Below are 115,343 nucleotides of genomic sequence, written 5' to 3'. Positions count from 1 at the left end.
GTTTCGCATCAAAAAGATGCCTCGGCCACCAGGGTTCTCTAAGTTCTCTGGGGCGGTAGGGTCCGGTAAGTTCTCATAATCAAAGCCAGGGCCTTCATCAGCAACCTCAAATAGTAATTTGTTGTTTTCTACCTGCAGTGATAAGTATACATTCTTGTCCTTATCAAACTTGTTGCCGTGGCGAATGGCGTTGTTCACAGATTCCGTAACGGCAACCATAATGTTGCCATAAATGTCGTCTTCAAACTCAAATTCATCTTTAGAGTTGTCGATAAAGCTTTCTATTACTCTGATGTTTTCGATTAGAGAAGGAATCTGAATTTTAACCTGATTCATATTAATCGTTAAGTGTAAAATAGGTGCTGTTTAATTGCTTATGTTCTGAAAATACTCGTTTACCTTTTGCTTGTAGTAAGGTGATAAAGCAGGAGGTATAGTTTTAAGTAGTTCCGTTTGTTTCTCTTTTGCCTTTATATACTTCTCGAAAGAAGGAGGAACACGGCGAGCAATGTCTTGGGCTGACTTAGCCTCTCGCTTGTTGTCTAACTCCCGTTCCTTAGCCGATTTCTCGGCTTCGAGTAAGCGCGTAAGTATTTCACGCTGGCGCATTATCGTCTGCTCGGTCAAACGTTTATTAACGAGATCAGTTTCGGTTTGTTCCATCATCTTGCTAATATTTCCCAAGTCGCCGTTCTGCCCGCTTTTGCCGTTTTGCTTGCCCTGTTTCTCTAATTCTTTCAGTGCATTCCGAAGAGCCTCCTGCTCCGCAGCCAATTTAGCTAATTCTTCAGAAAGTGCCTTACCTGATACGCCTCCTTTTTTAAGATCTTCTATTTTTTTGTTCAATTGCTGCTGCAAATCACCCATATTTCCTGGGCGCGGCTTATTACTCTTCTGTTTTCCGGCCATGCTACCCTGCATTTGCTGCATGGCTTGCTGCATTTGTTTCAGAACATCGTTAAGCATAAGGGCCAGGTTGTTCATACTTGTCATGGCGAGTTGCTGCTGGCCGGTAGCCTTGCCTAGGTTCCGCTCCCGCAGGTCTTCCATGCTGTTGTCCATACTTTGGTTCATGGCGGCCACCTCGCGGGTTACAAAAGACTCAATCTGAAATACCTTTTTAGCTAAAGAGAAAAGGCTGTCCTCGATAACCTGGGCATTGTCGCGCAGGCTCAGCTGCTGTTGCGAGAGATCGATAAAGCGCGGGTCGCTTTGGTTAACGCTGCGGAACTGCTTCATCAGGTGCTCCTGGTCGAACGAGAGCGTGATAAGGTTCTCCAGGATGTCGCGCAGGTGGTCGAGGTTTTGCTGCATGCCAGCCATGCTCATGCTGCTTTTCATCTGCTCCATCTGCTTCGCCATTTGCTTCATCTGCTGGCCGGCCTTCTGCTGCGACTCACTGGCTTTCTTGTTCTGGTTCTTCTGAAGCTGCTGCTGGCTTTGCTGCATTTGCTGCTCTATACTTTTCTGGTCTTGCTGCTGCTGTTGTTTGTCTACTTGGTTAGGGTTATCCAGCTTGTCATTTAACTCATTCAGCTCCTTCAGTTGCTCCTTAACGTCCTCAAAATCCTGTTGTAATTCTTCTTGCTGGTCCTGAAGCTGCTGGTTATTTTCCTGTTTCTGCTCTGTTTTCTGGGCGAGTTGTTGCTCCTTCTCCCCCATCTCATCCAGTTGGTTGGCAATGTTATCAAGCTTTTGCTCAAACTGCAGCTGCTTAAAAAGTTCCAGGGCGCGCTCTAGCTCCCGCTCAAGGTTCTTCTCGCGGTTATCAAGTTTGCTCAGGAGCTTTTGCAGCTCTGTATCGTTTGGCTGGTTTTGCTGAAGAAGTTTCTCTAGTTCTTCGTAAAGCTTTTTGGTTTCGGGGTCCAGGAGGTCGTTCATGAGCTTTTGCAGTTCCTGGGCCTTCTCAGCCAGCTGCTTGTTTGGCTCACTCAGCATATTCTGTTTTTTGTTGAGCTCCTCAAACAGTTCCTTCATTGAGTTGATGTCCTGCTCCAATTGCTTCTTCTTAGCGGCCAGATCTTCAAGTTGTTTCTTGTCCTGCCAGGAGAGGTCACGCTTGGTCTTCATCTTTTCTTCAGACTTAGAAAGCTCCCGCTCCAAGCGGTCGGCCTTCTCAAGAGTTTTGCTAAGCTGGCTTGCAACGGATTGCGAGTTGCTGTCGAGCTCTTTCTGAAGGTCGCGCTTATCAGGCACTTTAAACTCGTAGGTGCGGGTGCGGGCGCTTTTAGGTCCATGGATGCCATCGTTGTCCCACACTTGCACAAAGTACTCCAGCTTGTCGCCGGGCTTGAGGTTGAGGGCGGCAATGTTCCATTGGTAATAGTATGTTTGGCTTAGATGCTGTTTGTTGAGTGGCAATGATTGGGATTTAAACTTTGCCTGAGGCCTGCTTGGGCTGCTGACGCGGTAAACCAGTGCCAAACGGCTAAGGCCATAGTCATCGGATACATCACCGCCTAGAACGGCATAGGCATACAACGCGGTGTCCTTGTACTGTTCCAGGCTGATCTGCGGGTTACGGTCCGGGATGGTTGTGATTTGATAGTTGATCTGCTCTTTATTAGTGCTATGCTCGTTTTGCAGTTTAATACTGTAGTTCTGGGTTTGGTTAAACTGCTTGCTTAACATAAAGCTGCCGCCATCGTTTTGGGCCGTCAGCATTTGGGCTGGTTCCTTGAAGGCAAAATTTACAGTATCCGTTTCAGAGGTTGCCAGGTTCCAGGTGATGCGGCTTCCCTCAGGCACAGTGGCGTTGCCTGTGTTCTGTATCTCCTCCGGTTTTCGGTTAAGGTATGCAGGGAACTGCACCAGCATCCGGAAGTCTTTCAGGTTGGGGCGCGAGAGAAGCTCCAAAGTATAGGCATCAGAAAAAAAGCCCGAACCTTCCAGCTGAAAATCGACGGGGCGCTGCAACTGCTTAAATGTATAAGTATACACTCCGGCTTTATTCTGCGTGAGTTTCTGCCGGCGGCCACTGTAGTTTAGGTATACTTCGCTAGGGACGGCATCACCTTCGAGGGCAACTTGTAGCTCAAAATCCTCGCCGCGGTAGGTCTGTAAGTTATTATTCTGCACCACAAAGGTAAAGGGTGCTTTAGGTGTGTAATGTGTTTTGTAATGGATGATGCGCTCAGTGCCCTGCACAAAAATAGCAGGATATACCAGCATAATCAGCAAAGCTATAACCAACGGAAGGGCCACATACTTTAATAGCGGCTTGTTCTCCTTATACGTTACGGCATCCTTAAACTTAAAGTGAAGCAACTGCTGGCTGCGTTGGTCTATACTTGCCAGTATTAAAGCATTGGTGCGGTCCTGGTGCTGCAGCTGAATAGCGTTGAGCAGCTTGTCATGTATCTCCGGGAAGTATAAGCCTACTTGTTTGGCAGCCTGCTCATCAGAGAGGGTACGGCGCAGGCGGGTAAGGGCGCTTAAAGGCAGGGCAATCCAGCGGATAAAAACATAGACAACCGCCGCTGCAAAAGAGAAAAGCAGAAAGCCGCGCACATACACTGGGAAGTAGAACATGTACTCGAGCAAACTGTACGCGATATAAACAGACAGCAGGAGCCCAACAGCAAAAATGCTCCCCCTCAAAAGTAAATTGAGATAGAACTTTTGCTTGAACTCCTGCAGCTGATGCAGCAACTGATCGAGTGCACCGGTATGTTTCATCTGTTTCTAATCCAAAGTTAAGGCATGGCGGCTATCTTGTAAGTTAACCAAAATCCGGGTTAGGTTATACTATCTATAACAGAACGTTGAAAGTATAAAGTATAGTTGCCGGCCCTTGCCCTACTCCAACTCCAAAAGCACAGGGCAATGGTCCGAGTGCCGAGCTTCGGTAAGTATGGCGGAGCGTGTCAGGCGGTCGCGCAGGTTAGCAGTGGCCATGTTATAATCAATACGCCAGCCCAGATTTTTGTTGCGTGCCCCTGCCCGATAACTCCACCAGGTATAATTATGAGGCTCCTGGTTAAAGTGGCGGAAGGTATCAATAAAGCCGCTCTCAACCAGTTTGCTCATCCATTCGCGCTCTTCAGGCAAAAAGCCGGAGCTTTTAGCGTTCGACTTCGGGTTATGAATATCAATTGGCTTGTGGCAAATGTTATAGTCTCCGCTAACTACTAGGGCCGGCAGCTGATTTTTTAAGTCGCCGATATAGCCATAGAAGTCATCCATCCACTGAAACTTGAAGTCCTGGCGCAGATCGCCGCTGGAGCCCGATGGCATGTATACGCTCATCACAGACACATCGCCATAATCTGCGCGCAGCACACGGCCTTCCACGTCGTAGCAATCCATACCACAGCCAACTTCAATATGATTTGGTTTTTCTTTAGAGAGAATCGCCACACCACTATACCCTTTCTTAACAGCCGGGTGCAGGTAAACGTGGTAGCCCATATCCTCAAACAAAGCTTTATCAAACTTCGATTCATCGGCCTTGATTTCCTGCAGGCAAAGCACATCAGGTTTAGCAGCCTTTAGCCACTCATCAAAGCCTTTAGTAAGCGCAGCACGAATGCCGTTAACATTATAGGTGATAATTCTCATGGGTGAATTTAGCGATGCACGTAGCACGTATCAGGTAGCATGACTCTTCTTTTTACTAAGCAGCAGTAGTGATGGATCAAGTATAAACCAAAGTAGCTTATATTATTAAACCATACTTTACTAAAATCGTGCTGCGTGATACTAGCTACGTGCTACGCATTAAGGTTTACGGATATCGTCGGCACGGTTAAAATACTCAATAACATGCCATTTAAGCATTTGCTCCTGCTCCTTCAGGTTGGCGAAGGGCAAAGCTTTAGCAGGCTTAAAGTGCGGCCAGCCATCGCTGTCGCGGCCCTTAAACTCATAGTAACCCGACAGGCTGAATACGCGGCAAGTGGCGATGTGCATCAGGTCCTGCTTCTCTTCCTTTGTAAACTCCCGAATGCCCATACCCAGTTCCTGAATCCCGATCAGGAACAGAATAGCGTTCAGGTCAGGCTTTTTGCCAAAGCGCTTCATCAGGTCGGCCCTGAGCTGCGTCCAGTTATGCTCTAAATTATCGCTGTCGTACATATAAGGTGATTGTATATTGTTAATTGTTGATTGATATAAAGTATAAACGACCAACAATTAACAATCAGCAATGATATATTATTTAGCGCTGCCTGTTTCTTTCAGCTCTTCCCAATACTCCACGGCGCGGCGGAAGTGAGGGATAACAATGGAGCCACCCACCAGATTAGCGATAGACGATACCTCCATAAACTGCTCATCGGTTACGCCTTCTTCATAGCATTTACCGACGTGGTATTTAATGCAATCGTCGCAGCGCAGCACCATGGATGCCACTAGGCCCAGCATTTCTTTGGTTTTAACATCCAGGGCACCCTCCATATAGGTATTGGTATCCAGGTTAAAGAAACGCTTTATTACTTTATTGTCGTAAGACATGATGCGCTCGTTCATGCGCGTGCGATAATCATTGAATTCTTCTACTAAGCTCATTGTTAGCTATTTTTAATTAGGAAGGATTGTAAATTAGTCCAAGTATAAAGTTACGCCAAAATCGTTAGAATACCTTAACCCAAAGCCTGCTGCCAATGTTTGAGGATGTCTTAAGCCTGCTGTTTCCAGAGAGCTGCTATGCCTGCAGTGGTGCACTGGCACGCGGCGAAAAGTTTATCTGCACCAACTGTAGTATAAAGCTGCCTTATACCGATTTTCACGTGCATGGCGCCACCGAGCATAATCCTTTGCAGCGCAGGTTCTGGGGCAAGGTGCCTGTACGTTTTGCATTTGCCTATCTGTACTTTGTGCCCAAGGGGCGTGTCCAGCGGCTGTTGCATCAGCTAAAGTATAAAGGCGCGCAGGAGCTTGGCGAGCATCTGGGCCAACGCTATGGCTCCCTCCTCTCCGACCATCAGTATAACCAGCATTTTGATGTGATCGTGCCAGTGCCGCTGCACAAGTATAAAATGCGCCGCCGTGGTTACAATCAGGCCGAAAGCTTTGGGTTGGGCTTAAGCCAAAGTATGAACTTGCCTAGCTATGGGCACGCGCTTGTCCGAAAGGCGAATACTGCTACACAGACGCGTAAGAACCGTTTCGACCGATGGAAGAATGTGGAGGATGTATTTCAGGTGCCCAGACCGGAGCAGGTCCGGGACAAGCATGTGCTGCTCGTGGATGACGTGATGACTACAGGCGCAACGTTGGAAGCCTGTGCCGTGGTGTTGCTGGCTGCCGGCGCCAAGGAAGTAAGCGTGGTAACCATTGCCGCAGCGTAAGCTAAAGTATAAGAGGCGGCCTGGTTTTATCAAAAAGAAGTTTTTCCCGTACTCAATCCTAACCGCTATGTTCTCGCCTGTGTAGCAGCAGGTTTAAAACTTAGGATCGATATGAACCAAATGAAAGACAATACAGAAAACTACCCCGATGTGGTGCTGATTGGTGCAGGTATTATGAGCGCCACCTTGGGCATGATGCTTAAAGAGCTACAACCATCCCTGAAAATAGAGGTTTATGAGCGCCTCGATATGGCCGCGGCCGAGAGCTCTGATGCCTGGAACAACGCCGGCACCGGCCACTCTGCCTTCTGCGAGCTAAACTACACTCCTGAACTACCCGATGGCACCATCGACACCTCAAAGGCGATTCGTATTGCAGAATCGTTTGAGGAATCGAAACAATTCTGGGCTTACCTGATCAAGAATAATATTATTGAGCTGCCTACATCCTTCATCAAGAACATACCGCACATGAGTTTTGTGTGGGGCGATGAGAACGTGAACTTTCTGCGCAAGCGGTACGAGGCAATGGTGCAGTGCCACTTGTTTGATGACATGATATACTCAGAGGATCAGGATCAAATCCGGGAGTGGGTTCCATTGATTATGGAAGGACGAAAAAATACGGATAAAGTGGCAGCTACCCGCATGGATTTAGGAACAGACGTGAACTTTGGCGCTCTTACGCAAAGCATGTTTAAGCATTTGCAGGAAGAGAGAGGCGTGAAAATGCATTTCAGCCACGAGGTGCGTAAGCTACGGCAGCGTGAGGATGGCCGCTGGCGCATCAGGGTAAAAGACCTGAAAAACGGGGACAAGCGAACCGTATTTGCCCGCTATGTATTTATTGGGGCAGGCGGAGGCGCCTTGCCACTGCTGGAAAAATCTGATATCCCGGAAGGCAAAGGCTATGGCGGTTTTCCGGTTAGCGGGCAGTGGCTTAAGTGTACCAACCGCGATGTTATTGAGCGGCACAGAGCCAAAGTATACGGCAAGGCAGCCGTTGGATCGCCGCCTATGTCGGTGCCGCACCTGGATACGCGCTATATCAACGGAAAGCGAGAATTGCTTTTCGGGCCATATGCTGGTTTCTCCACCAAATTCCTGAAGAAAGGCTCTTTCCTAGACTTGCCACGCTCCATTAAGCCAACCAACCTCCGCCCAATGCTATCGGCGGGGATACAGAATATGTCGCTGACACGCTACCTCATAGACCAGGTGCGGCAATCACCGGAGGATAAGTTGGAGGCCCTGAAAGCATACTTCCCGGAGGCAAAGCCCGAAGACTGGGAGCTTGAGGTTGCTGGTCAGCGTGTACAGATCATCAAGAGAGACCCGCAGAAAGGCGGTGTGCTGGAGTTTGGCACCGAAGTAGTAAGCGGCGCGAACTGCACGCTGGCGGCTTTGCTGGGTGCTTCGCCAGGTGCATCTACAGCAGTATCAATAATGCTGGGCCTGTTGCAAAGGTGTTTTATGGAGCGCTTGAACACGGAAGAGTGGCAGAAAAAGATGAAAGAGATGATCCCGTCGTATGGCCAATCTTTGGCTGATAACCCACAGTTGCTGGAACAAGTACGAAACTATACTAGCGAAGTGCTGGGTCTGGTGCCTGCCGTTGAAAAGAAGTAAAGGCTTCACGAGTATAAATAGTAAGTCCCGTAACTATAACAGCAACGGGCCTTACTATTTATACTTGTAGCTTCTCGCCTACTCTATTTTGAGGAAGTCTGCTCGCGGTGCACTTCCGAGAGGCAAGGTTCGGCATACTCAATCTCTTCCTGGGTTTCCAGCTCATCCAGCAGTTCTTTCACTACGGCATAGTTGACATTCATGGGGACCTCTAGTACAAAGAAATCTTCATTCACTTCTTCCGAAAGGCATCCGGTCTCGGCAAAGCGCTTGCGCAGTTCCAGCAAGGGTGTGTCTTCGTTCTGGCGTATCACCTGGATGGTAGAATTGCCGGAAGGCGTCACGGTTTCCTGGTACAGCAGTCCTTCTTCCATGGCGTCATAGGTGGCGCGCACAATATCCTCGGTGGCAATAAGCGGTACAAAAGTCGGGATGCTGTCGATCTGGTAAAGGTCCTGCGTAGGGTCAACTGCCAAAGCCCACAGTGTTTCCGTCATTTCTTTGGCAAATAGCTCGCTATGGAAACGGAAAATGATTTTATGTCCTTGCTTCTTCTCACTCATAAAGTATAAAATTAAAAAGCCCGGAATTGCTTCCGGGCTTTTGTATAATCAATTGGGGTTAATCTTACTTGTTAGAACCTGCGTTGATCATGGCGCAACGGAAACCGATAGTTGCGGTAGATGAATCCTGAGCCATGAAGCGGCGTGTGCCCGGAGACAACCAGTAGGCTACATCTTTCCAAGAGCCACCTTTGTATACACGAACCTCATCATTAACCAGAGAGTGGTAACCTTCGCTAGAGTCATAGTTTTCAGACTCATCCAGGTAGCCATCGCGGCGGAACGGGTTAAGGTCTTCTACGTCCTGATAAGAAAGCGGGCGATAAACATCTTGTACCCACTCGTTTACGTTACCGGCCATGTTGTACAAACCGAAGTCGTTTGGAGGGTAAGCATAGATGTAATCCGTGATCATGGCACCGTCGTTCAGGGAACCGGCAATACCGGCATAGTCACCACGGCCTCGCTTAAAGTTGGCCATAAACTTACCCATTTCGCGGCCATATGGGTTACGCACCTGGTGCCCGTCCCAAGGGTATAAACGGCGGTTATTCTGGTTTTCGTCTTCAGAGTACTGCGTGCCGATCATAGCCTGCGCAGCATACTCCCACTCTGCCTCTGTTGGGAGGCGATAGTTTGGCAATACATAGCCAGACTCGATAGATGGTTGTTCGCTTTCAGTTGTTTCATCGCTTCCGCCACGTCCAAATAAGCCTCTTCTGCCTCCGCCGCCTCCGGCTTCTTTGGCAAGAATGTTATTAACCTTAGCAGTACGCCACACGCAGAAATCATTGGCCTGTAACCAGCTCACTCCCACCACTGGGAAGAAACGGAAGCCTGGGTAGCGTAGGTAATACGTTACGTAAGGGTCATTAAAAGAAAGTTGGCGAGACCAAACCGTTGTATCCGGCAAAGCTGCCTGATATACTTCCGGCAAAGAGTCGCGTTTCAGGTCGTGCAGGTATTCCAGCCAGTGTATGTTAGCCACCTCTGTCTCATCCATGTAAAAAGATGCCACAGTTACTGTGCGCTCCACGTTGTCACGGGTCATGGCGATATCCTCTTCCATAGAGCCCAACACCGTACGGCCACCTTCAATAAAAATCAAGCCCGGCCCCTGCGGAAACTCAGCATAGTCAGCGACAGCAAAAGCCTCCTCGTCCTCACCATACTCAGCACCTGTAGCGGAGCTATAAGCGCCTGGATTTGTGCTTGTCGGTTGGCCACCCTTAGAGCAGGCAGTCAACAGGAAGCCTCCCACTACCGCAGCCGATAAATACTTAATTAACTTCATAAAATAGTACCCAATTAAGATAAGGTTCTTGTAACGTAGATTAATGTGCAATTATAATTAATATTAGAATGCCGGACAAACAATGTTTCTGTTAAATTTGTCTCTTAAGCGGCTTCTAAACAATTTGTTAATATCCGAACGTTCAAAAATCAGTGAAATTTCGTTTGTACCGCCGGCTTGCTTGCTCAGGCCTTTGAGGCCGACATCGTGGCTAAAACCTAGTTGAAACTGCTTTATCTGCAGCCCCGCTATTACGGACAAGGATTGGTCCTGGTTAGTTCCGCCGGTGACCGGTACACCTTTATATATTATTCCTAACGTAAGAGGCGTATAATTAGTGTATAAGCCCAAATCTAATCTTTTAGAACTTTGCTGATGCACATAAGTGGCGGTAGGCGTAAAGCTGAGCTCGAACAGGTTGCCGCGCTCCACATAAGACCTAGCGTAAAATTTATACCCTGCAACAGCCGTAAAACGCAATGGCAATTCCGTTTGCTCCCCCAGCCCGTAAGCAGGCTTGTTTAAGTGCGCTGCCGTCAGGCCCGCCCAAAACTGATCGGAGTATACCAGGCCGCCAACTGTAAAGTCAACATAAGTAGTTGGCTGGAAGTTGTTTACTTCCGCCGAGGAAAGGGCCACCATACCATTGTCAGACAGCTGGTCCCCGAAAACCAAGTTGCCGTAATTTATACTTAGTGAGGCTATACTTGCCTGCAAGCCTGCAGAGGCCGACCAACCCGTGCTAATGTTGGTATGGTAAGCATAGGCTAGGCCACCCTGTAGTTTTTGTAATCCACCAATACCGGCACGGTCCTGCTGCAGCAGTAAGCTAATTGCACTTTTCGAATCAGGAATACGGAAATCAGCGGCAAGCGAGTTTGTGATAAAAGAACCGTTAAGCGCTGGCCATTGTTTACGGTGCGACAATGTGGCGCTCCAGGTGCGGTCTAGGCCAGCAAAGGCCGGGTTTAAATATAATTGGTTGGCATACTGCTGAGTGTACTGCACATCTTGCGCAAGAGCGCTTTGAGCCCACATACAGCTTAGGAACAATAGGAAAATTTTTTTTAAATGAATATGCATGCCGTACAATCAACCCTAAGCACTACAGTTATAAGTATGTATAAATTAAAGTGCAACACTATTAGCACGATTTTAGCTATAAATTATTTAGCTTAGCTAATGTATAATAGTAAACACCTAAACTACTGCCATAAAACATGAAAAAAGTAGCCATAGGCTTTTTTATCTTTTTGGCCCTGCTGTTTGCCGCAGCAGCGCTGGTACCGCTCCTATTCAAAGATAAAATCAAACAAGCCCTAGACCAAGAGATTGCCAATAATATCAATGCCCGCATACTTTACGAGACAGACGATGTAAGCCTCTCGCTATTCCGCGACTTCCCAAACCTATCGCTGGGTGTGGAGAACCTCACGGTTATCGGCCAGGACTCTTTTGCCACCGACACGCTGGCAATAATCCCCTCCTTCCGTTTGGGCCTTAACCTGTTCAGTGTGTTCGGCGACGAGGTAAAGGTAAACTCCATTAAGCTGGAGCAGCCTGTCATTCGCCTGCTGGTCCTGAAAAGCGGCAAGGCCAATTGGGATATCTTCCTGGAAGACACTACTGCTACCACGCCCTCCGACACAACCGCCTCCGATTTTAACATGGCCATAAAGGGTTGGGAGGTTGATAACGGCACCATCTTCTACGACGACCTTAGTATTCCGTTCGGGTTTGCGGCCTATAATGTGCAGCACTCGGGTAGCGGCGATTTTGAGCAGGATGTATTTGATATGGTTTCTGAAACGACCTCAGACCGTGTTACCATGACTTACGACGGCGTAAATTACCTGGAGAATGCGACCCTTGATGCAAACGTAACGATGGCCATGGATCTGGCTAAGTCGCTTTATACTTTCAAGGATAACAATATACGCGTAAACGAGCTGCCTTTCACTTTTGATGGCTCCATACTTATGCCAGACGAGGCGATGGACTTTGACCTGACCTTTAGCGCTACCGAAGCCGAGTTTCGTAATGTGCTGTCGGTGGTGCCGGGCATGTATAGCGAGCAGTTCAAGGATATTAAGACAAGCGGAAAACTTAGCTTTGACGGATACTTTAAAGGCCGCATGATTGATACACAGATGCCCGGCTATGGCGTGAACCTGAAGGTAATGGAAGGGATGTTCAAATACCCGGACCTGCCTGAGGCTGCCCGCAACATCAACGTAGACATGAGTGTGGACAGCAAAGACGGAACGCCACAGAACACAAACATCGCGGTGCGCCAGTTCCACATGGATCTCGGTAAAAACCCGATAGATGCCAAAGTAACGGTGAAAGGCCTAGAAGTGATGCAGGTGGATGGAAACGTAAAAGCAAACGTAGACCTGGCCGAACTTACAAAAGTATATCCTGTAGAGGGCATGACGCTGCGCGGCCTCTTGAAAGTGGATGCCGACGCCAAAGGCACATACTCTGAGAAAAGCATGCCCGTGGTGGATGCAGACCTGAACCTGACCAACGCATACATCAAATCCAAAGATTTTCCGGCACCGATACAAGGGCTGAACATGGTGGCAAACATCCGGAACACCACAGGCAACACCGATGATACCCGCATCAACATAGAGCGCTTTAACATGACCCTCGATGGCGAGCCTCTGGAAGGGCGCATGCTGATTGCCGGCATAGACAAACCCGCCTTTGATGGCCGCATAAAAGGTATACTTGACCTGACAAAGCTCACCAAGATTTTCCCGCAGGAAGGCATGACAGTTTCAGGGCGCATTACGGCTGATGTTTCGGCCAAGGGCAAGCTAAGCGATGTGGAGGCTGAGAAGTATAACAACATTATGGCAAACGGTACCATGGCCATCAGCAACCTGAATTTTGTAAGCACCGACCTGCCGCAAGGTATGAAGATAGCCAGTGCCACGGCCAATTTTAATAACGAGCGCATTAACCTGCAGAACATGAGCGGCTACCTGGGCAAGAGCGACTTTAAAGCCAGCGGCTCTGTATCTAACTACCTGGGCTATGCTCTGGCCGATAACCAGTCGCTGCGCGGTACATTTAACCTGAGCTCTAACCGTTTTGATGTGAATGAGTGGATGGTGGACGAGGACACCGGGGAGCCTGTAGAAGATGCCGCCTCAGAAGGTGTAGTAGAAGTGCCGGGTAATTTGGATGTTGCCTTAAATATTGATGCCAAGCAAGTACTCTACGATAACCTGAAGCTTAGCAATGTAAACGGTCAGGTGCAGGTGAAAGACAAAGTAGCAAAGCTCAACAAAGTTACCTTTAACACATTGGGCGGCACATTTGCCACAAGTGGCAGCTACAACACCCAGGATTTGCAGCACCCGCTCTTCGATATGAAATTGGACATCCAAGATTTGGGCTTTAAAGAGGCGTTTAATGCGTTTAACACCGTACAAGTCTTCGCCCCTATTGCAAAGCTGCTAGAGGGTAAATTCTCTACTACCTTCTCCTTTGCCGGGGAGCTTGGCCAGGATATGATTCCGTTGTTTAACACGCTAGATGGTACAGGAGTAATTAATGTGCTGCGCGCTGCTGTGCGCGATGTGCCACTGGTAGAGAAGATCAGCAGCCTGACGCACTTTGATGAGCTACGCAGCTTCGTGATCGAGAATAAAAAGATTGATGCCGAGATAGTAGACGGTAAACTACTGGTAAAGCCATTTAACCTGAACATCGGCAACATAGACATGACCGTGGGCGGCAGCACTGCTTCCGATGGAGGCATTGATTACGTTACTGCGCTAAACGTGCCTACAGGCAAGGTTGGGCAGCAGCTAAACGCCAGCCTGGCAAACCTGCTGGGCGGCCAAAGCCTTACAAATACCGAGCGTGTTACCTTAAAGCTAAATGTAGGCGGCACGTATAATAACCCGCGCGTATCGCTGGCAGGTGGCTCGGTAAAAGAGCAGGCCACAGACCTGGTTAAATCAGTGGTAGAGGATAAGCTGAACGTGGTAAAGCAGCAGGCCGCGCAGCGCAAGCAACAGTTGCAGGATAGCGTGCAAACCGAGCTAAACCGTAAGAAGCTGGAGGCAGAGCAAAAAGCCCGCGAAGAGCTTGAGAAAAAACGCCTGGAGGCTGAGCAGCAAATTAAAAAGCAGGCCGCCGATAAAGTAGGCGGCTTCCTGAAAGGCCTGACCAAGCCAGTACCAGCCACCAAACCGGATACTACTAAACAGCAATAGCCAAGAATCAGGGTTGTTTAGAAACTCTCAAAGCAGGATCATAAAAGAAAGAGGCAGCACGTTAACGTGCTGCCTCTTTCTTTTATGATCCTGCCTTAAATCTTACATCTAGTTAGTACACCTGGCCCATCAGCTCGCGCACATATGTCACGTAATCTGTGTTTGGCGGCGTATGGTTATTGTTGCGTAGGTCGGTGGCAACCTGTGCGCGGTGGTACGTAGCATGGTTGAAGGCATGCGTCAGGATGTCGAGCACGCGGGTGCTGTATTTGTGGCCCTGGCTGTTGGTATAGTCGATAAGGCGGTTAAATTCAGCTTCGTCAGAAGAATCAACCAGCTCTTTTATCTTGTAAGAGGCATACTTGTGCAGTTCCTTCAGTTCATCCAAAGTATGCTCCTGCCATACTTTTACAGGGCTTTCGGTGCCGGTGATTCGGGCAATCCAAATGGCTTGTGCGTTAAGGGCGTGGCTCTGCAGGCGCAGCGAGTTGGCTGGCACCTCCGGCAGGCTGCTGAACACATCCAGCATGGTCTGGTTTGCCCAGATGTTATATTCTGATAAGTTTTTCAGTACGTCGTTTCCGGTCATCGTTATTTAGCTTTTTCTTTTATCTTCCCAAACTAATGTTTCATTCTGGCGTTGCTCGAAAAAATCAGGGCAGCGGCCATCGCCTTTGCCCGTAATGCCGCCATCGGGCTCGCAGATTACGTTGCCATTGGCATCGTAAAGCTTGCTTGGCACATCGCAGCAGCGGCCACTGAGTAAGTATACCTGTTGCCCACTATAAGTATAGCGGTAGATTTTGGCAGGTGGGTTAGCAGGCTCCTCTAGTTTTACCTTCCCGATCAGTTGCGTAAGCCAGGCAGGGTTTGAATCCTGCGCCGTTGAAGCTTCGGTTGATGCATTGCCAGGCTTACAGCTACTTATGCCGAAACAAGCAACCAAGGCTATGGCGCACGCTATACTTCTGAAAGAACTGTTCTGCTGTGGTTTTTTCATGCGGGTGCAAGTTAAATATTTTTTGGGGAAGGTATTGCCTGATGTGCCATTTTAGCCACAAGAAGCACACTTTGCCTAGCCAAAGTATATTTTAGCGAATGCCAGCAGGTACGGCAGAAAAATAATAGTTCCGATAAGGGCTGCGGTAGCTGCTGCTACCAGTACGGCTCCTGCCGCCAAGTCCTTTGCCTTGCCGGCCAGCGGACGGTATGTGGGCGATACGAGGTTCACCACCGTTTCGATGGCCGTGTTAAACACCTCAGCCGTTACCACCAACCCAATACAGCCAATTAAAAGGCACCACTCCGTCAGGCTCACACCAAAGGCAAAACCTGCGGCCACTACCCCCACTGCTGAAAGTACGTGCAGGCGCATGTGCGGCTCTGAGCGCAAAGCGGCATGCAGCCCTTTAAAGGCATATTTAAAACTGGTATAACGTTTTTTAAGATAGGTTCGCAAGCCGGGCAGGTCGTTTATAGTAAGCTGATGTAAGAAATATACTTTACACAGGCTAATGGGTTATTTTAACCACTGGAAAGTATAAGATTACATGGATTCATACTTTTAACTAAATTTTTAGTTGTATCTTGATTTCTTGAGAATCAAAGTATAACTTTCTGACATGCTCATGCTTATCGAACCTCTTAGAAAACAAACCACATGAAACAACTGACCTGGCTCCTTTCCATACTTCTGTTAAGTATAACGCTTTGCTCCTGCGGCCCGAATGCCTACAAAAGGCCGCTCACCATTGACCGGGTGGAGATAAGCAACAGCGCCGGGGCCAACTATGAGGCGCAGTTCCGGCGGGTAAACCGCTTTTACATGCACCGCTTCGACTCGCTGCAGCAAAACGGCCAGGTGCTTGTGTTTGATACCACAAAGGTACGAAAGAAGCCGCACCGGCTAAACTATACGCTGGTATCTTCCCTTGACTCCCTTAACCTGAACGGCCAGCCCGGTGTGTATTACCAGCTATATTTTAGGCCTAATAACGGCAAAGGTAAGATAAAGGGCGGTGTGATGGAGGATAAGTATAACGAGCTAAAACTATTCTCTCCTCAAAAATCTTTTGTGCAGCACACCGAACTGTTTTACCGCGATAGCCTGGTGCAAGGCGCTACAAGCAACATTATCCCGGTGCACGAGCTTTACTTGCCCGAAAACACACCAGACCCGCAACGCACCTCGTTTAGGATAGATAACATTGATTTTTACAAAGGCCTTAACAAAAAGCAGCGCGAGGGCATTATCCGCATCATTAATAACGCCATGGTATTGCGGCAGCGGAGCCAGGCAAAAGCAGGCAAGCCGTTCAATTTCTCAGCGCTCTGGCTACCCGGCTACAGCAAGGATGCACCCGCCACTTTTGCCATTACCGTGAAAGTGGCAGAAGATGTTGAGAAAAACCAGATCAGGCTAAGTATGGAATATAATTCTGACGTGAAGGCCCCGGAATGGCTAATCACCAAGGCTACCATCAATCGGCGCGATTACCTGGACGGCTATACTTATCAAGCAAACACCGATCTGAACAGCTGGATAAGAATGTATACTGCCCAACTGCAGTATGCCGCTCAAAAATAAACCAGGCCATACCAATTTGGTGGCATGGCCTGTTGCATTAGCTAGCTTGGGGCTTTAGTTTGTGGCCGAAAACCTGTTTTAGCTTTTCTACCTTCGGGCCAATCAGGAATCTGCAATAAGGTTGGTCCGGGTTGTTTTTAAAGTAATTCTGATGATAGGCTTCGGCTGGGTAAAACTTCTCGGCAGGCTCAATGGTCGTCACGATCGGGTTGTCGAATGCGCCGGAGGCATCCAGTTCCTGCTTATACTGCTCGGCCAGTTGCTGCTGCTCAGGGCTGTGGTAGAAGATAATGGAGCGGTACTGCGTGCCCACGTCGTTACCCTGGCGGTTAAGGGTGGTGGGGTCGTGGGTACGCCAAAAAACTTCCAACAGCTCCTTATAGTTTATCTTAGCTGGGTCAAAAGTGATTTGCAGTACCTCTGCGTGGCCAGTGTTGCCCGAGCAAACCTGCTTATAGGTTGGGTTGTCTACGTGGCCGCCCATATACCCCGATTCTACTTTCTCCACGCCTTCCAGGTCCTGGAAAACGGCTTCGGTGCACCAAAAGCAGCCGTTGCCAAATGTTGCTATCTCCATAGGTGATCTTTCTCTTTTATAGTTGAGGGTTTAACCAGGGCAAAACAAAGCATGGCTGAACCCAATTTATACTTGCCGCAGCTTTAAAGCCGCCGCATTAATGCAGTAGCGCACGTTGGTAGGCGTGCGGGTATCTTTAAAGAGGTGGCCCAGGTGTTGGCCGCAACGATGGCACAGCAGTTGCGTGCGCTGGCGGCCGTAGGTTGCCAGGGGCTTGTGTGCCACGTGCTCCCCTATCTGCGCCCAGAAGCTCGGGAAACCAGAGCCCACCTCAAACTTCTTGCTGGCCTCAAACAGCGCCTCGCCACAGCCCGAGCAAGTATAAACTCCCTGCTCCTGCCGCCGCGCTGCCGGGTCTATTTTCTGGTTCCGGACCATTGGTTATACCTGGCGCTACCGGCGGTTTTACTGTTTCTCCAGTTCCTCTACCGGCACAAACTTCATCGAGAGCGAGTTCACGCAGTGGCGTATGTTCTTCGGCGTTAAGTACTCTCCTTCAAATACGTGGCCCAGGTGCGCGCCGCAGTTGGCACATACAATCTCTGTGCGGCGGCCATCGGCATCGGGCACGCGCTTCACGGCTCCGGTTATCTCGTCATCAAAACTAGGCCAGCCGCAATGCGACTCAAACTTGTACTCCGAAGTATAAAGCGGGTTGTTGCAGCGCTTGCACAGATATACACCTTCGGCCTTGTTGTGCTCATACTCGCCGGTGCCAGGGTACTCGGTGCCTTTATCCACAATGATGCGTGCTTCTTCCGGTGTAAGTTTGTTATAATCTGAGGGGTCTTTCGCGATTTTCATAGGTTTATATGTTGGGTTTGATGCTTTTTATACGTGTGGCTGTAAGAACAGCGAACAAGGCTGTAAGGTTTTAGATTGGTAAAGTATGATTTTATACGTGCTTTTTCCAGCGTAGCTGCTGCCATGCTTGTTGTTGCTTCGGGCTCAGGAAAGTCCAGGCTACAATGCGGCTTACTTTGTTGCCGTGGGCCATTGGTATGGTCTTCACCTCGGTGGCGCCCACCTGTTCCAATGCCTGGTAAGCGCCCTTCAGGTTGGCTTGCTTAGAGATAAGCGTGGTAAACCAGAAACACGACGTGGCGAACTCGCGGCTCTGGGAAACCATGTGGTTTACGAAGCGGCTCTCCCCGCCCGGGCACCAAAGCTCGGCTTTCTGGCCGCCAAAGTTCAGCACCAACTTCGATTTCTTCTGCTGTTGCAGGTTGTTAAGCTTCCGCATAGTGCCTGCCTGCGCCTCGGCCAGCGATACATGGAAAGGCGGGTTGCATACGGTTAAATCAATAAACTCACCCTGCTGTATAATGCCCCGGAAGATGCTTTTGGAGTTTGGTTGCAGCCTCAGCGCCGCGCTGCCCTTCAGGCTTGGGTTAGCGTCTATGATCTTTTGGGAGGAGGCAATGGAAGCCGGGTCTATATCTGCCCCGATAAACGACCACCCATACTCATACTGGCCAATGATAGGGTAAACGCAACTGGCCCCCACGCCAACATCGAGGCAGGTTATACTTTTGCCCGTTGGTATTTTCCCTTGGTTAGATGCGGCTAGCAAGTCGGCTGCATGATGTATGTAATCTGCCCTGCCGGGTATGGGCGGGCAAAGGTAACCCGCTGGTATATCCCAATCGCTAATTTTATAAAAAGATGCCAGCAGGGCGCTGTTAAGCATCTTCACAGCCTGCGGGTTAAAAAAATCGACAGAAGCATCGCCATACTCGTTTTGCCTGACAAAGGGCTTTAAAGCAGGGCAACTTTTTACCAGCTCCGGAAAGTTGTAGCGCGCTCTGTGCCTGTTGCGGGCGTGCAGGCCAGTTTTCTGTGTGGGGTGCGCTTTTTTTCGGTGAGGCATTGGCGTTAATCGACTATTTGTTCTTCCGATGTCAGAAGATAATCTTTATATTTAATAAATTATTTTACAAGTATACTGTATTTCTGGCCATTTACCCGTTTGTTGCCTGGCTGCGGCTGTAAGAGTTCTCAATTGCTCTCGTGATTGTACTTCCGTAAGTATGCTATCCAGCTTAAGGTGGCAATGCTTCATTGTGTAACTCTTAAGGCTTAATCTGTTTAACCAAACCAGTATCATAAGTTGCCTTTTTGGCGTTTATGGTTTACCTGCAGAAGCAGCTGAGTTTCTTTAAGAACCGAATTGCCGGCAAGCTTGGCAGTAGCGATACTATTACTCCACAACCCCAAAAAACAGTACCCCTTTACTTGCAATGATTGACATCCAAGACGAGTTATATAAAGACTTTGAAGCTGTAAAGCAGATTACCAATGTGTCCACCATGCTGGACGTTATTTGCCAGACCACGGGAATGGGTTTTGCAGCCATTGCCCGCGTTACCGATAACAGGTGGCTGGCATGCAGCGTTCGCGATGAGGTAGATTTTGGTTTAAAAGAAGGTGATGAACTGAAAGTAGACACAACCTTATGCAGCGAAATCAGGGACCATCGCCAACCCATCGTTATCGACGATTTTGAAAAGGACACGACTTATAAATGCCACCATACCCCTAAAATCTATGGCCTACAAAGCTATATCTCTATTCCTATTGTCTTAAAGAACGGAGAGTTTTTCGGGACACTGTGCGCCATAAGCGCGAAACCAGCTAAGGTTAATAATCCCAAGATTATCGGCATGTTCAACATGTTTGCCGACCTGCTGTCTTTTTACCTGCAAAGCTTGGATGTGCTGGAGCGTAGTTATCAGGCCAACGTAGAGCTGCATCACGAAAACAGGATACTTGCAAACGTCAACTTCGATCTGGACAGCTTTGTATACACAGCCTCGCACGATTTAAAGTCTCCGATTGCTAACTTGGAGGGGCTGCTGGATGCCTTGACGGAGACCTTTAGCAAGGAGAACCTGGATCGGGACGAAGTTAATAGCATTATTAAGTTAATGCGGTCTTCTATCAAACGCTTTGCCGCCACCATCAAAGACCTCACAACCATCGTAGAAATCGACAAAAACAGCGGCAATGAGCAGGTCGAGGCGATAAATCTGGTAGATGTGGTAGAGCGGATAAAGCAAGAGCAGCAGCGGCAAATAGCTGAGTCTAACGCAAGTATAACCGTGGCTTGCGAAGACGACCCTACTCTATACTTCTCGGCCAAGAATTTCAAGAGCGTAATGCACAACCTGATAAGCAACGCCATTAAGTACCGCTCCCCTGACAGGGCCCCGGAAATTCTGGTGCGTATGAAAAAGGTCGGTGGCAAAACCCAGCTATCGGTTTCAGACAACGGCATTGGCATTCCTTACGACAAGCAGGACAAGATCTTCTCGATGTTTAAGCGCTTCCATGACCACGTGGAAGGTAGTGGCTTGGGTTTATACATTGTAAAAAGAATGATAGACAACGTGAAAGGCCAGATAATAGTAGAAAGCGAGCTAAACAAAGGCACAACTATTACCATCATTTTTTAAAGGCCACATTATACATCAGCCAATGTATAAAGCTATATGGTTTTTGGGCATGCTCTTGCTGTTCTTCTCGTGTAAAGAACTCAGAAAGAGAGATACATCCTATCAGTTCTATACTCTACATGCAACTCCAAATTCGGCGGTGGCATTGAGCTTGGGAGTAAATGTAGATAGTAGCTACGGTGATGGTGCTATCGCTAATCTGTTGTGATAATTGAGTTCGAGCTGGCACTAGCGGGGGATAATAGCCCTCACTAAGAATGCCGCTATTTTCTTTTTAACTCATCAAGAGTTATTCCACTTCTATCTTTCCAGCTTGTCCAACCATTGGTCGCCCTTCCCAATACGACACCACTAGCCGTACTTGGAGAATTGAAAATATAATCTTCCATAAATCTGTATTTGCCGTCAACATTCATAACGATCTGCTCTTCTATCAGCTTTTTTCTCAAGGTTACCAAATAATCATGACAAGAAGCAGTTGTATTATGCTTTAGCCCTGATCCTTTAAAAACAACAAAGCCATCATCAATTAAATCTCCTTCGGCATAGAGATTGTCACCTTTAAGCATTAGAAGTTCTTTTTTAGTGATAGATTCTTTAGTGATTTTATCAAATACAGGGAAGCCTAAAGTGGAAAGCAGAATCTTGATTGTATCGAAGCTATCTAATAGGTCAGCTTCCATAGATTCTGTTACAAATGGTTTACTTGGAACTACTGTATTTTCTGTGTCAAAGCGGTTTGCTTCTTTGGCTTCTGCCACAGCAATATGTTCTAAGTATTTAGCGTGAGATTTAGTGAAAGCATTGATTTTAGAAACCGTTACAACAGCATAATTCCAAAATTCCTTTAACCTGTTGTGCTGTTTAATGCGATCTAAGCAGTCTTCTGCTTCACCTATGTAAACCATAGGTTTTGCCTTATCAGCACTCTCTCCAAATAAAAAGTACACGCCCACGTTTTTCAACTCGTCTCTACTTGCTATGTACTCTAGCTTGTTCCTAGGGACTAAAACAGCTTTAACAACTCTGTTAGTTATTTCTGCAATTTTCACACTCCGTGGGGATCCATCTGGTAAAAATATTTGAATTGTTTGTGGCCTATTCATAGCTGTAGTCTAAAGAATAATTAGGAGTATAAATATAGCAAAAGCTATACAAAGTAATATACAATAAAAAGGCAGCTTCAAACGGAGCTGCCTTTTTGTTTATCTTAGACACAAGTATAAATTCTTGTGTCTAAGGTCTAAAATCTAATGTCTTATTTCTTCAAGCTGCCGATCATGTCTTCTGGTTTCACCCACTCGTCGAACTGCTCATTGGTGAGCAGGCCAAGTTCGATGGCGGCCTGGCGAAGCGTAGTACCTTCTTTGTGGGCCTTCTTCGCGATTTTGGCGGCGTTGTCGTAACCGATATGTGGGTTCAGGGCTGTAACCAGCATCAGTGAGTTCTCCAGGTTGTGCTTGATGCGCTCTCTGTTTGGCTCGATGCCTACGGCGCAGTGCTTGTCGAAAGAGTCACAGGCATCGCCGATCAGCTGGGCGCTCATCAGGAGGTTGTAGATCATTACGGGCTTAAACACGTTCAGCTCAAAATGGCCATTCATGCCTCCCACCGAGATAGCCACATCGTTACCGATCACCTGGGCGCAAACCATGGTCATGGCCTCAGCCTGCGTTGGGTTAACTTTGCCCGGCATGATGGAAGAACCCGGCTCGTTTTCCGGGATCAGGATCTCAGCGATACCAGAGCGTGGGCCAGAAGCAAGCAAACGGATATCGTTGGCGATCTTCATCAGGCTAACTGCCAGCTGCTTCAGGGCGCCGGAGGTTTCTACCATGGCATCGTGCGCGGCAAGCGCCTCGAACTTGTTAGGAGCCGTACGGAACTCATGGCCGGCATACGTAGAGATTTTCTCTGCAACCAGCTCAGCATAACCATTTGGTGTGTTCAGGCCAGTGCCTACGGCAGAGCCGCCCAAGGCAAGGTCTTTCAGGTGGTCCAGCGTGTTGTTCAGCGCCTTCATGCCATACTCCAGCTGCTTCACGTAGCCAGAAAGCTCCTGGCCAAGCGTAAGCGGGGTGGCGTCCATCAGGTGCGTGCGGCCTATCTTTACCACATCCATAAACTCCTCCGACTTTGCCTTCAGCGTATCATGCAGCTTTTTGACCATCGGCAGCGTGTGCTCTACCACTTTCTTGTAAGCGGCAATGTGCATGGCTGTTGGGAAGGTATCGTTAGAAGACTGCGACTTGTTTACGTCGTCGTTCGGGTGGATCTGCTTTTTCTCGTCGGTAAGCTGGCCGCCTAGCAGTACGTGCGCACGGTTGGCTACCACTTCGTTCACGTTCATGTTGGATTGCGTACCCGAGCCTGTTTGCCATACTACCAGCGGGAACTCGTCGTTCAGCTTGCCTTCCAGGATCTCGTCGCATACTTTAGAGATGATCTCCGCTTTCTCCGGCGCCAGCACGCCCAGCTCGGCGTTGGCTTGCGCCGCTGATTTTTTAAGGATAGCAAAAGCCTCCACTACCTCCTGCGGCATGCGCTGGCCACCAATCGTGAAGTTTTCCTTTGAACGCTGCGTCTGAGCGCCCCAATATTTGTCTGCAGGCACCTCAATTGGGCCCATCGTGTCTTTCTCTACGCGAACTTGCATATCAATTTATGTTTGGTTAAAAGGAATATCAGTTTAAGGCAAATCTACAAAAGTTTTTTGAGTCTAATATTCTGCGTGTTGCCACTTTGGTTATACTTGGCGCGCTGTGTCAGCCACTGCATACCATTGCCTCCGGTTATAAGTATAAATCCCGCCAGCAACCTAAGTATAAAGCTCATAACCCGGCACTCTAAACTCATCACTCAAAAAGCCTATTCTCCGAAGACGGGTACAAATTTCTGCTCGATCCTAAGCGGTTTGCGCACCTGCCTGTTTACATACTTCTTTTCCTGCTCAAAGGCTATCACTTTTAGGGTAATATCTAGGCCGGTTACGGAATTACTGTTTCGAAATACGGCATACAGGTTGCCTTCAGGGGTTTTAGGCGTTTCGGAGAGCTGCACTAATTTATAGTCGGCCACCACGCCGGTGCCCTGCGCAAAGGCATAATGCTTCCAGTCAGAGTCGGCGTCTGCCACAAATTTGTCTGCCGAGGCCTTGTTCATGAAGTAGTAATCTATACTTCCGGAGGAGCTTACCTGGGGCAGGCTGGGTATGAGGCCAAGCCCGAAAGCGGCCACCGGGCTAACGGTAGAGGCAAGCGCTGCCGCCCCTTTGGTAGCCATACTTGTAATGTTTCTGAGCTGCTCCACGGGCTCCTGCCCCACTCCTACCCAGTACACCCAGTGCACGGTATTGGCAGGCAGCTTAAACGGAATGGCCACACGACTGGGGTTCAGGTTGGCTTTAGAGGCAACTTTAAAGGTTTTGTCTATCAGCGTGACGGGTGCCAGCTCGCCTTTCACAGCAACTTTTTCGGTTACGGTCGTCCAGGTGGTGTCGTGCTGCGGCTTCCAAGTGATGTTGGGGTTAAAGTACTTCGCCTCGCTGCTTGCCGGGATGCGCTTAATATTTAGCTGAGCTGGTATGGCCGTGCCGTTAGCGGATGTAAGTATAAACTGATAAGCAATTTTGCGCGGAGCGGGTATGCGCACATTGCGCAGCTTCTTCTGGTTTCTAGCCGAATAAACAGCTGAGCTAGAGCCATACTCCCGAACCTCCAGGTTGAAAGGCTGGTTGCTCTGCGCAGGCTCTACGTTTATCACCACCTCGTCTCCCTGCTGAAAGCCATAGAAAAGGAGCGCTTTATCCAGCGGGTTGGTAGGTTGCGGCTGCGCTAGCGGTACAGGAATGGTAAGTTGCAGGTTAGCCACCTGCACGCTTTTTTGCGCCGATGCCGATAACTGCATAAGCAGCATGAGCATCACTAGTTTATACTTCATGGTATATCATAAGAAAATCGCGCAAAGTTAGCTGAGAATTAGATTTGTGGGAAAGGATTTTGGGCAGGAGAATAGAAAATAATCCGTAGCATTTACAGGTTATACTTTACCGGATCACACGCTGTCCGGATTGCTGCGCCAATAAAGCGATCATCTCCAGCGAAATGGGTTTGAGGTACGTGGTGTTCAGATTGGTTTGGTCTTGGAAGGTAATTAGGTACTCCTCTTCAGAACCCAGGTAGTGTATACTTTGGATCTCCTGCATCGGGTAAGATCGCTGCTCCAGAAACAGGTTGGTGATCTCTACTTTGTCCTCGGTGATGGTAACATGCCAGCGCACCGCAAACCAAGCAATCACACCGGAAATCACGAGCATCAGCATGAATAAAACAGTGTAAATGCGGTTAGATTTATGGCCTTCCGTTTGGCTCAGGAAATCCTTGTATAGCTCATAGTCGTGGCCTATTAGCGTGCGCTGCACCAAGCGGAGCGGCAAAACTGCCAAAGTTAAGCCCAGCAGCAAGCCAGGGGCAAACAGCGCTCGGAAGTTTGGCGTGAGCACGTACAGGTAATCTGAAGAGCTATGGATAATACTGGAAACTAAAGCCAGCATGCCAGCGCTGAAAACTGCCAGCACACAGGCAAAAATAAAGTAGATGATGGTTAGCTTGAGCTCTTGCTTCTGAATATACTTCACTTCCTCAGCGGATACAGTTACGCGCTGGCGTGCCGGCGAAAGGCGGCGCAGGGCATAACGCACCACAGGCAGCAACACGGCAATGGCAAAAAAGGCAATTAGCAGGCTTTTAATTATTTCCAGCATAGTATAGGTATTGGTGCCGCAAAGTTAATACGGTATCCCCAATTTCCGATAAATAAAACCCAGCAACCAAGCCGGCCCGATCAGCAGAAACTGCAGGTCTTTCAAAAACGATGGTTTTTTGCCCTCCACCTTGTGCCCGTAAAACTGCCCTGTCCAGGCCAGTACAAACACAACCAGGCATACGAGCCAGAGCGGCGCGGCAACATATGCCTGCACGGTGTGCACTGCCCAAAGCATCACGGCGCAAACAAAGGCCATGCCTATAAACATACTCACCGAGAGCCTTAGGTAAAACAGTAAGCCTAAAAGAATCAACACGGTGCCAAAATGCGCGTAAAGCTGTAGCTGTGGCGGGAACAACCCCTTCAGGGCACCGCTGGGTATGCTGGCCAAAAGGCCCACAATGCTGAAAAAGATTAGTGGTACGCAAACCCAATGGATGAGCTTGTTCGTATGGTTCTGATGGCTCTGGCCATACTCATTAAACCATTGTTGCACTGTTCTCATGGGAGGTCCGGAATTAGTTAAGATATATGTTTTAGCGCCATAGGAAAGTACGGGCTTGAATACTAATTTGCAAGTCTTGTTTGCGTACTTGCCGGTAAAATAAGGATGTCAGGTTTAAACCTTTTGTATTGGCTTAGGAGTTGAATTTTCATACATTTGAAGTAGTACAAAACTTTATGCCGGAGGTGCCTCAAACAGGCCATCAAAATTATATTATTCTGGTAACCCTACGGCATTAACTCCAAGCACATGAAATTTGCCAAACTGGCGTCCTTTGTAAGAGACTATTTTATTGCGATTTTCTCATTCCTGCTTATCTTTCTGCTAACACTCTTTATTTATTCCGAAACGAAGAAGAAGGCTGAGGAGCGCAGCGCCAAAATGTTTTCGCTGCGTGCAGGCCAGGTAACGGAGGCGATCGATAAGCGCATGCACGATTACATCCAGATCCTGATAGGTGGTAAGGCTCTGTTTGTCTCCTCGGATAGTATTTCTCGCAAAGACTGGTTGTCATACTACAAAACTCTGAACCTGGAAGAGAACTATCCGGGCATACAAGGTTTTGGGTACTCCGCCGTTGTAAAGGCAGAGGAGCTTCCTAAGTTCGAGCAGCAAATCCGGAACGAAGGTTTCAAAGACTTCAAAATTAGCCCTGAAGGCGAGCGGCCTCTTTACACATCCATTATCTACTTGGAACCCTTTAATGAGCGGAACCAACGCGCTTTTGGGTTTGATATGTTTAGTGAGCCAACAAGGCGCTCAGCCATGCGTATTGCCCGCGATACGCGCCAGCCAGCCATGTCGGGCAAGGTGCGGCTACTGCAGGAAACCGGCAAGGATGAGCAGGCAGGGTTCCTGATTTACCTTCCGGTTTACAAAGGCAATATCGAGCCAGAGTCTATTCAGGAGCGGCAAAGGCTTATCAAAGGCTACGTCTACAGCCCCTTCCGTGCCAACGACCTAATGACGGCCATTTTGGTTGATGATTTTCAGGATTTAAATGTGGAGGTATACGATGGCACCAAGCTAGCCAAAAAAGACCTGCTTTTCAGCACCGACTCTACGCTTTATTACCACGCCGCCCAAAACCATGAGTTTAGCGAGCTAAATACAATTACCATCGGAAACAGGACGTGGCGCCTCTATATCTCGGCCAAAGCAGGCTTCGGGCAATCAGCCGATTCCGAGCTGCCATACTTTATCCTGCTGGGCGGCAGTATCATCAGTTTCCTGATGTTCTTCATCATCTGGTCGCTCTCCAACATCCGGCGCTCCAACAGGCTTAAACAAACTATAACCGATAACGCCACGGCAGCCCTTTTCATCATCGACTCGAAGGGCTACTGCACCTTTATGAACCCGGCAGCTGAGGAAATGGTCGGCTATACTTTTGAGGAAATGCAGCAGAAAACCCTGCACGACATGATCCATTACAAGTACAGCGACGGTACCCCATTTCCTGTGACCCTGTGCCCTATCCGGAATGCTCTTGCTGTGCATAAGCCTATGCGCGCCTACGAGGATGTGTTTGTGCGCAAAGATGGCTCCACTTTTAACGTAATGTGCGCTGTGCAGCCTATACACGAAAGCGGCAGCGAAAGCTACGCCATCATTGAAGTGCGCGACATAACCGACGAAAAAGAAGCCCAACAGGCCATTATCGAAAGCGAGGCCCGCTTCAGAAACATGGCCGACAGCGCGCCGGTAATGATAAAGGTAATGGACGATTGCGCCAACTTCTTGTATGTAAACAAGCAATGGGGGGATTTTACAGGCATCAGCTTTGAAGACACAATCAACATGAGCTGGAAAGACGTGGTGCACCCTGACGATGTGAGTGAGAAAGAGCGCATAACGCAACAGGCCATTAAAGACCATAAAGTTTTCAGGGCTGAGTACAGAATGCGCCGCTTTGATGGGGAGTACCGCTGGGTAGTTGGCACCAACACGCCGCGTTTCGGGGCTAATGGCGATTTCCTGGGTTACATAGGTTCCATTATTGATATCACTGAGATAAAAGAGGCCGAACGAAAAGTAAAGCAAAACGCCGAGTTGCTGCAGAAGCTATTCCTGGAAGTGCCGGCTGTAGTAGGCCTAATCCGTTACCCGGACTACCAGTATGTGCTGGCTAACCCACAGTACCGCAGGCTGTATGGCAACCGCCCATTGGTAGGGAAAACCATTTACGAGGCGCACTCGGATCAGGAAGGCCAGGGCTTTTTTGAAAGAGTAGAAGAAGTGTTCAAATCTGGAGAGCCGTTTATTGGCAACGAGGTGCCCACAGCCGTAGAAGGCAATAATAGTGGCGACATAGTTTACGGATACTTTAACCTGGTGTACCAGCCCCTGATTGATGCCACCGGAAAAGTAGAGGCCGTGCTGGTGTTTGCCGTAGAGGTAACCGAACTGGTAAACGCCCGGAAAGAGCTGCTGCTGACAAATGATGAACTGAGCGGTAAAAACGATGAGTTGCTGCGCATTAACAATGACCTCGATAACTTTGTATACACCGCCTCGCACGACCTTAAATCTCCGATTGCCAACATGGAGGGGCTGGCAACACTGCTGCGCGATATATTGAAGGGAAAGCTGGAGGTAGAGGATTTGCAAGTGCTGGATATGGTCCAGATATCCATTAATAAACTAAAGGGCACTATTGCCGATCTGGCTGAAATAACCAAGGTGCAAAAGGAGCTCCATTCGGATGTAGAGCCGCTCTCCTTTGAGCTCATGCTGCAGGACATCATGGCAGATATTGATGGCATGATACGCGAATCAGGGGCTTCGATAAAAACGGATTTGCAGGTAGATAACATTCTTTACGCACGCAAAAACCTACGCAGTATCATCTATAACCTCGTAAGTAACGCCATTAAGTACAAAGCGCCGGAGCGCAGAGCTGAGGTGCATGTCCGAACCTATCAAACAAAGGAATACACAATATTAGAGGTACAGGATAACGGCTTAGGCATCAGAAAGGAGCAGCAGCATAAACTGTTCAGTATGTTTAAGCGCTTGCATACACACGTAGAGGGTACTGGCATTGGGCTATACATTGTAAAGCGCATCATCGAGAACAATGGCGGAAAGATTGAGGTGGAAAGCGATTTAGGCAAAGGCACTACATTCCGGGTTTACTTTAAGCAAGTGTCTATAGCACAGGAAGTATAGTTTCACCAGCGCCCAAGCGTAAGGCCAAAGCAGTTATACCTACATGCGGGAATTATCCCGAAAATTTGAGTGAAAAACTGACCCTTCCGGCTCCCAAATTTGTTCTGATTGGCTGGGTAAAATAGCCCAGCCACGAACCATCAAAATACGAACAGCAAGTATACATGGCAAAAATTAAAACATCCTACTTCTGCCAGAACTGTGGTGCGCAATCCGCTAAATGGATTGGCAAGTGCCCGGCCTGCGGCGAGTGGAACACCTACGTAGAAGAGGTAGTGCAGCGCGAGGAAGTTACCCCTACCACTGCCTGGAAAGTGGGCAGCAGCACGGCGCAGGTGGCCAACAAGCCCAAACCCATCGCCGACATCAGCTACCAGGAGCAGCAGCGCATCGTAACCCAGGACCAGGAGCTTAACCGCGTACTAGGTGGCGGCATTGTGCCGGGCTCTATGGTGCTGATCGGTGGCGAGCCGGGTATTGGTAAAAGTACGCTGATGCTTCAGATTGCGCTGAGCCTGAGCAGCCTTAAAGTGCTGTACGTTAGCGGCGAGGAAAGCGAGCAGCAGATAAAGATGCGTGCCGAGCGCCTCTCGGCCCAAACCTCCGACTGCTTTATACTTACAGAAACCGGCACGCAGAACATCTTTAAGCAAATAGAGCTGGTGCGGCCGCAGGTGCTCATCATCGACTCCATCCAAACGTTGCATTCTTCTTTTATTGAGGCAGGCGCGGGCAGCGTGAGCCAGGTGCGCGAGTGCACCGCGGAGCTACTTAAGTTTGCCAAAGAGAGCGGCACGCCGGTCTTCCTGATAGGCCACATCACCAAAGAGGGCAACCTGGCCGGGCCAAAGATTCTGGAGCACATGGTAGATACGGTGCTTACGTTTGAAGGCGACCGCCACATGACTTACCGCATTTTGCGCACCACCAAAAACCGCTTTGGCTCCACCTCCGAGTTAGGAATTTACGAAATGATGGGCTCTGGCTTGCGTGAAGTAAGCAACCCATCTGAGATTCTGATTACCCAGCGCGAGGATGCGTTTAGTGGTATTTCTATTGGGGCCACGTTGGAGGGCAACCGCCCGCTGCTGATAGAGGTGCAGAGCCTTGTGAGCCCCGCTACCTACGGCACGCCACAACGCTCCAGCACCGGCTTTGATGCCAAGCGCCTGAATATGCTGCTGGCCGTGCTCGAGAAGCGTGGTGGCTACCGCCTGGGTGCGCAAGACGTGTTCCTGAACATTGCCGGCGGCCTGAAGGTTGAGGACCCGGCGCTGGATTTGGCTGTTTGTGCTTCTATACTTTCCTCCTTCGAGGATATCTCTATTCCGAACACGGCATGCTTTGCTGCCGAGGTGGGCTTAGGTGGCGAGGTGCGTGCCGTAAACCGCGTAGAGAACCGCATTACGGAGGCCGAAAAGCTGGGCTTTACAGATATCTATATCTCAAAGTATAATAAAAAAGGAGTTGATCTGAGCAAGTTTTCTATTAATATACATGCGTATGGCCGCTTAGAGGAGGTTTTTAGCAGCTTGTTCGGGTAGTATGATTTTTGCTTTGCATAGGTGGTATTAGCATATTCTGGTAAAATAAGAAAAATAGCAGCGCCCTGGAATTATATTTCAGGGCGCTGCTGTTCAGGGCCTTAAGGTACTAACAAGGTATGGGTGTATGCCCCATTGCTTTAACCTTATCACCAGAAATCTTACTTATGAAAAAGCTTACCCCGCTGCTTGCCACTCTCCTGCTCCTGTTCACCCATCAACTTCTAGCTCAAGGCAAAGCCGTGATCAGTGGCAAAATCACTAACCCGCTCGATGACTATGTAGCGCTGGTAACGTATGCTAACCCGCTTATACCAGACGAAAAAGTTACGGAGGTAGAGCTGGACGGCGACAGTTTTCGAATAGAGGTGCCGGTGCAGGAGGCCACGGTGGCGGAACTGCTGCACGGCGATGAGGTGGTACAAGTATACCTTGAGCCCGGCTATGACCTGAAACTTACAGTTAATGGTGGCAAATTCTTTAAAACGATAAAGTATAACGGAAAAGGTGCCAATGAGAACAACTACCTGGCCTATGCCACGGCCCGTTTCGACGAAGAGCAGGATTACCAGGTACTGCCAGATAACATCAAATTAAAAGCCGGGGAGTTTACAGAGTTTCTGGATTACCGCCGCGCCGACCAGCTGAAAAGCCTTGATAAGTATGCTGCAAAGTATACACTATCTGAAAAGTTCAGGAGTTTTATACTTACCGAGATCGAGTTTGGCTACGCCAAGGATAAGCTGAACTACCATCCGCTGCGCGAGCAGGCGCTGCAACTGAAACTCACCAAGCCCGAGGCAAGCTTTTATACTTTCCTGGAGCAACTGGATCTGCAACGTCCGCAGGGCCATCTGAGCCCGGCATACGTAAGCTTTCTCCAGGACTATACGTTCTACTACGCCCAGCAAGCAGGCAGCAGCAAGGAGAGCGAGCAGTTCTATAAAGCGTGCTACGATGTGGCCGGCCAAAAGCTGCAGGGGGCGGCACTAATGATGGCGCAAGCGCAGGTGTTAAAGCAATCGATACAGTTTGGCCACCTGAAGTATACCCAGCAGCTACTCAAGGATTTTATCGCCCGCAACCCCGACCAGGCACTAAACACCTACCTCAAACAACTCAGCAACGCCAATAAAAGCCTAGCCCCCGGCAGCATGGCCCCCGATTTTACTGCCGTTGATACCGCTGGCAACACAGTGGCCCTTAGCAATTTTAAAGGCAAGCTGATATACCTTAACTTCTGGAAGAGCGACTGCGGCCTGTGCCTGATGGAGCTTCCGCATTTGCAGCAGCTAATTGGCAAGCTTAATGCCGAGAAAGTAGTGTTTGTGAATGTGGCTTTGGACGAAACGCCGGAGAAATGGCGCCAGCTTGTGGAGCAAAAGCAGTTGCAAGGAGAGCAACTTTATGCCGGAGACCAGGCCTCCGACCTTATGCAGCGCTACAACTTAAAAGATGTGCCCGCATATTTTCTGGTCGATGAAAACGGTCAGCTTGCTAATCTGAAAGCCAGCCACCCCAACCATCCGGAAACTATCCGTGACCTGTTGAACTACTTAGAGTTGCATCAGGCCTCGTTAAAATAATCATCGTTCACACATTAAGCCTCCCACCAAGCCCGGCGTCCTAAAGAAGCCGGGCTTTTTTGTATTGTACCCAGGGCCAGTGGACCAGGTAAGGGCTGGCAATAACCGTAGTTTGTTTAGATGCGTACTTAAACCCTACACCACTGCTGCTGGCAAAGGTGCTTTTTATCACAATTTTAAACAATTATAGGTACTCTTCCTTAACCACTAACCATATGGCATTAATCAATAAAAGCGACATTGAGAAGTTGCTGAATGTGCAGAACAACACACAGAATGCTTTGTGCATCTCTATCTACATCCCTACGCACCGTGCAGGGCACGAAACACTCAATGGCCAGGACCATATCCTTTTTAAAAACAAACTAAGAGAAACACGTAACCTGCTCCAACGACACGATGTGTCGGAAGCAGAGATCGAGAGCTACATGAAACCTGCTGAAGAGCTGCTGAACGATACAAACTTTTGGCGCCACCAAGCCGAAGGGCTGGCAGTGTTTATTACTAAAGGCTTCTCGGCACACTATACCTTACCAATTGCGGTACCAGACGTAGCCTATGTGCTTGATGATTTCTACGTAACTCCGCTATTGCCGATCTTAAGCCAGAATGGCCGCTTTTTCTTGCTTTGCCTGTACCGTGAGAAGATAGGTTTTTATGAGGCCACCATTGAGAAGATACGCCCAATTGATGTGAGCAGCTTTGTGCCAGAAACCTTCAACAAGGCGCTGAAGTATGATGTGAAGGGCAACGACCAGGATTTCACCAATTCCACTACAACTGTAAACGGGACAGGCATTGTGCACGGCCCTGGCTCTACCAAAGGCGATGAGGAGCATGAGCGCGTGCGCGAGTTCATGCTTGCCATTGATAACGGGCTGCAGCAAATTCTCCATAACGAGTCAGAGCCATTGGTGCTGGCCGGCGTAGACCATTACTGCGGTATTTACCGCAACATCAGCAAGTATAAAAACATAGTGCCTGAGAACATAAATATAAACGAAAACAGCGATGTGAATAACATGCAGGTGCTGCACGAGAAGGCTATGAAAGTAATTAAGCCGCTGTTGCAGCAAGGGCATAGCGATTCCCTGACACGCTACGAGAATGTGGCTGGCACAGGCGCTACCTCCGAAGACATTGCCACAGTGGCCGCAGAAGCTGTGCATGGCCGTGTTGATACTTTGTTTATTTCGCCGAGCCAGCCGGTTTGGGGAAGGTATGACGCAGCAAGCGCTACGGCTGAAGTGCACGAGGAGTACCAGCGAGGCGACCACGACCTGATAAACCTGGCAGCTACCAAAACGCTGTCGCAAGGAGGTAAGGTATTCGTAAACAGCTATGGCGGAATTAGCGAGAGCCCTAGTGCCAACGGAAACGTGAAAGCTCTTTTCAGATACTAATAACCGTTTTTTTGGCCGTTAGCGCCAGATAGATTAAATTAGGGGGTAACCTACCAGGGTTGCCCCTTTATTTTTGGCTTTGGCCTTCCTGCATTTTTCTATGGCACTTCAACTCACGGATGGGTTTAATTTTCTGTCGAAGCTAACGCCTTTGCGCATGCTTAACGCCATGCAGGTGGTAGGCAGCTACCTATACGCTAAACTCACCGGCAAGGCCACGCACTGGGGGTACCCGCTGAGCATCTCGCTGGAGCCCACTACCTCGTGTAACCTACGCTGCCCTGAGTGCCCAAGCGGCCTACGCTCCTTCTCCCGCCCAACGGGGATGCTGGAAAACGAGCTGTTCAAAAGCACGATAGACCAGCTGCACCACCGCCTGATGTACCTTATCTTTTATTTTCAGGGGGAGCCATACTTGCACAAGAGCCTCTTGGAGCTGGTAAAGTATGCCTCTGAGCGAGGGATTTACACGGCAACCTCTACCAACGCGCATTTCCTGGATGACGATACGGCGCGCCAAACCGTGGAATCCGGCCTCGACCGGTTGATCGTATCTATTGACGGCACCACGCAGGAAACCTATGCGGCTTACAGGGTTGGCGGCAAATTGGAGAAAGTGCTGGACGGCACACGAAACGTTGTGAAGTGGAAAAAAGCGCTAAACTCGAAAACACCGCACATCATGTTTCAGTTTTTGGTAGTGCGCCCTAACGAGCACCAGCTGCAGGACGTAAAAGAGCTGGCCAAAGAGCTGGGCGTAGATGAGGTCGTGTTTAAAACCGCTCAGATCTACGATTATGCCCAAGGCTCTCCGCTTATCCCGACGATTGATTATTACTCCAGATACCACAACAACGGCGACGGCAGCTACAGCCTTAAAAATAAGTTGCTAAACCACTGCTGGAAAATGTGGCATTCCTGCGTAATTACCTGGGATGGGCTGGTGGTACCCTGTTGCTTCGATAAGGACGCTGAGTACCGCCAAGGTGATTTGCAGCAGCAAAGCTTTGCCCAAGTATGGCGCGGGGAAAAGTATAAGAAATTCCGGCAAACGCTGCTGCGCTCGCGGAGTGAAGTGGAGATGTGCCGCAACTGCACAGAAGGGACCAAAGTATGGGCCTAATCAGAATATCAATTTTACGTGTAACAACTTTTACAGATTATATGAAAGACCTTAACGAAACGGTGGCATTACTATGGAGTAAGCTAGAAGCTTGGAGCGATGACATTATCCTGATGCTGCCCAACCTTTTTGTAGCACTAATTCTGCTCATTGTAACCTTTTATGTGGCTAAAGTGGTGCGCAACACCGTAGAGCGCGTTGTAACGCGTTTCTCGCACAGTGCGGCTCTAAGCAACTTGGTTACTACTTTGGTGTACATCTCAGTGCTCATTCTGGGCTTCTTCTTTGTGCTCAATGTGCTTAACCTTGATAAGGTCGTTATCTCCTTACTGGCTGGTGTCGGTATCATCGGTTTGGCCTTGGGTTTTGCGTTTCAGGATATCGCAGCCAACTTTATCTCCGGGGTGATTATTGCTATGCAGAAACCGTTTGGCGTTGGCGACATGATCGAGACGAACGATTACTTTGGGGTGATTGAGCGCATAACCCTGCGCACCGTGGACATCCGGAAAGTTACCGGCGAGTTGGTAAAGCTGCCGAACAAAATGGTTTTCGAGAATCCGCTTACAAACTATTCCATACATGGCGTGCGCCGCGTAGACTTGGAAGTGGGTATCTCCTACGCCGAAGACCTGGAACATGTACAGCAGGTGGTGATAGAGGCGCTGCAGGACGTTAAAAACCGCGTAAAGACACGAGATATAGAAGTAATGTATGATGCCTTCGGCGATAGCTCCATCAACTTTAAGGCGCGCTTTTGGGTAAGCTACAGCCGGCAGGTAGACTATGTAGGCGCTAAAAGCGATGCCATTATCCGCATCAAAAAGGCTTTCGATGCCAACGACATCCTGATCCCATTCCCTATTCGTACGCTGGATTTCGGAATAAAGGGCGGCGAAAAGCTGAGCGAGGAGCTGCAGACTATATCAGCATCCATAAAAAATGGCCAGCACCTGAACGGCAATGGCCAATAGAGCATAATTTTATACTTTATAAAACAGAAAGGGCCGTTCCAACGGCCCTTTCTGTTTTACTTGTCGTTCTTATCAAGGTTCTTGCCTAGGTCCTCTACCTGCTTTAAAAACGTATCCACGTTTTCATCGGCATAAGGGCCATATGAGTTCGAGATGGTGCCTTTCAGGCCAGATTTCGTTTCGATAGCGTAAAGTATAGACATATCGTCCGGGTTACTCTCGCCCTCAAAGCGGTAAAAGTCTACAATGCGCACTTCCTCCGCAGAGAACTGGTCTTTTTCTTCCATGGTGCACAGTTTGCCATCCTGCGATACTTTAAAATCATACTTATAGCCATCCTTTTGGAGGCGGTTCAGTACGTTAACCAAAGATCTTTCTTCAACTTTATCTTGCATGGTATCTAGTTTAAGTGGTTTCTAACTCAAGTATAGAACTATACGCAAAAACGAAGTTTAGATACAAATTGATGAGGGATTAATGTGCAAACGGGAGTATGTGAGCACTTGGGTAACGTGCGCTTACGCTCTAAGCTGCTGTTTTTCCAGGTCTTTCTGTATTTTTTTAAAATCAATGGTGGAACAGGCACCACAACCTTTGGCGCAGCCGCTTTTAGCTGCAAAACTGCGGTAGAGCATGCGGGCCATGTAAGCCACAGCCACCAGGAAAATCAGAAGTATGAGGATGTGCTGTATCATGTATGTGAAACCCTGCGGGAGTATAAAAAGTTTAGGCTCCGGTGTTTTTCCAGAACTCAGCGATCGTCTGCTGCATCTCTCGGTGTACGTTTCCGTTGCTGGCTACAATCTCCCTTCCAAAAATAAAGTCTTCGTCTTCGGTAAACTTGCTCACCTCACCGCCGGCCTCCTGCACAATAATGGAACCGCCAGCAACATCCCAGGGGTTTAGGTTATACTCAAAAAAACCTTCGAAGCGGCCACAGGCCACATACGCCAAATCGATGGCGGCAGAACCCATGCGGCGTATGCCATGCGATTTAGACATAAACGAACCGAGCACCTGCAGGTACTGCTGCGTTAGGCCAAAATCATAGTATGGAAAGCCAGTGGCTATAAGGCTATCTTTAAGCGCAGTCGAATCGGATACTTTTATAGGGTGGTCATTGCAATAGGCGCCTCCTCCTTTGTAAGCCCAGAAGCACTCATCGCGGTTTGGGTCATATACCGTACCTGCTACTACCTCGTTCCCATCCATCAGGCCAACGCTAACGCAGTACACAGGCAAGCTGTGCGTAAAGTTGGTGGTGCCGTCCAGCGGGTCTATTACCCAGTTATAGCGGTCGCCGCGCGTGGTGGCGGTGCCTTCTTCGGTGATAAAGCCTGCTTCTGGCAGAATGTGGCGCAGGCCCTCCACCAACTTCTTTTCTGCCTCCTTGTCTACATAAGACACCAGATCGTTAAAACCTTTCATCTCGATTTTAGAACGATCGAAGTGCTCGCCTTCCTGATGTATGAAGGCGCCGACTTTGCGGCAAAGTTTATTCAGGTTAGTTGCTATTGGCTCTAGGTTCATGTGTTTGCTCTATACTTGGAGTTGTTACAATGGCTCGCGCCTTTCTAGAGAACCATACGGCATACAGGGCTCTTAGTACCAGCAAAAGCATGATCGGTAAAAATGCCGCATGATACATTTGCGGCCAAAGAGGCCAGCCTACTAGTGCCACTGTGGCAAGCAGTGCCGTTACCAGCATGTATTTACGCATCCAGTTGGCAAGTACGTTGCGTCCCACAAAGAAAGCAGCAATGGCATGTGTTGGCAAAGCCCAAAGCAAATTAAAGTTGTAGGCTGCTGCCTGGTGATCTGTAGCCACCCAAAGCAGGAAAAGCAAGATGCCCAACAGGCCAACCACAAAAAACAACACCATGTCGAACACGCGGCTACGCTGCCGCTTTATAACATCTCTTGCTGTAATGGCGATTACAACCAGCAAGAATATCCAGAATACTACCTGTGGCGTAAGCCAGCCGGCATCAAATGGCATAGGCTCGCGCTCAAAAACCACCTGGCGCTGCAGCGTGAGCGGCTTGGTCTGACCATCTTTGGAGAGCGTGGCGTTGGCAATTCCCTTTTCCAGGTAATCCGGCAGGAACATGTATTGGTAAGGCGTTGCCTCCTCGTCGATGCGCGCGCCCAGTGCCAGGTCTATCCCAAAATCCGACCACGGCTGCGGCACTAGGTACAAATCGATCAGGTTCCGGAAGCTCATGTCTTCATCGAACTGGCTGATGTTAAAGGTCAGCTGGTTAGGGAAGGTAGCCTCCAGGCCATCGCGGATGCGGGTGGCGCAGTTATCGAAAAAGAAGTCGTACAGGTAAAAGCGGTTCTCGGGGAGGTAATTCGTCGTCAGGAAGGTCCAGTATTGCTGCGTTTCATCAGGTGTGAGGTTGAGTTGCTGCTCATACACCGAGCGATTATCGCGGGCATAGCTGTTCACGAAATCGCTGAAGTATGCCGCCGAAAGTTTATAGTTTAGCTTGCCCCGGATAAACTTCAGGTAAAAGTTAGGCTCATCAAAATCGAAAGTACCATAGTTAAACACAATGTCCAGGCCGGACGCAGGATCGTTTACGCGCACGGCGCTGTGCCCAAATATAGCATACAGGTCCTGGCCGCTTGAGCAGGTTATCAGGCTTATTTTTGCCTGCGGCGAGAGTTGCATGCCCTCAAACTGCGCCCAGCCCGGCAGCGTGAGCAGGCAAAGCAGCAGGGCAAGTATGGTTTTCTTGATTGCGTTCTTCATCTTATTCTTTATCAGCTTTACCGGCTTTCGGCGCTCCGGAAACTACCAGCACAAACTCCCCTTTAATGGCTTTGTTATTGAAGATCTCGATAAGCTCTTCCAGGGTGCCGTTAATGGTTTCCTCAAACATCTTCGTGATTTCACGTGAAACAGATGCCTCGCGGTCTGCTCCGAAATATTCTTTAAACTGCGTAAGCGTTTTAAGCAGGCGGTGCGGCGACTCATAAAAAATCATGGTGCGCTCCTCCTCGGCCAGGCTCAGCAGGCGTGTTTGGCGTCCTTTCTTTAGCGGCAGAAACCCCTCGAAGGTAAAGCGGTCGGTACTGAAGCCGGATTTAACCAGGGCTGGCACAAAGGCTGTGGCCCCTGGCAGGCATTCTACTTTTAAGTCGTTTTTCAGGCACTCGCGCACCAGGAAAAAGCCAGGGTCAGAGATGCCCGGCGTGCCTGCATCTGAAATAAGGGCCATCACCTCGCCGGCCTTCAGGCGGTCCACGAGGTGCGCAGTGGCCTTGTGCTCGTTGTGCAAGTGGTGGCTGTGCATGCGTTTTTCAATGCCTAGGTGCTGTAGCAGCTTTCCGCTGGTGCGTGTGTCCTCGGCAAGTATAACGTCTACCTCTTTTAGTATCCTGATGGCCCTGAGCGTGATGTCCTCCAGGTTGCCGATGGGCGTCGGCACCAAGTATAAATTCGTTTTTTCCTGTTCCTGCATGCCGTAAAGATAACTTATGTAAGTTAGAAAGTTAAAAAGTTTGGAGGTTAGAAAGTTGCAAGGGGAAGTATGGCTCGGGGCGCTGCAGGCAACAAGATAAACGAATGCAAAGGTATAAGAATGGCAACCGCCCGCTTAACTCTTTAACGAAGTATAGATCTCGTCGATGCGCTGTGCCAGTTGATGGTCCTTGTCGGTTACGGTATTGCCGGCATCGTGCGTGGTGAGTTCTATGTCTACTTTGTTATACACATTGCTCCACCACGGGTGATGATCCATTTCCTCGGCTACCTCGGCCACTTGGTTCATAAAGTCCATCGCTTGCTTAAAATCCTTGAACGTAAGGCTGCAAACCAGTTTATTGTCTTTTTCCTGCCACATATGCTTTTGCGTTTAGGGTTTATACTTTCAATAGCCTGGCAACATGCTTTTTATGCCGGGCGTATAGTTCTAACGTTCCGCTACGTGCGGAATCAGTACTTAAAACTAGAAAACTATGGAAAACAAACCTAAATCTTTTCCGGGGCAACAACTCGACCAGCCCGGCGACCAGCATAAAATGATTCCGGAGCCGGAAATTATTAAAGACACATACAAAGGCAGTAGCAAGCTAAAAGATAAGGTAGCCTTGATTACGGGAGGCGATAGCGGTATCGGCCGCTCCGTAGCGGTACATTATGCCCGCGAGGGTGCCGACATCGCTATTGTGTACCTGGAAGAAGACAAAGATGCCCAGGATACCAAAGCCATGGTAGAGAAAGAAGGCCGAAAATGCATACTTATTGCCGGCGACGTGGGCGAGGAAAATTTTTGCAAAGAAGCTGTGCAGCGCACGGTAAAAGAGCTGGGCAAGCTGGACATACTTGTAAATAACGCCGGTGAGCAGCACGAGCAGCACGACATCCGGGATATTTCGGCGGAGCAGCTGCAGCGCACTTTCACTACAAATATCTTTGCCATGTTCTATTTCGTGAAAGAGGCGCTCGACCACATGAAAGAAGGTAGCTCAATCATCAACACGGCATCGGTTACGGCATATCATGGCAACAAAGTGTTGCTGGATTATTCCTCTACCAAAGGCGCGATTGTGGCATTCACGCGCACGTTGGCACAGATGGTGGCAGATAAAGGCATCAGAGTAAATGGCGTGGCCCCAGGCCCAATCTGGACACCACTTATACCTGCATCGTTTGAGGAGGAAAAAGTAAAAACCTTTGGCCAGAAAACCCTGCTTAAGCGTGCTGGGCAGCCCTCTGAGGTAGCGCCAGCCTATGTGTACCTGGCATCAGAGGAGTCATCGTTTACCATTGCCGAGATGCTCCATATAAACGGCGGCGAAATGGTGACTACCTAAACCTAAGGCAACTAAAAAGAGTAAAACTACTTGCAAGCGCTGCTAAAGTACGCGGCGCCAAATCACTTAAAAGAATGCAATATGGCTGAAGATAAAGAAGAACATACACTGAAGAATCAGAAACCTGAAAAAAGAGGCTTCAGGGAGATTGAAGAAGATACCGGGAATCAGGAAATGCGCGCCGGGCATATTATACCAGGCGCAAACCCGCCCAAGAACGAACACCAGCGCGGCGGCTTTGGTAACCGCGACGGCAAAGAAGGCTACGGTAGCGATACAGCCTCCGAAGGGCCAAGCGCCACTGGCGTAAACGACTATGCCGACGATGGCATACAGCCACCAGATAACATGCGCACCGAAGACGAGGGCCGCGGTTCATAAAAACGAGTTAAAGTATGGCAATGGGCAAGTATAGTGTACACTTGCTCATCACCATCATGTTAAACTAAGTATAAATAGGAGGTAATTATGCCATCATATAAGCACACACAACCAAGCTCAGAAAATAAAGGCAAACCAACAGATCAGGGCCAGGATAAGGCAGCAGGCGGAAAGCCCGTAGACCCGAACCAGACCCGCGCCGAGCATGAGCAGCTGAAGAAAAAGCATACAAGCGGCCCGGATGCAGCAGCAGGCGAAAACACGCTGACCAACAACCCGAACCGCAACACCGACAAGCCGGAGATCGACAACAACAAGTATAACTGATCGCTCCTGACACGATTTTTAATGAGGGCTAGCACCTGCTACAATAGGTGCTAGCTTTTTTATGTCCTACCTTTGCATGCCACCCAAACGGCAGCGCAATCTACTTACACATGGCCCGCTACGCCCTTACCGATATCCACGGCTGTGCCCGTACATTTAAAGCGCTGGTGCAAGACCAGCTAAAGCTGCAGAAAACCGATGAGCTTTACTTGCTCGGCGACCTTGTGAACAAAGGCCCTGACTCCAGGGGCGTTATTGATTTTATACTTCACCTGCAACACCAGGAGTACCAGGTGCACTGCCTACGCGGCAACCACGACGAAATGCTGCTAAAATCCGTGAAGAAAGGCGAAAAAGCACTAAACCTTACTCCGCCGGAAAAGAAACTGGTGCTGCAAAGCTTTGAGGTAGAAAGCTTCGAAAAATTACCTAAAAAGTACGTGAAATTCTTGAAAAGCCTCCCTTATTACCTGCAACTGCCTGATTTTTGTTTGGTCCATGCCGGCTTCGACTTTAAACAACGAGATATCTTTGCGGACAAGGACGCTATGCTTAACATCCGGAATTACAAAGTTGATTGGGCTAAAATAGAGAATAAAGCGCTGCTGCACGGGCACACACCCACGGCACTCCACACAATTAAAAAGGCTGTGTCGCATAGAGATCCAAAGCTTAACCTGGATGCCGGCTGCGTCTATTATAGAAATGCTGCTTATGGCAACTTGGTAGCTCTAGACCTCGACTCCCGAGAACTTTTCGTGCAGCCAAACGTTGACAGGCCCTACCCTATTGCACGTAAAACCTAAACCTTTATTACAGGCTATAGCCTTTGCGTTTTAACATCGGTGCACACTATCAATAGAGATGCAAATTTATACTTTTAACATAGGTATTTTAAGTATAAATATTCCAATGATAGTGTTTTGGCCTAATCCATTAGGTAATTGTATATAACTTTTAATATATCAATAGATGGATAAACATTAACATATGCTTTAGCTAAGTGTTTATGTGGTGTTATGGTTTCTGGGGACTTAAAATAGAGGTCAAATCTAAAATGCCAGAATATACTTATACCTAGGTAGAGCAAGCGCATAAACCAAAGTGTTTAAGCGATTTGTGAGAATAAAAGATTAATTATCTTATTTTGTGACGATATTTGTAAATAATATACTACTAGTAAATTCCTGTTTTTATTCTAGGCACTTAGCTATGACACAAAATTACAGCCTTTATTTTATTCGACGGTTTCTGCTATCATTCTTTATACTTCTGTCTTTAGCCTTCGGGGTCAGCGCACAAACACCTACGCCTGCGATAGCTACCTTCGATGGGCCTTGGGCAAAAAATGCAGAGGCTGGCATTACAGCAACGAACCTAAGTGCTGATGGTGCAGAACTCAGCCCAAGCACTTTTGGCGGGTCAGCGCAGTTTAAAGCTACTGGCTCTACAGTTGAGTTGGCTTTTAAAAAGCTTACAGTAGAAGCTCGTTTAAGATTTACTCTGAAAGCTACCTCCGCCAGGTCTAGCTATTCTACTGCTATGGTTGTAGAATCATCTTCGTCAGCGAGTGACGATGACTTTATAACGCTGGGTACTATTACAGACCAAAGCAAAAACGAGGAAACCCGGCACACCTATACTTTGCCATCGGGTACGCAACGCGTACGTTTCGCGATGACGCAAAGGAATGATGCAAACCTCCTGCTGGATGCCGTTAAAATTGCCGTAGCTCCCGAAATCTATTCATTTTCTCCAGGAGAAGGTAGCTTCGATACATCGGTAACTATAAAAGGCAGTGGCTTTACTGGAGCAACAGATGTATATTTTGGCGGAGTGGTAGGTACTATCGTTTCTAACACGGGCACAGAGCTAGTAGCAAAGGTTCCGGCAGGCGCTCCAACAGGAAAAATAGCAATCGCCACGCCAGAGGGCACCGCTGAAAGCGCTAATGAATTTACGATGGCGCCACCAGTTGTTACCACTAAATTCACACCAAACCTTGGTGCCGCAGGAACACAGGTTACCATCAACGGCCAATATTTTGCAGGGGCTACCAACGTTAGCTTTAATGGTGTGTCTGCTACCATTGTCAGTGGCTCTGTTACGGATACACAATTAAAGGCTATAGTGCCTTTAGGTGCTACCACAGGTAAAATTTCTGTTACTACTCCCGCCGGAACAGGCACAAGCGTGGCAAACTTTACAGTTTCGGCCCCAAAATTGAACACCCCAGCTTTTAACCCAACAGCCGCACCGGTTAATGCAAGTATAACCCTGTCGGGTACTGGCTTGTCGAGCGTTACTAAAGTGACTTTTCTGGGTGCCGATGGCGATAATACGGATGATGTAGATGTTGCCGTGGCGGCCCCTGGCGCCAGCGATACGCAACTAAGCATAAGTGTGCCGGCAAGCGCCAAAACCGGCAAAATAAAGGTTACGAGCGCAAATGGCACCGCTACAAGCACCAATGCGTTCACAGTAATACCCGCACCGGAGTTTGTGGCCTTCTCGCCTGAGGCTGGCCTAGCCACATTGGGTGCAGCTACCGGTACAAACGTGAGCATTACCGGCCGCAACCTGGAAGGTATAACCACAGTTACCTTTGCCAATAATGTTACAGTGGATGTGACAGGAGTGGCTCTTACCGATAATGGCGACGGTACTAAAACCTTCGAAGTGACAGTGCCGGAAGGAGCTGTAACAGGCACCGTCAGTGTGACCACACCAGGCGGAACCGCTACAAGCGCAGAGGCCTTTGTAGTATACCAAACCCCGGTTATTGCCAGTTTTACCGAAACGGCGCGCCCCGGCGATATAATCACACTAACCGGAACTAGCTTTACAGGAGTAACCAATGTAACCTTCTTAGGCGCTTCCGGCGATGGCGGGGCCGATGACCTGACAGTAACTGCCGCATCAGTAACCGATACAGAGATTACAGTGGTTGTGCCTATCGGGGCGGTAACCGGTGAGCTTTCACTGACAAACGATGCCGGCACCGGCACAACCAGTGCCCTTACGCCAAGTGAGTTTGTGGTTGATGCCACACCAAAAATAATCAGTTTCGACCCTACATTTCAGAAAGAGACAGGCATCATAACTATAACAGGCCAAAATTTGGGCGGGCTGACAGACGTGACATTCTTTGATGGAGTAACGGCAGATGTTTCTGGTGTTACCCTAAATGCAAACCCTAATGGCACGCAAAGCTTCGAGATAGCCGTGCCAACCGGGGCAACCACTGGCGCTTTCAGCGTAACTACCCCTGCAGGCACAGTTACAAGCCCGGAAGACCTGACAGTAGTATACCAGCCTGATAACATTACTCTTGCAGTAACAGAAGGCCGTGTTGGCGATAGCTTTACAATAACAGGCATAAACTTCACGGGCGCTACCAGCGTGAAGGTAGGCGGAGTAGAGGTTGACTTTATCTTTGTTAGCGATACAGAGATAACAGCTTCGCTGGTTTCCGGTGCGCTAACGGGTGTTGTGTCAGTTGAGAATGCGGCAGGCATAGGCTCGAGCACAGAAGACTTTACCGTGCTTACCACACCGCTGATAACTGGCTTCACTCCTGCTTCCGGAACGATTGGCACCACGGTAACCATAACCGGAAAGTTACTTAGCCAGATCGATGCCGTAACCTTTGGAGCAAGCGCAGCAATTGCTCCGGTATCTGCTTCTGAGTCGGAGGTGGTGGTAAACGTGCCGGCAGATGCTACTACAGGAACCATCACGGTATCCGGTGCCAATGGTAGCGATACAAGCGCAGACGAGTTCACGGTTATACTTGCTCCCGAAATCACAGACTTTACCCCGCTCAGCGGCGCTGTGGGTACGGAGGTTACTATCAACGGCGCAAACTTCACCGTTATCACGGCAGTGCAGTTTAACGGTATCGATGCCACTTCTTTCACAGTGGCCCCAGACGGGAACAGCATTACGGCCATTGTGCCAGCAGATGCAGCTATTGGTAAAGTAACAGTTACAAACGCAGCCGGCACGGCCACCAGCACCGACGACTTTGAAGTGCCTGCGCCGATAATAACTGCCCTGGATAAAACGGAAGGCTATGTAGGCGATGCCGTAACGATCACTGGCCAATTCCTGACAGGTGCGAGCAGCGTTGCCTTTAACGGAAATGCAGCCACCAGCTTTATCGTAGACAGCGATACACAGATTACGGCTTACCCTCCGGCAAATGCCGGAGAAGGCGTGGTAGAGGTAACAACCGCAAGCGGCACGGCGAGCAGCAATCCATTTACCTTTAAAGTGCTGTCGCCGGAGATCGCGGATTTCTATGTGGGTAACCAAGTCGATAATATCAAAGAAGGTTATTATAATACAGAGGTTACTATAGTAGGCCAATACTTTAGCGGCGCAACCGAAGTGAGGTTTGGCACTATAACAGCTTCATTTACGCCAGTTCCGGGAGAGGAAGATACCAAAATCCTGGCCTATGTGCCTAAAGCCATACTTAACCAGAACATCAATACCATATCAGTAACCACACCAAGCGGCACCGGGCAAAGCATCGAAACCTTTAAAACGCTGGCTCCTGAGGTTACAGCTATAAGTATAAATGAAGGGCGTGTTGGGGATGCTGTTACTATCACAGGGCGTTATTTCCAGGATGTAGAGAAAATAGAGTTTATAGGAGCAGAAGCAATTGATGTTAGCACAATCACGCCAGCCGACGCCGGCACTGATGGTGACGGCATTCCGTTGAAGTCCTTTACGGTAAACGTGCCTACCGGTGCAGTAACCGGCAGCATTGTGGTAACCTCGCTGAGTGGCGCAGGTGAGAGCGAGGTATTTACCGTGCTTGCTCCGAAGCCACTTACACTGGACCCTACAGAGGGGCGTGTGAATATTACGACTGTAACTATTGGCGGAAAGTATTTTAACAGCGCTACCAGCCTTGTTTTCCTGGGTGATACAGGCAATAACTCGGATGATGTGATTGTAAGCGGTGGGGATTTTACTGTAGTAAATGATACCACAATAACGGTTGTGGTGCCTGCAGGAGCCAAAACCGGCCCAATTGCCGTAACAACCCCGAGCGGTACCGGAAACAGCCCAACATTTACAGTGCTTAAACCGGTCATAGCTTCGCTGACCCCGAACCAAGGGCAGGTAGGCATTACAGAAATTATAGTTGCCGGCCAGTATTTCCAGGATGCCTTTAAGCTGACAGTAAATGGCAAAGTACTTAACGATTCTGAATTTACGTTTGACAATGACGAGCAAATCAGATTTACAGTGCCTATAGGCGCATCCTCTGGAACTGGCAGTGTTACCGTTGAGACTCCAAGCGGTGTTAGTAATAGTGTAACGTTTACAGTGCTGCGCCCAGTTATCACATCCATTACGCCAACGGCAGGAAGCAAGGTAGGCGAGCAGGTTACAGTTACCGGCAGGTACTTCGATGACATTACAAACATCCGGTTTGCCGGTTCAGTGAACGTGCTATTAACAGGCATAACGCTTACAGATGCAGGGACTGACGTTAATGGCATTCCGTTGAAGTCGTTTACTGTAAATGTGCCAAATAATGCCCGAACAGGAGCTGTAACCGTAACTACGCCAAGCGGCACAAGCGCGGGTTATACTTACAAGGTTATACCGGAGATCACGAGCTTTACCGCTACAGAAGGGCCATTTGGAACTACTATTACTATTACCGGTGTGGCAATTACAGGTACACAATCTGTGCAGTTTAACGGTGTGCCGGCATCCTTTAGCAACGTTAATTACAACACGGTAACGGCGGTTGTGCCATCCGGCTCCAGAACGGGCAAAATAACCCTGACTACAGCTGGTGGCACCGCAACCAGCACCAATGACTTTGTAGTTACCAGCCCGATCATCGATAGCTTGAATCCGACAGAAGGTAAAATCGGTTCTACATTTGTTATCTCTGGCGTTAACCTAAGAGATGTAGGAAAGGTAGAGTTCGGAAACGGATTCTCGACATCGCAGTTTGAGGAATCTGAAGATGGCTTGGAACTGACTGTTGTAGTGCCAAAAGGTGCAGGTACAGGTAAAGTTAAGGTATACACGTTAGAGGGGCCGCCTGCCACTAGCAGCCAGACCTTCACAGTGATTGTTCCGGTTATTACAGTTAGCAGATCCTCGTTAGCGCAATTCGAGGCAACTGTAGGCGAAGAGTCTAGTGTGCAGACGTATACTGTGAGCGCAACCAACCTAGAAAGTGATATCACAATTGCAGCACCTGCAAGAGGTAATTTCATGATCTCGCTCAGCGAAAGCAGTGGCTATATTTCGTCAGGTAACCTTGTCATTCCGAACCCGAATGGAGACGGCACCTTGGCTCCTACCACAATTTATGTAAAGTATAAACCGCTGGATGAGGATTACCATACAGGTAGCATTGTGCACACAGCCACAAATGCCTCCGCAAGGGTAGTGTCTGTAACAGGTAACTCCACCAATACACCGCTTCCGGTTGAGCTGGCCTCATTTAAGGCAACGTTGCAGGGTGGGAACACCGTGTTAACATGGGTTACTGCCTCCGAAGAGAATAACTCTCATTTTGATATAGAAATGTCGATGGACGGCATAGCCGGTTTTAACAAAGTTGGAGAGGTAGCCAGCAAGCAAACCAACAGCAGCGTCCGCACAACCTATGAGTTTACGCACGCACTGGGCCAGGAGAGCGGTACGCGCTACTATCGTCTGAAGCAAGTTGACCTGGATGGCACATCGGCTTACAGCAAAGTGGTTTCTGTAACATATCAGGCACCAAAGTTAGTAACGCAGCTGCTTGTAGCTCCAAACCCAATCAATTACAACTCAAAAGTATATGTAACTTCCGAGGTAGCAGGCGAAGCGGCGCTGAACCTGCACAGCATCTCCGGTAGAAAAGTATACACCAAAGAGATAGCGCTGCTGCCAGGCAAAAACGAAGTGCAACTGCCGGTGTACGACAAGCTAACCAAAGGCATGTATGTGCTGACGGTAACTATAAACGGACAAGTATACCAGGTAAAGGTGCTTAAGCAGTAACCTTAGGGCACTCTATACTTTTAAGGCCCGGCGCTTCTGCGCCGGGCCTTAAAAGTATAGCCAAGAAGTGGTGCAAATATAGAAGCGGGTAAATCTGGCGGCGGCATGAGCCCCGTATATAAACTTCTGAAACATTGGTTTATTCCGGCGCATACTTTAATTTTGAACGCTTACTAAACCTAACCCCAACCGATGCAAAAAGATACAGCGATATTTGACCTGATTGCGAAAGAAAAAGCACGCCAGACACATGGTATTGAACTGATTGCCTCTGAGAACTTTGTTTCGGAGCAGGTAATGCAAGCTATGGGCAGCGTTATGACAAACAAGTATGCCGAAGGCCTGCCAGGCAAGCGCTACTATGGCGGCTGCGAAATAGTAGACCAATCAGAGCAGCTGGCCATTGACCGTGCAAAGGAGCTGTTTGGAGTAGAATGGGTAAACGTACAGCCGCACTCTGGTGCGCAGGCAAACTCTGCTGTAATGCTGGCCGTGCTAAACCCCGGCGATAAAATCCTGGGTTTCGATCTTTCGCATGGCGGGCACTTAACGCACGGTTCACCGGTTAACTTTTCGGGTAAACTTTACAGCCCTACGTTTTATGGCGTGGAGCAGGAAACCGGCCTGATCGATTTTGACAAAGTAGTAGAAGCGGCTCGGCGCGAAAAGCCAAAGCTTATCATTTGCGGTGCGTCTGCCTATAGCCGTGACTGGGATTATAAAAAGCTGCGCCAAGCTGCCGATGAGGTGGGTGCCCTGTTGCTAGCTGATATCTCTCACCCTTCTGGCCTTATTGCGCGTGGCCTGCTGAATAACCCTTTTGAGCATTGCCATATCGTAACGACCACAACGCACAAAACACTGCGCGGCCCACGAGGCGGTATGATTATGATGGGTAAAGACTTCGAGAACCCATTCGGCCTTAAAACTCCAAAAGGCGAAACTCGTATGATGTCTTCTGTGCTGGATGGTGCCGTATTCCCAGGAACGCAGGGCGGTCCATTGGAGCACGTAATCGCAGCAAAAGCTGTAGCATACTTCGAAGCACTTTCAGATGACTACCTTGGCTATGTGAAGCAGGTGCAGCAAAACGCACAGGCTATGGCGAAGTCCTTCTTAGAGCGTGGCTATAACATCATCTCCGGAGGTACAGACAACCACATGATGTTAATTGACCTGCGATCAAAAGGAATTACAGGAAAGCTGGCTGAGAATACACTGGTTAAAGCCGATATTACAATTAATAAAAACATGGTGCCGTTCGATGATAAGTCACCGTTCGTTACATCAGGGATGCGTGTGGGTACTGCTGCAATCACTACCCGTGGCCTCAAAGAGCAGGACATGGATCGCATTGTAGGGTACATAGATGACGTGCTGACAAACAATGACAACGATAGCAAAATCAGCGCAGTGCGCAACGACATTAACAACTGGATGCAGGAGTATCCACTTTTTGCTTACTAAGAATAACTAGATAATAGGAGGAACTGCTTTTGATGGACCAGCAATATATTGAGGAGGATCAGCACCAGGAAATGTCTTTTGTGGACCACCTGGAGGAGTTGAGATGGCATATTATCAGGGCGCTGGCCTCAATCTTTGTTTTTGCCACCATCGCGTTTCTGGCGAAAAACTTTGTTTTCCATGATATCATACTTGCCCCCTCCCGCACAGATTTTCTGAGCTACAGGGTAATGTGTGAGCTGGGGCAAAAACTCGGCACGGATGCGCTGTGCTTCTCGGAGATGGGCTTTACCATCCAGAGCCGCCAGATGAGCGGGCAGTTCGCCATGCACCTGTTGGTGTCGGCCATACTTGGTCTGGCTTGTGCTTTCCCATACGCGTTTTGGGAGATATGGCGTTTCGTGAAACCGGGTTTATACCCACAAGAGCGTAAAAACTCGCAGGGAGCCGTATTCTTCGTCGGGATTCTGTTTGTACTAGGGCTGCTGTTTGGTTATTATGTGGTATCGCCGATCTCGATTAACTTCCTGGCAGGCTACCAAGTAGACCCAACCATTATCAACGAGTTTGATTTGTCCTCTTACATCTCTACCCTAACTACACTTTGCCTCTCCTGCGCCTTTATGTTTGAGATGCCGGTAATCGTGTTCTTCCTGACAAAGGCAGGGCTGATAACGGCAGAAACCATGAAGCTGTACAGGCGCCATGCCCTGATTGTTATACTTGTGGTAGGTGCCATTATCACGCCTCCGGATGTGGTAAGTCAGATACTGATTTCCATGCCGCTAATGCTGCTTTACGAAGCAAGTATACGGATTTCAAACTCTATCCGTAAAAAGGACCTGAAGCGATTAAACGAAAATAACACACAGTAATAGCAACAATGGCACATAACATAGCAATTGGTGGAGACCATGCCGGTTTTACGTATAAAAGTATGCTAAAAGAGGTGTTGGCAGAACAAGGCTACCAGATTGAGGACTTCGGGCCGCAGTCTGATGCCTCTGTTGACTACCCAGACCATGTGCACCCGCTGGCAAAGGCTGTGGCAAAAAAGGAAGCCGAGTTCGGTATCCTGATTTGCGGAAGCGGCAACGGCGTGGCCATAACGGCCAACAAGTACCCACAAATCCGTGCAGCCCTGTGCTGGGAGGTAGAAGTGGCAAAGCTTGCCCGCGAGCATAATGATGCTAATATACTCTGCATCCCGGCGCGTTTCGTGTCTGAGGAAGTGGCCAAGGAGATGGTCAGGGTTTTCCTGAGCACTGAATTTGAGGGAGGCCGTCACCAAAACCGTGTAAACAAAATCAACGACTGCTAGGCATCACATCCTACCAATCTAAACAACAAGAGCCGCTCCCATACAGGGGCGGCTCTTATTGTCTAATGCACTTTTTTGAGTCCCAAAGTCTCACAACAGCTTTTATAAATTTCGTTTGGCGATACTATTCGCTGGCGCGAATCTCCAGATTCGTGCCTTAGTATAAATGTTGAGTCTCCGACTCAACTGGCCAGAAAGGCCAAAAATAACATGTTAAGCACTTAAAGGATGTTATAGTTGGCTATGCTAACAAAAAAAATAGCCTCCAAGTTCATCCTATTCAAGCACAAACACATCAGGGTTATTGGTTGGCTTATACTTTCCGAAAACATCGGGGAGCTTATACTTTAGCTCAGGCAATAGCCCGGCCTTATCGATCAGGTATTTCGGCATCTCCCGTTTAAAGTTCTCGTACACCTCAAACACCGCCTGGTATTCATGTAGCTTTCCGAAGTGGCGCTGGGCAAGCGGCCAGTTAATGTATGGCGTTACGGGTTTGTTTTGCATGTAATAACTGATGTCGTTGCCTAGCACGAGCACGGAGCTGTTCTGCATTGGTACCTGCGCCTGCTCCGGCAAGAGCAGCGGCGACTCATCCAGCAGCAGGAACCGGTTTATACCCAGCGCTAGCCTGTAGCGCAGCACCAGCACGCCGGCAAGCATCACCAGGAACACCACGTTCAGCAGCCAGGCTTTGCGGCCAGAGGTGAAGAAAAACTGCCCGAAGTAGGCAATGGGCGGCAGCACGATCACGAAGGTGGCCACGGAGATTTCATCGCGGGTGAAAATAACCAGTAGGCTGGCCACTAACCATACCCACATCAGTTGCTGAAACTTAACCTGGAACACCAGGCGCTGTGGCAGCGAGGCCGTGCTTAGCAGCGACAGCAAAAGTATGATAGCCGGGATTGCCATGAGTTTGGCCACATCGGCGGGAGGCCGTAGGAAGGCAACCTGCAGTTGCCACGGGCGCAGGAGGTGCAGCTCCAGAAACTCCTGGCTGGTGTTGGTGTAGAGATAGTATGTCAGCAGTACGGCATACGGAAAGGCAAAGCCGCACAGCATCAGCATAAAACTACGAAACGTGTTAGAGGCAAAGAATATCACTGCAAAAATGCCAACCAGCAGGAAAACGGCCAGCGGCAGGTAGCTCATGGCAGCCAAGCCGAGCATAAACCCGCCCACAAACAAACGGCTGTTGTCGTACCCCTCCCGCGAGAGCGTGATGATGTATGGCAGTGAAAGTATGAGAAACGTGTTGCCAATGAGCAGTGGCGTAAGCATGTTAAACTCAAACGAGAGGCTGCCTAGCAATAGGTATAGCAGCGCCGGCAGGTAATTGTTGCTGGCGTATACTTTGTGGCGATTCAGAATGTTATTCAGCACGAGCGCCTGCAGCAAAACCAAAGCCATGGATGTAAGCCGGTAAGCCAGGAACGACCGCCCGGCCAGTAAATCCAGTATCCAAAAAACGAGCGCGGAAATAGGAGCCGTGTTATCGTAAATGTCGCGGTACATTTGGTGCCCGTCGGCGAGCCGCTCCCCTACCAGCATGTGCAGCAGCTCAGGGGCCGTGCCCGGGATTCCGAGCAGCACGAGCGGCAATTGTATCCCCAAAAACAGCAGAATCAGCAAAATAAGGCGGGAAGGCAGTATGCTACGGAAGTAACTAATCAAGGAAAGACGGAGTTAGAAGTAACTACATAAAAACAAAAAAACGCCAACGAAAGGTATACAGCACCTATACGGAGCACCTCAAACCCAAATCAGGGCTGTCAGCCGTTACCGCAACAAGTGCCTTTGCCTCAGCAGCGTTCACCTAAAACGCCAAACTTGAAATGAGTGAGGCGCTTTTGGGGTAAAAATGCGAAATTAATATGATATTTGCATCTTCATATGGAAAGTAAAAGACAACAGAAATTTTCGCGCCTGATTCAGAAAGAGCTGGCGGATATCTTTCAGCGTGAGGTGCCTCACCTGTTTGGCAGCGCTTATATATCCGTAAGCGTGGTGCGCGTATCCCCAGACCTGGGCGTAGCCAAAGTATACCTGAGCGTAATGATGGCTCAGAACAACGAGAGCTTATTGCAGGAGGTCCGTGTTAATGCCAAAACCATCCGCCATCAGCTGGCGCAGCGCATTAAAAAGCAGGTGCGCATTATCCCGGAGCTTATTTTTTACCTGGATGATACTGCCGAGTACGCCTCAAAAATAGATAAATTGTTTGATAACCTGGAAATCCCGCCCGCCAGCGAGGACGACGAGGATGACGAAACATACCCTAACAAGTAGCCCTAGCCGCACATCACCCTTATGCAGTACGACCCTATAAAGCGGGTGCTTGGCAACGCTTTTAACAAAACGCCTTTCCTGCGCCGCGTGTTTTACAACATGCTGGACCTGCTCTTGCTGCGTGCCTGGCACGTGCACAAAGAGCTGAACGAGTGGGCTGCCAACCGCCGAGGCGAGCAACAGCATATCCTGGATGCAGGTTCTGGTTTTGGCCAGTATACTTACTTCCTCTCTGGTATGAGCAGCAAGTGGAACATACTTGCCGTAGATGTAAAAGAAGAGCAGGTATCAGACTGCAACTGCTTTATGCGTGCCATTGGCCGCCACAATGTGCTGTTTAAGATTGCAGACCTTGTAAAGTTTCGGGAGCCGGAAAATTATGACCTCATACTTTCGGTGGATGTGATGGAGCATATCCTGGAGGATGTGGAGGTGTTCAGGAATTTCCACGCGTCGTTACGCTCAGGAGGCATGTTGCTAATTTCTACCCCGTCTGACCAGGGCGGCTCGGATGTGCACGGCGATGATGAAACCTCATTTATTGAGGAGCACGTACGCGATGGCTATAATATCAAGGAGATTGAGGATAAGCTTAAGTTGGCCGGTTTCAGTAAAGTGCAGGCGCGCTACTCCTATGGCAAGCCGGGTCAGGTTTCCTGGCGCCTGTCTATGAAGTATCCGCTGTTGATGCTGAATGTATCTAAAATTTTCTTTGTGCTGCTGCCGTTCTATTACCTGCTTACCTTTCCGTTTAGCCTTTTCTTGAACAAGAAAGATGTAAACGGCAATCACGCATCAGGCACCGGCCTGATTGTAAAAGCCTGGAAATAGTAAATTGTTGGATTGTTAATTGTTAAAATGTTAGCTCAAGATGTGTAAAAGTGAACGTTTTTCTATCAAACAATCAACAACAAACAATTAGCAATTAAAGAATGAACGTACCTTTTCTGATAGCGAAGCGATATTTCTTCTCCAGAAAGAAGAGGAACATCATTAGTATCATCTCTAACATTGCCATGATCGGGGTGGCGGTGGGCTCGGCGGCGCTTATTATTGTGCTGTCGGTGTTTAACGGCCTCGAGGATCTGATCCGGGAAATATACTCCAGCTTTGACCCTGACCTGAAAATTACCGCTGCCGAAGGAAAATCCTTCGAGACAGACACCGAGTTTATGAACCGTATCAGGCGCACCCCAGGCGTGGCTGTGGTATCGGAGGTGATAGAAGATAACGCCCTGCTGCGCTACAACGACCGCCAGATGGGGGTGAAGATGAAAGGCGTGAGCGAGAACTTTTTTGCCCAAAACGAGGTTGGCTCGTCAGTGGTGGAAGGCAGCAGCGATCTTTACAATAATAACGCCTATAGGGCGCTAGTAGGCCGTGGGGTGCAATACCAACTCTCCATCCACCCGAGCAACCAGTTTGTACCGCTGCAGTTTCTATACCCGCGCAACGTCAAGTTCAACCCTCTAAACCCGGAAGGTTCCTTTAATAACATAAATATACTTCCTGGCGGCATCTTTGCCATAGAGCGCCAGTATGATGATGCCTACGTATTTGTGCCACTTAACTTTGCCGAAGAACTGCTGGAGTATGGCAGCAGGCGCACCTCCCTGGAGCTAAAGGTTGAAGATAGCTTTAAGGTTGAGCAGGTAAAACGGGAACTACAGCAACTGCTAGGAGATGATTTCAAAATATTAAACTCCGATGAGCAACATACCAGCCTTTTGCGCGCCGTAAAAGTAGAGAAGCTCTTTGTCTTCATCACGTTTGCATTTATACTTGGCATCGCCTCGCTCAATATCTTCTTCTCCCTGTCTATGCTCGTTATCGATAAGAAGAAGGACATTGCCATACTTGCCTCCATGGGTGCCACAGCTAAAACCATCCGTAATATTTTTTTGCTGGAAGGCGCGCTGGTAGCCTGTATTGGTGCTGCGTATGGCCTTACACTGGGCATGTTTATTTGCAACCTTCAACAAACGTTTGGGCTAGTAAGTATGGGTATGGCTACCTCGGTGGTAGAGGCATACCCGGTAAAAATGGAAATCCAGGACTTTGTATTGACGGGCCTTGCCATTGTCATCATCACCCTTCTGGTATCTATCAGGCCGGCAAACAAAGCGGCTGCCCTTTCGGTTACAGAGAACATATAAGTATACTCTTCCTCTCCTGAGACAGTACAATTGCATGGCTGCAAAAACAATCACTCTCCGTGCTTGTTGCTCAAAAGTATTTGGTAAGTCCTATTAATGTACCTGCTAAAAGGCTTGTTTTTTATAGGAATTCAGCCCGTTTAAGCCTAAATTTGAAGTCCTAAAAATGTCTCTGGCATGAACGTTTATACCACTCAGCCTTTTCAGGTAATCTATTCGCTTTTCGAGCACGAATACCTGGGTTACCTGTTTGAGTCATTTGTGGTACAGGTAAACTCCAAAGGCCAGCTTACACTGCAGCACCAGAATATCTCGGCCAAGAACGCCGACGAATTCTCCTCGCGCCTCAACGCCGAAGATTTCAAGCTCATACAGCTCATCGACCAGGTGCAGCAGGATGCCGTGCTTAAGAAGTTCTCCACTAAAAAAATGTCGCCGGTTGATTTTTTTCTGAAAGTATACGACCCCGAGAAAGGCGACAAAACCCTGCAGGAAAGCATTAGCCATTACATTCAGGCCCGCATGGCTAAAATACTGGAGCTGCTGCGCCACGATAAAATGACATTTATCATGGGCAAGGATGGCGAGCCAACCTGGAAACGCATCAATATTGCCCCGGAGCGCGCCACGGTGCTGTTCCATTTTATGCGCAACACCGATAACACCCATTACTTCCCGACCATAAAGTACGCCGGCCAAAAGCTGGATTTTCAGTACCGCAACGCTTCGCTGATCTGTTACGAGCCAGCCTGGCTGCTGCTGAACGATGTAGTGTACAGCTTCGAGAAGAACGTAGACGGTAAAAAGCTGCAGCCCTTCCTAAATAAGAAGTTTATCGTAGTGCCCCGTTCGGTGGAGGAAAACTATTACCGCAAATTTGTGGCACAGCTGGTAGAGCAGTTTGACGTGCATGCCAAGGGCTTCGCCATAAATGCCGAAAAGTATGCGCCCACGCCATACCTTACCTTCTCGGAGCTTGCCGCGGCAGAAGTAGGGGCGCTTAAGCAAGCCGGCGAAGGGCGCTCGGACCGGAACAGCGCGGGTGGTAAGATCCTTTTCGACCTTTCGTTTAAGTATGGCGATTACATGGTGCAGGCGCAGGAGGCTAAGCGCATCAGCGTAAGTATGGAGAAAACGCCGGACTCATACATCTTTCACAAACTTATCCGGGACGCAAACCACGAGAAGGAATTTGTGAAGGAGCTTAACAAACGCGCGTTGGAAGTGAAAAACGGACAGGCCGTGCTGGAGAAGAACGAGGCTTTTTCGTGGTTGAGCAACAACCTGCAGAGCCTGGAGCAGCAAGGTTTTACAGTAACACAATGCCAGAAAAGCGGCAAAAACTACTTTATCGGGGAAATTACCCTGGATGTGGGCATTACGGAGAAGAACGACTGGTTCGATATTTACGGAACTGTGCGCTTCGGCGATTTTCAGGTGCCATTCATCAAACTCAAAAACCACATCCTCACTAAAAACAACGAGTTCATACTTCCGAACGGGCAGGTAGCTATTATCCCGGAGGAGTGGTTTACGCAGTACATTGAACTGTTTGCCTTCTCGGAGGGCGAGGACCAGCTAACACTGAAGAAGCACCACATGGCGCTGGTAAACGACCTTCAGAATGGCAACCTGGCTACCGTAACCATGACGCGCAAGCTGGAGAAGCTGCGAGAGTTTGAGACCATAGAAGATCAGCCTTTGCCTGCAGGTTTTGTAGGCGAGCTGCGTCCGTACCAGAAGGCTGGCTACAACTGGCTGCACTTTGTGCAGAACTATAAGTTTGGCGGCTGTCTGGCCGATGACATGGGTCTAGGTAAAACCGTGCAAACGCTGGCCATGCTGCAGCACCGCAAGGAGAACGGTGCAGAGTCGGCCTCGCTGCTGGTAATGCCAACATCGCTGGTTTATAACTGGCTGAACGAGGCGCAGAAGTTTACGCCAAACCTGCGCATACTTAACTATACGGGCACCTACCGCGATAAAAACGTGGAGCTGTTTCAGGAGTATGACGTGGTACTGACATCCTACGGCATTGTGCGCCTGGATGCGGAGCTGCTCAAGAGCTATTATTTCGATTATATCATACTGGATGAGTCGCAGGCCATTAAAAACCCTGACTCTACTACCTCACGGGCCGTGCGCTCGCTTAAATCACGGCACCGGCTTATACTTACGGGCACGCCCGTTGAGAACAGCACCATGGATTTATGGGCGCAGATGTCGTTTATTAACCCGGGTCTTTTGGGCAACCAGCATTTCTTCCGGAATGAGTTTCTAAAGCCGATTGAGAAGGAGAAGGACGAACAGAAAACCCGTAGGCTACATGCGCTCATCAAGCCATTTATACTTCGCAGGCATAAATCGCAAGTGGCCAAAGAGCTGCCCGAGAAAATAGAGCATACCTCTTTCTGCAAAATGACCGAGGAGCAGGAGCATGCCTACGAAGAAACAAAGTCATTCTATCGCAACAAAATCCTGACGAGCCTGGAAGAAAACGGGCCGGGCAACACGCAGTTTATGCTCTTGCAAGGCCTGACTAAGCTGCGCCAGATCGCCAACCACCCCCTCATGACCGATGCAGGCTATGTGGGCGAATCGGGTAAGCTGAAGGAGGTGCTGCGCATGACCAAGAACGTGATGGGCAAAGGGCACAAAGTGCTCATATTTAGCCAGTTTGTAAAGCACCTGGAAATTATCCGGAAATCACTGGATGAGAAAGAGATAGCCTATACATACCTGGACGGAAACACTAAGAACCGCCAGGAGCAGGTAGAGCGCTTCCAGACCGATGAAAGTATACAAGTGTTCCTGATCTCGCTGAAAGCTGGTGGTGTAGGTCTAAACCTGACTGCTGCCGACTACGTGTTTATACTTGACCCGTGGTGGAACCCTGCCGTGGAGGCGCAAGCCGTAGACCGTGCCCACCGCATCGGCCAGCGGAACACAGTGTTCACCTATAAATTCATCACCAAAGATACTGTAGAGGAAAAGATACTCGCCCTGCAAAACCGCAAAATACAGCTGGTAACTGACCTCATCAGCACGGACGAAACCATCATCAAAAGCCTGACCAGAGAAGATATTGATAGTTTGTTAAGTTAGAAAGGTAGAGAGGTTGAGATACAGCGCCGAGCGGGATAAGCACGTTATACATTATGTATGTGTACTTCCGAACACTAGCAATCAACAATACAACAACCAGCAATCAACCTATGCATCTCCACCTCAGAACCAATGTAGCCCAAGATTACCTTACAGTTTTTAATGCGTTTGATGAGCGGTTGTTCCGGAGGCTATCACCGGCGTACCCAAAGCTAAAGCTGCTGCGCTTTGATGGCTCCGAGCCCGGCGATGTAGTAGATGTGGAACTGCAGACTGGCATTAAATCCTTTCGCTGGACGAGCCTGATCACAGCCCGGAAAGTGACGGACTCTGAGGCATACTTCATAGACGAGGGGCAGCAACTGCCTCCTCCCCTACGCCTGTGGCGCCACAAGCACCTGGTTACGAAAAACGGCACCGGAGCCACCATCCACGACATCATTACCTTTAGCACCGGTTTAAAATTACTGGATGTTATACTTCTCCCAATCATGAAATTACAGTTCGGGATGCGCGGGCCCATCTACGAGCGCGAGTTTGGCAAAGTATAAAACCTTTCCCCGGCGCTGCCAGTTTACTGCACAGCAAGTATAAAACCGTATATTAGGGTATGGCAAAAGCAGTGATCATAGGGGCCGGCATTGGAGGCATTGCCACAGCGGTGCGCCTGGCCTTAAAAGGCTATAAGGTAACCGTGCTGGAGGCCAACGACACCTTTGGAGGCAAAATGCAGGAGTTCTGGTTGGGCAAGTATAGATTTGATGCCGGGCCATCGCTGTTTACGCTGCCGCACCTAGTGGATGAACTGTTTGAAGCCGCCGGCCGCAACCCACAGGATCATTTCACCTACTCGCGCCTCAACCCAATAACGCACTACTTTTGGCCCGATGGCAGCCACGTAAAAGCGTACGCCGAGCCTGCCGCATTCGCCGCCGAGGTTAACCAGGAACTGGGTGTGCCCAAGAATGCGGTGCTACAGGCATTAGAAAAAAGTAAAAGGCTTTATACAGGCACGGCAGATACGTTTCTACAGAAATCATTGCACCGGCTGGATACGTACCTGAGCCCCGATGTGCTGAAAGCACTGGGCTGCCTCTCCGATCTCGGGCTTACCACCACCATGCACCAGGCCAATGCCAAACAGTTTTCCGACCCGCGCTTTGTGCAGCTCCTGGATAGGTTTGCCACTTACAACGGTTCCGACCCCTACCAGGCGCCCGGCACGCTCAACATTATTCCGCACCTAGAGCACAACCTGGGCGCGTTTTACCCGGAGGGCGGTATTTATGCCATTGCAGCCAGCCTAGTAAAGCTAGCTGAAGAATTAGGGGTGATATTTAAGTATAATGAATGCGTTACACAGATCCTGACCGAAGGAAAGCAAGTAACCGGCGTAGCAACCAGCGCTGGCAAGTATAAAGCAGATGTGGTGGTAAGCAACATGGATGTGGTGCCAACTTACCGCAAGCTACTGCCACAACACACTGCGCCCGAGAAAACCTTGCAGCAGCCTCGCTCCAGCTCCGCACTTATCTTTTATTGGGGTATAAGGCGCAGTTTCCCGCAGCTGCACGTACACAACATCTTTTTCAGCCAGGATTATAAAGCTGAGTTTGAGCACATCTTCAAGTATAAAACCGTAAGCCCAGACCCGACAGTATACATCAACATTACCTCAAAGGCAGATCTCGCTGATGCCCCAGCCAACGCCGAGAACTGGTTTGTGATGGTAAACGTGCCGCACAACCAAGGCCAGGATTGGCCAGAGCTGACCCGCGCTACCCGGCAGGCTGTGCTGCAAAAACTGAGCGCCATGTTGCAAACCGATGTAGAAGCCCTGATAGAGGAAGAACAGCTGCTCGACCCGCTGCTGATCGAAAGCAGGACATCTTCTTTTGGAGGGGCGCTTTATGGAAGCAGCTCTAATAACCGTATGGCAGCCTTTCTTAGGCACCCAAACTTCAGCTCAAAGCTAACAGGTTTATACTTTTGCGGTGGCAGCGTGCACCCGGGCGGCGGCATTCCATTATGCTTGCTATCAGCCAAAATTGTGGCCGGGCTGGTTCCTGCTATAGTTTCACGTTCCACACACAATGTTAAGCACCATGCCTGAAATTAAAACAGCGCCTGTTAATATTGGTCATAAGTATAGGAAGTATACATTTCATGCGGCTGTGGCTGTGCTAGTAATTTTTCATGCGGTTGGCTTTTGGGGCATGTTATTTAGCGGCAAGCCAGAGTATTTTCAGCGGCTCACACCCATGAACCTAATTTTGACCAATATTTTGCTTTTTGCGTTTCACCGGCGCTGGAATGTTGCATTTATACTTTTCGCGGCTTTAGTTTTTGCTGCAGGTTTTTTGTCAGAGGTATTGGGTGTGCATACCGGCCTTTTGTTCGGAGACTATGCCTACGGCGCATCCTTAGGCCCTAAAGTATGGGATGTGCCGCTGCTCATTGGCCTAAACTGGCTGATGCTGGTTTACACGACCGGCCACATTAGCAACCATACAAAGCTACCTTGGCCTGCAAAGGCCTTAATTGGGGCTAGCCTAATGGTGGTGCTTGATGTGTTTATAGAACCTGTGGCCATGCAGTTTGATTTCTGGAGCTGGCAGGGCAATCACATTCCTTTGTCTAACTTCGTAGGTTGGTTTTTAGTGGCACTGGGCTTGCAGGTATACTTTCAGATGGCACCATTTTACAAGAGTAACCGCTTGGCCCCTACCGTATACCTGATACAGCTTTTATTCTTTATTAGTATCTATTGTTTGCTGTGAAGCACGGCGGGGTGTTTTAAGCCGGATAAAAGTTTTATTATGGTAATTAGCTTTCAAATAGTACTTTTACTGCAATATTAGGCTGTACCTCTGCAGCAGGATTAACATTTGACACTTAAAATGGTAGTAGCAGAAACGATATTGAGCCAGCTTCTTCAGGTGTTTAAGAGCGAGGGTATAGAGTGCCATACTGAAGAAGGGCTAGTGCAGCGGTTGGGGATTCAGGAGAGCCAATATAAGGGGTTATTCAGCAGTAGGGAAGACATGGTGCGGCAAGTCATACTCTTTGATTTGCGGCAGCAGGAGCTGCGCGATGAAGAAATGCTGAAGCGAACAACCAACTCTGTAGAAGAGATTATGATGTTGTTGCAAAACGGGATAGAAGATCTCAAAAAGCTAAACCCAGCATATATCATTGACCTGCAACAGTATTTCCCTGAAGTATGGCAGCTTTGCCTAGAGCATCTAAGCTCCTACAACTACTATTTAAACCTGAACATAATTAACAAAGGCATTTTACAAGGGTATTTCCGGAAGGACATTAACCTGCAGCTGGTGGTGAAGATTATTATGGAGCAATTCCATATGATGATTAACCCTGTTATCTTCCCCCCCGATCGCTACGAACTGGGTGAGGTGTTCCGGAGCGTATACTTATACTATGTGCGCGGTATTTGTACAGAGCAAGGCGCAAAGCTTGCAGAAGAATACTTTTCAAAAAACAACATATAGCATTTCAGCGAAGGTTGCTTTGCTCTTAAAGGTATTGGCAGCCATACGTTTCAGGTATGAATAAGAAGAGCGCCGTGGCTGAAGTATAAACTTTACCGCGGCGCTCCTTTTACAAGCGTTAATAGAATGCCGTTTAGCTAATGGATACGCGTACTTTCTGGGTATACATGCGCAAGGCGCTCTTAAACTCAGTGCCGTTGTCTTCCATCTCATTCAGGATCCAGACAGCAGCCAGCACATGTGTTAGCTGTTCGCCTTCATCTTCTCCCTCTACCTCAATGGCAAGCGGCTGTTCATCTACAATGGCAGCTTCGGCCGCCATCAACTCCTGTAACTTATAATTCTCAACAAGTTTTTTTATCGCGGGTATTTTCATACTTAATTAAGCGTCAAGTTTATGGATTAGTTCGCGTATCGCCTCTTCTTTGCTGGCGGCTACTGAGTCTACTAACTGGCCATCTCTAAAAACAGCAAAAAACGGCAGGTTAGTTACATTGGCTACCTTGCGCGCCTCTGGGCTTGTTTCGGCATTTACATCCACGAAGGTCACTTCCGCAAACGCTTCGTCATCAGACATTCGCTTGAACTTTGGCGAAAACAGGCGGCAGTTGCCACACCAGTCTGCGAAGTATTTCACAACTACCTTCTTGTTTGAGTTTAGTACTTCGTTGAAATCATTGTCAGTTGCTACAATAACAGCCATATTTCTTATTTTTGTAATTTACGTAATCAGGTTCTGTCCCCTTTTTAACTAAAGTCAAAAGTAAATGTTTCAAACAATAATAGGGCAAGAGCTCCGATAGATATTATTTATCAACTTATAGATATAAGCTATAAGTTGCGTGCTTTAATATATGCTGAGTTTTCTTCGGAAACTATACCACCCACTTTAAAGTTATAGCATAGAATCAATTAGGGCTATAGAATATTAGCAGAACCGATGAAATTGGATGACAGAATCTATACGCCAATTTTGTATCTTTGCAGCCTAAAACCAGAGAAGCACCATGTTAGATAAGTTAGAAGCCATCAATCAGCGTTTTGAAGAGGTAAGCCAGTTGCTTATCCAGCCGGATGTGGCCAGCGACATGAAGAAATTCAAGGCGCTGAACAAAGAATATAAGGATCTCGACAAGATCGTAACCGAATACAAAAAGTATAAGAACATCCTTAGCAACATCGACAATGCCAAGCAGGTAATCGCGACAGAGAAGGATGAGGATTTCAGAGAAATGGCTAAGGGCGAGCTTGATGAGCTGTTGCCGCAGCGTGAGGAGATGGAGGATACGCTGAAAGAGCTGCTGATCCCGAAAGACCCGAACGACAGCAAGGACATCCTGATGGAGATCCGTGCAGGAGCTGGTGGCGATGAAGCCTCTATCTTTGCCGGTGACCTGTACCGCATGTACAGCCGCTTTGCTGAAAAGCAAGGCTGGAGAATGGAACTAGTGGATGCCACCGAAGGTACATCGGGTGGTTACAAGGAAATTATCATAGGCGTATCTGGCGAGGACGTTTACGGCAAGCTGAAGTTTGAGTCGGGTGTGCACCGCGTGCAGCGTGTACCAGCCACTGAAACGCAGGGCCGTATCCATACTTCCGTGGCATCGGTGGTGGTATTGCCAGAGGCAGAGGAATTTGATGTGGAGATCGACATGAACGATATTCGCAAAGACCTATTCTGCTCTTCAGGACCAGGCGGCCAGTCGGTAAACACGACGTATTCTGCCGTCCGCCTGACGCACATCCCAACCGGCCTTGTGGCCCAGTGCCAGGACCAGAAATCGCAGCTAAAGAACTTCGATAAAGCCCTTGCTGTACTTCGCTCGCGTATTTATGAGCAGGAGCTTGCCAAGAAAAACGAGGCTGAAGGCGCGCAGCGTAAGTCTATGGTGGGCGGCGGCGACCGTTCCGATAAGATCCGTACCTATAACTATCCGCAGGGCCGTGTAACCGATCACCGCATCGGGCTTACTGTTTACAACTTGCCAAGCGTAATGGATGGTGGCATCGACGACTTTGTAGAGCAGCTCCGCATTGCCGAAAACGCCGAAAGACTGAAAGAAGGCGCAACAGCAGAGTAAATTACCGTGTAGCCACAAGTATAAAAAAGGAATGTAGTAAAGCGATTGTCGCTGCGCTGCATTCCTTTTCTTCTTTATTGCTAAATTGCTTATTAATGAGCTGCTTAAATTAGGGGGCCTTTCATCGCGATTTATACTTAGTGATACTAAATGGTGCATGAAGCACTGGCAAGAATTAAACAAGATAGCCATCAACATCAAAAAACCAGCCTTGAAATACCTGCTAGCCATACTTCCGTTACTTTTACTGCTATCAGTGTTTGGTTGCGAGCCCAAGGAGGAGATCATCACCACAGACCCGAGTGCCATGCTGTCGTTTTCGGCGGATACTGTGCTGTTCGATACCGTGTTTGTGAGCCGGGGCAGTGTAACCAAGCGCCTGAAAGTATATAACCGCAACGAAAAGGCCGTACGGATAAGTGAGATTAACCTGGCCGGTGCCGGAGCTTCTCCTTATCAGCTTACCATAAACGGTGTGCAAAGTCCGCTGGCTAACAACGTGGAACTGCGCGGGGGCGACAGCCTGTATGTGCTGGTAAAGGTCAACATCAACCCATCCGATCAGAACCAGCCTTTTCTGGCGGCAGACTCCATACTTTTTAGCACGAATGGCCGGCAGCAAAACGTGAAGCTGGTGGCCTATGGGCAAAACGCATACTTCCACCGCAAAAGCAGCATCGGTACCGAAACCTGGCCCAGCGATAAACCGCACGTGCTCCTGGACTCGGTGCTGGTGCGCGAAGGAGCTATACTCACCATCGAGAAAGGCGCCCGGGTTTTTGGCTACAACAAGTCGGTGTTGTTGGTGGCAGGGCAGCTGCAAGTACAGGGCACGCCGCAGGAACGCGTCAGCTTTAGCGGGTATCGCCGCGAGGAAGATTACCGCACCGCACCGGGCCAATGGGAGGGCATTCGGTTGCTGGCAACCAGCAGTGGCAGCAGCATAAAGTATGCAGACATCAAGAACACGCTTTACGGCATGCGTGTTGGCAACCCCGGCAAAGCCGCTACCTTGGTAGAAGGCTGTGTGGTAGCGCATGCGTTTTGGGATGGCATCGTGGCCTTTACCTCGGATGTGAAGGTAACGAACAGCCTGATCTATAACTGTGGCCAATACGGCTTTGGAGGCCTGGGCGGCGGCAACTATGAACTGATGTACACAACCATTGCCAGTTACCAGAACCCGCTCCTGCGCGAAACACCTTTGCTCGTAATAACCGATTTTATACCTGAGTCGGATATCAAGGACCGGCCCACCACGCTGCGCCTCGTTAACTCCATTATTTACTCAGATGGCTTTAGTATAGCAGATGAAGTGCTGATAGAACCAATGAGCGCTGTAGTAGAAGCAAGCAACAACCTGCTGCGCACTGAAAGCTATAAAGCCCTTTTCCAAGGGAATGGGAACATCTTAAACACAGCGCCAAAGTTTAAGGCCCCGGCAAAGTATGATTTTCGGCTGGATACACTCTCCCCGGCCAGCGGTGCCGCCAAAATACTGCCAGCTATACTCAAAGACCTGAAAGGAGTTACACGCAGCAGCACCAAGCCAGACGCAGGTGCGTATGAGCGTAGCATAGATTAGAATTAATGTTGAATGAGTGGGTGAGTGAATGTGCGAATACAATCTATACTTCCGCATTTTAGAGCTTCCTATACAGCGCTCCTTACGCACTCAGTCACACATTCACTCACTCAAAAGTATAACGTATGTGGTTTCAGAAAGAGATTAGACTGCCGGCCGTAAAGCGCGGCTTCCATTTGATAACTGATCTGGTGGTGGCGCAACTGCCGGAGCTGGAAGAAATAAACGTCGGGCTCGCGCATATCTTCATCAAACACACCTCCGCCAGCCTAACTATAAACGAAGATGCAGACCCAACGGTGCGCCAGGATTTCGAAAGCCATTTCAACCACATGGTACCAGAGAACCAACCATACTATCGCCATACTTTAGAGGGATCCGATGATATGCCGGCCCACCTCAAAGCAGCCATACTTGGCAATGCTGTAAGCGTGCCCATTACAAATGGCGAGCTAAACTTGGGCACTTGGCAAGGCATTTACCTTTGCGAGCACCGCGACCATGCCTCAAAACGCACCCTTGTGATTACGCTTCAAGGAGAGTAGTTACAGTTTTACAGCTTCACTCTGTTTTGCTAGCGCAGAATATTGATTTTCCGGATCTCAGTGCCGTTTGTGCTGAGCAGGCGCAGGAAGTAAACACCGGGCTGTAAGTGGTGCACGTCTAGTTGCAGGGTGCGGTCGCGCACCTCGGCGGTAAGCACCGTTTTGCCTACGCTGTTCATTAGCTCAACCTTCCGGACAAGTATGCGCGCCGGCTGCTCAATGTTGATGTAAGATGAAGTAGGGTTAGGGTATACTGTTAAATCGTTTACCGTAACCTGTATGAAGTCCTCTTTCAGGGTCGTGTTGCTCAGTGCGCCATTGCTTACTGTTAGCTTTACATCATACTTGCCCGGCGCCGGATAGGTAACGGTTGGGTTTTGCTGCGTAGAAGTGGCCGGAATCCCGCCCTCAAACTCCCAAAGCCATGCAGTGGGGCGTACACCTGCAGAGGCATCAGCAAACTGCACGCTTGCACCTGCTACTACCAGTGTATCCCTTTCCTTTGCCAGTCCGAAATCAGCGCGTAATGAGGCGGAACATACCAGCGAGTTAAGCAGAGCTTTACGGGTAGTGCTCAATACGGCATTCATGTAGTCAGCTTGCCCTTTAGTAAACAGGTTCATGCAGGCATCATCGCTGTAATCCATATAGTTTTGGTACATATTGCCGTAAGGGCCGTTGTTGCAGGATAACTGTATGCCGCTTGGGCAGCCTACTGTATAATCATCCTGGTTGGGTGTGTCGCTGATGCCGTCGGAGTCTGAGCAGCTTGGCTCATCGCCTCCCCAAATGTGCTCTAGCCCAAGCCAGTGGCCTACCTCATGCGTGGCAGTGCGGCCCATGTTGTACGGCCAAATAAATGGGTTGGCAGGCGCTGCTCCGATAGTGGCGTAGTGTAGTACCACGCCATCCAGGCGTGCAGGTGCTGTGCCGGGCAAGGTAGCGTAGCCCAGAATGTCATCCTTAATAGCGCCCACCCAAATGTTCAGGTAGCGGTTACGGTCCCAGGCATCCACCCCTCCGTTGGAAGAAGACTTTATCTGATCGTTGGTATAATCAAACTCTGTGCGGCTGGTTTGGGTGCGCGTGATCCCACTGGTAGGGTTGCCATTGGGGTCAAGGGTGGCTAGGCAGAACTCTATCCTAGTATCGGTTGCCACAGGCTGGAAGTATGATGGCGTGTTGGCCGCATCGGCATTCATCCTTCTAAAGTCTGCGTTAAGCACTTCTAACTGCGACATAACCTGCGCATCAGATATATTCTCGGTGCTGTTGCTGTACACTACATGGAATACAACCGGAATAGAGATGGTTGTGGTTACACGCAGGTTTTGCCACTGGCGCTGCTGCTCTAGTTGCTGTAGAATAGCTTGTTGCGCCTGCTGCCGCTCCTGCTCTAAGTATGGGTTTTGCTCTTTAAGGGTTTCCAGGTAGTGGTTGGTGGCACAGTTACGGGTGCCCGTAAGCTGCTGAGAATATACAGAGGATACGGCAAGGCAAAACACCACCATTAAGACAAAAATACGCATAGTAAAGGGAGGTAGAAATAGCGCTATAGGAGCAGAAATATTAGAGTTAAGGTGAGGTGCTAAAACCACTAGAGGCTGCCCCTAGGGATTGGATGAATTTATACTTTACAGGTTGGCTTTTACACTGTAATGCAGTGAGTCGCCGAAAATCATTTTCTGAACGCCATCTACGCGGTAACTGGCAATACTGCCGGTTTTGGGGTTGGTAGTTAACGCAATTTTACGGTGCGAATAGTATATGATGTTCTGATCCTGTAAGGTAGCGGTAAGCTCTTTTAGCTTGCCATTTGGTGTTAGCACCAGGCGGAGGTAGTGTACCTGTGGCTCGGCATCCTCCAGCTTGCTATACTCAACCTGTACGCTGCCATCGCTTAGGGTTTGCTGCTGCTTGGTGTAATACTCTTGCAGCGAGGGTCTGTTCAGGTCAGCCTGTTCAAACACAGTTAGCTCGTCTTCCCAATCTACTTCTGAAGTTTCCACCAGTTCTGCGTCTTTCCCTTGCGTCTCCACCGATTTTAATACCATTGGCTTTTCTGCTTCCAAGGCTTCTTTTTGTTGCTGCAAGTAGGCTGTAAGGTTATAAGAGGCCTGCCCGGCGCTGTCAGTTACAGGCGGTGCAGGTCTCTCACAAGATGCAATGGCAAGCAATAAGCCCACCCAAAGTAGCGGATTATACTTAGCCACAGTAGTGAATTAATGGTTTATCAGGGATTCGCCGGTCATCTCTTCCGGTTTCTGCACACCCATTAGTTCTAGTATCGTCGGGGCGATATCGCCTAGCTTGCCCTCGTGCAGGGTGCCCTTAAAGTCGTTGCTTACCAGCACGCAAGGCACCAGGTTGGTAGTATGGGCCGTGTTTGGCGAGCCGTCCGGATTTATCATCATATCGGCGTTACCGTGGTCAGCGATCACGATAATGTCGTAGCCATTCTCCAAGGCGGTTGTTATCACCTTTTCGGAGCATGCGTCTACCACCTCGCAGGCTTTTACAGCAGCCTCAAACACACCTGTGTGGCCTACCATATCCGGGTTGGCAAAGTTAAGGCAGATAAAGTCAGCGCTTTTCTTTTGCAGTTCCGGCACAATGGCATCGCGGATGTCATAGGCGCTCATTTCCGGCTGCAGATCGTAAGTGGCCACTTTCGGCGATGGGCACAGCAGGCGGCTCTCGCCCTCAAACTGCTCCTCGCGTCCGCCAGAGAAGAAGAACGTAACGTGCGGATACTTCTCCGTTTCGGCAATGCGTATCTGCTTTTTGCTAGCCTTGCTCAGTACCTCGCCAAGCGTGTTGTTCAGGTTATCCTTCACAAAGATCGACTCCACGCCTGTAAACGTTTCGTCGTAGGTCGTCATGGTGATGTAGCGTAGGTTCAGTTTGTGCATGTCCTGCTCCGGGAAGTCGCGCTGCGTCAGGGCCTGGGTAATCTCGCGGCCACGGTCGGTGCGGAAGTTAAAGCAGATCACCACATCGCCATCCTTAATAGTGGCGATAGGTTCCTGGTTATCGTTCACCTTCACGATCGGCTTGATGAACTCATCGGTTACCCCGGCATTATAAGACGCCAGCACCGACTTGATCAGGTTTTGGGACTTCTCGCCCTCCCCTTTTGCGAGCAGGTCGTAAGCCAGTTTTACGCGCTCCCAGCGGTTGTCGCGGTCCATGGCATAGTAGCGGCCAACAATGGAGGCAATGGTTCCGGAAGTGTTTTCCAAGTGCTCCTCCAACTCGTTGATATACTTTACGCCTCCCTTCGGGTCGGTGTCGCGGCCATCGGTAAACGCATGGATGTATACATCATGCAGTTCCTGGTCGTAAGCGGCGGTGCAAAGCGCCTTTAAGTGGTTTATGTGCGAGTGCACGCCCCCATCAGACAGCAACCCGATCAGGTGTACCGGCTTTTTATGTTCTTTCGCGTAAGCAAATGCGTTAGCCAGGGCTGGCATAGTGGCAAGCTTGCGCTCTGCAATGGCTTTGTTAATGCGCACCAGATCCTGGTACACCACGCGGCCTGCGCCCAGGTTCATGTGTCCTACCTCAGAGTTGCCCATCTGGCCCTCCGGTAAACCTACATACTCACCAGATGCGTGCAAACTAGTGGTAGGGTAATTTTTGAGGATAGAGTCTATGAACGGTGTGTTGGCTTTCTGGATAGCAGAAACCTCCGGGTCGGTGCCCAGGCCCCAACCGTCCAAAATCACTAAAAGTACCTTCTTGTTCATAGTGCAAATATAACTATAATCTTTGAAGCCGCCGACCACAATTAGCCATCGCCGTATCCTTGGTTAAGGATTAAGTGTTTTACAGTGCGGGTATTAATGTACGGCTACAAGAGGGTACAGGTGTTTCTTTTTTTAGATAAAGGACTTACCTTTAGAGATGCGAGGCTCATAAATGTACTTGGCATAGTTTTGGCTCATACGTGGGCAAGATCACAAACGGTATTATGAAGAATTTTAAACACGTTACAGTAGTATTTTCGATGTTGTTGGTAGCCATGTTTTTTATGGCGGGGCGGGCAGTTGCCCAAGGCGATGCTGTGAATAGCGTAAAGCAGGCCATGAAGGCAGGTTCTGCCAAAGACCTCTCAAAGCATTTTGGCCGGATGGTGGTAATTAAGCTGGATGATGGCGAAGCAACAACTTATAGCGGTACCCAAGCTGAGTTTGTGATGAAAAACTTCTTCGCTAAGAACCCTCCGGTGAGCTTTGACCCGCATAACGGCACCTCTAGCGATGGCTTGGCTTATATCTTAGGAGAGTATGTTTCTAATGATGAAACCCTAATGGTCGTCATCCGGATGAAGCCTGTAGGCGATAAGTACTTCATTCATAAGATAGAGTTTGACAAAGATTAAGCAGATAAAATTGATATTTTCAAGAAGGCTCGGCATTTATCCCGAGCCTTTTTTTATTTTTGCACCGTGAAACCGACTTACCTAACCCCAGAAAGCATCAACGCGTTTATCGCGGCGGCACTTGCCGAAGACGTTGGCGACGGCGACCATTCCTCGCTGGCGGCCATACCTGCCAATGCGCAGAACCAGGCGCGGCTGCTTGTGAAAGGCGACGGTATACTGGCTGGCGTAGAGATGGCCGGTTACATTTTTAAAGCCGTTGACCCGCAGTTGGAGCTGGACGTGATGATGCAAGACGGTGCAACGATGAAGTATGGCGACGTGGCATTTACCGTAAAAGGAAAGGCGCAAAGTATTCTTACTGCCGAGCGGCTGGTGCTTAACTGCATGCAGCGCATGAGCGGCATAGCTACGCACACGCACTACTTGGCCTCACTTATAGCGGGCACCGGCGCCAAACTGCTGGATACCCGCAAAACTACACCTAACTTCCGCTTAATGGAGAAATGGGCTGTGGTAATCGGGGGCGGCGAAAACCACCGGTTCGGCCTGTACGACATGGTGATGCTGAAGGATAACCACATCGACTACGCCGGGGGCATTCGGGAGGCGATTACAGCCACCCATACGTACCTGCAGGCGAAGGGCAAGAACCTGAAAATAGAAGTGGAAACCCGTAACCTAGAGGAGGTGCAGCAGGTGCTGGGCACTGGCGGCATTAACCGCATCATGCTGGATAACATGAGCACCGACATGATGCGCGAGGCCGTGGCTATAATTGGCGGCAAGTATGAAACAGAGGCATCTGGTGGTATAACCGAGGAAACCATTCGGGCAGTGGCCGAGTGTGGCGTGGATTACATCTCGGTAGGCGCACTTACGCACTCCATTAAAAGTATAGACCTGAGCCTGAAGGCTTTTTAGATCTCGATACATATACGATAAACGCTCTGCGGGGCTGGAAAAGAAGAAGACAGAGAAGATTTTAGACTAATATTATGCAGCAACCAAACCAAAGAGGAGGACGCCGGGTGGCACAGGGAGCAAACCCTATGGCTATCCGCACAAAAAAGTATCAGCTCGATAAAAATGTATATACCCGCATGGCGCTTGTGCAAGTATGGCGCAAAGACTGGTGGTACGCCCTTATTCCGCTGGTGCTGCTATTATTGCCTGCGGCCTTCAGCTTTTCGTGGTGGTGGGTAGCTTTTGCCATTATCGTAACATTGCTGTTTGTGCTGCTGCGCTCGGCCCAGGTGCTTAGTGTAACACAGGTAGAACAAGGCAGCCCGCTTTTTGAGAAACTGACATACGAGGTTGATCAGCGCCAGCTAATCCTGAAGCGCAACGAGCGTGAGGGTATGACCCTAAGTTGGGACATGATCCAGAAGGCACAGAAAACAGAGGACTCCTATATGCTTTGGCTGCAGCCGCCAACCGATGCGCAGCTGCCAGGCGGTTGGAAAGGCTGGCTGGCCCGCACGTTTCAGGTTCCGGTATTTATTAACATGCCATTCCGTATTTTTAACAGCCCAACCGATATCAAGCGTTTCGAGAGCATTCTGCAACGCAAAAGCCTGTTAGCACCTGTAGCGGCTCAACAACCTAACCAAGGTTAAGGGGCGTAAATAATAGCATTGCGGCTTTGGCCTGCTTTATTCGGGCTAAGCCATCATCAAAAAAAGTAAAAAAATATAAAGATGAATAAGAACGTAATAGCAGTATTTGCCGCAGCTTGCGGTTTGTTTATGGCTTCTTGCGGTACTCCGTCAGACCTGAGACCTGATGAGAAAGTTTCTACTGAAACAGTGGCTCCAGGTACGCGCCATACTTTCAACGTGTCAGACGCAGGCAATGCCGAGGTAACCACGCATGGTACTGTGCAGGGCCACCCAGATAAAGAGCAAGTGATGCCAAACCACGATGAAGGCGGAAACACTATCCAGCCAGGCGACAGTGTACGAGAAGTTTCTGAGACAAACACAGAAGCTGGCGCAACACACCACTAAGAAGCTGTAAGTATTCCAAGAACCTGCCGTTGTTGACGTTAAGAGCAGCAACGGCAGGTTTTTTTTATAACTACCCGGCCAAACAGTAGAGCCCGTAAATGAGCCACACCGTATGGGTTCAGAATTTTAGCGTATATTTGCAACATAATTGCTTTTATAAAATTAATGGCAGCACAACAGGAGGCAGCAGAGTGGTTCAGTACCTGGTTCGACTCGCCGTACTATCACATACTTTACAAGGACCGCGACATGCGGGAGGCACAGCACTTCATGGATAACCTGATGGGCTATCTGCATCCCAAACCAGAAGAGAAAATATTGGACCTTGCTTGCGGTAAAGGGCGGCATTCGCTTTACCTGAATCAAAAAGGTTGTGATGTAACCGGCATTGACCTGTCTGAGCAAAGTATAGCTTACGCCCGGCAGTTCGAGAACGAGCGGCTGCACTTTGCCGTGCACGACATGCGCGAGGTGTTTAAGCCAGAAACGTTCGATTTTGTGGTGAATCTGTTTACAAGCTTCGGCTATTTTGATAACGACACCGAGAATGTTGTAGCCTTATGCGCCACGGCCCAAAGCCTGAAACACGGCGGAAAACTAGTTATCGATTTTATGAACACCGATAAGGTGATCGAGAACCTAGTGCTAGCCGAAGAAAAAGAGGTACAGGGTATAAACTTTAAAATAACGCGCGGCGTAGAGACAGGCTTCATCGTCAAAACCATCCGTTTTCAGGATAAGGGACAAGATTACCATTTCGAGGAGCGAGTTAGAGCCCTGAGACAGGAAGATTTTCTGGCGTTTTTCCAGATGACACAGCTGCGCATGGTGGATACCTTCGGCGACTACGAATTAAACCCCTACAGCCAGTCGGCCAGTGACCGGATGATATTTGTGCTTAAGAAATAACATGTCTGCATGATCGTAGCTATACTTGCCCTGTTTTTTACGGTAGTGCTTTCTGGCTTTTTGGTAAAGGTTTTTCCGCCGGATAAATCTATTTGGCTAAAAATGGCCCTGGCCTTTAGCGGCGCCTACTTATTTACTATCACCATTATCCATCTGCTGCCCGAAGTGCTGGCAGGTAGCACCACTAACCCATACCATATCGGCTATTGGGTGTTGGCAGGCTTTTTCCTGCAGTTGGTGCTGGAGCTGTTCTCGCATGGTGTGGAGCATGGCCACATTCATCACCATCATGGGCGCGTAGGCTCTATGCCTTTCCTGCTGCTGGGCTCCCTTTTTGTGCATTCGTTTTTAGAAGGAAGTATACTGGTTGAGCATGGGCATGCACACGGCAGCGGCAACCATGGCAGCAACAGTTTCTACCTGGTGTTATTGGGCGTGGGGCTGCACCATGTGCCAGCGGCCTTCGCGCTGATGTCGGTGCTGATGTCGCGGCTCGAGAATTTCAGAAAGGCTTTTCTTTGGTTGCTAATCTTTGCGGTAGGTTCTCCGTTGGGTATTTTAGTGAGTAACACCGTGTTGGCCCAGGAGGCGCCGGATGGGCTGGTTTATACTGCTTTAACAGGTCTGGTAGCAGGTAATTTTCTGCATATCTCTACCACGATCCTTTTCGAGACAAGTCCGGACCACCGGTTTAACCGTAACAAGTTAGTAGCTACCTTGCTAGGGCTTAGCCTAGCGTTGGCCGGAGACTTTATCTACTGATAAAGTGTAAGTTTCTTCTAGTAAGATCAGCTAAAAACTTCACGTTATAATGCCTAAGGCTGAAACAAAGCAAGAAGATTAAGTTGTTGTGCTGAAGGCCTTCGGCTGGAACTATAGGCCAATCTACCAATCATCTCCACTGGCCTCTAAAAGAGTTCTATCCATCCTGTTTTTCGGAGCATCAAAACACCTTCTTGCTCTGGACTTAAAACTTTTCTTTGATATACTTTTATGGGAGCGGGGCTTTAAGAGCCGGAGTAGATAACTGGCCTTGACTTCCTTGTGAGCAATTCATTATCAAGAGAGTCACACAAAGAGAAAACATAAGCTTCTTCAGGAAAAAGCGGCAGGTAATGGCAGGTTGAGGGGGACGAAAAAGAATTGCTAAAAACTACATTACTGTAGAAAGCAGCGTAGCCATTAACGCTTTCAGCGTAATCATCACAGCGCCAGACTTAGCCGAGCTGTCAGAGTCCTCCTCTTCAGAACCAAAGGCATCACGGAAATAAGCGAGCGGGCTTTCCAATACTTCAGTATCTAGTACCGACTTGTCGCGAGGTTTAGTGGAGGGCTTGGCCTTAGGCTTAGGTGTGTCTTGTCCTTTTTGCTCAGAAGCTTGCTGCAGAGTAGCATTGTTCTGCTGTGTAGTAGCGGTAACAGCTGTCGTGCCGTTTATAGAAGCCGGTAAAACTTCTGCATGTGCTTGGGCAACAGGTATAACCAGGAGGCATAGCAATACAATGGCTGCCATAAAAGTTAGTTCACGCACCTGACCCCAAGTTCTAATCATATCCAAATGTATAAATACAATTGATGAATATCAAGGACTGCGTAGTATATTTTAGAGAATAGTGCTTTTGCTATGGTAAATGTAGTGTTCTGACTGTGTGGCAGTTATTGGCAGTTATAACACCTGATGCTTATTTGCTTTTGGCAGGCTTTACCACTTTTACCTTCACTGGTACAACACCGGACTTCAGCATACCCACGCGTTTGGCAGCCGACTCCGACAGGTCTACAATTCGGCCACGCACAAAGGGGCCACGGTCTGTAATCTTCACCTTTACCGTTTCGTTGGTCTGCAGGTTCGTTACCTTCACTTTCGTGCCGAAAGGCAATGTTTTATGTGCCGCCGTTAATTTGCCTCTGCGGTATGGGTCGCCGTTGGCCATTTTGCGCCCCTGGAACTTTCTGGCGTAGTAGGAGGCTTTGCCCTCTTCTGTATAGCCTTTCTCGCCAAACGCCGGGGCAGAACTTGCACAGGAGCTTAAGCAAAGAGCCACAACACTGGCAATAGCTATACTTTTGGTGGCACGGGTAACAGTGACAGGCAAGGATGGTGTAAAGCGGTACGGCATATTATTCATTAGGTATTTTAAAGTCAACGGATGCGCGGCTGATGAATTGCCTTATTTGCTGGGACAGCCCCTCCACAGCGAGCGTTTCGAAGGGGTGGCGGGTAGCAGGCAAAACCTGCAGGCTGGCATGAGGTAGTAAACGATAGGCCCATAGGCTTTCTTCTACAGTTACCATATTATCCCGGTCGCCAACAGCGATTTGCACGGGTACCTGAAGCGTGGGCAAGCTTTCGGGAGTAAGTATGGGGTGCTGGCCAAGCGCTTGCATCATGGCGGCGGTATGCGTTACAACCTGAGTCCAATCTTGCGTTGCGTGGCGTAGTTTAAGGGTGGCGGCAAATTGAGGCACTTTTTCTTGCATCCGCTCTGGGTTCAGGAGCTTTGCCTCTTCCGCGGCAGCCTCCGCAGACCAGGCAAACTTAGTAGCTAACGTATAGATGCTCTGGAAGCGCTCAGGATACTGCAAAGCGCAGCTGAGGGCTGCGTAGCCGCCCATGCTGTAACCAAAAACATGCGCGCTGCCAAGCTGCTCCTTATCCATAAAATCGATAAGATCCCGGGTGAAGTGCTCCATCCGGAAAGGCTGCTGCGGCAACTCGCTCCCGCCGTGGCCTGTAAAATTCAAGGTATAAACTTCAAACGTATCCTGCAGGGCTTCTTTCAAGGGCTCCAGCATGGCAGCAGAGCCTAACGCACCGTGCAATAGCACCAAGTTTTGCATCTTCAAGAGTTAGTCTTCACTCAAAGTTACAGAATATCAGCCCAAGTATACACCTTAAAGTATAAATTGCAGGGCACAACGAAGCAAAGAAGGTATGCATATAGAAGACCTGCAGGCACTATGCCGCCAGTTTCCGGGGGTAACTGAAAGTATAAAGTGGGAGCACGACCTCTGTTTCTGCGTGGCCGATAAAATATTTCTGGTAGTGGGCCTGGACCAGGTGCCGGTTTCAGCATCTTTCAAAGTGAGCCCGGAGGATTTCGAAGCCTTAAGCAGCCGGCCGGGCTTTAAACCTGCCCCTTATCTAGCCCGGTATAAGTGGGTCGCGTTAGATGATGTAAACAGTTTAGCGCCACAGGAAATGGAGCAGTTCGCAAAAGCATCCTATAAATTGGTGGCTGGCAAGTTGCCCCGCAAAAAGCAGAATGAATTGGGGCTAGAAGTATAAAAAAAGCCGGAGTTTATGGCTCCGGCTTACAGATTATTGCTTTAGCTGATAGTTGTACACTTCTACAGCCTGCGTAAGCTTATCCTTCTTGAACAGGTTGATGACTAGCTGCGCGCCTAAAATGCCTGCCCCGGCATACATCATGGGGGAGATATTTACACTGGTGCTGCCGTTCACTTCCTGCGAGTCGTTAACGGATTTGATGGCACCCACCGCCAAAAGCCCCGCTCCTACAATCGACACACCGGTGTTAATTAGCTTGTCTTTTTTATAGCGGCTCAGCAGTGCCATACTTGATGCATTGTCAGCGAGAGCCATCTCCAGGTTGTCATAATCCATAATGTAAAGCGGCCCCTCATCTTTAGAAAAGAAGTAAATGCGCTTGCGGCTGGTACGTGGCCCGCCATAGCCGTAGGGGTTATAGCCATAGCCATAATCATAAGTAGTGCGCGAAGTATAAAACCTGTCTATGCGCGGCCCATCAGTAATGCGCTTTGCAAACGAATCGTAGCTATTGCCTGCCTCTACGCGTGCAAAAAAGCCGTCCTCGTTCTGAAACACGGAGACTACGCTGGGGTTATACTTCAGGGAGTCGTCGAGCAGGAAGTGGTTCGATTTAAAGATCGGGGACTTATACTGGACTTTGTTGGCGTATACGATCTGTCCGTTCTGGAGCTGCACGAAGTAGCGCCCCTGCCCATTGCCTGTTTGTGCCCGGGAAGTATAGCCCAACATCAGGCAAAACAGTAACAAGAATAAATATTTGCTCTTTATCATACTTCTTAATCTATTGCGTTTCTAATCAGAACAGGAAAAACAGCATAACCACCATGCCTAGCAAGGCAAAGTATACCCAGCGCATGAGCTGCCGGCGGTGCTTGCTAGGCACGTTGTTGCTAATCACCATAACCACTACCAGCAGGCAAAGCAGGTAAAGAAGTATAAACGTAACCGCCTTTACCCAGTTTGGCACTACGGTGTTTTCGGCCTGGTACTGGTTGCTTATGCCCATGCCAGACAATAGCCACCGGAGGCCGAAGAACACGACTGCCTCAAAAATAACAAAGTAAAACAGCCAGTAAAGCCAGGCGCGCTTTGTGCCACTCATGTATGTACGCTTTTTAAAAAGTGAAAGCCTTTAATCTGGAATCCTTCCCGCAGGTAAAAGCGATGGGCAGCAGTGTTTGTAACGTATGCATCCAGCATTACTGTATCGCAGCCCTCGTGTTTTGCCAGCTGCAGCAACCAATCAGTTAAAAGCTTGCCGATGCCTTTTGCCCGATATGCGGCATCTACCACAAAATTGTCTATCTCCAGGTATTTTCCACTGTAAAACTTAGCGGCTATCCAAAACCCTGATAAACCTACGCATTTTTCTGATGCATCGAAAGCGCCCACCATGCGGTAGTTATAGGGTAACATCAGGCGGAGTAGTTCATGGTAGCGCTCTTTGGGCATATCCGGGTTTAGCTGTTCAATAAGGTGGTGCTGCGCAAGCATTTCCGGGAAACCGCTTATCTCTCGTAAAGTATAATCATTCATGCGTGGTATAGTTACAGAGCCACAGATACACTCAAGCGCTTTGCCATACTAATTGCACTAACAGTGCTGCCTTTTAAAGACCAGTTTCTCTGGTCTAAGTTAGTAAATATATAATTTGAGGCATTAAGTGGCTGATAGTTAATTGTATGAATTTCTCAAGAAACTGCTTGTACCTTTCTTGTTTTTTGAAACATTGTTTGGGTGGTTTGCCGTTAAAATACCAGGAGATTGTAGGGATATGAAGCTTTTAAGAAATATAACGTTAGATAAATATAATTTTCACGCGGGTGGAGGAACTAGGAAAATCTTTAGTATAGCTTACGAAGATTTGACGACACTCATTTTCTATCAGGATATAAACAATAAGTTTAAGCTGGTGATCGCTAAGGAAAAAGACCCTCCCCTGATTATTGAGAAAAACATAACTAGGGCGCAGGCCTTCAGGTTAATGAACACCCGACCGTAACCCGGCCGGGTTTTTTTCTGCCGTTAAAATGTCAAAAGCCTAAAGTTTTACAGGGTTATCACGCACAGCCTTTTATGAGTTTACACAACACATACTATAAAGTAGCCCTTATTGGTCTTGGCCTGAGTATGATACTACAATTGCTGCTTTTCTTAATGGTAGGCGCTTATCTAGCTGCCGTTATCTCCCCGTTGTACCCTGTGTGGATCATTTTTTTTATTGTTGGCTGGCGTAAAGCGCATCCGCGGCGCTAACCTAAATACTTACGCCTCTGCGCTTGCTTTCATATATAGCAAATTTCTAGGCTATGGCACTTTTTGTGCGCATTTGCACTTATAAAGTATAGCCAAAGTATAACTCATGGATAACACGCAGAAAAGAATAATGGCCGACGAGAATCACGTGCAGCACATGTTTTTGCACGTGGAAAGCACGGATGTAGTATGTATTCTAAATATTGCCGGGCACCCTTATCGGCTACGGGAGTTAATTTTTATGATGATTGAAAATGGCTGCCAGATTGTGCAGACTACCGCCGAGCAATTCAATACATTTAGTTTCGATAAGGAAACTGTGGAGGTGCATGACTTTCTCACTTCAATTATAAAGGCTAAGTTTCTGTAAAAGTATGGCAATAGGCTCTTTGGTTAGTAAATTAGAGGTGCTGTTTGCCCCTAAAATAAAAAGGCCACCATTCGGTGGCCTTCATGTAATTATAGTTCCTTAATTTCGATTTCACGGGGCTTGCCTGTGCTTTCGTAGTATGGCAGGCGTACCTGCAACTCTCCGTTTTCGTGTACAGCCTCAATGCGGCCAAGGTCAACCTGTGGCGGAAGTATAAAGGTTCTATTAAACATAGGTGCTGCAATCTCTGCACTTAACTCGCTTTGTAGGACTGATAATAGAGTAAGCTGGTTATTATTAAGCACAACTTTAAACAAATCTGGCCGCACGCTAGCAGCAGATATACTAATTACAGCCCCTCGCTTATACTTCTTAATGTTAACGTATGTCTCGCTTACGCCCCCACCTAAAGTATTCATCAGGTCGATCTGATAAGCGATATTTCTTAAGAACTCTTTATCTTTTATCAGTTTCATGTCTTTCTCCTTCATTCTTTTACAGTAACGTTAAATACAAATGCAATGCCACCTGCAACTTTGTGTCATAATGTGAGAAATAGTGATTTAAAAGAGTCAATATGACTCTTTTACAGTTCTTGTCTTGCTAATAAAGTGCCATGTTGGCAGAACGAACTGTAATTATTATGCTATTTGTCTTGAAGTTTTAAGGAATATTCTTGATAAAAAAACCGAATCAAATTTCCCTTTTCGGGAATAAATGCGAAGTTGGAGAGAGTTGCTTCCCAATATTGGAAAGTCTCAAATAAGCTCATATAGTGAGTAATAAAAGGCTAAGCATAGAAGAATTCAACTATGCAAGTTGTCTAATATTTTGCAAATCAGGTGTTTATGGATGTTTCTTGTGCCGGTTATTTGTTCGGGCTCGTTGCGAAATAGAAAATAGTGACGCTAATGGCACCATTCTTTCATTATAGATAACGAACGAAACGAAATAACCATGAAACAAATTTACATACTTACCATAGCTCTTTTTCTAGTTCCACTGTTTAGTAATGCGCAGCAAGACCCTGCTCAAATCAGTACATTGCTATATCACAACAATTTTACAAACGGATTTGGTGGAATGTACTCCTCTGACGGTAGATCATTATCTAGAGCTACTAGCGGAGGAAATACGTCGAGTTATCTCGCCTCAGGAGGGGCTTATGGGTATACAGTTCCTAATAACACAAGTGTTGGAAGATATGTCGATAAGTTTATACTCTTGGACAACATCTCAACAGTGGGTTTTAAGAATGTTAAAATCATCTGGGCCAATAGGCAGAACTATAACGTTAGCAGCAGCTTTCCTAAAGCGCGTTTATTCTATAGTGTTGATGGCAGTGCGTTTGAGGAGGTGAGCGGCTGGCAGGCCAACAGCACCATGAATAACTCATGGAACTTGGTGAATAACGGCCAGTATGTCTCATTGCCAGCAGATGCAATGAATGCCGACAGACTAACTTTTGCCTGGTTTGTAAGAGTGCCGACGAGCGACAGTAATGACTACTATTATGCGTTAGATGATGTTACAATTGTCGGTACCCCTGAAGAAGATCCAACTACTGCTGAAAACGATCTTTCTGTCTTCGATTGGAGCAGCCTGCCTAATGGAACAAACCCATTCTCGACTGACGCTTCTTATGAGGTAGATGGAAATGTGCTAAAATGGTCTCGCGCTTCCAGCTCAGGAGTAACTGTTACCGAGGCTGCGGTAGGAACAACATTCCAGGCTCCCACAAAAACACTATCAGTATTGCAAAGAGGTGCCAGCAGCTCAACTGGCACGAGATTGCGCGTGGATTTTGCAGAGCCTGTGGCAGACCTTACTTTCTCACTGTTCGATGTAGACCAAAGCAGTGGCCAGTTTCAAGACAACATAAAAATCACCGGCGTAGGTTATAGTGGCCGAGTTGTGTTAGCTGAAACAAAAGTAATAACAACGTTTAATAATAGTTTTTCGACAGCTACTAATGCTATCACTGGTGTGTCCGGTTCTGATGTAAACAGCGCGACGCCAGGAGGCAACGTTAAAATTAGTTTTTCAGAGCCAGTAGGGCAGGTTAATATTGAGTACTACAATTTAGATGCTGCAAAGGGAAACCAAGGCATTGGGGTGCATAACCTGAGCTGGAGAAGAGACCGCTCGCTTGCCCCGCTCCCAGTGGAGCTGGTTAGCTTCAAGGGCGCCGCCGTAAACGGTGCGGCTAAGTTAACTTGGGCCACGGCGCAGGAGAAGAACAACGAGCGCTTCGTGGTGGAGCGCAGCCAGGACGGCAAGGCCTTCGCGGCGATCGGCGAGGTAAAGGGCAACGGCACGAGCGCCGCGCGCACCGACTACAGCTTCACCGACACCAACCCTGCCGCAGGCGCCAACTACTACCGCCTGCGCCAGATCGACTTCGACGGCACCGAGGATTTCTCTAAAGTTGTAGAGTTAAACATTAACAAAAACACGATAGCTGCCAACTCAGCGCTTGCTTCAGTTTACCCTACTGTAGCTTCTACAGAGGTTAAGGTAAACTTCGCGCTAACTAATGCAAACGTAACCGTGCTTGATGCCAGCGGCCGCCAGGTGGCCCAGTTTGCCAACGCCGGGCGCGAGCTGGTTATCCCGGTGAGCAACCTGCAGCGCGGCGTGTACTTCGTGACGGTGACGGACGGTGCGCAGCGCCAGACACAGCGTTTCGTGAAGCAGTAATCACAGAGAGTTTATTTCGTTCGTTCAATACAGGCCTGGCCTTCCGTGTGGAGGCCAGGCTTTCTTTTTGGGGCACTATGGTTTTATGTTGACTCTGCAAAGAGAGTTGGTAACATTTAATTAATGTTGTCCTTCAGATAGTAATATTACGTAGTTAATTAGGACATTATTTTAATAATATTTTATAACTAGTTCAATATGCAGCAGTTATATTTCCGTAACTCTTTTGTGGATATGTACTACGATTTAGACTTAAACTTGGGCAAAGCCGTTTGGAACGGGAAATTGGTTGGGGCTGAGTTTAGAGAGGTAACGCTTATGTGCCTTGAGATGCTGGATCGTTTTGAGCTAACCCGTTGGTTAGGGGATAACCGCAACATGAAGCCTATCAGTCCTGAAGACCTGCAGTGGAGCCTAGAAGTATTTGTTCCTAAACTTTTATGTGGGCCACTGCTTCGGATGGCTACTTTACCTTCTAAGTATGAGGAAAACAGGCAAGCCGTAAATATGCTCATGAGCAAATCGCATGACCTGGATAACAGCCTAGAGCTACGTGATTTTCAAAATGAAGAGGAAGCAATGGCTTGGTTGCTGCAAGAAGCTCCTTCTGTCAGCAAAATCACACCCTAAGTATAAAATGGCATTTAAGTTATGCACCGGTATTAGCTTACTGCGCCATACAGTCCGGAAGAGCACTCTTCCAGACACCGCGTAGCAGCATAGTGTAAGTATAACTCTGCAGCATGCCTCGCGTAGGTTCTATAACAAACCAAAAAAGAAACTATGAAGAAAAATGCAATACTAATGCTGCTCGGGGTAGGAATTTTGACCTCCTGTAACGATCCGAAAGGCTCAGTTGAGAATGATTCTCTTTCCGATGCTACTGCTGACACGGCAGTAGTTTATGAAGACGAGATGGGCCGCGTTGAAGCTGATGGCGCTGAAATAATTGACGTAGGAGAAGATTTCTGGGCCAATATAAACTGGGATGCTCCTGTAGTAGAGAATGAGAAGATGAAGGCAACAGATGTTGAAATGCGCTCCGATACGGAATATAACATCTATACCATGGATGATCGCCTGCTTTTTGATACCGATAAGGCCCAGATCCGAACTGCCGGCGAAGAGAAGCTGCAGGAAATAGTAAACGAGATCAAGAACTTGCCGCCTAATGGGCAGATACGTATTTTCGGCCACGCTGACGCGCGCGCCAGCAACGAGTATAATAAAGAGCTTTCTGCGGAGCGCGCCAATGCTGTAAAGGATTGGTTGCAGAATAAAGGCGGCATAGACGGGCAGCGCTTATCCATTGAGGCAATGGGCGAAACTGCCCCTCGCGCAACCAACGAGACGGCTAGAGGGCGGCAGCTAAACCGCCGGGTAGCTGTGGTAGTAGTTACACGCGAGCAGTAACTTATAAGTATAAATTAGTATTAAAACCACAAGAGCCGATGTTGGAAAGCATCGGCTCTTGTGGTTTTAATGGCCTCTGTTTTTAGTGTAGATCTGTTTCTTAGGTTCCAATACTATGATAACGATTGATCCTAATCAGTCATCTATTGTGTAGCACGTTTGTTCCAGTTCCGGATTGTTCTAAAGGGTGAAATACCCCATATTTTATGCTACCAGACTTGTGTATTTCCGCTGTGTTTAATCCGCAGCAGCACGGCCTGACTCATACTTTTAGTTAGTTTACCATAGTATGCTTTCAGATGGCGGTAACACCATGGCGATGCTTGGAAATGTCGATCATAAGGACAAGTTTACATATCAATCGATTTAGCGAGACAACGCGCAAAAACCTGGCTTCATCGCCGCTGACACCAATGGAATTATAGGCACAGACTCTGGCTTTGAGGGCACCACGCAGCTATACTCTATAACCCTATGGAAGTTGAGTTGGAGTGATAGTATGAGAAACGTTTCGGTGGGTAAAGCTGCTGCCTGCAAGTATACGTTTACGTGTAGTAAGCTATTTACCTGAGGCTACAAGTATGCTAAGCTATTAAGTATACGGCGGCAGTTATACTTGTCTAGTTTTGGTTGTTGGTGAGATAACTAGGGTGTTAGACGCTCGCGGGTCTTAAAGACACCGCGAGGTCTATAGGGTAAATATTATGCAACGAGCCCTGTGCTATTTATACACATATTACTGTTCATAATGTTAGGTGCAAATAGTTGATTTAGTAGGTGAAGCAACTGCTTTTCACACCATACATCTTTAGTAGAAAACTGATATATCTCTTTTCTATAGTGCTCTTGTAACTCTTTTGCAACTTCTTCTGGATTTAGAGAACAAACAACTAGTTCAGTTCTTGAACGGTCAAAATGTTTGCTTATAAGCTCTTTTATATGTGGCTCATATCTAAATGAGTTTCCTATGATAACCAACCTGTCATAACTTTTTAACCTTTCTGTAAGAGTTTTATAATATGCAGATAATACCTGATCATTTAAGATTTCTTGCTCCTTCAAGAAAGGGTTGTTAAATATCAAGACAGGTTCTTCATTGAAGATGTCACCGGTTATCTTGTAGGTGTTGTTTTTGTATTTAGTAAACTTATAAGAGCCATGTAAGTGAACCATACATCTTTTTACAATTTTAAGTCTTGACTCATTTAACTTCAGATGCCCCTCAATATTACTTAGTCCAAAACAATCTGGGTAAATGAAACTGGTTCCATTATTTTTTATTGGCCCTGTTAGGAGAGTGTCAAGTATGCCGTCGTAGTTAGTGGTGCAAATAAATGCTTCTTCTACTTCATTATTGTTTAACATATTTTCGAATCCAACGCCAAAGTGAGGAAAAAGCCTCCGTATTACTTTGTTTCCTGATATATTTTCGAAGCGTTTGAAGTCTGTTGCTACTTCTTTCAAACTATTTTTTCGAGCAATATTAACTTTTCCTGTCAGCTCTTCTATTTTATCTGTTGGTATCACTTCTTTAAAAAGTTCTTCATTGGCTAGGTCATTGAGAAGACATAATATTTGTTCATCACATAAATATGGGTGAGATTGTTTTATCTTAGGAAATGCATATTTAAATCTCTCCCAAAGCCCTGCAATATCATTGATGTTATTTGAAATTGTTTTTAAATCGGTACCTAAAGCTTTAGGTATTTTCTCTGTGGGATAATTATTGACCAAATTTGCTAACAGCTTATTAAAGCCATTGCCAAATAATATAATTGATTTCAATTTAGATATGTTTAATACTTTGTTCTAAAAATATAAGCAACAGTATTCCGCCCGCTAACAGGACGCTAGCGGTAACATGGAGTGTATAAGAGGTAGGAAAACGAAGAAGGAGGACAATTAGCCCTCCTTCTTTAGTTATTTACGATCCGCAAGCTTCGCAAGCGTCTGGGTTATCTAAACTGCAACTCATATCGCTGCGGTTCTGATCCTGGTTGCTGTAGACCGGCGATAAGGTTTCGGCGGCTTGTTTCTCCACCGTAAACTTAATGGCGTCTACCGCCGACTTGGTGCGCAGGTAGTACATACCTGTTTTTAGGCCACGCTTCCAAGCATGGAAGTGCATCGAAGTCAGTTTACCGAAGTTCACGTTCATAACGTGCAGGTTCAGCGACTGGCTCTGGCAGATGTAAGCGCCACGGTCAGCACTCATATCAATTACTGTACGCTGGCTAATCTCCCAAACTGTTTTATACAGGTCTTTGATGTTTTGCGGAATAGTCGGGATGTCCTGAATAGAGCCGTTGGCTGCAATAATGTCGTTCTTCATGCGATCGTTCCAGATGCCCAGAGCAATCAGGTCCTTCAGCAAGTGCTTGTTTACCACCATAAACTCACCTGAAAGCACGCGGCGCAGGTAAATGTTGGAAGTATAAGGCTCAAACGACTCGTTGTTGCCCAGGATCTGAGCTGTAGAAGCTGTTGGCATAGGCGCTACTAGCAGCGAGTTGCGTACGCCGTGCTCTACTACTTCTTTGCGCAGCTCTTCCCAATCCCAACGGCCACTTTCCGGTGTTACATCCCACATATCAAACTGGAACTTCCCTTCTGATAATGGAGAGCCTTTAAAGGTTGGGTAGGCACCTTGCTTCTTGGCCAGGTCCTTAGAGGCTGTCATGGAGGCAAAGTAAATCGTCTCGAAGATATCCTTGTTCAGGCCGCGTGCCTCCTCACTCTCGAAAGGCATGCGGAGGTGAATAAAGGTATCAGCCAAACCCTGCACGCCCAAGCCAATCGGGCGGTGGCGCATGTTAGAGTTGCGGGCTTCCTCTACAGGGTAATAGTTTATGTCGATAACCTTGTTCAGGTTAACAGTGGCATGGTACGTTACGTCGAACAGTTTCTGGTGGTCAAAAGTCTTGTTGCCGTTCTCGTCTTCGGTTACGAAGCGTGGCAGGGCAAGCGAGGCCAGGTTACAAACAGCCACTTCGTCTTGGCTGGTGTACTCCATAATCTCGGTGCACAGGTTCGAGCTCTTGATCGTGCCCAGGTTCTGCTGGTTGCTCTTGCTGTTGGCAGCATCTTTGTACAGCATGTACGGCGTGCCCGTCTCTACCTGAGACTCAAGTATAGCAAACCAAAGCTCCTGCGCCTTAATGGTTTTGCGGGCACGGCCCTCACGCTCATACTTCTCGTAGAGGCGCTCAAAGTCTTTGCCCCAGCAATCGGCCAGGCCAGGTGCCTCGTGCGGGCAGAACAGGCTCCAGTCGCCGTTCTCTTCCACGCGCTTCATAAACAGGTCTGGCGTCCAAAGGGCGTAGAACAGGTCACGGGCGCGGTTCTCTTCTTTACCGTGGTTCTTCTTCAGGTCCAGGAAGTCGAAAATATCTGAGTGCCATGGCTCCAGGTAAATAGCGAAGGCGCCTTTGCGCTTGCCACCGCCCTGGTCTACGTAGCGAGCCGTGTCGTTAAACACCTTCAGCATCGGGATGATGCCGTTGGATGTGCCGTTGGTGCCTTTGATGTATGAGCCCGTGGCGCGCACGTTATGGATGCTAAGGCCAATACCACCGGCGCTCTGCGAAATCTGGGCGCACTGCTTCAGGGTATCGTAAATGCCTGGTATGCTGTCGTCCTTCATGGTTAGCAGGAAGCACGAAGACAGCTGCGGCTTAGGCGTGCCGGCGTTAAATAATGTTGGTGTGGCATGAGTAAACCATTTTTCAGACATGAGATTATAAGTCTCGATGGCAGATTCGATGTCCTCCTTATGGATACCCACGGCCACACGCATCAACATATGCTGCGGGCGCTCCACAATCTTGCCATCAAGGCGAAGCAGGTAAGAGCGCTCCAGCGTTTTGTAACCAAAGTAGTCGTAGTTGTAGTCGCGGTCATAGATGATAGTAGAGTCCAGCAGGGCGGCATGCTTGCGGATAACCTCATACACATCCTTGGCGATAAGAGAAGCGTTCTCGCCAGTTTTAGGGTCCTCGTAAGTATAAAGGCGCTTCATGGTGTTCGAGAACGACTTGCTGGTAACCTTGTGCAGGTTAGAGATAGCCACGCGTGCCGCCAGCGTAGCGTAATCCGGGTGCTTGGTTGTAAGCGATGCCGCAGTTTCAGCCGCCAGGTTATCCAGTTCCACGGTGGTCACGCCATCGTAAATCCCGTCTATCACCTTCTTAGCCACCTCTATCGGCGACACATAATCCATATGCAAACCATAGCACAGCTTTTCAATGCGTGCGGTTATCTTATCGAATTTGACGGACTCGCGTCTGCCGTCTCGTTTTACAACTAACATAGTGTATACAATTAGCGAGGTAGAAGGCCTCGGGTGATTAATTAAAACTGATATATAAAATGCCGCTGCCGCTGCAGCAGGCGGTTATACTATAAAGAGAGATACAATCAGCCCATACGCAAACACGTATGTAAGCCGTTGCAGTACAAATGATTATGTGTTAAGCTAAAAGTTTTTACTATATAGCAGGAATGTAGTACCCTGCAGGTGGCAGTGCTGCCAGCTATGGTTGCGGCTACGGCTTGCAGTTGCTGCCTTTGCTTCTGCCGCTGCCGCTCGGCAAGATGGTAGTAAGTATACGTTTAGGCAGGTATGAGAAAGCGGTTGCTCCCTGGCCCGCCTAAACGTACTACGTAATCTATTTAGCTTAAAAATCTTCGTCCAGCGAGAATACGTTTTTGTCTTTGTCGCCCATTACACCTGCTTTCTGGTACTCGCCTACGCGCTTCTCGAAGAAGTTCGTTTTGCCTTGCAGCGAGATCATCTCCATAAAGTCGAACGGGTTGGTTGAGTTGTAGACCTTGCTGTAGCCCAGCGCCACCAGCAGGCGGTCCGCTACAAACTCAATGTACTGGCTCATCAGCTTGGCGTTCATACCGATCAGGTCAACAGGCAGGGCATCGGTTACAAACTCCTGCTCTATGCTTACCGCATCACGGATAATATGGTGCACGCGCTCCTCTGGCAGCTTGTTCTGCAGCATAGTATACAGCAGGCAGGCAAAGTCGCAGTGCAGTCCCTCGTCTCTGGAGATAAGCTCGTTAGAGAAGGTAAGCCCTGGCATCAGGCCACGCTTCTTCATCCAGAAGATAGAGCAGAAAGAGCCAGAGAAGAAGATACCCTCCACCGCGGCAAAAGCAATCAGCCGCTCGGTAAAGTTCTCGCTCTCGATCCACTTAAGCGCCCACTCGCCTTTGCGCTTCACGGCAGGCACTGTTTCAAGGGCGTTGAACAGGTGGTCTTTCTCGGCTTGTTTCTTAACGTAAGTATCGATCAGGAGTGAGTATGTTTCGGAGTGGATGTTCTCCATCATAATCTGGAAACCATAGAAGCAGCGCGCCTCTGGTATCTGCACTTCGTTCATGAAGTTTACAGCCAGGTTCTCGTTCACAATGCCGTCAGAGGCAGCAAAAAAGGCAAGTACGTGGCTGATGAAGTGGCGCTCGCCATCGTTCAGGTTCTCCCAGTCTTTCAGGTCCTGGCTAAGGTCTATCTCCTCAGCAGTCCAGAAGCTGGCCTCAGCCTGTTTATACATCTGCCATACTTCGTCATGCTGTATCGGGAACAGTACAAAGCGGTTCGGGTTCTCTTGCAGTATTGGCTCCATAATCGCGTGTGTTTTTATAGTTAAAGAGTTCTGGGGTGTGTTGTCGCACTCAAAACCTCTTGAAATCAGAAATTGTTTTGGCCTGCTCTGGATAGCTGCCGGTATACATCCTGACTTCAAATATAGTAGAAATGAACTTGATTTCAGGGGCGAAAGTTGTTCAATTTATGCACATCGCCCAGCGTGCGGTTTTAAGCCCATTTTAGCAGTAATGCACATGGTTATCCACATGTTGTGGATAATATATATATGCTGTTTAATATTGGCATGTGTAAATATTTGACACGCTTTACGCACTTCTGAGTACTAGCAATGCCGTGTAACCATCTTATATACAGTGGTAAAGATAATGGCGAATAATTCAGCCGCAAGTATACCTTCCTGTGTAGCAAGCCTGGCCTTTTTTGTGGATAAGCAGTATTCCTGGCTTGTAATGCATGTGTCTGATGTATAGATGATTGAGGTTGTTTTGAGAGGTTTCTTGGTGTGCAGTGCGAGATATGCACACTGTTTTCCACAGGCAGTGTAAGAAGTGGATAACCCTCTGAGAAGTTTTTCATTCACAAGGCGTTGCAAATATCAAAAGGAAGCCGTACTTTTGCGGACTAAACTTTTAAACATACATTGAAGCTGATGTACGCAATTGTAGAAATCGCAGGTCAACAGACCAAAGTAGAGAGCGGTAAGTTCATCTACGCTAACAAGCTTTCCGGCAATGAAGGTGACGCCGTTGAGTTCGCCAATGTTCTTCTTACAGACGATAACGGTAGCATTACCGTTGGCGCTCCTTTTGTAGATGGTATCAAAGTAACTGGTAAAATCTTAGGAAACGTTAGAGCTGACAAAGTTCATATCTTCAAGAAGAAGAGAAGAAAAGGGTATAGAAAGTCGAGAGGTCATCGTCAGGACTATACTAAAGTTCTTATCGAGAACATTGGTTAAGCAGTAAGAAGAAATTAATCGTTGAACCTTTTGGGCTTAGCTTGCTAACCCAACTAAATAGTTAAAGAAAATGGCACACAAAAAAGGCGTTGGTAGTTCCAATAACGGCCGCGAATCGCATTCTAAACGACTAGGTGTTAAGATTTACGGTGGCCAGGACATTATTGCAGGTAACATCATTGTAAGACAAAGAGGTACTGCGCACCACCCAAGCACAAACGTGGGTATGGGTAAAGACCACACACTGTTTGCTTTGACTGACGGTGTGGTACAGTTCAGAAAGGGTAAGAAGAACCGTTCTTACGTTTCTGTACTTCCTAAGGTACAAGCTGAAGCTTAGTCTTAGCTAACTTACAAAAAGAGGGATGCCGAAAGGTATCCCTCTTTTTTTTGCAGAAGGTAACATTTGCGTAACACACAGAAGTTAGTAGCGTATATATAAAGCAAGGGTCGGATTTGTTAATAAACGAAGAAGATCCTCAAGGAAAAGGACACGTCAAGTGTCCTTTTCTGTTTTTATACCTACTTTAAACCCCTCCTTATCTAAATCCCGGCATATTTCGCGGTAACTTATTTCCTTTTTCCGCGGATATAACGTTACTTTGTTTAAACTTATCAAGAAAGACTGAGGGATAGGGCCCTGCGACGTCTTAGCAACCATGTATAAAGCTTGGTGCTAACTCCCTCCTGGCGCAGCTGCAGCCAGGGAAGATAAGAGCGATCCTACCTTCTGCAGGTGTCCTTCTTGATAAGCTAGCGTACTAGACTCAAGAAAAGCATGACACCGAACCGAACTAAGAAACATCCGATTTATACTTTGTTGCAAGAGCGTGTGCTAGTGCTGGATGGTGCTATGGGCACCATGATTCAGCGTTACCAGCTCACAGAGGCTGATTTCCGTGGCGAGCGCTTTAAAGAGCATCCCGGAGACCTGAAAGGCAATAACGACTTGCTCTCCCTCACCCGCCCCGATGTTATCAAGGCTATTCATGCAGAATACCTGGAGGCAGGCGCAGACATTGTAGAAACCAATACCTTTAGCGGCACTAGCATTGCCATGGCCGATTATAAAATGGAGGACCTGGTGTATGAGCTAAACTATGAGTCGGCAAGGCTGGCGCGCGAAGCAGCAGACGAGGTAGAAGCAAAATTGCCGGGTAAGCCACGTTTTGTGGCAGGCGCCATCGGGCCCACTAACCGCACCGCATCGCTCTCCCCGGATGTAAATAACCCCGGCTACCGCGCCATTACTTTTGACCAACTAGTAGAAGCATACTATGAGCAGGTACGCGGCCTGGTAGATGGTGGCTCCGACCTGCTCTTGGTAGAAACCGTGTTTGATACGCTAAACTGCAAAGCGGCTCTTTTCGCCATTCAGCAGTTTGTAAACGACGGAGGCAAGGAACTGCCGATTATGGTATCCGGAACGATAACCGATGCCAGCGGCCGTACGCTTTCCGGGCAAACGGTGGAAGCCTTCTGGAACTCGATCTCGCATGCGCCAATACTAAGTATAGGCTTTAACTGTGCGTTGGGTGCCCGCCAACTGAAAACACACATACAGGAGCTTGCACGCATTTCTAACTGCTACGTTAGTGCTTACCCTAACGCGGGCTTGCCAAACGCCTTTGGGGGTTATGATGAAACAGCCGAGCAGATGGGGGCTATTGTGGAAGAATATCTAAAAGAGGGTTTGGTAAATATACTTGGCGGTTGTTGTGGTACCACGCCCGTTCATACTAAAGTTATCTCCGACCTTGCTCAAAAATATAAACCGCACGTGCCCGCACCGGTTGCCCCGCTCCCGCGCTACAGCGGCCTGGAGCCTTTAACGGTTACACCCGAAACGCTATTCGTAAATGTGGGCGAACGCACAAACGTAACGGGTTCTAAGAAATTTTCGCGCCTGATTGTGAACGGCGAGTTTGAGGAGGCCTTGTCGGTGGCGCAACAGCAGGTAGAGGGCGGTGCCCAGATCATAGACGTGAACATGGACGAAGGCATGCTGGATTCAGAGCAAGCCATGACCGCTTTCCTTAACCTAATCGCCTCAGAACCTGATATCGCTAAACTGCCCATCATGATCGACTCCTCTAAATGGAGCGTAATTGAGGCCGGCTTAAAATGTGTGCAGGGCAAAAGCATCGTTAACTCCATCAGCTTAAAGGAAGGCGAAGAGAGTTTTAAGCAGTTGGCCCGCAAGGTACGCCAGTACGGAGCCGCCGTGGTGGTAATGGCTTTTGATGAGCAAGGGCAGGCCGATACATTGCCGCGCCGCATCGAGATATGTGAGCGCTCTTACCGCATACTTACCGAAGAAGTGGGTTTCCCGCCACAGGATATCATCTTCGACCCAAACATACTTGCCATTGCCACAGGCATCGAGGAGCATAATAATTATGCTGTAGATTACATTGAGACGGTTAAATGGATCAAGGCCAACTTACCGCATGCGCTTATCAGTGGCGGGGTGAGCAACTTGTCGTTCTCGTTTAGGGGCAACGATGTGGTGCGCGAAGCCATGCACACGGTGTTTTTGTACCATGCGGTGCAGGCAGGTATGGATATGGGTATCGTGAATGCTGGTATGCTGGGTATTTATGAGGAAGTGCCGCAGGAACTCCGCAACCTGATTGAAGACGTGATCTTTAACCGCCATCCGGAATCTACTGAAAAACTGGTAGCCTACGCTGAAACAATCCGGGGAAAAGGCAAAACCGCCACAGCAGCAGACAACAGCTGGCGCGAAGCCCCCGTGGCAGAGCGGCTAAAACATGCATTGGTAAAGGGCATTGTAGAGTTTATTGATGAAGATACCGAAGAAGCCCGGCAGGCAAACACTAAAACCCTGGACGTGATTGAAGGCCCTTTGATGGCCGGTATGCAGGTGGTTGGGGATTTGTTTGGAGCCGGGAAAATGTTCCTGCCGCAGGTTGTAAAAAGCGCCCGCGTAATGAAAAAGGCCGTGGCCTACCTGATGCCATACATGGAAGCTGAGAAAGCAGGCTCCTCGTCTTCTTCAGCGGGTAAGATCCTGATGGCTACTGTAAAAGGCGATGTGCACGATATCGGTAAAAATATTGTAGGCGTGGTGCTGGCCTGCAATAATTACGAGATTATAGACCTTGGGGTGATGGTGCACCTAGATAAAATTCTGGCTGAAGCCGAAGCGCAGCAGGTAGATGTGATTGGCTTGAGCGGGTTAATTACCCCATCCCTGGATGAGATGGTATATGTGGCGCAGGAGATGGAGCGCAGAGGCATGAAGATTCCGTTGCTGATTGGCGGCGCCACCACTTCGCGGGTGCATACAGCCGTAAAAATTGCACCGCAGTATAGTGGCCCCGTAGTACACGTGCACGATGCCTCCCGTAGCGTAACCGTGGTTAGCAGCCTATTGGGTAGCAACAAGGGGACCTATATCGCCGGATTGAAGGTAGAGTATGAAAAGCTGCGCGAGGACCATCTGAGCCGTACCAAAGATCGTGCTTTTGCAAGTATAGCAGAGGCCCGCGCCAATAAGTATAACGTTGATTGGGCCGCCACAGCCCCAACCAGGCCGAGCTTCCTGGGCAACAAAGTATACACCAACTATCCTTTAGCCGAAATTGTGCCGTACATCGACTGGACGCCATTCTTCCATACGTGGGAGCTGAAGCGTCAGTATCCGAAAATCCTGAATGATCCCGAGTTAGGCATTGAGGCAACCAAACTCTTTGCTGATGCGCAGGCTATGCTGCAGCAAATTGTAGATGAGCAATTGTTGGAGGCGCGCGCTGTGGTAGGCTTCTATCCGGCCAACGTAGCCGCCAATGATACCATAGAAGTATACACTGATGACTCACGGGAGCAAGAACTAACCGAGTTTCATACGTTGAGGCAGCAGGGCAAGAAAGGTGCTACTGTTCCAAACCTGGCTTTCTCTGATTTTATCGCCCCAAAAGAAACCGAGTTACCGGATTATATCGGTGGCTTTGCCGTATCGGTAGGGTTTGGCATTGAGAAGCTGCTGGAAAAGTATGAAGCCGAGCACGACGATTATAAATCCATTATGGTGAAAGCACTCGCTGACCGTTTGGCCGAGGCGTTTGCTGAGCTTATGCACCTGAAAGTTCGCCGCGAGCTTTGGGGATACGCACCAGATGAACAGTTAGATAATGAAGGGCTGATAAAAGAGCAATACAAAGGCATCCGTCCTGCGCCGGGCTATCCGGGTTGCCCAGACCATACCGAGAAAATCACCTTGTTTAACCTGCTGAAAGCCGAAGAGACGACAGGTATCATGCTCACCGAAAACCTGGCCATGTATCCGGCATCCTCGGTAAGCGGGTTATACTTCTCGCATCCGGAGTCGCGGTATTTCGGGCTGGGCAAAATTGGAGAGGACCAGGTGGCCGACATCGCGCAGCGCAAAGGTATGGCCAAAGAAGAGCTGGAGCGCTGGCTCTCGCCTAACCTGAACTACGAGCCCAAGCCCGTGGCGCAGCAGGCGGTTTAAAGGAGACGCTAGATGTTAGATAATAGACTTTAGATTTATATTTTGAAGGCCAAGCTTTTACAAATCTAGAGTAAGTTACTATTCCAAGAAAATGGATTATCTAACATCAGGAGTCTATTATCTAACATCTAATATCTAACATCAACATACTTTGAAAGTAACAGACCACTTCAAGAATGCGGACGGCAAAACGCTGTTCACTTTTGAGATATTACCACCGCTGAAAGGCGAAAACCTGCATACCCTGTACACACACATCGACCCACTAATGGAGTTTAAGCCTCCGTTTATCGATGTTACGTACCACCGCGAGGAGTATATCTACAAGCAACGCGAAAATGGCTTGTTGGAGAAACGCTCTACCCGCAAGCGCCCGGGCACGGTGGGCATTTGTGCGGCCATCCAAAACCATTACAAAGTAGATACCGTGCCGCACCTAATCTGTGGCGGCTTTACCAAAGAGGAAACCGAAAACGCCCTCATCGACCTGCATTTTTTGGGCATTGATAATGTGCTGGTCCTGCGTGGCGATTGTGTGAAAAGTGAGCAGCGCTTCATACCTGAACCAGACGGGCATAACTATGCCTCCGAGCTGATTGAGCAGGTTGTAAACATGAACAACGGTTGCTACCTGGACGATGAGCAGGCCTACAACAACGGCACCGATTTCTGTGTTGGCGTGGCAGGCTACCCCGAGAAGCACTTTGAGGCTCCTAACTTAAAATCGGATCTGCGGTGGCTGAAGCAGAAGATTGCCATGGGGGCTGAGTATATCGTAACGCAGATGTTCTTCGATAACCAGAAGTATTTCGACTTTGTGAACCTGTGCCGCCAGGAAGGTATAACTGCACCAATTATTCCGGGTTTGAAACCGCTAACCACAAAAACGCAGCTATGTTTGCTACCAAGCCTTTTTCATATTGATGTACCCTGCGAGCTAGCCGATGCCGTGGAGGCTTGCGCTGACAATAAAGCCGCCGCCCAGGTAGGTGTGGAGTGGGCTATACAGCAATCCAAGGAATTGGTGGAGTTTGGCGTGCCATGCCTTCATTATTACTCCATGGGAAAATCGGGCTCTGTTAGAAAAGTAGCTGAGGCATTGTTTTAAGTCTGCGTTAAAGGCTAGTCTGAGTTTTTTAGCTAACGCTAGGCCAAGAATAACTCAAGTGTTATCTGGTCGGCAAGCAGTTTGCCAGCGTCTGTGAGGTAAAGTGTGTTATTGCGTATAATTGCCAGTTCCCGGTTTTGCAGGTCTTGCAGGTAACCGGCATGCTGTTGCTGCAGATTATAGCCATAGGTTTGCTGCAGCCTGTTTAAATCACAGCCCCAGGTGGTGCGCAGCGTGGTCAGTAGGTAATCGTTGGCTTGGTCTGCGGGGGTAAGGCTTTCCAACTCAAAAGGTACAGTGCCTTGCTGTAGTGCATCAATATACTTTTTATTATGCGCCACATTATACTGTCGCGAGTGCCCGTTAAACGAGTGCGCGCTTGGGCCAGCACCCAGGTAATGTATGCCGCGCCAGTAATTGCTGTTATGCCTCGACTCGTGGCCCGGCAGACAGAAATTAGAGATCTCATACTGCACATAACCCTGCTGTTTCATGCGGGTAAGTAAAATCTCGAACTGTTCAGCGGTAAACTCATCGTCGGCGGGCTTAAACATACCCTTCTTACTCCAACGGCCAAGGGCGGTGTCGGGCTCAATGGTAAGTGCGTAGCAGGAAACGTGCGGCACACCCAAGGCAAAAAGCATCTCCAAATCCTGCTGCCACACGCTGTGGTCCGGGGCGGGCACGCCATAAATAAGGTCTACGGTGATGTTCTGAAAACCCGCTGCCTGCGCATACTTTACGCAGTTTATACTTTCCTCGGCTGTATGCGCACGGTTCATGAGCTGCAGGTGCGGCTCATAAAACGATTGCAAACCTATACTCAGGCGGTTGATCCCTGCCGCTTTAAGCTCCTGTAATTTCTGCGGTTTCAGGTCGTCGGGGTTTGCCTCCAGCGTTATTTCAGCCTCCGGCGAAACTTTAAACAAGCGCCTTGTTGTTTCCAACAGCAGTTCCAGTTCCTGCTGGTTGAGCAAAGACGGGGTGCCGCCTCCAAAATAGATCGTGCCTACCTCCTGCCCCTGCAGGTAATCTTGCCGAAACTCCAGTTCCTGTACCATGGCTTGCACCAAATCGGTTTTAAGTGCCATGGATGTACTGAAATGGAAATCGCAGTAGTGGCAAGCTTTCTTGCAGAAGGGGATATGAAGGTATATTCCGGCCAAAGTATATATGCTTGAGAAATATTAGATTATTGTATGGTTAAATTGTTGATGGTCTGAAAGTATGGCCATGTCTCTTTTCTTAAAAGTATTTCAGAACCCACTACCTTTGCAAGTATAAAGCACGGCTTTACCCTCTTTACTAAACCAGCTAACCATTAAACAATTTAAACATTTAACAGTTCAACCGCACAAATGTACAAAATTGCTGCCTTTCTGCTTTGCCTGTTACTGTGGCTGCCCTTTGTGCAGGCGCAGGAGTTGCCGCCTGTAAAGGTGCAACAGACCAAATCCCAGCGAGTGCAACTGGCGGTAAAGGCTACCGATGCAGCCGGCAGGCAGGTGCTCAGCCAGTATAACTTCAGGCAGGCGCAGCCCGATTCGGCAGAGGCGCTTAAAGAAGTTCGGGCGCTTGTTTACAGGTTGCAGGAGGACGCTTTTCTACTGGCTTCCGCAGATAGTTTATACTTTTCCCAGGATACGCTCCACGTGAAACTTCATGTGGGCCAGCCTTTTGAGTGGGCGCAACTCCGCAACGGCAACCTGAGCGAAGGAGTGCTGGTTGAGTCTGGTTTCCGGGAGAAATTTTACCATAACACGCCTTTCAAGCCATCCGATTTCGTGCGGCTGCAGCAGCGCATACTTTACTACGCCGAGCGCAATGGCTACCCTTTTGCCACCGTGTGGCTCGACTCTGTAAGTATATCGGATAATAAAATAAATGCCACCCTGATGGTGGAAAAGGCTTTTGCTGTAACCTACGATACCCTGGAGATTGTGGGCAAAACCAAAACGCAGCCTAAGTTCCTGATGCGCTACCTGCAGTTGTTGCCCGGCCAACTTTATAACCAGGACCAGGTAAATGCCTCGCAACGCATGCTCACGGCGCTGCCTTACATTAAGGCCACGGGACCGCCGCAGGTGCGCTTCACTGGCAGCAAGGCCAAAGTATACTATTTCCTGGAAGACAGGCAGGCTAACCAGATCGATGGCGTGGCCGGCTTTTTGCCCGACCCGAACCGCGCGAACAAACTGCTTATAACGGGCGAGGCAAACCTAAACATTCGTAATATCAGGGGCAGTGGCAAACAGCTAGGCTTGCAATGGCGGCGCGTAAGTGCCGGGTCAGTGATACTAAACGGCGAGTACCTGCATCCCAATTTATTCGGAAGTCCGTTTGAGGGTGGTGTTAAGTTTAACCTGATGAAGCAGGACACGACCTTTATAACGGTACAACCGCGTGTGCAGCTCGGGTATTATATGTTAAAGTATGGGAAGTTCAGCGTGTTTACCGAATGGCGTAATTCGCGCATACTTTCAGAAGTGAGCCCGCAACGCCTGCAGCAACTGGATCTGGCCGATGCCCAAACCACAACCTATGGCCTGAACTATCTCTGGAACAACCTCGACGACTTTTATTTCCCGAAGCGCGGCAGGCTACTGGAACTGCAGTTTTCGGCGGGTACCAAAAAGCTGCTCCGCAATGCCGATGTAGAGAAAAGCTTTTACGACACCCTGGATCTGAAAACATCGCAGCTAAGCCTGGGGCTGCGGCTGGAGAATTTCCTGCGGCTGGGTAAGAGCAGCGCCCTGCTTACCCGGCTGCGCGGCGAGGCACTGCTAAGCGACCGTATTTTCCTGAATGACATGTATCGGTTAGGTGGGCTATCGTCGTTGCGCGGCTTTGATGATTATTTCTTCTATGCTTCTGCCTATGCTGTGGGCACGTTGGAGTACCGCCTATTTACAGCTACAGACTCCTACGTGCTGTTATTCTACGACCAAGGCTACTACAGAAGCGATTTAGAGGCCAGCCGCCAGCAGGATTATCCGTTTGGTGTAGGTGCCGGTATTAGCTTTAGCACAGGTGCAGGTATCTTTCAGCTAGTGTATTCCTTAGGGGAATCAGAGCGCCAGCCATTGTCTTTTAAATATTCCAAGATACATTTTGGCATAACAAGTAAGTTTTAATGAATTAAATCTTTTTATCGGTTTTTTGGTATACACACTTGCATGGTAAACATCTTTACTATACTTTTGCATCATAATAACAGTGCGGGGTGGAGCAGTTGGTAGCTCGTTGGGCTCATAACCCAAAGGTCGCAAGTTCGAGTCTTGTCCCCGCTACCTCAGAAAAAAAGCCGTTTCATGTCAAATGAAGCGGCTTTTTTGTTCGATGATTTATCTCGTTTGGTTAAATCACTAACTAACAGAATCACCTACCACTGATTTGTTAATAATCAACGCCTCCTGCTCCAGTCCCTTTTTATACTTATGCAACAGCTCAATCATGCTAAGTATTGCAGGTTCCTCGATCAGGTTTTGATCGAAGGTAATCTTCTGAATATCGTACAGGTTTTTACTACCCCACTTTACGAGCAATGATTCCACATCCTCTGGAACAAGCCAGGTAGCGCGGGATCCTAAATGCCGCTTGTACTCATGAAGATAAATTCTGATACCGGCAAAATCGAAATCTCCGAAATGAAGATAAGGGTTAGGTATAGTCTTAAGCCACCTGATCAGATCTTTGCTTTGATACTGTGGATAGCGACTCACGAAAAGCGGATGAATATTTTTAAAAAGATGTCGTTGCCTATCTACCTGACTGAAATTCTCTGGATTTTCAATTCCCACGATTGTAACATCCGGATGTGGCACAAAAGATTCATAATCATAAATAAATTGAAAAGTTCCGGCAGGTGGAGTAATTAGGTAGCTTGCTTCATGCAGAGAAGAATGTACAGGTTCGTAGCAATTCACCAAGAAACCTTTAAAAGTACGAACCTTCTTTATCTTAGAATCTGCAGCTATCTGCACCAATTGTGATCTACTAACTTCATCACTTAATACCTGAATATAATTCTCTAGGTTGGCTATGGCATACCTACTCAACAAAAAGGCTTTGAGCTCCTCTGGCCGTGGGAGGGACAAAACACTTTTAGATCTTCCTGCGCGGTTGTCAACAATAATATCCTCCTCCACTAATTCACTTACTAGCGGATAATTTAGTTTACTTGCCGGCAGCTTTTCACCTTGGCACAGCTGCAACAGTTTTTTTGCTAGCGCCTTAGACAGCTTCATTAACAGGAATGTTTTTTACAAGTTTTTTTACCGTAGTTACGTTTCTGCTGTCTTTAGCTAGCAAATAGGTATAACGGTAATCCATGGCGTTGTAGGATGTAGGAGAGCTATTGATTAATAAAATGTTTCGATCGTTGGCAAACTTCAGTATACCCTTTACATTATTAGGGTGCAGCTTACCGATTTCATCCATCATACAATGCAGACTGAAATTCTTAAACCGTTTGGATGCGCTGTCTTTAAACACATTTAACAGCATAATATTTATCATGGCTTTAACCAGAATGTCAGTTCCCTCGGAGCCCACATTAGCCAGCTTTTCTACCCAGCCACTATCATTTTCATTTTCAATAATGCGGAACTCCAATTCGAACGTATCCGACAGGTTTATCTCATGTTGTTTGGTGCCAGCTATCTCATTTGCAAAGCTCTTGAGCAGGCTAACAGCTTTTTTGTTGTTCGATGCGGAGTCATCAGTGCTGAATAAATTTGCCGCTCCCAGAGAATTAGCATAATCGTTGCTGAAGGCCCTTATTTCCTGCAACAGTATGACTATTTTATTGGTACTCTCCGTTAACCTTAGGTTAATGCTTTTGATTACACCAGCAAAATTACGGTCTTCAAAATCCCTATTTATTTTAGTTATTATACTCTGAATGTCTTTCCCTTTAGAAACGAGGTCGGTAGTGTCTTTGCCAATCTGTCTTACTAAGTTGGCAAAGTGTTCATTTGTGCGCCTTTCATATTCACTAATTTTGTCTTCCTCAATAAACTCCTTCAGGTTGTTTGCAAAACCAAGGTAATCTTTGTCATCAATAAGGTTAGTTTTAAACCCAAAGATATTGGTAAGAGAAAAGTCGCTTAAGAATTTATTTACATCCAAACGCAGGTTATTCATCCTGCTGATTAAGCTAAAGCTTTTATCATTTAGGTCCCGAATAAGCTCAAAAAGCCGCTTGTGCGGTTGCATGGCTTTTTTAATATCTAAGACATCTGGCCGAAGCTCCAGCCAAACATCAGTTTGTTGGAATCGGTCGAATTCATTCAGGTCTTCCTGCATCTGCTGGCACGATTCCTGTAAACCCGACAGCTTCAGATTTAGCAATTCAACATTTTCCTGCAGCTTAGCTTTTGTTTGGTCATGTTTCTGCTGCTCCGCTATTAAGCGGGTTTCATAATTCTTTTTATCTGCTTTAAAAGTATCTACAAAGTCGAAAAGCTCCCGCTTATCCTTATTAAAATCAGCAACCTGATCACGGTTATTCTCTATAAAAGTAAGTTCATCCTTTATATGTTGTAGGTCCGTTTCGATTTGGTCCAGTCGATTGGTATCGGCTCCTTCCTGGTCAAGTTCTTTTTTATTTTGTTCTTGAATAGCCGCTATACGGGTAGCAGCTTCTTTCTGCTTTTCCTTAGTATCAAGGTCTAATTGTTGTAGCCTTTGCTGGAGTTCGGCTTGCTCCAGATTTATTTTATTTTGTTTTTCTTTCTTTTTAGCCTCCACCTGAGTACTTAAGCTTTTCTCTGCTTTAGCAAGGTGGTCCACAGCTAATTGTTTTTCATCCTCAGCTTTCTTTATAGCTTCTTTCACGGCATCCAGTTCTAAGCTTTGGGTTTGCTTAGCCTTTGTATGCCATTCTGCAAGAGTAATGGTGGCAAGATCCTTTTCAGATCCTGCTTTACGTGCTTCATATTCTCGTAGAGATATTTTATCTTTCAATGCGAGAATTTCAGGTTGATATTTCTTTTTAAGCTTTTCCTGCTCCTGTGCTTTTTTGTTATCTATACTGGAAATTTTAACTTTCATACGCTCGATTTTCAGTGCTAACTGCTCTTTCTCCGATTCGTAATCTGCCACGCTCTTTACCTTCCTGGAAATCTCCGATAGGTCGATCTCCACACCATAAAAAGAATTTTTACTAAAGTCAGACAATGTTGGTGAAAGACCGGTATGGAACAGTATGCTTTCTTCATCTATTACCTTTCCGATATTCTTCTCCCAGCCTGGGCGGTGTAATTGTAACCAGGTATAGAGCGAATCTTTCTTATCAGTTAACAAGGCTGCTATAGCACTAATTTTTTGATTCAAAGAATTAATTTCAACAAGCAGGTTAGTTTTCTCAGCATTGCATTCGGTTTCATGCTTTGTTTTATCTAAATCCCATTGCTGCTGCACCAACTCAATTTGTTTCTTCCAACCTGCTACTTCAATAGAGGCCGCATGCATCACCTGCTCAGCTTCTCTTATTACTTTTTTTGTATCAGTAATCTCCTTATCGAAATATGGTCTCAGCTCTGTCTCCCGTTTTCGGATATTAAGCGTATTAATTTGGTTAGCTTTATCAGATATGGCTTCTCGAGCACCTATAAGAATTCCTTCACTTTCCCTTTCAATGCCGGAAACTATAACTTCGTATTGCTTGTCAATTTGCTCCTTGAAAGAATAAAAGTTGCCCTGCTGTAAATTCTTTTCGTTACTTTTTGTATTCACAAACCGTTCCAGCTGTATTTGCACCTGCTTAACAAGGGCATCATACTTATTCGTAATTTCACTGAATCGAGCTGATAATAGTCCCTTTTCTTCCAGCAAAGCGGTTTTCTTCTGTTCCCACTCCTGCTTTCTGCTTACTCGAGAAATGAGGCTGGTGATATTTATTCTTTCATACTGCTCCCACTTACTTTTAGCTTCCTTCAGCTTCGAATTCAGCATTGTAATTTGGGTAACAATGTTAGATTTCTTCTGCTGGAATTTCTCATCTGCCTCAGAAACTCTTTTCTGTGCCGCCGCAAATTTTATACTCTCCTCCTCCAAATGCTTTAATTCATTGGGGAGCGCTATCTCCACATGTTTTTGGACAGCAATAAGTAATTCTGCAATTTCAACCTTCTCTTTTTTAAGATAACAGATGTCAGTGTAGTTCCTAGTAATCCTATCGGCTAACAGCCGCACTACAATTTCACCAACCCTGTTTTTGGTGCTCCATTTGCTAATATCGGCCAACTGCTCCTCAAAGTCCCGAAGATGAAAAGCATACTGGTCCAAGTCAACTTTCGCATCCTCTTCATTTAGAGACATGATGATAGTTTGCTTTATGAATTCGGCTTCCAGCTTAGAATTCATGAATACATTCTGAATAGTGCGGGGCAGGTTCTGGTACTGGCGGCTTTCCAGCATAGCAAATTTCCGGAACTCAGCCGTTAGGCCCTTATTATTGCCATACAGGATATCGCGATATTCTTCATAGCGTTCGATTTTCCTGGAGAAATATTTATACCCTGGAAATGTATTTCTTACTTGCTCCCATGGCATTGCTTTATTGTCTTCTCCGATAAAATTGCTTTTGTCAAAAGCGCCCTCGATAAAACGGAAAGCTACACGGCCCTGTGATTTAAAAGCCAGCACACAGAAAGGACCGGTTTCCCTTACTACTTCGTAAACGATATAGGAATTACCGAAAGGGAAATAATACTCATCAAAGCTACGCTTACCTTTTTCGATACCCAGTTTCTGCTTGTCTGCATTATAAAAAAACAGGATAGCCCTTAAGGCTGTGCTTTTTCCTACCCCCTGTGTTCCAATAAAATGAACATTACCGTCAAGGTTTATTTCGGCATAGTAGACATTGGCACTATTTACAAAAACTATTTTATTCAGGTATCTCATTCTGGACGTCTTCAGGGATAGTAATGCTTAAAATCAATTGTTCCAGGTATGCGAAGGAGGCTAGCGTTTTATATTCGTGAAGGATGTCATTTTCAAGTTCAATAAAATTATCCTTCTCTAGTTGGTCCAGCACTTTATCAAAGATTTCGGACTGTTTTACTTTACCACCAGCATATTTTTTAAGACCCTCCAGCTTATTTTTCAAATCAGCATCTACTGATAACCTAACCAATATATTGGATGGAGAGAAGCGGAATCCTGAACCAAAGCCGGGGTCATAGGTTTTAAAGAAATCTACAATATCTATCCATTTCATTGCTATTTCTAACTTGCGATCCAGCTCTGCCTTACTGTCTATTCGGGAAAAATGATAATATTCATTACCCTCCCTGAGAATCAGGTTTATGCCCTGAAAATAGGTGTAATAAGCTTCGAAGTCTTGGTTAATGGCATTATATAATCTTCGTATGGCAGCATTACAGCTATTTGAACAAATAAACTGCCCTTTACTCATAATTTCAAAAGCTTCTGCCGATTGTTTTGGGATCTCTATCATATACTTTTAGGATAAATCAACAGGTACTCCGTCTCTTCGCTTATCTGGTACTTTTCTGTTAGTTCAAATAACAAGTCATATTGTGAAGTAAGTTGGCAATACACCGTCAGGCGTTCTTCAAAAGATAGTACTCTCCCAAAATCATAGGTTTGAAGAAAATCAAAGAGGTTATTGCTGCCTGCTAAAAAGCTGTTCTTTACTTCTTCTAGGTTTACCTGCACTATCACTTGTGTATCAGCTTCTAGGTAGCCTTCCAAGCTGTGATCTGCTAATGGCTGTTTTACCTTTGCATCACTACGGCTGCGGTTTAAAACTTTGCGAATTATCTCCAGTATCTCACCATCATTTTGTAATTGCTCCATAGATAGCTTTAGCGGGTAAGCCGGTTTTGGCTCGTATACTAGAGCATGGTCTGTCTGCAATACCTCTACTATATTGGTTTTACTTTTGAGTTCGAACTGGTCCTTGAGATATTTTATTTGACGTATTTTTTCTACCAGTCCACTTTGGTATTTAAGGCGATTGATAAACTCAATAATTTGCTTTTCAATTTCTATTAGATTGTGTCTACATTCTTTTAGCTGAAGTTTTAGTTTAACAATCACCCGCTGAAGTTCTTCATCAGCAGCTGACTTAAAGAAGGTCTGTTCTTCCTCTCCAGATACAAGATTATCTGTTAAATTTATCAGTATATAAATGTCATTCCGCTTTATATCAAGGTGCTCCAGTTTGGCTTTTTTTACCTTATAATTAGGTTCGTTTTTAAAGGTAATGTCGATATTTCTTTTCAAGTCTACCACGCTTCTGATAGCTGTGACTCCGGTCTTCCGTAAAGCGTTTTTGATTAAGCGTAGGTAACTGTATTTTCGGTTTTCGTTATCCTCTTTCAGATAATAGAGAATATTTTGTTTAATACCCTGGAGATTTTCGTTTATGGAGGATACATTGATTTCTTCATTCACTTCCAGTACTTGCTCAAAAAACTGCAGATACTGGTCATCTAGCTCAAGATAGGATCCGTTTGCCCGCAAGACAGAGTATTCTAACAGCCGTTGTATTTTATCTGTATCAAAATCTACAACCTCTAAGGCATGGTCATAAGTGTATGACAGCGTTTTACGTTTTTCAAATATCTCAGAGAGCAATCTTTGCTCACGACTGAGAATAGCCAATAATTCTTTTATAGATGAGAATGTCCTCACAATACCTGGCTTCTAAGTTTTCCTTTGAGAAATAGTCTTTTGATTAATTTATTTCCGAAAGGGATCATTGAATTGCAATAATAGCAAGATCTAGTTCTTCAAATATAGGGATTTTAAGTTTGTGTATTAACTGGTGAGTCACATATTCCCTATAACTGATTTATGTCAAAAAGAACTTGAAAGCATTGAGTTACAGAAAACGAATACTGCTGCCAAATTAATATTAGAGAAGAAATAGTCCTCCATCCTCATCATGTGCGATAGCAACTGAGTATAATAATTATATAGCTTGATTTTTTATATAGTTAACTCGAAATGCGGCAATTTTAAGTTTTAAAACAACCCGAATTTTGGTAGATGGAGTACAGATTTTACTAATAAATATCGCTATCTTTTATCTATATTGGCAGCAATGAAGAAATCTGCTATGGCTATCAAATCATTAAAGATATTATTCGATATTTGAGTGCTTTGGTCTACCTCAGAAAAGCCTGATTCAGAAATGAGTCAGGCTTTGGTTTTTTACGGCTGATTTATACTTCAGCTGCTAGTCCTTCACAGCAATCCCGAAGTATGGACGCGCTGCGCCTGCTCTTTACTTATCCCAAAGTATGTACTTAAACACACGCACCATAGAGGCTAGGTAATTGTGCCTGTTATACGCTTTCTCTTTAAATGTTTTGAGCATAGGCTGTCTTATCAGTCTGCCGTTAACCATGACCCAGTGCGGGTTTTGCAGGGTGGCGAGGTTCTCCAGCGGGTTGCCCGGGGAAAGCATAAAATTGGCATACTTGCCGTTTTCTATAGTGCTGAATGCGTCATAAACCTTTGCCGGGTTTACGGTGGCTGTTCTTAGCGCCTCGTAGTTCGACATGCCGGCCTGCGTGTAAAACCCAAGCTCCTGGTGCACCGAGAAACCGGGCGCTGTGCCTACAATCCCGGCATCAGTACCGCAAACTATGTTTCCCCTGCCTCATGCAGCCTCCGGATAACCTCTATATGGAAATTGTGCTGCGCGTTTATTCTTGACGTAGCGGTGCTGTCCTTTTCCCTGATGGCCATGTGACGGCTGTAGTCGTCGGAGGCGCTTTGTACGAAGGGGTTAATGTATGCCGCCTGCTCCGAGGCAAGTACCTGCTCGCCTTTGTTGTAAATCTCGGTGAGGTTATAGAAAACCGTCAGAGTGGGGCAGTGTGTTTGGCCCGAGGCCGCATAGCCCTTAACTACGGCTTCCAGTTTTTCACGGTCAAAAGTATAGTTTAGCGGTTGCTGATAGATGTCTTCGGTGTGCTCAACAGTAGTGATGATGGGGTTGAAATGATAGCTGTAATCCACTTTAAAGCTGGGGTGCGCCACAACCGGTATCCCTGATGCCTCAGCTTGTGCCAGCACTGGATCGAAAGTGGCTTTTGGCAGCAGGTTGTAGGTTTTGATGTAATCATAGCCCTGCTCTTTATAGGCAATCACCAGTTTACGTGCTTCTTCGGGGCTATCAACGGGCTTTTTAAGTATATCGCCATCTTCGGGGCCTGTAAACTGTGGGGAAGCTGTGAAGAAAAATGGCCCAAGCAGCTCGCCGCGCTGTATGTCGTTTTTTACGGCCAGGTGGTAAGGCATGCCCAGCAAACTGCGGACAGTGGTTACGCCGTTGGCCAGGTAAAGGCCTAGCTCATACTTATCCCAAAGGTGCATGTGCATGTCTGTGAGCCCCGGCGAGAGGTAGCTGCCCTTGGCATCGATAACGGTTTCTCCCGCGCTGGCAAGGTTCTCGCCAATTTCCTTGATCATGCCGTCCACTACCCGCACATCCATACTTGCCAAAACCGTGTCTGAGGTCATGGGTATGATATGCGCATTCCGGATCAGGTAAGAGTTATTCTGGAACTCGGGCTGCTCGTTAATGCTGAGATAGGCCGTTTGCCGGTTCTCGAGGGCGGTTACGGTAAGCGCCAGCACCGCCAAAAGCGCCACGGCAGCGGCAAGAACATACAAGGCTCGTTTTACATACTTCATATCACGTATCGCTGCTATGTTTTCCCTGGATGGAGACAACCACGTTTCCGGTTTTTTGCCCGGTCAGCACGTAAGCGTATGCCTCGGCGATGGCCGCTAAGGGGTATTCCCGGTCAATGACCGGTTTAAAGGTGCCCTCCTGTAAGTGCTTTTTAATGAACGGCAGGCTTTCCCGGATGCTGTAGGGTACTGGAAAGATAACCTTCTTGCCTTTGCCGAGCGCTGTAAAGGCTGCCAGAATCGGGTTTTGGGCGAATTTTCCTAGCTCCGAGGAAGTATAAACGCCTTTGCTTTTTAGTAGCGGCCGGCACTTCCCGAAACTGCTTTTGCCTACTGTATCAAAGATGAAGTCGTAGCAGTCGTTGTGCCTGGTGAAATCCTGCCGGGTATAATCGTATACTTTATCAGCCGCCAACGATTTAATTAAAGCGATGTTCTTTGTGCTGCAGGTTGCTGTAATGTGGGCACCGTACTGCCTTGCGAACTGCAAGAGCGCTGAGCCAATTGCGCCGCTGGCGCCGTTTATAAGTATACTTTGCCCAGGTTTTATACTTGCCCTCCGGATAAAAGCATAGGCGTAGTGCGCGCCCTCCAGGCTGGCAGCCGCATGCTGGTAATCGATGTTGTCGGGGATGGTGGCCAGGTTGCCTGTGGGTGAAAGGGCAACATACTCGGCCTGGGAGGCCAGGCCCGTATCTGTAAACCCGAACACTCTGTCGGAAACGGAGAAAGAGCTGATGTTGCTGCCGGTGGCTACCACTTCGCCTGCAAGGTCGGTGCCTAAAACCTGTAGCCGTGGCTTAAGGAGCCCTAACACAAAGCGCATGATAAATGGCTGGCCGTCAGGTTGGCGCAGTCTGTGCGGTTAACCGTGGTGGCGTGCACCCGGATCAGTACCTCGTTGCTCTGCGGTACAGGTCTGGCAACCTCTTCTACTTTAATTGCTTTTGGTGGGCCGTATGTTCTGCGTAGTACAGCTATCATGGTCGGTTTAGCTATAAAGTCCTGTCAGGTTTTCCCGGTTATACTTTGCTTTGCCCAGTATTTTAGGCAAGCAATCTATGGCTATTTTCTACTAATATAACAGCTTGTGAACGATGTTGCAAGTAATTGATAATCAATAATTAATGCGTTTGTGACTGTGCGTTGATATAAGGGGGGGTAGAGAATGGCTAAGGAAAGTATACATTAAATTGTACCCGGTTGCCCGGGTATAAAAGTTGCGCAGCCGTCTCAGTAACAATAATATAATAGGTTAATTTTTTCAAGGACAGCCTAGAAAGGCTAGTTTTGCAGCTTAATCAACCAACCCGTTTTTTCATGAAAAGATTTTTACACCTAGCATTTGCACTGCTATTGGGGGTGCAGTATGTCAATGCTCAATCCGCGCCTCCTTCTAACTTATCCGGCGAAGCGCTTAAAACCTGGCTGCGTGAGAACTGGTACGATGGCAAGCGTAATGTATTAGACTATGGTACGGCACGTGGCAAAATGTACAATTACATCGATAACTATAATAACACGGTTACTTGCGTTTATTCAGGTTATCAGGAGAGCAAAGCCTACAGCGAAACATCAACATCTACCGCCATTGGCAATATAAACTGCGAGCACACCGTGCCGCAATCCTGGTTCGACGAGGAGGTGCGTATGCGCTCCGATATTCATCACCTGTTTCCGACGTATATTCAATGGAACAGCGACCGCGGCAGCGATCCGTTCGCTGAGATTCCGGATAACCAAACAACCAAATGGGTGCGAGGGAGCAACTCTCAGTCAGGTATTCCAACTACAAACATAGATGAGTATAGCGAAGATGGCCCTGGCAAATATGAGCCACGCGAGGACCATAAGGGTAACCTGGCCAGAGCTGTATTCTACTTCTACACAATGCATGCTGGCCAAAGATTTGACTCAGGGAAAGGCACTATCTCTGCCGTGGCAGATATAAATACGCTTTACCAGTGGCACCAGCAAGACCCGGTTGATGCCCGTGAGCGCGAGCGCAATAACCGCGTAGAAGTATCGCAGGGTAACAGAAACCCATACATCGACTACCCAGACCTTGTTGCAAAAGCCTGGAACCTGACTCCTGCTGTTTGCGAGGCAACCACGCAAATCACCAACCTAAATTTAATCACTGCTTCCCCTGTTTCTTTAAAGGCAACCTGGACAAACGGTAATGGCAACAGCCGACTGGTGGTAGTAAGAGAAGGCGCTGCTGTAGATTTTATACCATCTGGGAGCTACACAGGTATAGATGCAGACTTTAGCCTGGCCGCAGACCAGGGCAATGGCCATAAAATAGTGTTTGGAGCCAATGGTTCGGATGTAGTTATAACTGGCCTAAAGGCTAACACAACTTACCACGTGCAAGCATTTGAGTATTGTGCATCGTCGGCGACGTACGTAACGGCCAACGCGCCGGCTCAATCCATTACCAGCCCGGATTATACCTGCAGCGGCACACCGGCAGCGCCAACAGCTGTGGCGGCAACTGGCGTCACGAAAAATAGCTTTAGCCTGAGCTGGACGAATGGCGGCGGCGATAGCCGTTTGGTAGTTCTAAGAAAAGGCGAGCCAGTAAACTTTGTGCCTGCCAATGGCACCACATATACAGGTGCAAATGCAGATTTTTCGTTAGCAAATGCTCTGGCTGATGGCAGTAAGCTAATTTATGTAGGTGCCGAAAGCAGCATAGCAATTACTGGTCTGGAGTCAGGCACTATATATTATGCCCAAATCTTCGAGAGCTGTTCTAATGGCTATGTTTATGCTACTGAAGGAGCCCCATCTTATGGCGTAACAACGGAAGCAGCAACTACTAACCCGCCTGTGGGCAACGGCAACGCCATCGCCATCCAGGATTTTAACGGCGCGGCTACGGATGGCTGGGCGGTAACTTCCGGCTTTAGCAAGTCAAGCGACAACACGGGTAACCCTAGCGGGCAGCGTGTGCGAAGCGGATCAAGCCACCAGGTAAGCGCAACTACCAGCACCTTGGAGTTTGCCTCCGTAGATGTAACTGGTAAAACGGGTGTTTATGTAGAGCTTTACAATTCCTCTGTATCAGTTTCGTCAGGAAACGGCATCGAAGCTTCAGACTACTTAGAAGTATACGTAGCTCTGAACGGCGGAGCATTTCCTGCTGCTCCAGAGATCAAAATAACAGGCGACCAATCTGATAACAATGTGCGCTACGGCATGAATGGAACCGCAGTGATTGCTACCACAGCGGGTACGCCGGTGACTAGAACATTTATTAAAGCAGATGGCGAAGCCGGAGACATAGCTGCAGAAATAGCTCCCTCAAAATTGCAGGTAAGTATACCCGATGGAGCTTCTTCTGTAAAGCTGAAGCTTGTGGTTAAAACAGGTTCTTCTTCTAATGAAGTATGGTGCATCGACGATGTCGGCCTTTATGCGGCCGCTGCTACAACCGATTGTGATGAGAATGCCCTGGAGAACATTGCTGGTGAAGATAAGGCGGTGTGCACTAACCAGGCAGTAACTATTGGCGCCGCTGCGGCACAGGGTTATACGTATACCTGGTCTCCGGCTGCTGGCCTCAACGATGCTAGTGCTGCAAACCCTACGGTTTCCACTACAGTTGGCGGTACTTATACATACACCGTTACCGCTACAGACGGAACCTGCTCTTATCAGGACGAGGTTACGATTACTGTCACCACAGCTCCCGAAAAACCAACCATCACACGCAACAACCAAGAGCTGACTGCCTCTGTGGATGGCGAAACATATGAGTGGCTGAAAGATGGTAAAGTAGTTGCCGGGGCAATCTCTAAAATTATCTCTGTGAGCGAGTCAGGTACTTACACAGTGCGCGTACGCAACAACGAAAACTGCTATTCAGAGTACTCTGAAGGTTTAGAAGTGGTGCTGCAGCCTAACGCCCTGCCAGATGCCACCAAAGCGGGCATTAGCATCTTCCCGAACCCAACACAGGGCAAATTGCTTTTAACAACCAAACAACCACTTCATAGTGTGCAAGTAAATGTGCTCAACGCCCTTGGGCAGGTGGTGCTAAGCAAGCAGCTCCCTGTATGGCAAGTGCAGCAAGAGCTTAACCTACAGCACTTGCCTCAAGGCATGTATTTTATACATATTACTTCTGCCCATGTGCAGGCTATGCAACGTATTGTGCTGGCAAAATAGATTATAGTTTAACTTATTGATAGAAAGCCTGTAACATTTGTTGCAGGCTTTTTTATTTATAGCGCAAGACGGTGCAATTTTTAAAATTGTGGGTTCGTTAATATATTAACTATGATAAAAAACAAAGTTGAATTGTAACCTTTTTAAGTAGATCTCTTTAAAGGGAAAGGTAAAATGCCCTCCAGGCAGTTGTCTTTAAGATAGTATAACCCAGGAGGGCGTAAGCTTATTGACTCGTGGTTTCTATCTTATGCGGATGGGAGGTAAAATACTCTGTATCTTAAATATATAGATTTCGTAATACTAATGATCTAAGCCTATAGTTCACCCTTAACCCCGACTTAATGCATCTCTTTTTACATAAGCGCCTTTATTTTGTATTTGCGCTCCTGTACCTACTACTGGCGTCGCCTGAACGGTTGTGGGCCCAGGCATGTACTGCACCTACCATCACCACCGACAAAACCTCCATCTGTAGCGGGGAGAGCACTACCTTGCTGCTAAGCCCGGAGCCAACCTATCCTGTTACATCTTATCAGTGGTTTGTAGACGAGGACGGCGATGGCGTGTTTACGGCCGTGCCAGGGGCAACCAGCAAATCACAGGCTGTTGGTACGGCAGGCGTTTACCAACTCCAAATTACCAGTAGCGACTGTGGTCCACAAGTCTCAAATAATATCAGGGTAAACGTAACCGATCGGCCTTCAACGCCGGTTATCTCGGTTAACCCAGCCTCAGGAGCTATTTGCGGCGGCGATCAGGTTACGTTCACGGTGCAGTCACCGGAGGCCGGGGTAGATTATATCTGGCGTGTAGATGGCAGTAATCCGAAATCAGGAACCCAAGTAATGTATACTTTTGAGTCGTTTGGGGTGGGCTCAGACTTCTTTACCGTATCGGTAGAGGCCATCAGGCAGCCAGGCAGTTGCCGCACCCTCGAAGATATTACCGTAGAAGTTCGCCAGACACCTGTCATTGATTTTAGCGAGGAAAATGATTTCACGGTCTGCCTCGAAGACTCTATTAACCCTGCCGACACCACGGTGGTTGCTAAACTTGTTAACAACATCCAAGAGCCATACTTGTCAAACATTGCCGCATACTTTATAGACTGGGGGGATGGAAACGGGGAGCAAAGATACCCCGGCGACCCATCGCTGTTTCCGGAAGAAGGCCCGGAGTATACGGATTTTGGCTCATACCCGATAAAGGTAAGGGTGGAGAGCAACAACGGCTGCGAGGCCACTTTTGAGCGCGAGTTCTTTTACGGCAAAAACCCAAAGGCAAACTTCACCACCAACAAAGAGGCCGTAGGCACGCCGCAAAGCTGCACGCCCGTGATTTGGTCGTTTGGCGATAGCACTACCGTGGGTGACGGCCTTTCCGATGACCTGACGTACAAGTGGGAGATCATGGACCAGATGAACATTGGAGGCTGGGAAGTGCAACTAGGGGAAACTCTCACAGAAGATACGCTGCGGGTTCAGTTTAACAACTCAGGTGTGTTTGAAGTGCAACTGATCGTGAGCAACAGCTGTAGCTCAGACACTACTTCGCAAAGTATAATTGTAGGCTACCCGCAGGCACAGCTAGGCGGAAGTATAACAGCCTGCGGCGACACCACCATCAGGTATGATCAGACAACAGTCTTCTTCGACCCTAACTTCGGGAACACGGTTTCTTACGAGTGGTTTGTGAACGGGCAGCAAGTATCGAGGCAGCAGTATCCTACTTTAAGGTTCGATGACCCTGGCACGTATAATGTGGAAGTCCGGATAACCAATGAGTGCGGCACCAGCGACGACCTGGGGCAGCAGCAACCGCCGCAGGTGATAACCATTCTTCCGGTTCCAGGCCCACCGGTTATCAGCAATGTAACAACCTGCTCTGGCGATAGCGCCTTGCTGGCGCCAACCGGGCCAGGTACGTCTTATAATTTTTATGATAACAGAGGTAACCTGGTATTCACGGGAGCATCCTACAAAACTCCGCCGCTTACCGGAGCCACTACCTTCCGGGTAGAAACTATTGATAGCAACAACTGCCCCAGCGATATGGTGACGGTTTTTGTTGGTGTAGTACCTGCCATTGGTAATAATACCATTATAGGGGCGCAGAGCATCTGCGTGGGCGATGCCCCTGCCGAGCTTACAGGCAGCCAGCCAAGCGGAGGGGCCGGCGGCAGTTATGTTTATACTTGGCAGATAAGCACAACTGGCCCTGCCAGCGGATTTACAAAAGCCACAGGCACCAGCAACAGCCAAAATTATAAGCCGGAATCCATTGGGCAAACATCGTGGTTCCGCCGTGTAGTTAACTCAGGGAGCTGCACTGCCGATACCAGCGCAGCGGTACAGGTAACCGTGGTGCCGCGCATCGAGAACAATACAATCAGTGAGGATCAGGAGATTTGTGCAGATGATATGCCTGCCACGCTAGTCGGCGAGCGGCCAACCGGAGGCGATGGCACAAACTATAATATTATTTGGGAAGTAAGCACTGCCGGGCCTGATAACGGATTTGTGCCTGCGTCAGGCAGCAACGCCGGAGAAAATTATGACCCGGATATGCTTACCCAAACCAGCTGGTTTAGGCGCGTGGTCGAGTCCGGAGGGTGCCGTGTTACTTCAGAGCCGGTAGTCATTACCGTGTATGATGCACTTGCCAACAACACCATCAGCATCGAAGAAGACGAAACTTGCACAGGCACTGCGCCAGGCGTAATTACTGGTTCTGAGCCAACGGGCGGTAGCGGAAGTTATACCTATACTTGGCAGAGCAGCACGGCTGGTCCTAATGCCGGGTTTACTGCAGCAACCGGTACCAACAACGGGCAAAGCTACTCGCCGGGCAGGCTTGGGCGCACCACCTGGTTTAGGCGTATAGTTGGCTCAGAAGCCTGCAGTGCAGATACCAGCGCTGTGCTTGTAATTACTGTTAGCCCTGCTGTGCGCAACAACACCATTGTGGCCAGCCAAGCTACAGTTTGTACAGGCCAGGCCCCTAACCCGATTACAGGAAGTATGCCAACCGATGGCGCTGGTGGTTATACTTATCTGTGGCAAAGCAGTACCATTAGCGCAACTGCAGGATTTGTGCAGGCCTCAGGTACCAACGACGGGCAAAACTACACACCGCAAGCGTTAAACCGCAATACTTGGTTCCGGAGGGTAGTGTTCTCGGGTGGTTGTTCCGATACTTCTAATGTAGTCAGTATAACGGTATTGCCTATTCCTGCAACGCCTACGGTGGCTGTGAGCAATGCTACAGCCTGTCTAAACGGATCCGTAACACTATCGGTGGCTAACCCGAACGGGTCAGAATACAGATGGTATACTTCCTCCACAGGCGGCTCTCCGGTATTTATCGGGGCAGAGTATACCATTGACAATGTAACGCAATCTGCCACTTATTATGTAGAAGCCGTAAATGCGCAGGAATGTGCCAGCGCAAGCCGGGCGCCGGCAACTGTAACCGTGGTAACGGTAGAGGCCAGCGCAGGCCCAGACAAAACGGTTATTCAGGGGCAGACGGTGGAACTGCGTGGCACAGGTGGGGCAACTTACCAATGGGAGCCGGCAACCTACCTTAACAACCCGAACATCGCTAACCCGATCGCAAGGCCGGAAGAAAC

General features: G+C 48.1%; 100 protein-coding genes, 1 tRNA gene, 1 pseudogene and 1 riboswitch (2 of these 103 cut by a window edge). Of the genes and pseudogenes, 50 read left to right on the top strand and 52 right to left on the bottom strand.

Features of this window, described 5'->3' with window-relative positions; translation table 11 throughout:
- The 5 genes from D1627_RS11025 to D1627_RS11005 form a co-directional block, all read right to left on the bottom strand.
- Positions 1 to 336, bottom strand: partial view of an ATP-binding protein gene (locus D1627_RS11025; RefSeq protein ID WP_119432289.1) — the 5' portion only. Its footprint begins 90 nt before the window's first position; 336 of the gene's 426 nt are visible here — the first part of the coding sequence; its start codon is at positions 334 to 336; its stop codon lies off the left edge, out of view.
- Positions 337 to 366: 30 nt separating this feature from the next.
- Positions 367 to 3,678 carry a DUF4175 family protein gene (locus D1627_RS11020; RefSeq protein WP_119432288.1) on the bottom strand — a complete coding sequence of 1,104 codons (3,312 nt, stop codon included), beginning with the start codon at positions 3,676 to 3,678 and terminating at the stop codon, positions 367 to 369.
- Positions 3,679 to 3,798: 120 nt separating this feature from the next.
- Positions 3,799 to 4,560: an exodeoxyribonuclease III gene (locus D1627_RS11015; protein WP_119432287.1), complete on the bottom strand. Its 762-nt coding sequence runs from the start codon at positions 4,558 to 4,560 to the stop codon at positions 3,799 to 3,801.
- Positions 4,561 to 4,719: 159 nt separating this feature from the next.
- On the bottom strand, positions 4,720 to 5,076 hold the full coding sequence (locus D1627_RS11010) for a hypothetical protein (RefSeq protein WP_119432286.1): 357 nt from the start codon (positions 5,074 to 5,076) through the stop codon (positions 4,720 to 4,722).
- Between the two features lie 78 nt (positions 5,077 to 5,154).
- Positions 5,155 to 5,508, bottom strand: a complete 354-nt coding sequence (locus D1627_RS11005) for a carboxymuconolactone decarboxylase family protein (protein WP_119432285.1) — start codon at positions 5,506 to 5,508, stop codon at positions 5,155 to 5,157.
- 95 nt (positions 5,509 to 5,603) lie between these two features.
- Here D1627_RS11005 and D1627_RS11000 point away from each other — a divergent pair, with 95 nt between their 5' ends.
- The gene (locus D1627_RS11000; protein ID WP_233555599.1) at positions 5,604 to 6,290 is read left to right on the top strand and encodes a ComF family protein; all 687 of its coding nucleotides are present in this window, start codon (positions 5,604 to 5,606) and stop codon (positions 6,288 to 6,290) included.
- An 84-nt stretch (positions 6,291 to 6,374) separates the two neighbouring features.
- A pseudogene (locus D1627_RS10995) lies at positions 6,375 to 7,919 on the top strand (malate:quinone oxidoreductase); the annotation flags it as partial.
- A gap of 83 nt (positions 7,920 to 8,002) precedes the next feature.
- On the opposite strand, the gene D1627_RS10990 reads toward D1627_RS10995, so the two are convergent.
- The 3 genes from D1627_RS10990 to D1627_RS10980 form a co-directional block, all read right to left on the bottom strand.
- Positions 8,003 to 8,482, bottom strand: a complete 480-nt coding sequence (locus tag D1627_RS10990) for a DUF4265 domain-containing protein (RefSeq protein WP_119432283.1) — start codon at positions 8,480 to 8,482, stop codon at positions 8,003 to 8,005.
- 64 nt (positions 8,483 to 8,546) lie between these two features.
- A complete protein-coding gene (gldJ, locus tag D1627_RS10985; RefSeq protein WP_119432282.1) occupies positions 8,547 to 9,776 on the bottom strand; it encodes a gliding motility lipoprotein GldJ in 1,230 nt (409 codons plus the stop codon).
- 63 nt (positions 9,777 to 9,839) lie between these two features.
- Positions 9,840 to 10,859 (bottom strand): PorP/SprF family type IX secretion system membrane protein, encoded by a 1,020-nt coding sequence (locus tag D1627_RS10980; RefSeq protein ID WP_119432542.1) that lies wholly within the window; start codon positions 10,857 to 10,859, stop codon positions 9,840 to 9,842.
- 137 nt (positions 10,860 to 10,996) lie between these two features.
- Here D1627_RS10980 and D1627_RS10975 point away from each other — a divergent pair, with 137 nt between their 5' ends.
- Complete coding sequence (locus D1627_RS10975; protein WP_119432281.1) at positions 10,997 to 14,011, top strand: AsmA family protein; 3,015 nt, start codon at positions 10,997 to 10,999, stop codon at positions 14,009 to 14,011.
- A 112-nt stretch (positions 14,012 to 14,123) separates the two neighbouring features.
- Here D1627_RS10975 and D1627_RS10970 read toward each other — a convergent pair whose 3' ends face one another.
- From D1627_RS10970 to D1627_RS10960, 3 genes are all read right to left on the bottom strand, one after another.
- Positions 14,124 to 14,600: a DinB family protein gene (locus D1627_RS10970; protein ID WP_119432280.1), complete on the bottom strand. Its 477-nt coding sequence runs from the start codon at positions 14,598 to 14,600 to the stop codon at positions 14,124 to 14,126.
- Positions 14,601 to 14,606: 6 nt separating this feature from the next.
- Positions 14,607 to 15,011: a DUF6970 domain-containing protein gene (locus tag D1627_RS10965; RefSeq protein WP_119432279.1), complete on the bottom strand. Its 405-nt coding sequence runs from the start codon at positions 15,009 to 15,011 to the stop codon at positions 14,607 to 14,609.
- 75 nt (positions 15,012 to 15,086) lie between these two features.
- Complete coding sequence (locus D1627_RS10960) at positions 15,087 to 15,470, bottom strand: diacylglycerol kinase (RefSeq protein ID WP_119432278.1); 384 nt, start codon at positions 15,468 to 15,470, stop codon at positions 15,087 to 15,089.
- A 201-nt stretch (positions 15,471 to 15,671) separates the two neighbouring features.
- On the opposite strand from D1627_RS10960, the gene D1627_RS10955 reads away from it, so the two are divergent.
- Positions 15,672 to 16,598 (top strand): hypothetical protein, encoded by a 927-nt coding sequence (locus D1627_RS10955; RefSeq protein ID WP_119432277.1) that lies wholly within the window; start codon positions 15,672 to 15,674, stop codon positions 16,596 to 16,598.
- 37 nt (positions 16,599 to 16,635) lie between these two features.
- Here the strand turns inward: D1627_RS10955 and msrA are convergent, their stop codons facing one another.
- From msrA to rlmF, 4 genes are all read right to left on the bottom strand, one after another.
- Entirely contained in the window at positions 16,636 to 17,175 is a 540-nt protein-coding gene (gene msrA / locus D1627_RS10950; RefSeq protein ID WP_119432276.1) for a peptide-methionine (S)-S-oxide reductase MsrA, read from the bottom strand.
- A gap of 66 nt (positions 17,176 to 17,241) precedes the next feature.
- Positions 17,242 to 17,553, bottom strand: coding sequence for a peptide-methionine (R)-S-oxide reductase (locus D1627_RS10945; protein WP_119432275.1), 312 nt, complete (start codon positions 17,551 to 17,553; stop codon positions 17,242 to 17,244).
- A gap of 27 nt (positions 17,554 to 17,580) precedes the next feature.
- The gene (locus tag D1627_RS10940) at positions 17,581 to 17,979 is read right to left on the bottom strand and encodes a methionine-R-sulfoxide reductase (protein WP_119432274.1); all 399 of its coding nucleotides are present in this window, start codon (positions 17,977 to 17,979) and stop codon (positions 17,581 to 17,583) included.
- Between the two features lie 91 nt (positions 17,980 to 18,070).
- Positions 18,071 to 19,045 (bottom strand): 23S rRNA (adenine(1618)-N(6))-methyltransferase RlmF, encoded by a 975-nt coding sequence (gene rlmF, locus D1627_RS10935; RefSeq protein ID WP_119432273.1) that lies wholly within the window; start codon positions 19,043 to 19,045, stop codon positions 18,071 to 18,073.
- A 370-nt stretch (positions 19,046 to 19,415) separates the two neighbouring features.
- Here rlmF and D1627_RS10930 point away from each other — a divergent pair, with 370 nt between their 5' ends.
- Positions 19,416 to 20,630, top strand: coding sequence for a sensor histidine kinase (locus D1627_RS10930; protein ID WP_119432272.1), 1,215 nt, complete (start codon positions 19,416 to 19,418; stop codon positions 20,628 to 20,630).
- Between the two features lie 263 nt (positions 20,631 to 20,893).
- Here the strand turns inward: D1627_RS10930 and D1627_RS10920 are convergent, their stop codons facing one another.
- The 6 genes from D1627_RS10920 to D1627_RS10900 all read right to left on the bottom strand — a co-directional run bounded on the left by D1627_RS10920 (position 20,894) and on the right by D1627_RS10900 (position 25,899).
- Positions 20,894 to 21,682 (bottom strand): GIY-YIG nuclease family protein, encoded by a 789-nt coding sequence (locus D1627_RS10920; RefSeq protein ID WP_199688420.1) that lies wholly within the window; start codon positions 21,680 to 21,682, stop codon positions 20,894 to 20,896.
- A 206-nt stretch (positions 21,683 to 21,888) separates the two neighbouring features.
- Positions 21,889 to 23,286 (bottom strand): class II fumarate hydratase, encoded by a 1,398-nt coding sequence (fumC, locus tag D1627_RS10915; RefSeq protein ID WP_119432269.1) that lies wholly within the window; start codon positions 23,284 to 23,286, stop codon positions 21,889 to 21,891.
- A gap of 44 nt (positions 23,287 to 23,330) precedes the next feature.
- Positions 23,331 to 23,465, bottom strand: a complete 135-nt coding sequence (locus D1627_RS18605) for a hypothetical protein (protein WP_262697029.1) — start codon at positions 23,463 to 23,465, stop codon at positions 23,331 to 23,333.
- Between the two features lie 33 nt (positions 23,466 to 23,498).
- A complete protein-coding gene (locus tag D1627_RS10910) occupies positions 23,499 to 24,569 on the bottom strand; it encodes a hypothetical protein (RefSeq protein WP_119432268.1) in 1,071 nt (356 codons plus the stop codon).
- 106 nt (positions 24,570 to 24,675) lie between these two features.
- Positions 24,676 to 25,392, bottom strand: a complete 717-nt coding sequence (locus D1627_RS10905; protein WP_119432267.1) for a hypothetical protein — start codon at positions 25,390 to 25,392, stop codon at positions 24,676 to 24,678.
- A gap of 24 nt (positions 25,393 to 25,416) precedes the next feature.
- Positions 25,417 to 25,899 carry an Mpo1 family 2-hydroxy fatty acid dioxygenase gene (locus D1627_RS10900; RefSeq protein WP_119432266.1) on the bottom strand — a complete coding sequence of 161 codons (483 nt, stop codon included), beginning with the start codon at positions 25,897 to 25,899 and terminating at the stop codon, positions 25,417 to 25,419.
- 249 nt (positions 25,900 to 26,148) lie between these two features.
- On the opposite strand from D1627_RS10900, the gene D1627_RS10895 reads away from it, so the two are divergent.
- From D1627_RS10895 to D1627_RS10870, 6 genes are all read left to right on the top strand, one after another.
- Positions 26,149 to 29,070, top strand: coding sequence for a CHASE domain-containing protein (locus tag D1627_RS10895; RefSeq protein WP_119432265.1), 2,922 nt, complete (start codon positions 26,149 to 26,151; stop codon positions 29,068 to 29,070).
- Positions 29,071 to 29,234: 164 nt separating this feature from the next.
- Positions 29,235 to 30,614 (top strand): DNA repair protein RadA, encoded by a 1,380-nt coding sequence (gene radA / locus D1627_RS10890; RefSeq protein WP_119432264.1) that lies wholly within the window; start codon positions 29,235 to 29,237, stop codon positions 30,612 to 30,614.
- Between the two features lie 167 nt (positions 30,615 to 30,781).
- Positions 30,782 to 32,200: a TlpA disulfide reductase family protein gene (locus D1627_RS10885; protein WP_158607176.1), complete on the top strand. Its 1,419-nt coding sequence runs from the start codon at positions 30,782 to 30,784 to the stop codon at positions 32,198 to 32,200.
- Positions 32,201 to 32,415: 215 nt separating this feature from the next.
- Positions 32,416 to 33,603 (top strand): baeRF7 domain-containing protein, encoded by a 1,188-nt coding sequence (locus D1627_RS10880; protein ID WP_119432262.1) that lies wholly within the window; start codon positions 32,416 to 32,418, stop codon positions 33,601 to 33,603.
- Positions 33,604 to 33,703: 100 nt separating this feature from the next.
- A complete protein-coding gene (locus tag D1627_RS10875) occupies positions 33,704 to 34,726 on the top strand; it encodes an SPASM domain-containing protein (protein ID WP_119432541.1) in 1,023 nt (340 codons plus the stop codon).
- 41 nt (positions 34,727 to 34,767) lie between these two features.
- Positions 34,768 to 35,700, top strand: a complete 933-nt coding sequence (locus D1627_RS10870) for a mechanosensitive ion channel family protein (protein WP_119432261.1) — start codon at positions 34,768 to 34,770, stop codon at positions 35,698 to 35,700.
- Positions 35,701 to 35,756: 56 nt separating this feature from the next.
- Here the strand turns inward: D1627_RS10870 and D1627_RS10865 are convergent, their stop codons facing one another.
- From D1627_RS10865 to D1627_RS10840, 6 genes are all read right to left on the bottom strand, one after another.
- Positions 35,757 to 36,095: a hypothetical protein gene (locus D1627_RS10865; RefSeq protein ID WP_119432260.1), complete on the bottom strand. Its 339-nt coding sequence runs from the start codon at positions 36,093 to 36,095 to the stop codon at positions 35,757 to 35,759.
- A gap of 123 nt (positions 36,096 to 36,218) precedes the next feature.
- Positions 36,219 to 36,395, bottom strand: a complete 177-nt coding sequence (locus tag D1627_RS10860; RefSeq protein ID WP_119432259.1) for a FeoB-associated Cys-rich membrane protein — start codon at positions 36,393 to 36,395, stop codon at positions 36,219 to 36,221.
- Between the two features lie 31 nt (positions 36,396 to 36,426).
- The gene (locus D1627_RS10855) at positions 36,427 to 37,230 is read right to left on the bottom strand and encodes an inositol monophosphatase family protein (RefSeq protein ID WP_119432258.1); all 804 of its coding nucleotides are present in this window, start codon (positions 37,228 to 37,230) and stop codon (positions 36,427 to 36,429) included.
- Positions 37,205 to 38,458: an Lnb N-terminal periplasmic domain-containing protein gene (locus D1627_RS10850; RefSeq protein ID WP_119432257.1), complete on the bottom strand. Its 1,254-nt coding sequence runs from the start codon at positions 38,456 to 38,458 to the stop codon at positions 37,205 to 37,207. The genes D1627_RS10855 and D1627_RS10850 overlap by 26 nt, the downstream gene beginning before the upstream one ends.
- A gap of 1 nt (position 38,459) precedes the next feature.
- Positions 38,460 to 39,170 carry a 16S rRNA (cytidine(1402)-2'-O)-methyltransferase gene (rsmI, locus tag D1627_RS10845; protein WP_119432256.1) on the bottom strand — a complete coding sequence of 237 codons (711 nt, stop codon included), beginning with the start codon at positions 39,168 to 39,170 and terminating at the stop codon, positions 38,460 to 38,462.
- A 135-nt stretch (positions 39,171 to 39,305) separates the two neighbouring features.
- On the bottom strand, positions 39,306 to 39,551 hold the full coding sequence (locus D1627_RS10840) for a 4a-hydroxytetrahydrobiopterin dehydratase (RefSeq protein ID WP_119432255.1): 246 nt from the start codon (positions 39,549 to 39,551) through the stop codon (positions 39,306 to 39,308).
- Positions 39,552 to 39,666: 115 nt separating this feature from the next.
- On the opposite strand from D1627_RS10840, the gene D1627_RS10835 reads away from it, so the two are divergent.
- From D1627_RS10835 to rpiB, 8 genes are all read left to right on the top strand, one after another.
- Positions 39,667 to 40,524 carry an SDR family oxidoreductase gene (locus D1627_RS10835; protein WP_119432254.1) on the top strand — a complete coding sequence of 286 codons (858 nt, stop codon included), beginning with the start codon at positions 39,667 to 39,669 and terminating at the stop codon, positions 40,522 to 40,524.
- Between the two features lie 81 nt (positions 40,525 to 40,605).
- Positions 40,606 to 40,905: a hypothetical protein gene (locus tag D1627_RS10830; RefSeq protein ID WP_119432253.1), complete on the top strand. Its 300-nt coding sequence runs from the start codon at positions 40,606 to 40,608 to the stop codon at positions 40,903 to 40,905.
- An 87-nt stretch (positions 40,906 to 40,992) separates the two neighbouring features.
- Positions 40,993 to 41,232, top strand: a complete 240-nt coding sequence (locus D1627_RS10825) for a hypothetical protein (protein ID WP_119432252.1) — start codon at positions 40,993 to 40,995, stop codon at positions 41,230 to 41,232.
- Positions 41,233 to 41,342: 110 nt separating this feature from the next.
- The gene (locus D1627_RS10820) at positions 41,343 to 42,038 is read left to right on the top strand and encodes a metallophosphoesterase (RefSeq protein WP_119432251.1); all 696 of its coding nucleotides are present in this window, start codon (positions 41,343 to 41,345) and stop codon (positions 42,036 to 42,038) included.
- A gap of 406 nt (positions 42,039 to 42,444) precedes the next feature.
- A complete protein-coding gene (locus tag D1627_RS10815) occupies positions 42,445 to 48,264 on the top strand; it encodes an IPT/TIG domain-containing protein (protein WP_119432250.1) in 5,820 nt (1,939 codons plus the stop codon).
- 192 nt (positions 48,265 to 48,456) lie between these two features.
- Complete coding sequence (gene glyA / locus D1627_RS10810) at positions 48,457 to 49,731, top strand: serine hydroxymethyltransferase (protein ID WP_119432249.1); 1,275 nt, start codon at positions 48,457 to 48,459, stop codon at positions 49,729 to 49,731.
- 32 nt (positions 49,732 to 49,763) lie between these two features.
- Positions 49,764 to 50,606 carry a twin-arginine translocase subunit TatC gene (tatC, locus tag D1627_RS10805; protein ID WP_119432248.1) on the top strand — a complete coding sequence of 281 codons (843 nt, stop codon included), beginning with the start codon at positions 49,764 to 49,766 and terminating at the stop codon, positions 50,604 to 50,606.
- Between the two features lie 8 nt (positions 50,607 to 50,614).
- Positions 50,615 to 51,052: a ribose 5-phosphate isomerase B gene (gene rpiB, locus D1627_RS10800; RefSeq protein ID WP_119432247.1), complete on the top strand. Its 438-nt coding sequence runs from the start codon at positions 50,615 to 50,617 to the stop codon at positions 51,050 to 51,052.
- A 276-nt stretch (positions 51,053 to 51,328) separates the two neighbouring features.
- Here rpiB and D1627_RS10795 read toward each other — a convergent pair whose 3' ends face one another.
- Positions 51,329 to 52,729, bottom strand: a complete 1,401-nt coding sequence (locus D1627_RS10795) for a hypothetical protein (RefSeq protein ID WP_119432246.1) — start codon at positions 52,727 to 52,729, stop codon at positions 51,329 to 51,331.
- Positions 52,730 to 52,948: 219 nt separating this feature from the next.
- Between D1627_RS10795 and rbfA the strand changes: the two genes are divergently transcribed.
- The 8 genes from rbfA (at position 52,949) to D1627_RS10755 (ending at position 62,117) form a co-directional block, all read left to right on the top strand.
- Positions 52,949 to 53,344 carry a 30S ribosome-binding factor RbfA gene (gene rbfA / locus D1627_RS10790; RefSeq protein ID WP_119432245.1) on the top strand — a complete coding sequence of 132 codons (396 nt, stop codon included), beginning with the start codon at positions 52,949 to 52,951 and terminating at the stop codon, positions 53,342 to 53,344.
- A 21-nt stretch (positions 53,345 to 53,365) separates the two neighbouring features.
- Positions 53,366 to 54,175, top strand: coding sequence for a class I SAM-dependent methyltransferase (locus tag D1627_RS10785; RefSeq protein ID WP_119432244.1), 810 nt, complete (start codon positions 53,366 to 53,368; stop codon positions 54,173 to 54,175).
- Positions 54,176 to 54,276: 101 nt separating this feature from the next.
- Positions 54,277 to 55,500 carry an ABC transporter permease gene (locus tag D1627_RS10780; RefSeq protein WP_119432243.1) on the top strand — a complete coding sequence of 408 codons (1,224 nt, stop codon included), beginning with the start codon at positions 54,277 to 54,279 and terminating at the stop codon, positions 55,498 to 55,500.
- 177 nt (positions 55,501 to 55,677) lie between these two features.
- A complete protein-coding gene (locus tag D1627_RS10775) occupies positions 55,678 to 58,605 on the top strand; it encodes a DEAD/DEAH box helicase (protein WP_119432242.1) in 2,928 nt (975 codons plus the stop codon).
- Between the two features lie 110 nt (positions 58,606 to 58,715).
- Complete coding sequence (locus D1627_RS10770) at positions 58,716 to 59,156, top strand: SRPBCC family protein (RefSeq protein ID WP_119432540.1); 441 nt, start codon at positions 58,716 to 58,718, stop codon at positions 59,154 to 59,156.
- Positions 59,157 to 59,215: 59 nt separating this feature from the next.
- Positions 59,216 to 60,718, top strand: coding sequence for a 1-hydroxycarotenoid 3,4-desaturase CrtD (gene crtD, locus D1627_RS10765; protein ID WP_119432241.1), 1,503 nt, complete (start codon positions 59,216 to 59,218; stop codon positions 60,716 to 60,718).
- A complete protein-coding gene (locus D1627_RS10760) occupies positions 60,711 to 61,385 on the top strand; it encodes a carotenoid biosynthesis protein (RefSeq protein WP_119432240.1) in 675 nt (224 codons plus the stop codon). Before crtD ends, D1627_RS10760 begins: the two co-directional genes overlap by 8 nt.
- A gap of 120 nt (positions 61,386 to 61,505) precedes the next feature.
- Entirely contained in the window at positions 61,506 to 62,117 is a 612-nt protein-coding gene (locus D1627_RS10755; protein WP_119432239.1) for a TetR/AcrR family transcriptional regulator, read from the top strand.
- Between the two features lie 133 nt (positions 62,118 to 62,250).
- On the opposite strand, the gene D1627_RS10750 is transcribed toward D1627_RS10755, so the two are convergent.
- Together D1627_RS10750 and D1627_RS10745 are read right to left on the bottom strand one after the other, a co-directional pair.
- Positions 62,251 to 62,493, bottom strand: a complete 243-nt coding sequence (locus D1627_RS10750) for a DUF6952 family protein (RefSeq protein ID WP_119432238.1) — start codon at positions 62,491 to 62,493, stop codon at positions 62,251 to 62,253.
- Positions 62,494 to 62,499: 6 nt separating this feature from the next.
- On the bottom strand, positions 62,500 to 62,820 hold the full coding sequence (locus D1627_RS10745) for a thioredoxin family protein (protein ID WP_119432237.1): 321 nt from the start codon (positions 62,818 to 62,820) through the stop codon (positions 62,500 to 62,502).
- A gap of 304 nt (positions 62,821 to 63,124) precedes the next feature.
- Between D1627_RS10745 and prfA the strand changes: the two genes are divergently transcribed.
- The 3 genes from prfA to D1627_RS10730 all read left to right on the top strand — a co-directional run bounded on the left by prfA (position 63,125) and on the right by D1627_RS10730 (position 66,331).
- On the top strand, positions 63,125 to 64,201 hold the full coding sequence (prfA, locus tag D1627_RS10740) for a peptide chain release factor 1 (protein ID WP_119432236.1): 1,077 nt from the start codon (positions 63,125 to 63,127) through the stop codon (positions 64,199 to 64,201).
- Positions 64,202 to 64,358: 157 nt separating this feature from the next.
- On the top strand, positions 64,359 to 65,786 hold the full coding sequence (locus tag D1627_RS10735) for a hypothetical protein (RefSeq protein ID WP_233555596.1): 1,428 nt from the start codon (positions 64,359 to 64,361) through the stop codon (positions 65,784 to 65,786).
- 125 nt (positions 65,787 to 65,911) lie between these two features.
- Positions 65,912 to 66,331, top strand: a complete 420-nt coding sequence (locus D1627_RS10730) for a secondary thiamine-phosphate synthase enzyme YjbQ (protein ID WP_119432235.1) — start codon at positions 65,912 to 65,914, stop codon at positions 66,329 to 66,331.
- A gap of 29 nt (positions 66,332 to 66,360) precedes the next feature.
- On the opposite strand, the gene D1627_RS10725 is transcribed toward D1627_RS10730, so the two are convergent.
- From D1627_RS10725 to gpmI, 3 genes are all read right to left on the bottom strand, one after another.
- Positions 66,361 to 67,860, bottom strand: coding sequence for a M43 family zinc metalloprotease (locus D1627_RS10725; RefSeq protein ID WP_119432234.1), 1,500 nt, complete (start codon positions 67,858 to 67,860; stop codon positions 66,361 to 66,363).
- A gap of 105 nt (positions 67,861 to 67,965) precedes the next feature.
- On the bottom strand, positions 67,966 to 68,544 hold the full coding sequence (locus tag D1627_RS10720; protein ID WP_147383280.1) for a hypothetical protein: 579 nt from the start codon (positions 68,542 to 68,544) through the stop codon (positions 67,966 to 67,968).
- Between the two features lie 9 nt (positions 68,545 to 68,553).
- Complete coding sequence (gene gpmI, locus D1627_RS10715) at positions 68,554 to 70,080, bottom strand: 2,3-bisphosphoglycerate-independent phosphoglycerate mutase (RefSeq protein ID WP_119432232.1); 1,527 nt, start codon at positions 70,078 to 70,080, stop codon at positions 68,554 to 68,556.
- A gap of 224 nt (positions 70,081 to 70,304) precedes the next feature.
- On the opposite strand from gpmI, the gene D1627_RS10710 reads away from it, so the two are divergent.
- The 6 genes from D1627_RS10710 to D1627_RS10685 all read left to right on the top strand — a co-directional run bounded on the left by D1627_RS10710 (position 70,305) and on the right by D1627_RS10685 (position 74,395).
- Entirely contained in the window at positions 70,305 to 70,715 is a 411-nt protein-coding gene (locus D1627_RS10710) for a DUF4783 domain-containing protein (RefSeq protein WP_119432231.1), read from the top strand.
- 66 nt (positions 70,716 to 70,781) lie between these two features.
- Complete coding sequence (gene nadC / locus D1627_RS10705; protein WP_119432230.1) at positions 70,782 to 71,639, top strand: carboxylating nicotinate-nucleotide diphosphorylase; 858 nt, start codon at positions 70,782 to 70,784, stop codon at positions 71,637 to 71,639.
- 128 nt (positions 71,640 to 71,767) lie between these two features.
- On the top strand, positions 71,768 to 72,334 hold the full coding sequence (locus tag D1627_RS10700) for a hypothetical protein (protein WP_233555595.1): 567 nt from the start codon (positions 71,768 to 71,770) through the stop codon (positions 72,332 to 72,334).
- 81 nt (positions 72,335 to 72,415) lie between these two features.
- Positions 72,416 to 72,724: a hypothetical protein gene (locus tag D1627_RS10695; protein WP_119432229.1), complete on the top strand. Its 309-nt coding sequence runs from the start codon at positions 72,416 to 72,418 to the stop codon at positions 72,722 to 72,724.
- Between the two features lie 165 nt (positions 72,725 to 72,889).
- Positions 72,890 to 73,633: an SAM-dependent methyltransferase gene (locus tag D1627_RS10690; RefSeq protein ID WP_119432228.1), complete on the top strand. Its 744-nt coding sequence runs from the start codon at positions 72,890 to 72,892 to the stop codon at positions 73,631 to 73,633.
- A gap of 9 nt (positions 73,634 to 73,642) precedes the next feature.
- The gene (locus D1627_RS10685; protein ID WP_119432227.1) at positions 73,643 to 74,395 is read left to right on the top strand and encodes a ZIP family metal transporter; all 753 of its coding nucleotides are present in this window, start codon (positions 73,643 to 73,645) and stop codon (positions 74,393 to 74,395) included.
- Between the two features lie 391 nt (positions 74,396 to 74,786).
- On the opposite strand, the gene D1627_RS10680 is transcribed toward D1627_RS10685, so the two are convergent.
- The 3 genes from D1627_RS10680 to D1627_RS10670 form a co-directional block, all read right to left on the bottom strand.
- Positions 74,787 to 75,185, bottom strand: a complete 399-nt coding sequence (locus D1627_RS10680; protein WP_119432226.1) for a hypothetical protein — start codon at positions 75,183 to 75,185, stop codon at positions 74,787 to 74,789.
- A 130-nt stretch (positions 75,186 to 75,315) separates the two neighbouring features.
- The gene (locus tag D1627_RS10675; RefSeq protein WP_233555594.1) at positions 75,316 to 75,762 is read right to left on the bottom strand and encodes a septal ring lytic transglycosylase RlpA family protein; all 447 of its coding nucleotides are present in this window, start codon (positions 75,760 to 75,762) and stop codon (positions 75,316 to 75,318) included.
- Complete coding sequence (locus D1627_RS10670) at positions 75,755 to 76,474, bottom strand: alpha/beta fold hydrolase (RefSeq protein ID WP_119432225.1); 720 nt, start codon at positions 76,472 to 76,474, stop codon at positions 75,755 to 75,757. The genes D1627_RS10675 and D1627_RS10670 overlap by 8 nt, the downstream gene beginning before the upstream one ends.
- Before the next feature lie 94 nt (positions 76,475 to 76,568).
- Here D1627_RS10670 and D1627_RS10665 point away from each other — a divergent pair, with 94 nt between their 5' ends.
- Positions 76,569 to 76,922, top strand: coding sequence for an MmcQ/YjbR family DNA-binding protein (locus D1627_RS10665; RefSeq protein ID WP_119432224.1), 354 nt, complete (start codon positions 76,569 to 76,571; stop codon positions 76,920 to 76,922).
- 33 nt (positions 76,923 to 76,955) lie between these two features.
- Here the strand turns inward: D1627_RS10665 and D1627_RS10660 are convergent, their stop codons facing one another.
- Genes D1627_RS10660 through D1627_RS10650 form a run of 3 tightly spaced genes read right to left on the bottom strand, consistent with a single transcriptional unit; the run spans position 76,956 to position 78,464 of the window.
- Complete coding sequence (locus D1627_RS10660; protein WP_119432223.1) at positions 76,956 to 77,699, bottom strand: hypothetical protein; 744 nt, start codon at positions 77,697 to 77,699, stop codon at positions 76,956 to 76,958.
- A 25-nt stretch (positions 77,700 to 77,724) separates the two neighbouring features.
- Positions 77,725 to 78,030 (bottom strand): hypothetical protein, encoded by a 306-nt coding sequence (locus tag D1627_RS10655; protein ID WP_119432222.1) that lies wholly within the window; start codon positions 78,028 to 78,030, stop codon positions 77,725 to 77,727.
- Positions 78,027 to 78,464: a GNAT family N-acetyltransferase gene (locus D1627_RS10650; RefSeq protein ID WP_119432221.1), complete on the bottom strand. Its 438-nt coding sequence runs from the start codon at positions 78,462 to 78,464 to the stop codon at positions 78,027 to 78,029. Before D1627_RS10650 ends, D1627_RS10655 begins: the two co-directional genes overlap by 4 nt.
- A 328-nt stretch (positions 78,465 to 78,792) precedes the next feature.
- Here D1627_RS10650 and D1627_RS18535 point away from each other — a divergent pair, with 328 nt between their 5' ends.
- A complete protein-coding gene (locus D1627_RS18535) occupies positions 78,793 to 78,930 on the top strand; it encodes a hypothetical protein (RefSeq protein ID WP_233555593.1) in 138 nt (45 codons plus the stop codon).
- A 360-nt stretch (positions 78,931 to 79,290) separates the two neighbouring features.
- Positions 79,291 to 79,554 (top strand): hypothetical protein, encoded by a 264-nt coding sequence (locus D1627_RS10635; RefSeq protein WP_119432219.1) that lies wholly within the window; start codon positions 79,291 to 79,293, stop codon positions 79,552 to 79,554.
- Positions 79,555 to 79,643: 89 nt separating this feature from the next.
- Here the strand turns inward: D1627_RS10635 and D1627_RS10630 are convergent, their stop codons facing one another.
- Complete coding sequence (locus tag D1627_RS10630; protein ID WP_119432218.1) at positions 79,644 to 80,045, bottom strand: Hsp20/alpha crystallin family protein; 402 nt, start codon at positions 80,043 to 80,045, stop codon at positions 79,644 to 79,646.
- A gap of 733 nt (positions 80,046 to 80,778) precedes the next feature.
- On the opposite strand from D1627_RS10630, the gene D1627_RS10625 reads away from it, so the two are divergent.
- The 3 genes from D1627_RS10625 (at position 80,779) to D1627_RS10615 (ending at position 83,667) form a co-directional block, all read left to right on the top strand.
- Positions 80,779 to 82,254 (top strand): T9SS type A sorting domain-containing protein, encoded by a 1,476-nt coding sequence (locus D1627_RS10625; RefSeq protein WP_158607175.1) that lies wholly within the window; start codon positions 80,779 to 80,781, stop codon positions 82,252 to 82,254.
- 198 nt (positions 82,255 to 82,452) lie between these two features.
- A complete protein-coding gene (locus tag D1627_RS10620; RefSeq protein WP_119432216.1) occupies positions 82,453 to 82,884 on the top strand; it encodes a hypothetical protein in 432 nt (143 codons plus the stop codon).
- Between the two features lie 153 nt (positions 82,885 to 83,037).
- Positions 83,038 to 83,667, top strand: coding sequence for an OmpA family protein (locus D1627_RS10615; RefSeq protein ID WP_119432215.1), 630 nt, complete (start codon positions 83,038 to 83,040; stop codon positions 83,665 to 83,667).
- Positions 83,668 to 84,369: 702 nt separating this feature from the next.
- Here D1627_RS10615 and D1627_RS10610 read toward each other — a convergent pair.
- The 3 genes from D1627_RS10610 to D1627_RS10600 all read right to left on the bottom strand — a co-directional run bounded on the left by D1627_RS10610 (position 84,370) and on the right by D1627_RS10600 (position 89,303).
- Positions 84,370 to 85,452, bottom strand: coding sequence for a hypothetical protein (locus D1627_RS10610; RefSeq protein WP_119432214.1), 1,083 nt, complete (start codon positions 85,450 to 85,452; stop codon positions 84,370 to 84,372).
- Positions 85,453 to 85,591: 139 nt separating this feature from the next.
- On the bottom strand, positions 85,592 to 87,976 hold the full coding sequence (locus tag D1627_RS10605) for a ribonucleoside-diphosphate reductase subunit alpha (RefSeq protein WP_119432213.1): 2,385 nt from the start codon (positions 87,974 to 87,976) through the stop codon (positions 85,592 to 85,594).
- Positions 87,977 to 88,343: 367 nt separating this feature from the next.
- The gene (locus D1627_RS10600; protein ID WP_119432212.1) at positions 88,344 to 89,303 is read right to left on the bottom strand and encodes a ribonucleoside-diphosphate reductase small subunit; all 960 of its coding nucleotides are present in this window, start codon (positions 89,301 to 89,303) and stop codon (positions 88,344 to 88,346) included.
- Positions 89,304 to 89,936: 633 nt separating this feature from the next.
- Here D1627_RS10600 and rplU point away from each other — a divergent pair.
- The 4 genes from rplU to metF all read left to right on the top strand — a co-directional run bounded on the left by rplU (position 89,937) and on the right by metF (position 95,851).
- Complete coding sequence (gene rplU, locus D1627_RS10595) at positions 89,937 to 90,245, top strand: 50S ribosomal protein L21 (protein ID WP_119432211.1); 309 nt, start codon at positions 89,937 to 89,939, stop codon at positions 90,243 to 90,245.
- A 70-nt stretch (positions 90,246 to 90,315) separates the two neighbouring features.
- Entirely contained in the window at positions 90,316 to 90,585 is a 270-nt protein-coding gene (gene rpmA / locus D1627_RS10590) for a 50S ribosomal protein L27 (protein WP_119432210.1), read from the top strand.
- Positions 90,586 to 90,854: 269 nt separating this feature from the next.
- A riboswitch (SAM riboswitch) is annotated at positions 90,855 to 90,963 on the top strand.
- Between the two features lie 60 nt (positions 90,964 to 91,023).
- Positions 91,024 to 94,743, top strand: coding sequence for a methionine synthase (metH, locus tag D1627_RS10585; RefSeq protein WP_119432209.1), 3,720 nt, complete (start codon positions 91,024 to 91,026; stop codon positions 94,741 to 94,743).
- 151 nt (positions 94,744 to 94,894) lie between these two features.
- On the top strand, positions 94,895 to 95,851 hold the full coding sequence (gene metF, locus D1627_RS10580) for a methylenetetrahydrofolate reductase [NAD(P)H] (protein ID WP_119432208.1): 957 nt from the start codon (positions 94,895 to 94,897) through the stop codon (positions 95,849 to 95,851).
- Between the two features lie 38 nt (positions 95,852 to 95,889).
- Here metF and hemW read toward each other — a convergent pair whose 3' ends face one another.
- Positions 95,890 to 97,017, bottom strand: a complete 1,128-nt coding sequence (gene hemW / locus D1627_RS10575; RefSeq protein ID WP_119432207.1) for a radical SAM family heme chaperone HemW — start codon at positions 97,015 to 97,017, stop codon at positions 95,890 to 95,892.
- A gap of 192 nt (positions 97,018 to 97,209) precedes the next feature.
- Here hemW and D1627_RS10570 point away from each other — a divergent pair, with 192 nt between their 5' ends.
- Entirely contained in the window at positions 97,210 to 98,985 is a 1,776-nt protein-coding gene (locus tag D1627_RS10570) for a BamA/TamA family outer membrane protein (protein WP_233555592.1), read from the top strand.
- Positions 98,986 to 99,068: 83 nt separating this feature from the next.
- Positions 99,069 to 99,141, top strand: a tRNA-Met gene (locus D1627_RS10565).
- Between the two features lie 75 nt (positions 99,142 to 99,216).
- On the opposite strand, the gene D1627_RS10560 is transcribed toward D1627_RS10565, so the two are convergent.
- From D1627_RS10560 to D1627_RS18530, 8 genes are all read right to left on the bottom strand, one after another.
- On the bottom strand, positions 99,217 to 100,098 hold the full coding sequence (locus D1627_RS10560) for a DUF7281 domain-containing protein (RefSeq protein ID WP_199688419.1): 882 nt from the start codon (positions 100,096 to 100,098) through the stop codon (positions 99,217 to 99,219).
- Complete coding sequence (locus tag D1627_RS10555) at positions 100,085 to 103,762, bottom strand: ATP-binding protein (RefSeq protein ID WP_119432206.1); 3,678 nt, start codon at positions 103,760 to 103,762, stop codon at positions 100,085 to 100,087. The genes D1627_RS10560 and D1627_RS10555 overlap by 14 nt, the downstream gene beginning before the upstream one ends.
- Positions 103,746 to 104,318 (bottom strand): condensin complex protein MksE, encoded by a 573-nt coding sequence (locus tag D1627_RS10550; protein WP_233555591.1) that lies wholly within the window; start codon positions 104,316 to 104,318, stop codon positions 103,746 to 103,748. Before D1627_RS10550 ends, D1627_RS10555 begins: the two co-directional genes overlap by 17 nt.
- Complete coding sequence (locus D1627_RS10545; RefSeq protein WP_119432205.1) at positions 104,315 to 105,520, bottom strand: hypothetical protein; 1,206 nt, start codon at positions 105,518 to 105,520, stop codon at positions 104,315 to 104,317. Before D1627_RS10545 ends, D1627_RS10550 begins: the two co-directional genes overlap by 4 nt.
- Before the next feature lie 595 nt (positions 105,521 to 106,115).
- A complete protein-coding gene (locus D1627_RS10540; RefSeq protein ID WP_233555590.1) occupies positions 106,116 to 106,430 on the bottom strand; it encodes an amidohydrolase family protein in 315 nt (104 codons plus the stop codon).
- A gap of 47 nt (positions 106,431 to 106,477) precedes the next feature.
- On the bottom strand, positions 106,478 to 107,533 hold the full coding sequence (locus D1627_RS10535) for an amidohydrolase family protein (protein ID WP_119432203.1): 1,056 nt from the start codon (positions 107,531 to 107,533) through the stop codon (positions 106,478 to 106,480).
- Position 107,534: 1 nt separating this feature from the next.
- Positions 107,535 to 108,359: an NAD(P)-dependent alcohol dehydrogenase gene (locus D1627_RS10530; protein WP_233555589.1), complete on the bottom strand. Its 825-nt coding sequence runs from the start codon at positions 108,357 to 108,359 to the stop codon at positions 107,535 to 107,537.
- A complete protein-coding gene (locus D1627_RS18530) occupies positions 108,344 to 108,517 on the bottom strand; it encodes a hypothetical protein (protein WP_233555588.1) in 174 nt (57 codons plus the stop codon). Before D1627_RS18530 ends, D1627_RS10530 begins: the two co-directional genes overlap by 16 nt.
- A 336-nt stretch (positions 108,518 to 108,853) precedes the next feature.
- Here D1627_RS18530 and D1627_RS10525 point away from each other — a divergent pair, with 336 nt between their 5' ends.
- Together D1627_RS10525 and D1627_RS10520 are read left to right on the top strand one after the other, a co-directional pair.
- Positions 108,854 to 111,709: an endonuclease gene (locus tag D1627_RS10525; RefSeq protein WP_119432202.1), complete on the top strand. Its 2,856-nt coding sequence runs from the start codon at positions 108,854 to 108,856 to the stop codon at positions 111,707 to 111,709.
- Positions 111,710 to 112,053: 344 nt separating this feature from the next.
- Positions 112,054 to 115,343 carry the 5' portion of an Ig-like domain-containing protein gene (locus D1627_RS10520; protein ID WP_119432201.1) on the top strand. 343 nt of this gene lie beyond the right edge of the window, so 3,290 of the gene's 3,633 nt are visible here — the first part of the coding sequence; its start codon is at positions 112,054 to 112,056; its stop codon lies beyond the right edge, outside the window.

The organism is Pontibacter oryzae (assembly GCF_003576375.1).
In the GTDB taxonomy this organism is placed as follows: domain Bacteria; phylum Bacteroidota; class Bacteroidia; order Cytophagales; family Hymenobacteraceae; genus Pontibacter; species Pontibacter oryzae.
This window is presented reverse-complemented; position numbering and strand designations above follow the sequence as displayed.

Excerpts from the sequence above, each read along its gene's own strand:
- tatC (WP_119432248.1), top strand. The coding sequence starts at position 49,764 with ATGGACCAGCAATATATTGAGGAGGATCAGCACCAGGAAATGTCTTTT.
- D1627_RS10965 (WP_119432279.1), bottom strand. The coding sequence starts at position 15,011 with ATGAAAAAACCACAGCAGAACAGTTCTTTCAGAAGTATAGCGTGCGCC.
- D1627_RS10940 (WP_119432274.1), bottom strand. The coding sequence starts at position 17,979 with ATGAAAATCGCGAAAGACCCCTCAGATTATAACAAACTTACACCGGAA.
- D1627_RS10870 (WP_119432261.1), top strand. The coding sequence starts at position 34,768 with ATGAAAGACCTTAACGAAACGGTGGCATTACTATGGAGTAAGCTAGAA.
- D1627_RS10570 (WP_233555592.1), top strand. The coding sequence starts at position 97,210 with ATGTACAAAATTGCTGCCTTTCTGCTTTGCCTGTTACTGTGGCTGCCC.
- D1627_RS10660 (WP_119432223.1), bottom strand. The coding sequence starts at position 77,699 with ATGATAAAGAGCAAATATTTATTCTTGTTACTGTTTTGCCTGATGTTG.
- rlmF (WP_119432273.1), bottom strand. The coding sequence starts at position 19,045 with ATGCCTCACCGAAAAAAAGCGCACCCCACACAGAAAACTGGCCTGCAC.
- D1627_RS10735 (WP_233555596.1), top strand. The coding sequence starts at position 64,359 with ATGAAGCACTGGCAAGAATTAAACAAGATAGCCATCAACATCAAAAAA.
- D1627_RS10930 (WP_119432272.1), top strand. The coding sequence starts at position 19,416 with ATGATTGACATCCAAGACGAGTTATATAAAGACTTTGAAGCTGTAAAG.
- D1627_RS10550 (WP_233555591.1), bottom strand. The coding sequence starts at position 104,318 with ATGATAGAGATCCCAAAACAATCGGCAGAAGCTTTTGAAATTATGAGT.
- D1627_RS10900 (WP_119432266.1), bottom strand. The coding sequence starts at position 25,899 with ATGAGAACAGTGCAACAATGGTTTAATGAGTATGGCCAGAGCCATCAG.
- D1627_RS10885 (WP_158607176.1), top strand. The coding sequence starts at position 30,782 with ATGAAAAAGCTTACCCCGCTGCTTGCCACTCTCCTGCTCCTGTTCACC.
- D1627_RS10990 (WP_119432283.1), bottom strand. The coding sequence starts at position 8,482 with ATGAGTGAGAAGAAGCAAGGACATAAAATCATTTTCCGTTTCCATAGC.
- D1627_RS10895 (WP_119432265.1), top strand. The coding sequence starts at position 26,149 with ATGAAATTTGCCAAACTGGCGTCCTTTGTAAGAGACTATTTTATTGCG.
- crtD (WP_119432241.1), top strand. The coding sequence starts at position 59,216 with ATGGCAAAAGCAGTGATCATAGGGGCCGGCATTGGAGGCATTGCCACA.
- D1627_RS10755 (WP_119432239.1), top strand. The coding sequence starts at position 61,506 with ATGGTAGTAGCAGAAACGATATTGAGCCAGCTTCTTCAGGTGTTTAAG.
- D1627_RS11010 (WP_119432286.1), bottom strand. The coding sequence starts at position 5,076 with ATGTACGACAGCGATAATTTAGAGCATAACTGGACGCAGCTCAGGGCC.
- rbfA (WP_119432245.1), top strand. The coding sequence starts at position 52,949 with ATGGAAAGTAAAAGACAACAGAAATTTTCGCGCCTGATTCAGAAAGAG.
- D1627_RS10700 (WP_233555595.1), top strand. The coding sequence starts at position 71,768 with ATGGCTATCCGCACAAAAAAGTATCAGCTCGATAAAAATGTATATACC.
- D1627_RS10945 (WP_119432275.1), bottom strand. The coding sequence starts at position 17,553 with ATGGTCCGGAACCAGAAAATAGACCCGGCAGCGCGGCGGCAGGAGCAG.
- D1627_RS10615 (WP_119432215.1), top strand. The coding sequence starts at position 83,038 with ATGAAGAAAAATGCAATACTAATGCTGCTCGGGGTAGGAATTTTGACC.
- D1627_RS18605 (WP_262697029.1), bottom strand. The coding sequence starts at position 23,465 with ATGAGCTTTATACTTAGGTTGCTGGCGGGATTTATACTTATAACCGGA.
- D1627_RS10980 (WP_119432542.1), bottom strand. The coding sequence starts at position 10,859 with ATGCATATTCATTTAAAAAAAATTTTCCTATTGTTCCTAAGCTGTATG.
- gldJ (WP_119432282.1), bottom strand. The coding sequence starts at position 9,776 with ATGAAGTTAATTAAGTATTTATCGGCTGCGGTAGTGGGAGGCTTCCTG.
- msrA (WP_119432276.1), bottom strand. The coding sequence starts at position 17,175 with ATGGAGATAGCAACATTTGGCAACGGCTGCTTTTGGTGCACCGAAGCC.
- D1627_RS10745 (WP_119432237.1), bottom strand. The coding sequence starts at position 62,820 with ATGGCTGTTATTGTAGCAACTGACAATGATTTCAACGAAGTACTAAAC.
- D1627_RS10860 (WP_119432259.1), bottom strand. The coding sequence starts at position 36,395 with ATGATACAGCACATCCTCATACTTCTGATTTTCCTGGTGGCTGTGGCT.
- D1627_RS10855 (WP_119432258.1), bottom strand. The coding sequence starts at position 37,230 with ATGAACCTAGAGCCAATAGCAACTAACCTGAATAAACTTTGCCGCAAA.
- D1627_RS10760 (WP_119432240.1), top strand. The coding sequence starts at position 60,711 with ATGCCTGAAATTAAAACAGCGCCTGTTAATATTGGTCATAAGTATAGG.
- glyA (WP_119432249.1), top strand. The coding sequence starts at position 48,457 with ATGCAAAAAGATACAGCGATATTTGACCTGATTGCGAAAGAAAAAGCA.
- metH (WP_119432209.1), top strand. The coding sequence starts at position 91,024 with ATGACACCGAACCGAACTAAGAAACATCCGATTTATACTTTGTTGCAA.
- D1627_RS10535 (WP_119432203.1), bottom strand. The coding sequence starts at position 107,533 with ATGAAGTATGTAAAACGAGCCTTGTATGTTCTTGCCGCTGCCGTGGCG.
- D1627_RS10880 (WP_119432262.1), top strand. The coding sequence starts at position 32,416 with ATGGCATTAATCAATAAAAGCGACATTGAGAAGTTGCTGAATGTGCAG.
- D1627_RS11000 (WP_233555599.1), top strand. The coding sequence starts at position 5,604 with ATGTTTGAGGATGTCTTAAGCCTGCTGTTTCCAGAGAGCTGCTATGCC.
- D1627_RS10530 (WP_233555589.1), bottom strand. The coding sequence starts at position 108,359 with ATGCGCTTTGTGTTAGGGCTCCTTAAGCCACGGCTACAGGTTTTAGGC.
- D1627_RS10635 (WP_119432219.1), top strand. The coding sequence starts at position 79,291 with ATGGATAACACGCAGAAAAGAATAATGGCCGACGAGAATCACGTGCAG.
- D1627_RS10670 (WP_119432225.1), bottom strand. The coding sequence starts at position 76,474 with ATGCAAAACTTGGTGCTATTGCACGGTGCGTTAGGCTCTGCTGCCATG.
- D1627_RS11020 (WP_119432288.1), bottom strand. The coding sequence starts at position 3,678 with ATGAAACATACCGGTGCACTCGATCAGTTGCTGCATCAGCTGCAGGAG.
- radA (WP_119432264.1), top strand. The coding sequence starts at position 29,235 with ATGGCAAAAATTAAAACATCCTACTTCTGCCAGAACTGTGGTGCGCAA.
- D1627_RS10685 (WP_119432227.1), top strand. The coding sequence starts at position 73,643 with ATGATCGTAGCTATACTTGCCCTGTTTTTTACGGTAGTGCTTTCTGGC.
- D1627_RS10785 (WP_119432244.1), top strand. The coding sequence starts at position 53,366 with ATGCAGTACGACCCTATAAAGCGGGTGCTTGGCAACGCTTTTAACAAA.
- rsmI (WP_119432256.1), bottom strand. The coding sequence starts at position 39,170 with ATGCAGGAACAGGAAAAAACGAATTTATACTTGGTGCCGACGCCCATC.
- D1627_RS10725 (WP_119432234.1), bottom strand. The coding sequence starts at position 67,860 with ATGCGTATTTTTGTCTTAATGGTGGTGTTTTGCCTTGCCGTATCCTCT.
- D1627_RS10665 (WP_119432224.1), top strand. The coding sequence starts at position 76,569 with ATGCATATAGAAGACCTGCAGGCACTATGCCGCCAGTTTCCGGGGGTA.
- D1627_RS10875 (WP_119432541.1), top strand. The coding sequence starts at position 33,704 with ATGGCACTTCAACTCACGGATGGGTTTAATTTTCTGTCGAAGCTAACG.
- D1627_RS10775 (WP_119432242.1), top strand. The coding sequence starts at position 55,678 with ATGAACGTTTATACCACTCAGCCTTTTCAGGTAATCTATTCGCTTTTC.
- D1627_RS10555 (WP_119432206.1), bottom strand. The coding sequence starts at position 103,762 with ATGAGATACCTGAATAAAATAGTTTTTGTAAATAGTGCCAATGTCTAC.
- D1627_RS10655 (WP_119432222.1), bottom strand. The coding sequence starts at position 78,030 with ATGAGTGGCACAAAGCGCGCCTGGCTTTACTGGCTGTTTTACTTTGTT.
- D1627_RS10840 (WP_119432255.1), bottom strand. The coding sequence starts at position 39,551 with ATGTGGCAGGAAAAAGACAATAAACTGGTTTGCAGCCTTACGTTCAAG.
- D1627_RS10680 (WP_119432226.1), bottom strand. The coding sequence starts at position 75,185 with ATGATTAGAACTTGGGGTCAGGTGCGTGAACTAACTTTTATGGCAGCC.
- rplU (WP_119432211.1), top strand. The coding sequence starts at position 89,937 with ATGTACGCAATTGTAGAAATCGCAGGTCAACAGACCAAAGTAGAGAGC.
- D1627_RS10560 (WP_199688419.1), bottom strand. The coding sequence starts at position 100,098 with ATGAAGCTGTCTAAGGCGCTAGCAAAAAAACTGTTGCAGCTGTGCCAA.
- D1627_RS10750 (WP_119432238.1), bottom strand. The coding sequence starts at position 62,493 with ATGAAAATACCCGCGATAAAAAAACTTGTTGAGAATTATAAGTTACAG.
- D1627_RS10690 (WP_119432228.1), top strand. The coding sequence starts at position 72,890 with ATGGCAGCACAACAGGAGGCAGCAGAGTGGTTCAGTACCTGGTTCGAC.
- D1627_RS10975 (WP_119432281.1), top strand. The coding sequence starts at position 10,997 with ATGAAAAAAGTAGCCATAGGCTTTTTTATCTTTTTGGCCCTGCTGTTT.
- D1627_RS11005 (WP_119432285.1), bottom strand. The coding sequence starts at position 5,508 with ATGAGCTTAGTAGAAGAATTCAATGATTATCGCACGCGCATGAACGAG.
- D1627_RS10650 (WP_119432221.1), bottom strand. The coding sequence starts at position 78,464 with ATGAATGATTATACTTTACGAGAGATAAGCGGTTTCCCGGAAATGCTT.
- D1627_RS10955 (WP_119432277.1), top strand. The coding sequence starts at position 15,672 with ATGAAACAACTGACCTGGCTCCTTTCCATACTTCTGTTAAGTATAACG.
- D1627_RS10695 (WP_119432229.1), top strand. The coding sequence starts at position 72,416 with ATGAATAAGAACGTAATAGCAGTATTTGCCGCAGCTTGCGGTTTGTTT.
- D1627_RS10815 (WP_119432250.1), top strand. The coding sequence starts at position 42,445 with ATGACACAAAATTACAGCCTTTATTTTATTCGACGGTTTCTGCTATCA.
- D1627_RS18530 (WP_233555588.1), bottom strand. The coding sequence starts at position 108,517 with ATGATAGCTGTACTACGCAGAACATACGGCCCACCAAAAGCAATTAAA.
- rpiB (WP_119432247.1), top strand. The coding sequence starts at position 50,615 with ATGGCACATAACATAGCAATTGGTGGAGACCATGCCGGTTTTACGTAT.
- D1627_RS10770 (WP_119432540.1), top strand. The coding sequence starts at position 58,716 with ATGCATCTCCACCTCAGAACCAATGTAGCCCAAGATTACCTTACAGTT.
- D1627_RS10600 (WP_119432212.1), bottom strand. The coding sequence starts at position 89,303 with ATGGAGCCAATACTGCAAGAGAACCCGAACCGCTTTGTACTGTTCCCG.
- D1627_RS10630 (WP_119432218.1), bottom strand. The coding sequence starts at position 80,045 with ATGAAGGAGAAAGACATGAAACTGATAAAAGATAAAGAGTTCTTAAGA.
- D1627_RS10730 (WP_119432235.1), top strand. The coding sequence starts at position 65,912 with ATGTGGTTTCAGAAAGAGATTAGACTGCCGGCCGTAAAGCGCGGCTTC.
- D1627_RS10525 (WP_119432202.1), top strand. The coding sequence starts at position 108,854 with ATGAAAAGATTTTTACACCTAGCATTTGCACTGCTATTGGGGGTGCAG.
- D1627_RS10620 (WP_119432216.1), top strand. The coding sequence starts at position 82,453 with ATGCAGCAGTTATATTTCCGTAACTCTTTTGTGGATATGTACTACGAT.
- D1627_RS10710 (WP_119432231.1), top strand. The coding sequence starts at position 70,305 with ATGAAGAATTTTAAACACGTTACAGTAGTATTTTCGATGTTGTTGGTA.
- D1627_RS10825 (WP_119432252.1), top strand. The coding sequence starts at position 40,993 with ATGCCATCATATAAGCACACACAACCAAGCTCAGAAAATAAAGGCAAA.
- D1627_RS10970 (WP_119432280.1), bottom strand. The coding sequence starts at position 14,600 with ATGACCGGAAACGACGTACTGAAAAACTTATCAGAATATAACATCTGG.
- D1627_RS10780 (WP_119432243.1), top strand. The coding sequence starts at position 54,277 with ATGAACGTACCTTTTCTGATAGCGAAGCGATATTTCTTCTCCAGAAAG.
- D1627_RS10865 (WP_119432260.1), bottom strand. The coding sequence starts at position 36,095 with ATGCAAGATAAAGTTGAAGAAAGATCTTTGGTTAACGTACTGAACCGC.
- D1627_RS10820 (WP_119432251.1), top strand. The coding sequence starts at position 41,343 with ATGGCCCGCTACGCCCTTACCGATATCCACGGCTGTGCCCGTACATTT.
- D1627_RS10850 (WP_119432257.1), bottom strand. The coding sequence starts at position 38,458 with ATGAAGAACGCAATCAAGAAAACCATACTTGCCCTGCTGCTTTGCCTG.
- D1627_RS10605 (WP_119432213.1), bottom strand. The coding sequence starts at position 87,976 with ATGTTAGTTGTAAAACGAGACGGCAGACGCGAGTCCGTCAAATTCGAT.
- gpmI (WP_119432232.1), bottom strand. The coding sequence starts at position 70,080 with ATGAACAAGAAGGTACTTTTAGTGATTTTGGACGGTTGGGGCCTGGGC.
- D1627_RS11015 (WP_119432287.1), bottom strand. The coding sequence starts at position 4,560 with ATGAGAATTATCACCTATAATGTTAACGGCATTCGTGCTGCGCTTACT.
- rpmA (WP_119432210.1), top strand. The coding sequence starts at position 90,316 with ATGGCACACAAAAAAGGCGTTGGTAGTTCCAATAACGGCCGCGAATCG.
- D1627_RS10910 (WP_119432268.1), bottom strand. The coding sequence starts at position 24,569 with ATGAAGTATAAACTAGTGATGCTCATGCTGCTTATGCAGTTATCGGCA.
- D1627_RS10675 (WP_233555594.1), bottom strand. The coding sequence starts at position 75,762 with ATGAATAATATGCCGTACCGCTTTACACCATCCTTGCCTGTCACTGTT.
- D1627_RS10905 (WP_119432267.1), bottom strand. The coding sequence starts at position 25,392 with ATGCTGGAAATAATTAAAAGCCTGCTAATTGCCTTTTTTGCCATTGCC.
- D1627_RS10835 (WP_119432254.1), top strand. The coding sequence starts at position 39,667 with ATGGAAAACAAACCTAAATCTTTTCCGGGGCAACAACTCGACCAGCCC.
- fumC (WP_119432269.1), bottom strand. The coding sequence starts at position 23,286 with ATGCAAGTTCGCGTAGAGAAAGACACGATGGGCCCAATTGAGGTGCCT.
- D1627_RS10830 (WP_119432253.1), top strand. The coding sequence starts at position 40,606 with ATGGCTGAAGATAAAGAAGAACATACACTGAAGAATCAGAAACCTGAA.
- prfA (WP_119432236.1), top strand. The coding sequence starts at position 63,125 with ATGTTAGATAAGTTAGAAGCCATCAATCAGCGTTTTGAAGAGGTAAGC.